This window comes from Streptomyces sp. NPDC044063 (assembly GCF_056434285.1).
Genome location: NZ_JBWKFM010000011.1, coordinates 1 through 113,924, shown reverse-complemented (window position 1 = coordinate 113,924; position 113,924 = coordinate 1). Strand labels below are relative to the sequence as shown.

The 113,924-nt window shown below is 73.1% G+C and carries 97 protein-coding genes, 2 tRNA genes, 1 pseudogene and 1 riboswitch (1 of these 101 running past the window's edge); of the genes and pseudogenes, 42 read left to right on the top strand and 58 right to left on the bottom strand.

Features of this window, described 5'->3' with window-relative positions; genetic code table 11:
• The 4 genes from AC07BS_RS15995 to AC07BS_RS15980 all read right to left on the bottom strand — a co-directional run.
• On the bottom strand, positions 1–2,290 hold the 5' portion of the coding sequence (locus tag AC07BS_RS15995; protein ID WP_478642558.1) for a multifunctional oxoglutarate decarboxylase/oxoglutarate dehydrogenase thiamine pyrophosphate-binding subunit/dihydrolipoyllysine-residue succinyltransferase subunit. It extends 1,499 nt beyond the left edge of the window; the window shows 2,290 of its 3,789 coding nt (coding positions 1–2,290); its start codon is at positions 2,288–2,290; the stop codon falls past the left edge of the window.
• 241 nt (positions 2,291–2,531) lie between these two features.
• The gene (locus AC07BS_RS15990) at positions 2,532–3,692 is read right to left on the bottom strand and encodes a HAMP domain-containing sensor histidine kinase (RefSeq protein ID WP_478642560.1); all 1,161 of its coding nucleotides are present in this window, start codon (positions 3,690–3,692) and stop codon (positions 2,532–2,534) included.
• A complete protein-coding gene (locus tag AC07BS_RS15985) occupies positions 3,689–4,426 on the bottom strand; it encodes a response regulator transcription factor (RefSeq protein ID WP_478642562.1) in 738 nt (245 codons plus the stop codon). The genes AC07BS_RS15990 and AC07BS_RS15985 overlap by 4 nt, the downstream gene beginning before the upstream one ends.
• Before the next feature lie 89 nt (positions 4,427–4,515).
• The gene (locus tag AC07BS_RS15980; protein ID WP_478642564.1) at positions 4,516–5,217 is read right to left on the bottom strand and encodes a spermidine synthase family protein; all 702 of its coding nucleotides are present in this window, start codon (positions 5,215–5,217) and stop codon (positions 4,516–4,518) included.
• A 187-nt stretch (positions 5,218–5,404) separates the two neighbouring features.
• On the opposite strand from AC07BS_RS15980, the gene AC07BS_RS15975 reads away from it, so the two are divergent.
• Both AC07BS_RS15975 and lon read left to right on the top strand, forming a co-directional pair.
• The gene (locus AC07BS_RS15975; protein ID WP_478932630.1) at positions 5,405–6,235 is read left to right on the top strand and encodes a rhomboid-like protein; all 831 of its coding nucleotides are present in this window, start codon (positions 5,405–5,407) and stop codon (positions 6,233–6,235) included.
• Positions 6,236–6,361: 126 nt separating this feature from the next.
• The gene (lon, locus tag AC07BS_RS15970) at positions 6,362–8,812 is read left to right on the top strand and encodes an endopeptidase La (RefSeq protein WP_478932628.1); all 2,451 of its coding nucleotides are present in this window, start codon (positions 6,362–6,364) and stop codon (positions 8,810–8,812) included.
• Between the two features lie 49 nt (positions 8,813–8,861).
• On the opposite strand, the gene fxsT is transcribed toward lon, so the two are convergent.
• The 7 genes from fxsT to AC07BS_RS15935 form a co-directional block, all read right to left on the bottom strand.
• Complete coding sequence (gene fxsT / locus AC07BS_RS15965) at positions 8,862–11,852, bottom strand: FxSxx-COOH system tetratricopeptide repeat protein (protein ID WP_478932626.1); 2,991 nt, start codon at positions 11,850–11,852, stop codon at positions 8,862–8,864.
• Positions 11,853–11,913: 61 nt separating this feature from the next.
• Positions 11,914–13,254, bottom strand: a complete 1,341-nt coding sequence (locus tag AC07BS_RS15960; protein WP_478932624.1) for an aKG-HExxH-type peptide beta-hydroxylase — start codon at positions 13,252–13,254, stop codon at positions 11,914–11,916.
• 451 nt (positions 13,255–13,705) lie between these two features.
• Positions 13,706–13,900, bottom strand: a complete 195-nt coding sequence (locus AC07BS_RS15955; RefSeq protein WP_478642576.1) for a hypothetical protein — start codon at positions 13,898–13,900, stop codon at positions 13,706–13,708.
• Positions 13,901–14,000: 100 nt separating this feature from the next.
• Positions 14,001–17,228, bottom strand: coding sequence for an SAV_2336 N-terminal domain-related protein (locus tag AC07BS_RS15950; RefSeq protein ID WP_478932621.1), 3,228 nt, complete (start codon positions 17,226–17,228; stop codon positions 14,001–14,003).
• Between the two features lie 6 nt (positions 17,229–17,234).
• Positions 17,235–18,239 carry an AAA family ATPase gene (locus AC07BS_RS15945; RefSeq protein WP_478932619.1) on the bottom strand — a complete coding sequence of 335 codons (1,005 nt, stop codon included), beginning with the start codon at positions 18,237–18,239 and terminating at the stop codon, positions 17,235–17,237.
• 174 nt (positions 18,240–18,413) lie between these two features.
• Complete coding sequence (locus tag AC07BS_RS15940; protein WP_478642583.1) at positions 18,414–20,576, bottom strand: VMAP-C domain-containing protein; 2,163 nt, start codon at positions 20,574–20,576, stop codon at positions 18,414–18,416.
• Complete coding sequence (locus AC07BS_RS15935; RefSeq protein ID WP_478932617.1) at positions 20,573–20,968, bottom strand: CU044_2847 family protein; 396 nt, start codon at positions 20,966–20,968, stop codon at positions 20,573–20,575. Before AC07BS_RS15935 ends, AC07BS_RS15940 begins: the two co-directional genes overlap by 4 nt.
• Positions 20,969–21,199: 231 nt before the next feature.
• Here AC07BS_RS15935 and AC07BS_RS15930 point away from each other — a divergent pair, with 231 nt between their 5' ends.
• A complete protein-coding gene (locus AC07BS_RS15930) occupies positions 21,200–21,379 on the top strand; it encodes a DUF6104 family protein (RefSeq protein WP_099201211.1) in 180 nt (59 codons plus the stop codon).
• Positions 21,380–21,464: 85 nt separating this feature from the next.
• Here AC07BS_RS15930 and AC07BS_RS15925 read toward each other — a convergent pair whose 3' ends face one another.
• The gene (locus AC07BS_RS15925; RefSeq protein WP_478642588.1) at positions 21,465–22,310 is read right to left on the bottom strand and encodes a hypothetical protein; all 846 of its coding nucleotides are present in this window, start codon (positions 22,308–22,310) and stop codon (positions 21,465–21,467) included.
• A 111-nt stretch (positions 22,311–22,421) separates the two neighbouring features.
• Between AC07BS_RS15925 and AC07BS_RS15920 the strand changes: the two genes are divergently transcribed.
• Positions 22,422–23,285: a DUF4097 family beta strand repeat-containing protein gene (locus tag AC07BS_RS15920; protein WP_478932614.1), complete on the top strand. Its 864-nt coding sequence runs from the start codon at positions 22,422–22,424 to the stop codon at positions 23,283–23,285.
• Positions 23,285–24,292, top strand: a complete 1,008-nt coding sequence (locus AC07BS_RS15915; protein ID WP_478932612.1) for a PadR family transcriptional regulator — start codon at positions 23,285–23,287, stop codon at positions 24,290–24,292. The genes AC07BS_RS15920 and AC07BS_RS15915 overlap by 1 nt, the downstream gene beginning before the upstream one ends.
• A 52-nt stretch (positions 24,293–24,344) precedes the next feature.
• Here the strand turns inward: AC07BS_RS15915 and AC07BS_RS15910 are convergent, their stop codons facing one another.
• The 4 genes from AC07BS_RS15910 to sodN form a co-directional block, all read right to left on the bottom strand.
• Positions 24,345–25,049 (bottom strand): VC0807 family protein, encoded by a 705-nt coding sequence (locus AC07BS_RS15910; protein WP_478932610.1) that lies wholly within the window; start codon positions 25,047–25,049, stop codon positions 24,345–24,347.
• A 112-nt stretch (positions 25,050–25,161) separates the two neighbouring features.
• A complete protein-coding gene (locus AC07BS_RS15905; protein WP_478932608.1) occupies positions 25,162–29,952 on the bottom strand; it encodes a wHTH domain-containing protein in 4,791 nt (1,596 codons plus the stop codon).
• 21 nt (positions 29,953–29,973) lie between these two features.
• Positions 29,974–30,402 (bottom strand): Pepco domain-containing protein, encoded by a 429-nt coding sequence (locus AC07BS_RS15900; RefSeq protein WP_478642597.1) that lies wholly within the window; start codon positions 30,400–30,402, stop codon positions 29,974–29,976.
• 120 nt (positions 30,403–30,522) lie between these two features.
• A complete protein-coding gene (gene sodN, locus AC07BS_RS15895; RefSeq protein WP_478642599.1) occupies positions 30,523–30,918 on the bottom strand; it encodes a superoxide dismutase, Ni in 396 nt (131 codons plus the stop codon).
• Between the two features lie 147 nt (positions 30,919–31,065).
• On the opposite strand from sodN, the gene sodX reads away from it, so the two are divergent.
• On the top strand, positions 31,066–31,551 hold the full coding sequence (gene sodX / locus AC07BS_RS15890) for a nickel-type superoxide dismutase maturation protease (protein ID WP_478643198.1): 486 nt from the start codon (positions 31,066–31,068) through the stop codon (positions 31,549–31,551).
• Between the two features lie 44 nt (positions 31,552–31,595).
• On the opposite strand, the pseudogene AC07BS_RS15885 reads toward sodX, so the two are convergent.
• The 4 genes and pseudogenes from AC07BS_RS15885 to AC07BS_RS15870 all read right to left on the bottom strand — a co-directional run.
• Positions 31,596–32,084 (bottom strand): annotated as a pseudogene (locus tag AC07BS_RS15885) (ABATE domain-containing protein); the annotation flags it as partial.
• Between the two features lie 170 nt (positions 32,085–32,254).
• On the bottom strand, positions 32,255–33,016 hold the full coding sequence (locus tag AC07BS_RS15880) for an amino acid ABC transporter ATP-binding protein (RefSeq protein WP_478642605.1): 762 nt from the start codon (positions 33,014–33,016) through the stop codon (positions 32,255–32,257).
• A complete protein-coding gene (locus AC07BS_RS15875; RefSeq protein WP_478932750.1) occupies positions 33,013–33,897 on the bottom strand; it encodes an amino acid ABC transporter permease in 885 nt (294 codons plus the stop codon). The genes AC07BS_RS15880 and AC07BS_RS15875 overlap by 4 nt, the downstream gene beginning before the upstream one ends.
• A 621-nt stretch (positions 33,898–34,518) precedes the next feature.
• Positions 34,519–35,490 (bottom strand): ABC transporter substrate-binding protein, encoded by a 972-nt coding sequence (locus tag AC07BS_RS15870; RefSeq protein WP_478642608.1) that lies wholly within the window; start codon positions 35,488–35,490, stop codon positions 34,519–34,521.
• 574 nt (positions 35,491–36,064) lie between these two features.
• Between AC07BS_RS15870 and AC07BS_RS15865 the strand changes: the two genes are divergently transcribed.
• The 3 genes from AC07BS_RS15865 to AC07BS_RS15855 all read left to right on the top strand — a co-directional run bounded on the left by AC07BS_RS15865 (position 36,065) and on the right by AC07BS_RS15855 (position 39,904).
• Positions 36,065–37,279, top strand: coding sequence for an NAD(P)-dependent malic enzyme (locus tag AC07BS_RS15865; protein WP_478642610.1), 1,215 nt, complete (start codon positions 36,065–36,067; stop codon positions 37,277–37,279).
• Positions 37,280–37,479: 200 nt separating this feature from the next.
• The gene (locus AC07BS_RS15860; RefSeq protein WP_478642613.1) at positions 37,480–38,442 is read left to right on the top strand and encodes a zinc-binding dehydrogenase; all 963 of its coding nucleotides are present in this window, start codon (positions 37,480–37,482) and stop codon (positions 38,440–38,442) included.
• 7 nt (positions 38,443–38,449) lie between these two features.
• Positions 38,450–39,904: a cellulase family glycosylhydrolase gene (locus AC07BS_RS15855; RefSeq protein ID WP_478932604.1), complete on the top strand. Its 1,455-nt coding sequence runs from the start codon at positions 38,450–38,452 to the stop codon at positions 39,902–39,904.
• Here AC07BS_RS15855 and AC07BS_RS15850 read toward each other — a convergent pair.
• On the bottom strand, positions 39,891–40,889 hold the full coding sequence (locus AC07BS_RS15850; RefSeq protein ID WP_478932602.1) for a LysR family transcriptional regulator: 999 nt from the start codon (positions 40,887–40,889) through the stop codon (positions 39,891–39,893). The genes AC07BS_RS15855 and AC07BS_RS15850 overlap by 14 nt on opposite strands.
• Before the next feature lie 97 nt (positions 40,890–40,986).
• On the opposite strand from AC07BS_RS15850, the gene AC07BS_RS15845 reads away from it, so the two are divergent.
• Positions 40,987–42,183 carry an MFS transporter gene (locus AC07BS_RS15845; protein ID WP_478932600.1) on the top strand — a complete coding sequence of 399 codons (1,197 nt, stop codon included), beginning with the start codon at positions 40,987–40,989 and terminating at the stop codon, positions 42,181–42,183.
• A gap of 189 nt (positions 42,184–42,372) precedes the next feature.
• A complete protein-coding gene (locus tag AC07BS_RS15840) occupies positions 42,373–43,041 on the top strand; it encodes an HAD family acid phosphatase (protein WP_478643201.1) in 669 nt (222 codons plus the stop codon).
• Positions 43,042–43,099: 58 nt separating this feature from the next.
• Here the strand turns inward: AC07BS_RS15840 and AC07BS_RS15835 are convergent, their stop codons facing one another.
• The gene (locus AC07BS_RS15835) at positions 43,100–43,363 is read right to left on the bottom strand and encodes a GlsB/YeaQ/YmgE family stress response membrane protein (RefSeq protein WP_478642625.1); all 264 of its coding nucleotides are present in this window, start codon (positions 43,361–43,363) and stop codon (positions 43,100–43,102) included.
• Positions 43,364–43,595: 232 nt separating this feature from the next.
• Between AC07BS_RS15835 and AC07BS_RS15830 the strand changes: the two genes are divergently transcribed.
• Together AC07BS_RS15830 and mgtA are read left to right on the top strand one after the other, a co-directional pair.
• The gene (locus tag AC07BS_RS15830; protein ID WP_478932748.1) at positions 43,596–43,943 is read left to right on the top strand and encodes an ArsR/SmtB family transcription factor; all 348 of its coding nucleotides are present in this window, start codon (positions 43,596–43,598) and stop codon (positions 43,941–43,943) included.
• On the top strand, positions 43,927–46,440 hold the full coding sequence (gene mgtA / locus AC07BS_RS15825) for a magnesium-translocating P-type ATPase (protein WP_478932598.1): 2,514 nt from the start codon (positions 43,927–43,929) through the stop codon (positions 46,438–46,440). The genes AC07BS_RS15830 and mgtA overlap by 17 nt, the downstream gene beginning before the upstream one ends.
• A gap of 37 nt (positions 46,441–46,477) precedes the next feature.
• Here the strand turns inward: mgtA and AC07BS_RS15820 are convergent, their stop codons facing one another.
• A complete protein-coding gene (locus AC07BS_RS15820; protein ID WP_478932596.1) occupies positions 46,478–47,887 on the bottom strand; it encodes a hypothetical protein in 1,410 nt (469 codons plus the stop codon).
• Between the two features lie 172 nt (positions 47,888–48,059).
• Complete coding sequence (locus tag AC07BS_RS15815) at positions 48,060–49,538, bottom strand: LCP family protein (RefSeq protein ID WP_478932594.1); 1,479 nt, start codon at positions 49,536–49,538, stop codon at positions 48,060–48,062.
• Between the two features lie 159 nt (positions 49,539–49,697).
• On the opposite strand from AC07BS_RS15815, the gene tatA reads away from it, so the two are divergent.
• From tatA to AC07BS_RS15800, 3 genes are all read left to right on the top strand, one after another.
• Positions 49,698–49,883: a Sec-independent protein translocase subunit TatA gene (gene tatA / locus AC07BS_RS15810; protein ID WP_478642635.1), complete on the top strand. Its 186-nt coding sequence runs from the start codon at positions 49,698–49,700 to the stop codon at positions 49,881–49,883.
• 96 nt (positions 49,884–49,979) lie between these two features.
• Positions 49,980–51,350: an alkaline phosphatase gene (locus AC07BS_RS15805; protein WP_478932592.1), complete on the top strand. Its 1,371-nt coding sequence runs from the start codon at positions 49,980–49,982 to the stop codon at positions 51,348–51,350.
• A 219-nt stretch (positions 51,351–51,569) separates the two neighbouring features.
• A complete protein-coding gene (locus tag AC07BS_RS15800; protein ID WP_478642638.1) occupies positions 51,570–52,508 on the top strand; it encodes a beta-ketoacyl-ACP synthase III in 939 nt (312 codons plus the stop codon).
• A 1-nt stretch (position 52,509) separates the two neighbouring features.
• Here AC07BS_RS15800 and AC07BS_RS15795 read toward each other — a convergent pair whose 3' ends face one another.
• Positions 52,510–52,731, bottom strand: coding sequence for a hypothetical protein (locus AC07BS_RS15795; protein ID WP_478642640.1), 222 nt, complete (start codon positions 52,729–52,731; stop codon positions 52,510–52,512).
• A 64-nt stretch (positions 52,732–52,795) separates the two neighbouring features.
• Entirely contained in the window at positions 52,796–53,707 is a 912-nt protein-coding gene (locus tag AC07BS_RS15790; RefSeq protein WP_478642642.1) for a glutaminase, read from the bottom strand.
• A 71-nt stretch (positions 53,708–53,778) separates the two neighbouring features.
• Between AC07BS_RS15790 and AC07BS_RS15785 the strand changes: the two genes are divergently transcribed.
• Positions 53,779–54,828: a 1-aminocyclopropane-1-carboxylate deaminase/D-cysteine desulfhydrase gene (locus AC07BS_RS15785; RefSeq protein WP_478932590.1), complete on the top strand. Its 1,050-nt coding sequence runs from the start codon at positions 53,779–53,781 to the stop codon at positions 54,826–54,828.
• Here the strand turns inward: AC07BS_RS15785 and AC07BS_RS15780 are convergent.
• Positions 54,810–56,405 carry a Na+/H+ antiporter gene (locus AC07BS_RS15780; RefSeq protein ID WP_478642647.1) on the bottom strand — a complete coding sequence of 532 codons (1,596 nt, stop codon included), beginning with the start codon at positions 56,403–56,405 and terminating at the stop codon, positions 54,810–54,812. The two genes, AC07BS_RS15785 and AC07BS_RS15780, sit on opposite strands and share 19 nt — an antisense overlap.
• Before the next feature lie 39 nt (positions 56,406–56,444).
• Between AC07BS_RS15780 and AC07BS_RS15775 the strand changes: the two genes are divergently transcribed.
• The 4 genes from AC07BS_RS15775 to AC07BS_RS15760 all read left to right on the top strand — a co-directional run bounded on the left by AC07BS_RS15775 (position 56,445) and on the right by AC07BS_RS15760 (position 58,889).
• Positions 56,445–56,705 (top strand): UBP-type zinc finger domain-containing protein, encoded by a 261-nt coding sequence (locus AC07BS_RS15775; protein ID WP_478642649.1) that lies wholly within the window; start codon positions 56,445–56,447, stop codon positions 56,703–56,705.
• A gap of 55 nt (positions 56,706–56,760) precedes the next feature.
• Complete coding sequence (locus AC07BS_RS15770; protein WP_478932587.1) at positions 56,761–57,318, top strand: N-acetyltransferase family protein; 558 nt, start codon at positions 56,761–56,763, stop codon at positions 57,316–57,318.
• A 199-nt stretch (positions 57,319–57,517) separates the two neighbouring features.
• Entirely contained in the window at positions 57,518–57,934 is a 417-nt protein-coding gene (locus AC07BS_RS15765) for an ATP-binding protein (RefSeq protein WP_126915983.1), read from the top strand.
• A gap of 16 nt (positions 57,935–57,950) precedes the next feature.
• The gene (locus tag AC07BS_RS15760; protein WP_478642653.1) at positions 57,951–58,889 is read left to right on the top strand and encodes an RNA polymerase sigma factor SigF; all 939 of its coding nucleotides are present in this window, start codon (positions 57,951–57,953) and stop codon (positions 58,887–58,889) included.
• Positions 58,890–58,956: 67 nt separating this feature from the next.
• On the opposite strand, the gene AC07BS_RS15755 is transcribed toward AC07BS_RS15760, so the two are convergent.
• Positions 58,957–59,424 (bottom strand): hypothetical protein, encoded by a 468-nt coding sequence (locus AC07BS_RS15755; RefSeq protein ID WP_478642655.1) that lies wholly within the window; start codon positions 59,422–59,424, stop codon positions 58,957–58,959.
• 82 nt (positions 59,425–59,506) lie between these two features.
• Here AC07BS_RS15755 and AC07BS_RS15750 point away from each other — a divergent pair, with 82 nt between their 5' ends.
• Both AC07BS_RS15750 and AC07BS_RS15745 read left to right on the top strand, forming a co-directional pair.
• Positions 59,507–60,475 carry a diacylglycerol/lipid kinase family protein gene (locus AC07BS_RS15750; RefSeq protein WP_478642657.1) on the top strand — a complete coding sequence of 323 codons (969 nt, stop codon included), beginning with the start codon at positions 59,507–59,509 and terminating at the stop codon, positions 60,473–60,475.
• A gap of 322 nt (positions 60,476–60,797) precedes the next feature.
• Positions 60,798–61,055, top strand: coding sequence for a WhiB family transcriptional regulator (locus tag AC07BS_RS15745; RefSeq protein ID WP_004937597.1), 258 nt, complete (start codon positions 60,798–60,800; stop codon positions 61,053–61,055).
• A 163-nt stretch (positions 61,056–61,218) separates the two neighbouring features.
• Here AC07BS_RS15745 and AC07BS_RS15740 read toward each other — a convergent pair whose 3' ends face one another.
• Positions 61,219–62,688, bottom strand: a complete 1,470-nt coding sequence (locus AC07BS_RS15740; protein WP_478643205.1) for a sensor histidine kinase — start codon at positions 62,686–62,688, stop codon at positions 61,219–61,221.
• Between the two features lie 431 nt (positions 62,689–63,119).
• On the opposite strand from AC07BS_RS15740, the gene nagB reads away from it, so the two are divergent.
• Complete coding sequence (gene nagB / locus AC07BS_RS15735; protein WP_478642660.1) at positions 63,120–63,905, top strand: glucosamine-6-phosphate deaminase; 786 nt, start codon at positions 63,120–63,122, stop codon at positions 63,903–63,905.
• 129 nt (positions 63,906–64,034) lie between these two features.
• Here nagB and AC07BS_RS15730 read toward each other — a convergent pair whose 3' ends face one another.
• The 4 genes from AC07BS_RS15730 to AC07BS_RS15715 form a co-directional block, all read right to left on the bottom strand.
• Positions 64,035–65,552, bottom strand: a complete 1,518-nt coding sequence (locus tag AC07BS_RS15730; RefSeq protein WP_478932583.1) for a glycoside hydrolase family 3 protein — start codon at positions 65,550–65,552, stop codon at positions 64,035–64,037.
• Between the two features lie 9 nt (positions 65,553–65,561).
• Positions 65,562–66,422, bottom strand: coding sequence for a carbohydrate ABC transporter permease (locus AC07BS_RS15725; RefSeq protein WP_478932581.1), 861 nt, complete (start codon positions 66,420–66,422; stop codon positions 65,562–65,564).
• Positions 66,419–67,399 carry a carbohydrate ABC transporter permease gene (locus AC07BS_RS15720; RefSeq protein WP_478932579.1) on the bottom strand — a complete coding sequence of 327 codons (981 nt, stop codon included), beginning with the start codon at positions 67,397–67,399 and terminating at the stop codon, positions 66,419–66,421. The genes AC07BS_RS15725 and AC07BS_RS15720 overlap by 4 nt, the downstream gene beginning before the upstream one ends.
• Before the next feature lie 143 nt (positions 67,400–67,542).
• Positions 67,543–68,814, bottom strand: a complete 1,272-nt coding sequence (locus AC07BS_RS15715) for an extracellular solute-binding protein (RefSeq protein WP_478932577.1) — start codon at positions 68,812–68,814, stop codon at positions 67,543–67,545.
• A 244-nt stretch (positions 68,815–69,058) separates the two neighbouring features.
• Here AC07BS_RS15715 and AC07BS_RS15710 point away from each other — a divergent pair, with 244 nt between their 5' ends.
• Entirely contained in the window at positions 69,059–69,823 is a 765-nt protein-coding gene (locus AC07BS_RS15710) for a GntR family transcriptional regulator (RefSeq protein ID WP_478642667.1), read from the top strand.
• A 20-nt stretch (positions 69,824–69,843) separates the two neighbouring features.
• Positions 69,844–70,347: a hypothetical protein gene (locus AC07BS_RS15705; protein WP_478932575.1), complete on the top strand. Its 504-nt coding sequence runs from the start codon at positions 69,844–69,846 to the stop codon at positions 70,345–70,347.
• Between the two features lie 169 nt (positions 70,348–70,516).
• On the opposite strand, the gene AC07BS_RS15700 is transcribed toward AC07BS_RS15705, so the two are convergent.
• A complete protein-coding gene (locus AC07BS_RS15700) occupies positions 70,517–71,998 on the bottom strand; it encodes a SulP family inorganic anion transporter (protein WP_478932573.1) in 1,482 nt (493 codons plus the stop codon).
• Between the two features lie 35 nt (positions 71,999–72,033).
• Entirely contained in the window at positions 72,034–72,642 is a 609-nt protein-coding gene (locus tag AC07BS_RS15695; protein ID WP_478642673.1) for a carbonic anhydrase, read from the bottom strand.
• A gap of 441 nt (positions 72,643–73,083) precedes the next feature.
• Here AC07BS_RS15695 and AC07BS_RS15690 point away from each other — a divergent pair, with 441 nt between their 5' ends.
• The 4 genes from AC07BS_RS15690 (at position 73,084) to AC07BS_RS15675 (ending at position 78,835) form a co-directional block, all read left to right on the top strand.
• Entirely contained in the window at positions 73,084–73,353 is a 270-nt protein-coding gene (locus AC07BS_RS15690; RefSeq protein ID WP_478642676.1) for a DUF3311 domain-containing protein, read from the top strand.
• Positions 73,350–74,981, top strand: coding sequence for a monocarboxylate uptake permease MctP (gene mctP / locus AC07BS_RS15685; protein ID WP_478932570.1), 1,632 nt, complete (start codon positions 73,350–73,352; stop codon positions 74,979–74,981). The genes AC07BS_RS15690 and mctP overlap by 4 nt, the downstream gene beginning before the upstream one ends.
• A 171-nt stretch (positions 74,982–75,152) precedes the next feature.
• A riboswitch (adenosylcobalamin-variant (AdoCbl-variant) riboswitch) is annotated at positions 75,153–75,254 on the top strand.
• Positions 75,255–75,428: 174 nt separating this feature from the next.
• Positions 75,429–77,819 carry a ribonucleoside-diphosphate reductase subunit alpha gene (locus tag AC07BS_RS15680; RefSeq protein WP_478932568.1) on the top strand — a complete coding sequence of 797 codons (2,391 nt, stop codon included), beginning with the start codon at positions 75,429–75,431 and terminating at the stop codon, positions 77,817–77,819.
• Positions 77,819–78,835 carry a ribonucleotide-diphosphate reductase subunit beta gene (locus tag AC07BS_RS15675; protein ID WP_478642682.1) on the top strand — a complete coding sequence of 339 codons (1,017 nt, stop codon included), beginning with the start codon at positions 77,819–77,821 and terminating at the stop codon, positions 78,833–78,835. Before AC07BS_RS15680 ends, AC07BS_RS15675 begins: the two co-directional genes overlap by 1 nt.
• A gap of 87 nt (positions 78,836–78,922) precedes the next feature.
• On the opposite strand, the gene def is transcribed toward AC07BS_RS15675, so the two are convergent.
• The 8 genes from def to AC07BS_RS15635 form a co-directional block, all read right to left on the bottom strand.
• The gene (def, locus tag AC07BS_RS15670; protein ID WP_478642685.1) at positions 78,923–79,564 is read right to left on the bottom strand and encodes a peptide deformylase; all 642 of its coding nucleotides are present in this window, start codon (positions 79,562–79,564) and stop codon (positions 78,923–78,925) included.
• A gap of 90 nt (positions 79,565–79,654) precedes the next feature.
• Positions 79,655–80,647 carry a tetratricopeptide repeat protein gene (locus AC07BS_RS15665; protein WP_478642687.1) on the bottom strand — a complete coding sequence of 331 codons (993 nt, stop codon included), beginning with the start codon at positions 80,645–80,647 and terminating at the stop codon, positions 79,655–79,657.
• A gap of 225 nt (positions 80,648–80,872) precedes the next feature.
• The gene (locus tag AC07BS_RS15660) at positions 80,873–82,375 is read right to left on the bottom strand and encodes an HD-GYP domain-containing protein (protein ID WP_478932564.1); all 1,503 of its coding nucleotides are present in this window, start codon (positions 82,373–82,375) and stop codon (positions 80,873–80,875) included.
• Complete coding sequence (locus AC07BS_RS15655) at positions 82,372–83,715, bottom strand: HD-GYP domain-containing protein (RefSeq protein WP_478932562.1); 1,344 nt, start codon at positions 83,713–83,715, stop codon at positions 82,372–82,374. Before AC07BS_RS15655 ends, AC07BS_RS15660 begins: the two co-directional genes overlap by 4 nt.
• A gap of 198 nt (positions 83,716–83,913) precedes the next feature.
• On the bottom strand, positions 83,914–84,234 hold the full coding sequence (rsrA, locus tag AC07BS_RS15650) for a mycothiol system anti-sigma-R factor (RefSeq protein WP_478642691.1): 321 nt from the start codon (positions 84,232–84,234) through the stop codon (positions 83,914–83,916).
• Positions 84,231–84,917: a sigma-70 family RNA polymerase sigma factor gene (locus AC07BS_RS15645; protein WP_478643209.1), complete on the bottom strand. Its 687-nt coding sequence runs from the start codon at positions 84,915–84,917 to the stop codon at positions 84,231–84,233. Before AC07BS_RS15645 ends, rsrA begins: the two co-directional genes overlap by 4 nt.
• Positions 84,918–85,208: 291 nt before the next feature.
• On the bottom strand, positions 85,209–85,853 hold the full coding sequence (locus AC07BS_RS15640; RefSeq protein ID WP_478642692.1) for an alpha/beta hydrolase family protein: 645 nt from the start codon (positions 85,851–85,853) through the stop codon (positions 85,209–85,211).
• A 59-nt stretch (positions 85,854–85,912) separates the two neighbouring features.
• Positions 85,913–86,746, bottom strand: coding sequence for an SOS response-associated peptidase (locus AC07BS_RS15635; protein ID WP_478932560.1), 834 nt, complete (start codon positions 86,744–86,746; stop codon positions 85,913–85,915).
• 41 nt (positions 86,747–86,787) lie between these two features.
• Here AC07BS_RS15635 and AC07BS_RS15630 point away from each other — a divergent pair, with 41 nt between their 5' ends.
• The 4 genes from AC07BS_RS15630 to AC07BS_RS15615 all read left to right on the top strand — a co-directional run bounded on the left by AC07BS_RS15630 (position 86,788) and on the right by AC07BS_RS15615 (position 90,391).
• The gene (locus tag AC07BS_RS15630) at positions 86,788–87,513 is read left to right on the top strand and encodes a M50 family metallopeptidase (protein ID WP_478932558.1); all 726 of its coding nucleotides are present in this window, start codon (positions 86,788–86,790) and stop codon (positions 87,511–87,513) included.
• 94 nt (positions 87,514–87,607) lie between these two features.
• Positions 87,608–88,954, top strand: a complete 1,347-nt coding sequence (gene aroA, locus AC07BS_RS15625; protein ID WP_478642697.1) for a 3-phosphoshikimate 1-carboxyvinyltransferase — start codon at positions 87,608–87,610, stop codon at positions 88,952–88,954.
• 17 nt (positions 88,955–88,971) lie between these two features.
• The gene (gene rsgA, locus AC07BS_RS15620) at positions 88,972–89,979 is read left to right on the top strand and encodes a ribosome small subunit-dependent GTPase A (RefSeq protein ID WP_478932556.1); all 1,008 of its coding nucleotides are present in this window, start codon (positions 88,972–88,974) and stop codon (positions 89,977–89,979) included.
• 88 nt (positions 89,980–90,067) lie between these two features.
• Entirely contained in the window at positions 90,068–90,391 is a 324-nt protein-coding gene (locus tag AC07BS_RS15615; RefSeq protein WP_478642701.1) for a DMT family transporter, read from the top strand.
• 10 nt (positions 90,392–90,401) lie between these two features.
• Here the strand turns inward: AC07BS_RS15615 and AC07BS_RS15610 are convergent, their stop codons facing one another.
• Entirely contained in the window at positions 90,402–91,061 is a 660-nt protein-coding gene (locus AC07BS_RS15610) for a TetR/AcrR family transcriptional regulator (RefSeq protein WP_478642703.1), read from the bottom strand.
• Positions 91,062–91,196: 135 nt separating this feature from the next.
• Here AC07BS_RS15610 and hisN point away from each other — a divergent pair, with 135 nt between their 5' ends.
• Both hisN and AC07BS_RS15600 read left to right on the top strand, forming a co-directional pair.
• Entirely contained in the window at positions 91,197–91,991 is a 795-nt protein-coding gene (gene hisN / locus AC07BS_RS15605; protein WP_478642706.1) for a histidinol-phosphatase, read from the top strand.
• Positions 91,992–92,184: 193 nt separating this feature from the next.
• A complete protein-coding gene (locus AC07BS_RS15600; protein ID WP_478643212.1) occupies positions 92,185–92,616 on the top strand; it encodes a CBS domain-containing protein in 432 nt (143 codons plus the stop codon).
• 86 nt (positions 92,617–92,702) lie between these two features.
• On the opposite strand, the gene AC07BS_RS15595 is transcribed toward AC07BS_RS15600, so the two are convergent.
• Positions 92,703–94,199 (bottom strand): catalase, encoded by a 1,497-nt coding sequence (locus AC07BS_RS15595; RefSeq protein ID WP_478932745.1) that lies wholly within the window; start codon positions 94,197–94,199, stop codon positions 92,703–92,705.
• A gap of 157 nt (positions 94,200–94,356) precedes the next feature.
• Here AC07BS_RS15595 and AC07BS_RS15590 point away from each other — a divergent pair, with 157 nt between their 5' ends.
• Positions 94,357–94,773 carry a Fur family transcriptional regulator gene (locus AC07BS_RS15590; protein ID WP_478642708.1) on the top strand — a complete coding sequence of 139 codons (417 nt, stop codon included), beginning with the start codon at positions 94,357–94,359 and terminating at the stop codon, positions 94,771–94,773.
• An 86-nt stretch (positions 94,774–94,859) separates the two neighbouring features.
• On the opposite strand, the gene AC07BS_RS15585 is transcribed toward AC07BS_RS15590, so the two are convergent.
• The 4 genes from AC07BS_RS15585 to AC07BS_RS15570 form a co-directional block, all read right to left on the bottom strand.
• Positions 94,860–94,933, bottom strand: a tRNA-Met gene (locus tag AC07BS_RS15585).
• 159 nt (positions 94,934–95,092) lie between these two features.
• A complete protein-coding gene (locus AC07BS_RS15580; RefSeq protein ID WP_478642711.1) occupies positions 95,093–97,018 on the bottom strand; it encodes a tetratricopeptide repeat protein in 1,926 nt (641 codons plus the stop codon).
• A 257-nt stretch (positions 97,019–97,275) separates the two neighbouring features.
• Positions 97,276–97,349, bottom strand: a tRNA-Met gene (locus tag AC07BS_RS15575).
• A 43-nt stretch (positions 97,350–97,392) separates the two neighbouring features.
• On the bottom strand, positions 97,393–100,287 hold the full coding sequence (locus AC07BS_RS15570; RefSeq protein ID WP_478932743.1) for a UPF0182 family membrane protein: 2,895 nt from the start codon (positions 100,285–100,287) through the stop codon (positions 97,393–97,395).
• Between the two features lie 209 nt (positions 100,288–100,496).
• On the opposite strand from AC07BS_RS15570, the gene AC07BS_RS15565 reads away from it, so the two are divergent.
• A complete protein-coding gene (locus tag AC07BS_RS15565; protein WP_478642713.1) occupies positions 100,497–101,087 on the top strand; it encodes a PPA1309 family protein in 591 nt (196 codons plus the stop codon).
• Between the two features lie 18 nt (positions 101,088–101,105).
• Here the strand turns inward: AC07BS_RS15565 and AC07BS_RS15560 are convergent, their stop codons facing one another.
• The 4 genes from AC07BS_RS15560 to AC07BS_RS15545 all read right to left on the bottom strand — a co-directional run bounded on the left by AC07BS_RS15560 (position 101,106) and on the right by AC07BS_RS15545 (position 104,345).
• Complete coding sequence (locus tag AC07BS_RS15560; protein ID WP_478932552.1) at positions 101,106–102,194, bottom strand: YlbL family protein; 1,089 nt, start codon at positions 102,192–102,194, stop codon at positions 101,106–101,108.
• Positions 102,195–102,268: 74 nt separating this feature from the next.
• Positions 102,269–102,472, bottom strand: a complete 204-nt coding sequence (locus tag AC07BS_RS15555; protein ID WP_478932755.1) for a hypothetical protein — start codon at positions 102,470–102,472, stop codon at positions 102,269–102,271.
• A gap of 158 nt (positions 102,473–102,630) precedes the next feature.
• Positions 102,631–103,086 (bottom strand): molybdenum cofactor biosynthesis protein MoaE, encoded by a 456-nt coding sequence (locus AC07BS_RS15550; protein ID WP_478932550.1) that lies wholly within the window; start codon positions 103,084–103,086, stop codon positions 102,631–102,633.
• 119 nt (positions 103,087–103,205) lie between these two features.
• A complete protein-coding gene (locus AC07BS_RS15545) occupies positions 103,206–104,345 on the bottom strand; it encodes an SDR family oxidoreductase (RefSeq protein WP_478642720.1) in 1,140 nt (379 codons plus the stop codon).
• Positions 104,346–104,548: 203 nt separating this feature from the next.
• Here AC07BS_RS15545 and AC07BS_RS15540 point away from each other — a divergent pair, with 203 nt between their 5' ends.
• Entirely contained in the window at positions 104,549–105,985 is a 1,437-nt protein-coding gene (locus AC07BS_RS15540; protein ID WP_478642722.1) for a zinc-dependent metalloprotease, read from the top strand.
• Positions 105,982–106,503, top strand: a complete 522-nt coding sequence (locus AC07BS_RS15535; protein WP_478642724.1) for an NUDIX hydrolase — start codon at positions 105,982–105,984, stop codon at positions 106,501–106,503. The genes AC07BS_RS15540 and AC07BS_RS15535 overlap by 4 nt, the downstream gene beginning before the upstream one ends.
• A 70-nt stretch (positions 106,504–106,573) precedes the next feature.
• On the opposite strand, the gene AC07BS_RS15530 is transcribed toward AC07BS_RS15535, so the two are convergent.
• From AC07BS_RS15530 to AC07BS_RS15515, 4 genes are all read right to left on the bottom strand, one after another.
• On the bottom strand, positions 106,574–107,332 hold the full coding sequence (locus AC07BS_RS15530; RefSeq protein ID WP_478642726.1) for an AIM24 family protein: 759 nt from the start codon (positions 107,330–107,332) through the stop codon (positions 106,574–106,576).
• Between the two features lie 16 nt (positions 107,333–107,348).
• Complete coding sequence (locus tag AC07BS_RS15525) at positions 107,349–108,032, bottom strand: AIM24 family protein (RefSeq protein ID WP_478642728.1); 684 nt, start codon at positions 108,030–108,032, stop codon at positions 107,349–107,351.
• An 11-nt stretch (positions 108,033–108,043) separates the two neighbouring features.
• The gene (locus AC07BS_RS15520; protein WP_478642730.1) at positions 108,044–109,834 is read right to left on the bottom strand and encodes a TerD family protein; all 1,791 of its coding nucleotides are present in this window, start codon (positions 109,832–109,834) and stop codon (positions 108,044–108,046) included.
• Positions 109,835–109,927: 93 nt separating this feature from the next.
• Positions 109,928–110,545, bottom strand: a complete 618-nt coding sequence (locus AC07BS_RS15515; protein WP_478642733.1) for a M48 metallopeptidase family protein — start codon at positions 110,543–110,545, stop codon at positions 109,928–109,930.
• Between the two features lie 377 nt (positions 110,546–110,922).
• Between AC07BS_RS15515 and AC07BS_RS15510 the strand changes: the two genes are divergently transcribed.
• Together AC07BS_RS15510 and AC07BS_RS15505 are read left to right on the top strand one after the other, a co-directional pair.
• Positions 110,923–112,008, top strand: coding sequence for a ThiF family adenylyltransferase (locus tag AC07BS_RS15510; protein ID WP_478643220.1), 1,086 nt, complete (start codon positions 110,923–110,925; stop codon positions 112,006–112,008).
• A 93-nt stretch (positions 112,009–112,101) separates the two neighbouring features.
• Positions 112,102–113,466: an ABC1 kinase family protein gene (locus AC07BS_RS15505; protein WP_478932546.1), complete on the top strand. Its 1,365-nt coding sequence runs from the start codon at positions 112,102–112,104 to the stop codon at positions 113,464–113,466.
• Between the two features lie 69 nt (positions 113,467–113,535).
• Here AC07BS_RS15505 and AC07BS_RS15500 read toward each other — a convergent pair whose 3' ends face one another.
• Positions 113,536–113,733, bottom strand: a complete 198-nt coding sequence (locus AC07BS_RS15500) for a hypothetical protein (RefSeq protein ID WP_478642737.1) — start codon at positions 113,731–113,733, stop codon at positions 113,536–113,538.
• Between the last annotated feature and the right edge of the window lie 191 nt (positions 113,734–113,924).

The window sequence follows — 113,924 nt, the reverse complement described above, 5'->3', positions numbered from 1 at the left end:
CGAAGGCGAGCCGCGCGACGCGGACCACGGCCTCCGGGTCGTCACCGTTCACATGGAAGATCGGCGCCTCGATCATCCGGGCGACGTCGGTGCAGTACATCGACGAGCGCGAGGACTCCGGCGGCGCGGTGAAGCCGACCTGGTTGTTGATGACGATGTGCACGGTGCCGCCGGTGCGGTAGCCGCGCAGCTGCGACATGTTCAGGGTCTCGGCCACGACGCCCTGGCCCGCGAAGGCCGCGTCGCCGTGCAGCTGGATCGGCAGGACGGTGAAGTCCGTGCCGGCCTTGCCGATGATGTCCTGCTTGGCGCGGGCGATGCCCTCGACGACCGGGTCGACCGTCTCCAGGTGGGAGGGGTTGGCGGCCAGCGAGACGTTGATCTGCTCGCCGTCCAGGCCGGTGAAGACGCCCTCGGCACCCAGGTGGTACTTCACGTCGCCGGAGCCGTGCATCGACTTCGGGTCGAGGTTGCCCTCGAACTCGCGGAAGATCTGCGCGTAGGACTTGCCGACGATGTTGGCGAGGACGTTCAGGCGGCCGCGGTGGGCCATGCCGATGACGGCCTCGTCCAGGCGGGCCTCGGCGGCCGCGTCCAGCACGGCGTCCAGCAGCGGGATGACGGACTCGCCGCCCTCCAGCGAGAAGCGCTTCTGGCCGACGTACTTCGTCTGCAGGAACGTCTCGAACGCCTCGGCCGCGTTCAGGCGGCGGAGGATGCGCAGCTGCTCCTCGCGCTCCGGCTTGGTGTGCGGGCGCTCGACGCGGTCCTGGATCCACTTGCGCTGCTTGGGGTCCTGGATGTGCATGAACTCGATGCCGGTGGTGCGGCAGTACGAGTCGCGCAGGACGCCGAGGATGTCGCGCAGCTTCATCATCGACTTGCCGGCGAAGCCGCCGACCGCGAACTCGCGCTCCAGGTCCCACAGGGTGAGGCCGTGCTCGGTGATGTCCAGGTCGGGGTGCTTGCGCTGCTTGTACTCCAACGGGTCGGTGTCGGCCATGACGTGGCCGCGGACCCGGTAGGAGTGGATCAGCTCGAAGACGCGGGCGGCCTTCGTGACGTCGTCGTCGTGCGAGGCGTCGATGTCCCGGAGCCAGCGGACCGGCTCGTAGGGGATGCGCAGCGCCTCGAAGATCTCGTCGTAGAAGCCGTTCTCGCCGAGGAGCAGCTGGTGCATGATCCGCAGGAACTCGCCGGAGGCGGCGCCCTGGATCACCCGGTGGTCGTACGTCGAGGTCAGCGTCATGACCTTGGAGATGCCCAGCTTGTTCAGGGCGTCCTGCGAGGTGCCCTGGAACTCGGCCGGGTAGTCCATGGCGCCGACGCCGATGATCAGGCCCTGGCCGGGCATCAGGCGCGGCACGGAGTGCACGGTGCCGATGCCGCCGGGGTTGGTGAGCGACGCGGTGACCCCGGTGAAGTCGTCCATCGTCAGCTTGCCGACCCGGGCACGGCGGACGATGTCCTCGTAGGCCTGCCAGAACTCGAAGAAGTTGAGGGTCTCGGCCTTCTTGATGGCCGCGACCACGAGCTGGCGGTCGCCGTTGGGCTTGACCAGGTCGATCGCCAGACCGAGGTTGACGTGCTCCGGCTTGACCAGGGTCGGCTTGCCGTCCTTCTCCATGAAGGAGTGGTTCATGGACGGCATCAGCTTCAGCGCCTGCACCATGGCGAAGCCGATGAGGTGCGTGAAGGAGACCTTGCCACCGCGGGCGCGCTGGAGGTGGTTGTTGATGACGATGCGGTTGTCGAACAGCAGCTTCACCGGGACGGCGCGGACGGACGTGGCCGTCGGCAGCTCCAGCGAGGCGTTCATGTTCTTGGCCACCGCGGCGGACGGACCGCGCAGGGTGACCAGCTCCGGGCCGGCGGCCGGCTCGGCCGGCTTGGCCGCGGCGGCCGGCTTGGCCACGGCGGGCTTCGCCGCGGCCGGCTTGGCCACGGGCGCCGCGGCGGCGGGCTTCGTGACCGGAGCGGCCGGAGCAGCCGGGGCGGCGGCCGGAGCCGGGGCCTGGGCGGCCTGGGCCGGAGCGGCCGCGGGGGCCTGCGCCGGCGCGGCCGGCGTCACGGGAGCCGGGGTACCCGGCGGCGCGGTCGCCGCCTGACCCGGCTTGTAGTCGGCGAAGAAGTCCCACCAGGCTCGGTCGACCGAGTTCGGGTCCTGGAGGTACTGCTGGTAGATCTCGTCGACGAGCCACTCATTGGGACCGAACACGTCGGCAGGGCTCTTGCCCTGCCCCGCTTGGTCGGTCGAGATGCTCGAGGTGTTGGGGGACTGTGGCGACACGGCGGCAACCGCCCTCTTCCGCTTCCTAAGGTGGTGGACAGCGGGAATAAAGGCTACGCCTGTCGGGACCTTGGATGCAGGCCACCCGGGCCAGTCGTCGCCTAAGTCACACTCCGACCCGGGTTTCAGGGCATGACATGGCGGGAAAACCCGGTGGTTCCGCCCCTGCCGGGGTCTCCTGGGTTCGCCGAAGCCTGCCCCACGCCCGGTACGGACGTGTGCTCCCACCACCGACCCTACGTCAAGACGCTTCCCGAGGTCCGCCCGGAAGAGTGACCCTGATGCGGCACCCCCGGGGGGATTCGGCCACTCCTATGCTCCCGCCGTGGAGGTCGACGGCCCAGCGCGCGATCGCCAGCCCCAGCCCCGTACCCCCGTCGCCGCCCGGCCCCTGGGTCCCGGCGGAGCCCCGGTTGAAGCGCTCGAAGACCCGGTGCCGCTCGGACTCGGGGATGCCGGGCCCCTCGTCCACCACCTCCAGGGACAGGGACTGCGCGCCCTCGCCCCGCCGGGCGCGGACGGTGACTCGGCCGTGCGGGGGACTGTGCTTGACCGCGTTGTCCACCAGATTGGCCACCACCTGGTGCAGCCGTTCGGCGTCCGCGTGGGCGGTGAGCTCCGGCGGCGAGACGTCCAGGTGGAGGTGGACGTCCTTGCGGGCGCGGGGTGAGGAGCCGCTGCCGCACGCCATGCTGGCCTCCTTGAGCACCCCCGCGAGGTAGGGCCACACCTCGAAGCGCCGGGCGCGCAGCGGCACCACGCCGTTGTCCAGCCGGGAGAGGTCCAGCAGCTGTTCCACCAGACGGCCCAGCCGTTCGGTCTGCCGGAGGGCCGTGCGCATCGTCTCGGGGTCGGCGGCCGAGACGCCGTCCACCACGTTCTCCAGGACCGCCCGCAGGCCCGCGATGGGGGTGCGCAGCTCGTGGGAGACGTTGGCGACCAGTTCCTTGCGGTGGGTGTCCACCGCCTCCAGGTCGGCCGCCATCCGGTTGAAGGCGGTGGCCAGGTCCCCGAACTCGTCCCGCCGGCCCGCGCCCACCCGGCGGGTGTAGTCACCCTGCGCCATGGACCGGGTGACCTCGGTCATCTCGTCCAGCGGCGCGGTCAGGCCGTGCGCCACGAACTGGGTGATCAGCAGCGAGGCGATGATCGAGAAGATGGTGATCACCCGGATCTCGGTGGCCGAGTGGATCGCGACGAACACCAGGAAGGTCGTGATCACCACCGATCCGATGACCAGCGCGCCCAGCGCGGCCTTGACCGAGCGGTACGGGTCCAGGGGACGCAGCGCCTCCCAGACCCGGCCCCACAGGCCGGGGGCGGGCCCGCCGTCCTCCCCCTTGGCCCCCTTGGACGCCCTGCCGCCCTTGGCCCCCCTGGGCGCCTTGGCCCCCCGTGTCATGCCGCCGGGGTCTCCAGCGCGTACCCCACGCCGTGCACCGTGCGGATGCGCTCCGCCCCGATCTTCCGGCGCAGCGCCTTGATGTGGCTGTCCACCGTCCGGGTGCCCGAGGCGTCGGCCCAGTCCCACACCTCGGCCAGCAGCTGCTCGCGGGAGAGCACCGCGCGCGGCGTGTTGGCCAGGCAGACCAGCAGGTCGAACTCGGTGGGCGTGAGGTGGACGTCCCCGCCGCGCACCCGGACCCTGCGCTGGGCGTGGTCGATCTCCAGCTCGCCCAGCCGCAGGATGCCGCTGCGCGGCGTGTGGGCGGCCAGCGTGGCGCGTTCCACGCGGCGCAGCAGCACGTGCACCCGGGCCGCCAGCTCGCGCATCGAGAACGGTTTGGTCATGTAGTCGTCGGCGCCGACGCCGAGCCCGACCAGCATGTCGGTCTCGTCGTCGCGCGCGGTCAGCATGAGGACCGGAACCGGCCGCTGGGCCTGCACTCTGCGGCAGACCTCCAGCCCGTCGAAGCCCGGCAGCATGACGTCGAGGACCATGAGGTCCGGCTGCCACGCCTCGGCGGTGTCCACCCCCGCGGGCCCGTCGCCCGCCGTCCGTACCTGAAAGCCCTCGGCCCGCAGCCGGGCCGCGATGGCGTCGGTGATCGTCCTGTCGTCCTCGACGATCAGCACCCGTCGCTGAGCCCCGGCGGAGGCTGCGGCACCGCTCGGGCCGATGTGTGTCTGCTCCATGCGCCCCGCCCCTAGCGTCTTCCCGTAGCGTTCTCGCTGGCAGTCCTTCAGCTGTGGAAGGCAGGGTACGGGCACCCGGCGCGGCTCGGCTACGCGGCGCGGATGCCGAGGTGGACCACGTCGGGGACGCCTCGGGCAACGGTGATCTCTTCAGTGGTTACCCCGGCGAACCCGGCATTCCGGAGGGCTTGTTCGAACGCCGATGAGGGCTGCGCGGACCACACGGCGAGCACGCCGCCGGGCGTCAGCCGGGCCCGGCAGGCGGCGAGTCCGGCGGGAGAGTAGAGGCTGTCGTTGTCCTCGGTGACGGTCCAGTCCGGGCCGTTGTCGATGTCGAGGCAGAGCGCGTCGAACACGTCGTCGGACGTGCGTACGAAGTCGACGAGATCGGCGCGGACGACCGCGGTGCGCGGGTCGGCCAGGGCCTTCCCGGAGATCTCGGCGAGCGGGCCCGCGCGGTGCCAGTCGACGACCGCCGCCTCGCGCTCGACGACCGTGATCCGTCCCCAGCGCGGCTCGGCCGCCGCCCGGGCCAGCGAGAACCCCACGCCCAGGCCCCCGATCAGCACCGACGGGGCCGGGCGCGCCGCGGGCAGCGCGGCCAGGGCGGCGTCGACGAGCAGGCGCTCGGAGCGGCCGTCGGCGGTGTCCATCAGGAAGCAGCCGTTGGCGATGATCTCGTAGTGCGCCCCCCTGCGCCGCAGGACGACCTCCCCGTGCGGGCCCTCGCGGCGCTCCAGGGTGACGGGCGCCTCGTGCGCGACCGGCTGCCGGGTGTCCGGGACGGTCATTCCCATGCCTCCTCAGAGTCGACGACTCCGCCGACGCAACCGGGCGTCATGAGGTTGACGCCGGTGACTGGAGTCACGGCCAGAGGTTGATTCGGCGGACCGCTGTGCACCTTAATGTTCTCGTGCGGGTGACCGGAGGGATTTTTCCCGGCCACCCGGAACGATGCGCGGAAAGGGGCCTGACCGAGTGACTGCGGTGGACGCCGACGAGCACTCCGGCGCGTCGCCCTCGTCCCGCCGCCGCGCGCCCGTCCGCCGCGTGCTCCGGCGCCTCGGCCGGCTGCTGCCGACGCCCACCGGCGCCCCGTTCACGTTCTTCTACGGCCTCGTCCTCCTCGCCACGGCGGTCTACTCCGACCTCGGCGACGAGGCCACCGTCCATCAGCTGCTCCGCGACTCCAGCACGGACGCGGCCCACCTGGTCGAGCAGCCGCTGGTCGTCCTCGTGGCCAGCGCCCTGTGGGTCGCGGGCGGCGTCCGGTCCGCGTACGGGCCCGTCTTCGCGCTCGTCCTCACCGCGCTGGAGCACCGCGTCGGCCCGGCCCGCACGGCCGGGGTCTTCCTCGTCGGCCATGTCCTGGCGACCCTGGCGACGGAGCTGCCGGTGCTGGGCGCGGTCGCCGCCGGCCGGCTGCCCGAGGCCTCGCTGCACCGCCTGGACTACGGGATCAGCTTCGGCCTGATGGCCTGCGTCGGCGCCCTGTCGGGGCTGCTGCCGGCACGCGGCCGGTGGGCGCTGCTGGGTGTGGCGGGGGCGATGTGCGCCCAGGATCTGATCGAGCTGGCCGACCCGCTCGCCAGCTGGGGCCACCCGATCGCGCTGCTGACGGGGATCGCCTGCCACGGGCTGATCCGCGACGAGGCGCGCTCGCGCCGGGGGCGGACGGCCGTCCCGGCGACCCCGGCCGGACCGCCGCCGGCGCCCACGGTGCCCGGGTCCGGGTCCGTGTCCGTGCCGGGTCCGCGTACGGAGGACGAGGCGGCGCGCCGCCCGGCGCGGCCGCTGCAGCGCCGCTGAACACCCCTCTCCCTCACCCCCTTCAGCCGCTACTCGATCGCTCACAGCGAACAAAGCCCCGGGAACAACCACCTCTCCCCGTGCATTGAGTCGACATAGCTCAACTTGCCTGCCGAAGGGGAGATCATGGCTTCGATGTCCGCACCGCTCACCCTGCCCGTGCTGCCGCTCGACGACGAGGTGGTGCTGCCCGGCATGGTCGTGCCGCTCGACCTCTCGGCCGCGGAGGTCCGGGCCGCCGTCGAGGCGGCACAGGCCGCGGCGGGGTCCGGGGGCAAGCCGGAGGTGCTGCTGGTCCCCCGCGTCGACGGCACCTACGCGGGCGTCGGCACCCTGGGCACCGTCGAGCAGGTGGGCCGGCTGTCCGACGGCGACCCCGGCGCGCTGATCCGCGGCGTGGGCCGGGTCCGCATCGGCGCCGGGACGACCGGGCCGGGCGCGGCCCTGTGGGTCGAGGGCACCCGGATGGCGGAGGTCGTCCCCGACCCGCTGCCGGGCGCGGTGGCCGAGCTGATGAAGGAGTACAAGGCCCTCGCCACCAGCTGGCTGCGCAAGCGCGGCGCCTGGCAGGTCGTGGACCGCGTCCAGCAGATCGAGGACGTCGCCCAGCTCGCCGACAACTCCGGCTACTCGCCCTTCCTCACCGTCGCCCAGCGCGTGGAGCTGCTGGAGACCGCCGACCCGGTGGCCCGGCTGCGGCTCGCCGCGAAGTGGCTCGGCGACCATCTCGCCGAGCAGGAGGTGGCCGAATCCATCGCCAAGGACGTCCAGGAGGGCGTCGACAAGCAGCAGCGCGAGTTCCTGCTCCGCCGCCAGCTGGAGGCCGTCCGCAAGGAGCTGGCCGGTCTCGACGGCGACCCGGAGAACGAGACCGAGGACTACCGCGCCCGCGTCGAGGCCGCCGACCTGCCGGAGAAGGTGCGCGAGGCGGCCCTGAAGGAGGTCGGCAAGCTGGAACGGGCCTCCGACCAGAGCCCCGAGGGCGGCTGGATCCGCACCTGGCTCGACACGGTCCTGGAGATGCCGTGGAACGAGCGCACCGAGGACGCCTACGACATCCGGGGCGCCAAGGCCGTCCTCGACCGCGAGCACGCGGGCCTGGAGGACGTCAAGGAACGGATCACCGAATACCTGGCGGTGCGCAAGCGGCGCGCCGACCGGGGGCTGGGTGTGGAATGGGGGTCCCCCCTGCTCGAGCGGAGCCGAGAGCTTGGGGGAGGGCGGCGCGGGTACGGCGCGGTGCTCGCGCTCGTCGGCCCGCCCGGCGTGGGCAAGACCTCCCTGGGCGAGTCCGTCGCCCGGGCCATGGGCCGGAAGTTCGTCCGGGTCGCGCTCGGCGGCGTCCGCGACGAGGCCGAGATCCGCGGCCACCGGCGGACGTACGTCGGCGCGCTGCCCGGCCGTGTCGTCCGGGCGATCAAGGAGGCCGGTTCGATGAACCCGGTCGTCCTGCTCGACGAGATCGACAAGGTCGGCTCCGACTTCCGGGGCGACCCCGCCGCCGCCCTGCTCGAAGTCCTCGACCCGGCCCAGAACCACACCTTCCGGGACCACTACCTGGAGGTCGAGCTCGACCTGTCCGACGTGGTCTTCCTGGCCACCGCCAACGTCCTGGAGGCCGTCCCCGAGGCGCTGCTCGACCGTATGGAGCTGGTGCGTCTCGACGGCTACACCGAGGACGAGAAGGTCGTCATCGCCCGCGACCACCTGCTGCCCCGGCAGCTGGAGCGGGCCGGCATGGAGCCGGGCGAGGTCGTGGTGGAGGACGCGGCCCTGCGCTCCCTGGCCGGCGAGTACACCCGCGAGGCGGGCGTACGGAGCCTGGAGCGTGCCCTCGCCCGGCTGCTGCGCAAGGTCGCGGCCCAGCACGAGCTGGGCGAGCGGGAGCTGCCCCTCACCCTCGGCGCGGACCAGCTGCGCCCGCTGATCGGACGGCCCCACCACACCCCCGAGTCGGCCCAGGACCCGGCCGAGCGCCGTACGTCGGTGCCCGGTGTGGCCACGGGTCTGGCGGTGACGGGCGCGGGCGGCGACGTCCTCTTCGTCGAGGCGTCGCTGGCCGACCCGGAGACCGGGGGCGCGGGCCTGACGCTGACCGGCCAGCTGGGTGACGTGATGAAGGAGTCCGCGCGGATCGCGCTCTCCTTCCTCCGCTCCCACGGCGCCGAGCTGGAGCTGCCGGTCGGTGACTTCAAGGAGCGCGGCGTCCACCTCCACGTGCCGGCGGGCGCGGTGCCGAAGGACGGCCCGAGCGCGGGCATCACGATGACGACCGCCCTGGCCTCGCTGCTCTCCGGCCGCCGGGTCCGTCCGGACGTGGCGATGACGGGAGAGGTCTCGCTGACGGGCCGGGTGCTGCCGATCGGTGGCGTGAAGCAGAAGCTGCTCGCCGCGCACCGGGCGGGCATCACCACGGTGATCATCCCCAAGCGGAACGAGCCGGACCTGGACGACGTCCCGGCGGAGATCCTTGACGGGCTCGACGTCCACCCGGTCTCGGACGTCCGCCAGGTGCTGCGGCTGGCCCTGACCCCGGCGACGTCCGCGGCCGCGCCGGAGGTGCCGGTGGCGGTGTGAGACCGCCCCGGCACGTCCGCCCGGCCCGCCGGCCCGTGCGGGGCTCGGACTAGCCCATGTAGGGCTCGAAGTCCCAGTAGGGGCGCACGCGCTGGCGGGCCGCCAGGGTGTGGGGGTGCTGGGCGCCCAGGGTCCGGGTGAGGCGCTGGAGGGCGCTCTCCTCGACCTTGCCGGCCTCGTCGTGCTCCCTCAGGCCCCGGAGGTCCATGGCGAGGGCGACCTCGCAGGAGAGGGTGAAGGGGTGGTCCTCGCCCAGGGCGTGACGGGCGCGGCGCAGGGTGTCGCGGCTGAGCTCCTGGGCGCTGTCCAGGCGGCCGGTGAAATTGCGGCCGCCGGCGGCGTTCAGGGCGCAGCCCAGGACCCAGGGGTGGTCGGGGCCGAGGGTGGCGGTCAGGCCGGCCAGGGCCGCCTCGAAGAGGGTGAGGGCCTCGGCGCGCTCTCCGGCGGCCTGGAGGACGAGGCCGGTGTTGGAGAGCATGCCGGTGCTGATGGGGTGGGCGGGGCCGAGGAGCTCGCGCAGACCGGCCTCGCCCTCGGCGATGAGGTCGCGGGCCTGGCTCAGCTCGCCGTGTTCGCGGGCGTAGTTGCCGTGGTCCACGAGGAGGCAGACGGTGGCGTAGTGCCGCCGGCCGTGGACCTGCTCGGTCTGTTCGAGGAGGCTGGCCATGGCGCCGCCGACGTCCTGCGGGGCGCCGGCGCGGCGCTCGCACAGCACGAGGTTGTGGCGGGCGCGCAGGGTCTGCGGGTGCTGCGGGCCGAGGACCTGGACGTGCAGCCGCATGCCCAGCTCCTGGCGGGCCAGCGCGTCGCGATAGCGGCCCATCAGCCGCAGGTCGCGGGCGCAGGCGATGCCCGACACCAGGGTGGTGGCGTGACGGGCGCGCAGCAGGGACTCGCGCTTGCGCAGGGTCTCCAGGTCGACCTCGTACGCCTCGGCGTAGCGGCCCAGCAGCCGCAGGCTCGCGGCCAGGTTGTGCTGGGCGAGGAGGGTGAGGTAGTCGTCCGGGCCGAGGAGTTCGAGGGCGGACTCCAGGACCTCGCGCTGGGCCTGGAGGGCCTCGGCGAACTGTCCGAGGTAGCGCTGGTCGGCCGCCAGGCAGCTGGTGGCGGTCATCAGGTGGGTGCGGTCGGTGCCGGGGGTGGCGCGCAGCCGGTCCAGGAGCGCGCGGTCGAGCTCGTAGGCGGCCCGGAAGCCGCCGTAGGCCCGCAGGATGTTGCCCTGCTGGGTGGTGAGCTCGATCATGCGCGGGTGCTCGGGCGGGAAGAGCTCCGACCAGTGCTCGCGGACCTGTTCGGCGAGGGCGGCGCCGGTGCGGAACTCGCCGCTGCGGAAGCAGTAGCGCAGCAGGTTCAGGATGGTCTCCTGGACGCGCTCGTCCCGGCTGGCGAGGGCGCCGGACAGCTCCAGGTGCGGCAGCAGCTCGGCGTAGCGGGGCCACAGGCGGGAGTCCTGGGGGTTGCCGGGGTCGGCGGCGACCAGCATCCGGCGGACCACCTCGCGGTGCCGGGCGCGGTCGGCGGGTGAGGTGAGGCGGCCGACGATGTCGTGGACGATGCGGTGCATGTGCACCGACTCCTGCTCGGGGCCCGGCTCCTCGCCCGCGAGGGCGCTGCGGGTGTCCCGGGTGCACACCGAGTAGTTGACCAGGGTGTCCAGGGCCCGGGTCCAGCCGGCCAGGTCGGCGGCGAGCCAGCCGAGGCCGTCGGGCAGGTCGGCGGGCGCGAGGTGGCGGACGAGGCCGATGGGGATGCGGCCGGGGGCGAACGCGGTGCACAGCGAGAGCAGTTCGACCGCCTGCGGCTGGGTCTCCCGGAGCCGGTTGATCAGTATCGACCAGGAGGTGAGGGAGGAGCGGGGGACGCCGTCGAAGCCGCTCTGGTCGGCGAGGTCGGACAGCTCGCCGTCGCGCACCATGCGGAGGTAGTCGGTGACCTCCATGTCGGACTCGCCCAGCCAGGCGGCGGCCTGGACGAGGGCGAGCGGGATGTCGCCGAGCTCGGCGGCGACCTCGTCGGCCTGGTCGGCGGTGATGCGGGGAGCGCGGCGCATCAGATAGCCGGTGCTCTCGTGGCGGTCGAAGCCGGGGATCTCCACCAGGGTGGTGCGGCTGTCGTTCCAGCTGCGGTTGCGGGAGGTGATCAGCACATGGCCGGAACCCTCGGGCAGCAGGTCGTCGGCGCCGTCGATGTCGTCCCAGCCGTCGAAGACGATCAGCCAGCGCTTGTAGGGATCGCCGCGACGGAGCGCCTCGCCGACGGCCCGGATGCGCTCGCCCGGCTCGGAGCCGCTGGCCAGGCCCAGCTCGGGGGCGAGTTCGCCCAGGCGTTCGCGCAGGGTGCCCCGGGTGTCGGAGTTCACCCACCACACGACGTCGTAGTCGGAGCTGAACCGGTGGGCGTACTCGGCGGCCATCTGGGTCTTGCCGATGCCGGACATGCCCAGCAGGGTGACGACGCCGGCGCCCTGCTCGGCGTCCATCAGGTGCTGCTGGAGGCTGTTGAGGAGGTCGTCGCGGCCGGTGAAGCGGACGTTGCGGCGCGGGACCTCGCCCCAGACGGCCGGGGGGTCGTTGGGGAAGCGGGAGCCGGGCGCGGCGGGCAGCTGCCGGCGCGGCGAGGCGGCCGCCAGACCGAGCCGGCCGAGCAGCCGGCGCTCGGCCTCCTGGGCGCCCACGCTCCACAGGTCCACCGGCTCCAGCACGGCGCTGGCGGGCGGCAGCGCGCGGTTGGTGAGATTGACGGCGGCGAAGCGGTGGGCGTTGGCGGCGACGACCCCGCGCAGGGCCTCGCTCCACTCCCCCTCCCGGCGCGGCCCGAGCTGGAAGAACCAGTCGCTGAGGACGAGCAGTATCCGCCCGGAGGCCAGCAGCAGATCGCCCAGGGCGGTCTCCAGCGGGACCTCCCGCCGGGGGTCCCAGCGCTGGAGGGTCACCCGGTGGCCGTGGCTCTCCAGCCGGTGGCCGATCCAGGTGGCCCATGGCCGGTGGTACCCGGCGAAGACGACGACGAAATGCTCGCTGCCCTGCGCTTGCGTGGCCATCCGCACGTCTCCCTCTGTCCCTTCGCGCTGCGTCGGCCGAGGGGCCGGCACGGACGCAAGATTACCGTACGTCACTGACACGTGACGTAGCGCCGATCACCGCGGGCCGGTCGCGGAGCCGCCCCAGCTCCTCGAGGTGCCGCTCCATGCCGTCGGCGAACTCCCGGCCCGCCGAGGTCAGTTCAGCCGATTCAAGCAGGATGGGCAGGGCCCGCGCGACCTGCCGGAGGTAGGAATCGCGGCGCGCCCGGGCCTCGCGCCGGGCCGCCTCAGGGCCGGCGGGACGGTGGGCGGCGCGCGCCCACAGATCGGCCAGGGCCAGGTGGGCGTACGCGCCCTGGAGCACCCCGGCGAACGGGCGCGGGTCGGCCCGCCAGGCCACGCGGTGGACGGCGTCCGGGGCCGCCCGGTGCAGCGGCACGAGGTCGTGCAGCACGGAGAGCTTGGTGTGCTGGATCTCGTGGACGAGGACCTCGGCCAGCTCCTCGGCGGTGGCCGCCGGGGAGGCCAGCACGGCGCCGGGCGCCACCCGGTGGGTGGCGCTGACCCGGCCGGCGGCGCGCCCGTGCGGACCGGAGCGGGCGAGCGGCACCAGGCAGCGCAGCAGGGCGGTCACCTCGGCCGCCCGCTCCGGGTCGGTGGCACGCAGCAGGTCCAGCGCGGCCCGCCAGCGCCGGACCCAGGGTTCACCGGCGGTCTCGGTGCGGTCCGCGGCGGGCAGGGCCGCCCCGCTGACGCCCTCGGGCGGGGCCCGGTAGGGGTCGAGGTCGTCGACGAGCGCGTCGCCGCCGGGCAGCGCCGGCAGGCCCCGCCAGCCGGGTCCGAGGCCGGTGACGCGACCGATGACACGGCCGGTGACACGGCCGCTGACGCGCAGCAGGACGGGGCCGGCGCGGTGGCCGGCGGGGGTGGTGAGGCGGGCGGTGCGGCCGTGGGTGGTGAGCCGGACGGTGTCGGCGCCGGTCAGGGCGAGCCCGGCGCCGGGCAGGACGAGGGCACCGCCGGGGGTGGCCACATCCACGGTGAAGGCGGCACCCGCGCGCAGGGCGGCGGTCGCGGCGACGGCGCCGAAGTGGCCCAGGCCGTGGGCCAGGGCGTCGCCGTCGGGGGCGGTGAGGGTGCGGGCCAGCCAGTGGCCGACCGAGGGGTAGTCCAGGGTGTCGCGCACCGAGCGCCGGTCATGGGTCTCGGCGCGCTCGAGTAACCCCCAGTGCGCCTCGAAGCGGTCACGGACGGGCCCGGGCACGGCGCCGGGCCGCCGTTCGAGCCGGGTCAGCAGGGACTTGAGCAGCACCAGCCGAAGGCTGTGGGCGCCGTCGAGCAGGGCGGCCCGGTCGCCGGGGGCGGACCCGGTCCGGGACAACCGGGCCAGGGCCCCGGGCGGCAGGCGTTCAGCGGTCATACGGGCCCCCTCGGTCCGCTCGTTCGGTTCCGTCGGTCCGGCGCGGGTACGGGCCGCGCGCCGCGTGGCCGCGCGCGGGACGGCCGGGGACGGCTCGGTCGTACGGTCCGGTGCCGGTGCCGGTGGCGGTGGCGGTGGCGGTGGCGCGGGACGGTACGGGATCGGCCCGGTCACGTACGGTCGGCGCTCGTGCCGACAGCACGGGAACGCACGGGCCCGGCCCGGCCGCGGCGAACCGGCGCGGGGCGCCCCCGCCGCCGGCCGCAGGCGGGACCGTACGAGCCGGCCTGGACGCGGCGACCGGCGCGTGGCGCCTCTCGCCCCCGCCTCGCCGCTGCCGGCCTCGTACCCCTCTGTCCACCGCCACTCCCCGCTGCCGGCCGCCGACGGGACCGTACGAGCCCGGCCCGGGCACGCGCGAACCCGTACGGGCCCCGCCCCGTCGTCGTGGTCAGCGCGGGGCGCCCGTCGCGCCCGCCTCGCTGCTGCCGGAGTACCAGATCTCCCCCAGCTCCGCGGGGCGGGCGAGGGCGCGTTCCACGGCGGCGGCGACACCGGGGTCCGCCGTCTCGCGCAGGGCCCGCAGGCCGACGCCCGCCAGGTCGGGCAGCGGCGCGGCCGCGGCGGCGTTCTCGTGCTCAGGCACCCTCTCCTCCTCCCTGCCGCCGTCCGCCGGGGGCGTCCGTGCGGCTGGACGGTTCTTCCCGGGGCCCCCGGGGCGGAAACACGTCCGCCCCGGGGCCGGCTCACGCGCCGTCGAGTCGCTCGACGCTCTCCCGGGTCGCCCGGACCTCCGCCCAGGGCACCCGGGCCAGCCGGCCCGTCAGGTCCTGCCACTCGCGGCGGGCCGCGCGGTAGGCGGCCAGCGCCGCGTGCGGCAGGCCCATGCGCTCCAGGGCCCGCCCGTACCGGTGCAGGGCGCGCGCCGCGGTCACCGAGCCGGGCTCGCCGGGGTCGGCCAGGAGCCGCGCCTCCTTGGCGGCGGTGTCGAACGCGGCCGCGGCGTCGGCCACCGGCGCGGTCGTCGACAGGTCGCTCAGCGCCAGCCGGGCCGTGCCCAGCGCCAGCCAGGCCTCGGCGCGGGTGGCGCCGTCGGGGGCGTGGCGGGCGGCCTGTTCGAGGAGGTGGCAGCTCTCGTAGAGGTCGGGCGGGAAGCCCTGCCGGCCGAACCGCAGCACCAGGGCGCGCCCCAGCATCAGCTGGGTCCGCGAGCGCAGCGGGGAGCGGCCGGGGCTGACCGCGAAGGCCTCGCGCAGCACCGCCTCGGCGCGGCCGATCACGTCGGCGGGCCCGCCGTCGGAGGCCCCGTCCTCGCCGGTCTCCTCGGCCCGGCCCAGCAGCGACTCGCCCCATTCGGCCAGGAGTTCGCACCGCCGGACGCTGTGGCGCCCGGTGAGGGCGACGGCGGCGGCGTAGGCGTCGTCGGCCTCGGGCCAGGACCGGGCGCCGGCGTGGGTGCGGGCCTGTTCGGTGCGGCAGTCCAGGAGTTGGGCGTCGTCGACGGCCCGCCGGGCGGCCGCGTCGAGCACCGCGAGCGTGCCGGCGGCGGGCGCGCCGGACAGCCGCAGGGCCCGGGCGAGGTCCAGCAGGGCGGCGCAGCGCCGGACGTCCGGCGCCTCGGCGGCCTCCAGCAGCGCGTGGCCCGCGCGGAGTTCGGCGGCGGCCTCGGCGGCGCGTTCCGTCGTGCGGTGGCCCGTCCGGGCGAGGGCGAGGAGCACCCGGCCGAGCCGCAGGTGGCGTTCGTCCGTGCCGCCGGGAAGGGCGCGCAGCGTGCGTTCGGCGGCGAGCAGCCGCTCCGGGTCGCCGTCGGCGAGCCAGGCGGCGTGCTGGGCGGCGGCCAGGTCCAGGGCGGCCTCGGTGTGCCGCTCGCTCGCGGGGTCGGTGTGGTCGTGGGCCTCGGTCAGCAGGGCGACGGCCTCTGTCAACAGGGTGTGCCGCTGGGTGGGGTCATGGCGTACGGACTCGGTGCCGGCCAGGGCGCGCAGCACCCCGGCGAGGGCGAGCCGGGCCCGTATGCCCTCCGCCGCCGGGTCCGCCGCGTCGAGGGGGGCGGTCGCGGCGGGGGCGGCGCGGTCGCGGGCCTCGTGCAGCAGGGTGGGGTCGGCCTGGACGCGCCACAGCCGCAGCAGGCGCTCGGCCTCGTCGACCGGGCCGCTGCCGAGGGGCACCGGCCGGTACCAGCGCACGACCCGGGCGGGCACCTCGGCGAAGAGCTCCGGCTCGGCCGGGACGCCGGTGGGTGGCGGTCCTGCGTCCGGTCCGGTGCCCTCCCGCCCGGGGCCGGGGCGGACGGGGCCACCGGAGAGCTGGGCGGCGGCGAGCGCGGAGAAGTTGCGGGCGCCCTTGCCGAAGTGGCGTTCCACGTAGTCGGAGCAGTGCTTGAGGACGAGGGCCGCGGCGCTCTGGTCGAGGGACCGCAGGAGCGTCTCCCGCACCCCGTCGGCGAACTCGTAGCGCGGCCCGTCGCCGGCCCCCGCGCCGTCGGCCGGGCCCTGGTCGGGCAGCCGCCACAGCAGCCCGCTGAGCAGCACCTCGGCCAGTTCCATGGGGCCGGTGTCGGGCAGCATCGCCCGCTGGACGACCTGCATGACCGGCAGGGTCAGCGGTACGGCCGCCAGGTGCACCGCGAGCCGCAGGGCGCCGGGCGAGGCGCCGGAGCGGAAGGCGCGCAGCAGCGCTCCGGGGTCGTACGCGGCGCCCTCGCCGGGCGCGTGCGCCGGCACCGGGCGCGGCGGGTGGTCCGGCAGCAGCCACGCGGCGGCGCCGTGCACGACCGACCGGCCGGGCCCGGACAGCAGCCGGGCCCAGGTGCCGAGCGCCGCGCCGGTGGGCAGCAGGACCGGTACGGGCAGCGCCCCGGCGGGTCGGGGCGGGCCGTAGCCGTCGGGGTCGAACCGCGGCCGGCCGCCCGTGGCGGGGTCGCGGACGAGCGTGCCGGGCTGGGCGGGCAGGGCGGTGCGCGGCCACAGGCGCGGCGGCAGCGGCTGGACGACGGCCAGCGGCGCGGTGCGCGCCCAGTCGTGCAGCAGCCGCTGGGCCGTCCCGTCCTGCCACAGCCGGCCCACACAGTCGCTGACGACCAGGGTGAGGCTGCGCCCGGTGGGGTCGCGGAACTGCCCGGCGGCGCGGGGGTGCGGCCGGCCGGCGCCGACGGGCGGGGCGGTGGTGCCGATCAGCGGCCCGCCGTCGGCGCCGCGGTGCAGATAGCGCACCTGGACGTCGCGGAAGACCCCGAGTTGGGCGCAGGTCTGGCGGAGCTCCTCCGGCATGTGCTCCCAGACGGCCATCGAGGGCGAGACGTCCATGAGCAGCTGCATGGTGGCCGTCCGCCGCGCGCCGGGCCGGTGGACGGGGGCGAGCACGCCGGAGGCGGCCGCCTGCTCGGCGGTGGCGTCCTCGTCGAGCGGGCCCAGGCCGCGGGGGCCGGGGGCGCGGTAGCCGCGCAGCGGGCGCAGGGCGCGCTGGAGGCCGAGGAGGCCGGGCAGGGCCGAGGCCATGGGGAGGCGGACGGGGAAGGTCTCGCCCCGCGTTCCGTCCCGGGTGCCGTCGCCCGCGGTGCCGGACTGTTCGGCTCCGATGGGCGTCCCCCGGCCGCCGCGGGCGTAGAGGGCGACGGGACCGGAGCGCTCCGCTCGGGGCCCGGCCGAACCCTCCCCGGGCCCCCGGGAGTCCTGCCGCGCGGTCCCGGGCCCGGGCCGGCCGGGCCCGGCGCGGCGCTCGGCGTCCCTGCCGTCATCCCTGCTGTCGCCCCTGCCGTCATCCCTGTCGTCGTCCCGGCCGGCTTCAGGGTCGGCGTGCCGGGGCGCCCCGTCCGCCGGGTCCGGTCCGTCCGCCGGGCCCGGCGGCACGGCGGACGGGGTGACCCACCGGGCCAGCCACACGGCGTCGGCGAGCTCGCGCGCGGTGAGGTCCCAGTGCGCGGCCCGCAGCCGGGCGACCAGTTGCCCCAGCCGATGGTCGGGGGGCGCCGTCATCTCTCATCACCTCGGACGGTCCAGTGGCTGCATGAGCATGTTCGCGAGGCGCTCGCGGGTGACGCGTTCGGTGCGGGGCGCGTGCTGGGTGAGGAAGAGGGCGTTGAGCAGCTGGTCCGCGGCGATCACCTCGCCCGGCTCGCGTTCCAGGAAGCGCTGGACGAGCTCCTCCCCGTCCGTCACCGCGTCGTCGCCCAGATGCGCCCTGATCATGGCGGTCACCTGGTCCTCGCGCGGCGGTTCGAGGTCGAGCTGGATGCAGCGGCGCAGCAGGGCCGCGGGGAAGTCGCGTTCGCCGTTGGAGGTGAGGACGATGAGCGGGAACGTCGTGCAGCGCACCCTGCCGCCGCTGACGACAGTGTGCTCGCCGTCGTCGGTGAGGACCTCGACCTCGGGCTCGCGGTCGGCGATCCGTTCCAGCTCGGTGAGCCGGAACTCCCCCTCCTCCAGGACGTTGAGGAGGTCGTTGGGCAGGTCGAGGTCGCCCTTGTCGAGCTCGTCGATCAGGAGCGTGCGCGGCGTCTCCCGGGGGAGCAGGGCGGTGCCGAGCGGGCCGAGCCGGACGTACGAGCCGATGGGGCGTCGGTCGGCGGTGTCCCCGCCGGCCCGCTCCAGCTGGACGTCCTGGAGGCGGGCGATGGCGTCGTAGTGGTAGAGGCCGTCGCGCAGGGTGCTGCGGCTGACGATCGGCCAGCGCAGCACGCGGCCCAGGCCGAGCTCGTGGGCCACGGCGTGGGCGAGGGTGGACTTGCCGGTTCCGGGAGCGCCGGTGACCAGGAGCGGCCGGCGCAGGTAGAGGGCGGCGTTGACGGCCTCCACCTCCTCGGGGCGCGGATGGTGGTTCTCCACCAGGCGGCGCAGCACGCCGAGGCGGCGGGCGGCGCTGGGGTCGGTGCCGGAGCCGGTGTCGGGTCCGGCGGCGGCGAAGTCGCGCCAGGGCGGGGGCGGGGGCAGCCGCCGGATCCCGTCGTGCGGCAGGCCGGCTCCCCGGTAGATGCGCCAATCGTTCACACTGGGCTCCTCGTAGCTCTGGGCTCCTCGTGGCTGGTGATGACCGTGTGGCCCGCCGTGCCCGGGGCCTCGCGTGCCTGCCGTGAACCTGTGCCCTCCCCCGCTCGAAGGTACCGTCACGACACTGCCCTGCCGACCCCTTTCGGATTCCCCTGGCACGTACTTGACGTGCCGTCATGCGACGGTCCCCGGACGGGCGCCGGGGGCGCGCAACGGCGTGTCGAGCTCCGGCGGACGATCCGGATCGTCGAACAGGAGGGCGATGGAGCATGCCCACGCGACCTCCGGATCAGGGAAGTCGGGGTCACCGCAGCGGATGCGGAGGCTACGGATGCGCCGGTGGAGCCCCTCGGCGTTCCCGGCCTCGCACACCAGCCCGGCGGCCCGCTCGTGGAATTCGGCGCAATCCGTGTGCCCGGTGGCCCCGCGGCGCCAGATCACCACGCCGTGGCCGGCGGCCAGCGCCGCGTCCAGCGCCATGGCGCCCGCGCCGCGGGCGACCCCGCCGCAGTACACCGGGACGACCGTGTCCGGCGCCTCGGACAGCCGCCCGTACACCGCGTGGCCGCCCTCCCGGCGCGGCCCGTCGTGGCCCTGCGCCGGCACCTCGCGGCGCAGCGGTACGGCGGTCACCGGGCCCAGGGCCGTGCCCTTGAAGCGCCGGTGCCACTCGGGGGTCGCGGGGCGGTCCCGGCGCTTGCGGTCCTTGAGCACCACCACCCGGCGCAGGCCCAGCGGCAGGGTGTGCGGATCGAAGCCGTCCACGGGGGCGCCGGGCGGCGACAGCCGCCAGTCGTCCAGCGGCTCGTCGAACAGCTCGCGCGGCAGCACCAGATGCAGCTCGGCGAGGTGCTCGCCGACGTCGCCCAGGTCCAGCGCGGCGGCGACGGGCTCGCGCAGCGCCTCCCACAGCAGGGCCCGGCGCACCCCCTCCTCGTGGGAGCGCAGCGGGGTGACCACGCCGTCCTCCAGCAGGAGTTTGACGCGCCAGGGGTAGCGGTCGCCGTAGGTCAGCGGATCGACCTCGACGATCACGTCGCCCCGGCGGCGGGCGCTGCGCTCGGCAGGACCGGGCTCGACGTCCCGGGGCTCGGGCTTGCGCAGCTCGACCGTGCCCGGCGGGGCCGTGCCGCGCGGCGTGCCCGGGTCGGCCGCGCCGCCGTGCAGGATCTGCCCGATCTCCTCGCGGATGACGTCCGACAGCGGCTCGGCCTCCGCGCTCAGCCAGCCGCTCAGGTCGCGCAGCGGTGCGAGGTCCCGGTCCCGGCCCAGGCGGCTGACGGCGGCCGCGACCCGGGCCGCGTACAGCAGCACCGCCTCCAGCTCCAGGTCGCGGCCCCGCTCCTGCCCCGCGTCCGCGGCGCCGCCGGGCCCGTCCCGCAGGTCGTAGAGCAGCCCCGCGCCCTCGCGCCAGCTGCGCGGGTCGTGCTCGACACCGGGCTGGTACGGGTCCTGGATCACCCGCCGCTTGGTGTCGTCGACCAGTTGCATCACCTCGCCGGACGTGCCGGGCGGGGTGAGTTCGGCGAGCCGGGCGAAGAGGTGGGTGCGCAGGCGCGGGGTGAACCCACCGGCGGGCGCCCCGGCCGGCGCCTCGCGCAGCCGCTGCTGGAGCCCGGGCCAGCTGCCGCGGGAGCCCAGGGCGCGGTAGCGCTCGTAGTGGTACCGGTCGTGGGCGCGGACGATCGCGTGCAGCCGCTCCCGGCCCGCCCGGTCGTCGGCGAGCCGGCGCAGGGCGGTGACCGGCACGGCGAGGCCGGCGGTGTCCTTGCCCCGGCCCTTGCTGACGCCGATGACCGCGCCCCGCCCGGTGTCGACCACGGGGCCGCCGGAGCAGCCGGCGACCGGGATCTCACCGCGCAGCAGCATGGCGCTGCCGTCGCGGCCGTCACCGCCGCTGGCGGTGCCGATGCCATGGCGCAGGGCGAGCTCACCGGTCTCCCGCGACCATCCGTGGAGGCTGATGTCGGCGGGCACGATCGCCGAACGGTCGCTCAGCCACAGGCAGGCGGCGTCCTCCGCGCCGTCCACCTCGATCAGCGCGAGGTCCGGCATGGGCCAGGGCCGGGGCGGGCGGTCGGGGTCGGCGAGCGCGGGCAGGGCGAGCGCGACCCGGCCCTCGGTGGTGCGCTCCCGCGCGTCCGTGATGTCGACGGACGTGGCGCCGCGGAGGACGTCGCCGCCCCCGTTCCCCACGACATGGGCGCAGGTCAGGACCCATCCGGGGGCGATGAAGAAGCCGCTGCCCCAGAACCGGGCGCCGCCGCGGTCATTCGCCCCGCCGCGCTCCGAGACGCGCACGATCGCGTGGCGCGCGGGCCCTTCCAGGGCGCTCAAGGAGCGCCGGGGCCGGTGGGGGCGGTGGGGCTGGTGGGGCCGGTGGGCTCCCCCTGCTCGGCCCGTTCCGTCCAGGTGAGCGACACGGTGATCGAGGCCTTGCCGCTGCCGTCGGCGATGAGACTGACCACCTGGCCCGCCTGGGCGGCCAGTTCGATGCCGAACTCCACCGTGACCTCGTGCGGCCGCGCCGCCGCGAGACCCATGCGGAGCGATCCGACGACACCGCGCACGGCGTCGGCGAGTCCACCCGCCATATCGGCCACGCGCCGGGCGGCGCTCGAATCCTCGTACGCGCCCCCGGACGCCTCCGCGAGCTGCTCCGCTTCCGCGATCCGCGCCCAGACGACCGTGCCGTCGTCCAGCCGGACCTGAGTGATGCCGTCGGCCACGCGCCACCCCCGTTACCGCGTCCGCGGTGCTTCCGCGGATGTCGCCGAATGCCGTGCTGCGAGCTGCTGTGTCGTGAGCGCTGTTCCTCTGGACGCCGTCGTCGTCGCGTGAGGCAGCAGGCTAGTCCTCTGATCGGACCGGCGCGAGAGGTCCTGGCCAATGCCCTCGGGGCCGCCGCCTATCCTGGGCTGGACTGCAACCCCCGTCCACCATCCCCTACGGAGATCACGTTGTACTTCACCGACCGCGGCATCGAGGAGCTGGAGAACCGTCGGGGCGAGGAGGAGGTCTCCCTCGCCTGGGTCGCCGAACGGCTCCGCGAGTTCGTCGACCTCAACCCGGACTTCGAGGTCCCGGTCGAGCGGCTCGCGACGTGGCTGGCGCGCCTGGACGACGAGGACGACGAGTAGGGAGAGCAGGGACGGCGAGTAGGAACAAGGCGGACGGGGAGAGGACGGCGGGGATGCCCGCCGTCCTCTCCCGCGCCCCGGTCGTCTACCGCTGCCTCCGGGCCTTCCCCGCGCGCGAACGCCAGGCGTCGTAGGCGATCGTCAGCGCTCCGTCGGCGACGAGCACCGCGCCCGCGGCGGCCCAGCGCCGCCGGGAGCCGGCGCCGCGCCGGGCGTGGACCAGCAGGGAGACGCCGGCGGCGATCTCGGCAGCGCCGAGCGCCCGCGCCTTGGGACCCCGTATCCACTCCCCCAGCAGGCCCTGCTCCGACGCGTCGAGGTTGCCGCGCACCGCCTCCCGCCAGCCGGGCCACTCCACGGCCTCGGCGTCGGGGGCCGCCTCGGCCGCGACGCGCAGGGCGCTCGCGCTCGCGCCCGGGGTGAAGCCGGCCGGCAGGTGGAGCCCCGCGCGGGCCAGCACCGCGATCACACCCAGGACCCGGGCGGCGGCGTCGGCGTCGGAATCCGGCCGCGTCAGCCGGTCGAAGGCCTCGGCGTCCAATACGGGGTCCAGGCCCAGCCGGGCCCGCAGGGCGGTCATCGCGCCCTCCTCCCCCAGCGGCGCGCCGTCGGCGAGCCAGGTGTAGCCGACCGTACGGCGGAAGCCCGCCGCCACCACGAAGCCCGCGCCCTCCTCGTCCCACCACAGTCCGACCGCGGGCCAGGACTCGGCGACCGTCAGGGCGTGCGCCCACTCGGCCGTGACCGCGGCGAGGTGGCTGCCCTCCGCACGCCAGGCCTCCTCTCCCGGCACCAGCACGCTCCAGCCCTCGCCCGCCGGGGCGAGGATCAGCGGCTCGCGCAGCAGCTGCGCGGACGGTCGGACACGGTCGGGCTCGGCCCGGCAGAGCAGCAGTACCCCCGCCGCCCGGCTGTGATCAGTTGCGGACATGCGTCAACGCTAAGCCACGCGGACGACCCTTGACTTCCGATGGACGCGATATATCGTGTTTATCGAAGACGCGATATGTTGCGTCCTCTCCCAACGCAGAGGAGGCCCGGAATGTCGGACCGGTCCGAGTGGTCACTCGCCGCGCCACAGAAGCTCACCTTCGAGGAGCCGGTCACGGCCCTGAACGTGCGCGTCGTCGGTGGCACCGTCAACGTCGTCGGCACGGACAGCGGCCCGGCCGGCCTGGAGCTCTCCGCGATCGACGGCCCTCCGCTGATCGTCACCCACCAGGAGGGCCTGCTCACCGTCGCGTACGAGGACCTGCCCTGGAAGAACTTCCTCAAGTGGCTCGACCGCAAGGAATGGAAGCGCAGCGTCACGGTCACGCTGACCGTGCCGACCGCCACCCGCGTCGAGGTCGGCGTCGTCGGCGCGAGCGCCGTGGTCTCCGGAGTCTCCGGTGCCACGGACGTCCGCGGCGTCACGGGTGACACCACGCTCGTGGGCCTGCGGGGCGCGGTGCGCGCCGAGACCGTCTCCGGGCACCTCCAGGCCCAGTCCCTCCATGGCGACCTGCGCTTCAACTCCGTCTCCGGCGACCTCACCCTCATCGAGAGCGCCGGCACCACCGTGAAGGCCGAGACGGTCAGCGGCGACATGACGGTCGACCTGGCCGCCGGCGCCCCCGCCCACCCGACGCTCGACCTCACGAGCGTCTCGGGCGAGGTCGCCGTCCGGCTGCCGCACCCGGTGGACGCCGAGGTGAACGCCAACACCACCAGCGGCCAGGTGTCCTGCGCCTTCGAGGACCTCCGGGTCAGCGGCCAGTGGGGCGCCAAGCGCATCACCGGCCGGCTCGGCTCCGGCCACGGCCGGCTCAAGGTCACCACCGTCTCGGGCGCGGTGGCGCTGCTCCGGCGGCCCCCGTCCCAGGACGACACCGCCGGCACCCCTTCCCAGGGAAAGGTCCTCTGATGCCCCCCGTCTTCGCCCACGGCCGGCTGCGGCTCTACCTCCTCAAGCTCCTCGACGAGGCGCCCCGCCACGGCTACGAGGTCATCCGGCTGCTGGAGGAACGCTTCCAGGGCCTGTACGCGCCCTCCGCCGGCACCGTCTACCCGCGCCTGGCCAAGCTGGAGGCCGAGGGCCTCGTGACCCACACCAACGAGGGCGGGCGCAAGGTCTACTCCGTCACCGACGCCGGGCGCGCCGAGCTCGCCGAGCGCCAGGGCGAACTCGCCGAACTCGAACTGGAGATCCGCGAGTCCGTCGCAGCCCTCGCCGCCGACATCCGCGAGGACGTCCGCGGCGCCGCGGGCGACCTCCGCCGCGAGATGCGCGAAGCGGCCCGCCAGGCCCGCTCCGACACCGCCTCGGGCGGCCACCCCGGCGACTATCTCGCCGGTGCCAAGGAGGAGTTGCGCAAGGCCAAGGAGGAGTGGAAGGAGCAGGCGCGCCGAGCGAAGGAGGAGAGCCAGCGCGCCCGCCAGGAGGCCCACAACGCCCGCCGCCAGGCCCGCGCCGCCCAGGACCACGCCCGCGAGGAGATGCTCCGCATCCAGGAGCGGGTACGGGAGCAGGTGCGCGAGCACTCCCGCAAGGGCGACTGGCCCGCCGGCCTGGTCGAGGGCTTCGGCGCCCTGGCCCGGGAACTGGGCAACCTGGCGGGCCAGGCCGCCCGCACGGAGCCCCCGACGACCATCACGGTCGAACGCACGGACCATGTGCGGGGTGACGAGCACGTCGCCCGCGAGGACGCTCCGGCGGACGGAGTCCCGCTCCCCGACTGGGCCACGGCCGACGACGCCTTCTCCAAGGACCCGGCCCGCGACCTGGACCGCCTCCTCGACCGCTTCCGCGACGAGGTACGCGACGCGGCACGCGACCACGGAGTGACGGCCGATCAGCTGGCCGAATCGCGACGCCACTTGGCGGCAGCGGCGGCGCGGATCGGCGCCCTGCTGCGGGAGCGACGGGACTGAGCGGCCCGGGGACGGAGCCGGCACCGGGGACTCCGGTGCCGGCCGGTGGCCGTCAGGCGGCGGTGCCGGCCCCGGCCGCCTCCGCGACGACCATCTTCTCCATGGGGTCGGCGGCGGTGCCGCCCGCGACGACCATCGCGCCGACGATGGCGACGCCGAGGATCACATTGCCCAGCCACACCATGGTGTCGGTGGGCAGCGTGTAGGCGCCGATGACGCGCGCGACGGCCTCGGCGAGGAGAGCGGAGCCCCAGATCACCGAGAACCTCCGCTCGGCGGCGCGGAAGCGCTCCGAACTGGATATCAGCCGGTCCCAGGCGGCACTCCGGCCCGTGTCGCCCCGCGTGACCCACGGCCGCAGACCCGCGCTCATCAGCGGCCGCCCGGCCAGGACCGACACGAGCACCATGGCCCCCACCACGCCCGAGCCCGCGCTCTCCTTGGCGAGCATCAGGCGGACGTCGCCGGTGAGCGAGGAGAGCGCCAGCCCCAGGACGTTGACGGCGAGGATGACGGCGGCGAGCCCGTTGAGCCGCCGGTCACGGACGAGCGCCCAGACCGTGCGCCCGGCCGGCAGCACACTGCTCCAGGCCAAGGCGGCGAAGGTGCTCATGCCGACGGGCCCGTGCAGCACGTAGTAGGCCGCCATGGGCAGAACGGCGTCCACCACCAACGGCGCGAGACTCTCGGCCAGAGCCCGCCGCTGGTCGCCCCCACTCCGCCCGGCCGGCACCGTCGCCTTCGTGTCAGTCCGCATGATGAGCTCCCCCGTGAGTCGTACAAGCCCCTGGCTGGGGACACGTACAAGCATCCCGGCCGAGCCCCCTTCCCCGGCAGAGCGGACTGTCCACGACTCGGCATGACTTTTGTCAGAGGCCGTCCCATGACACGCGCACGCCGTCCGGCAGGGAGTAGCCGAGCTCCAGGAGGCGCTCGGCGATCTTGCCGGGTTCCCGCCTGAGGGTGACCGAGGCGGAGATGATGTGGCGGAGTGGGACCGGCTTGTCGGCGGACAGCCAGGGGCCTCCTTGGTTCAGCGCCTTGCTGAGGAGGGTCACGTCGCCGCCGCTTGCCTCCGGCGGGAGGCGAATCCCCTCGGGCAAGACATAGCCATGAGCCGCCAGGCGGTCCGCGATGTGCGCCGGACTCTGGCGTGTATGCAGCGCCGCGTTGAGGACGTGTCCGAGCGGGAGCGGATCTTGAGGGTCGAGCCATTCTCCTGCTCGGTCGTGGGAGGAGCAGAACAGCAGCACGTTCTCGCCGACCGTGGACGGCGGGAGTCTGGTGCCTTCCGGCAGAACGTACCCCAGCTCGGTCAGGCGGGTGGCGATATTGGCGGGGGTGTGCCGACCGGTGAGGGCCGCGGCCCTCAGCACATGACTGACCCGGACCGGCTCGTCCACGTCGAGCCAGGGTGCCTCGCGGTTGAGACCTCGACTGAGGAACAGGACGTCGTCCGTGTGCGCCTTGTCCGGCACCATGACGCCGTCGGGCAGGCGATGACCGAGTTCTTCCAGGCGAGCCGCCACGTCGGCGGGGCTGTGGCCCGAATCTGCCGCACGCTTCAGGACGTGACCGAGCCGCACCGATCCGCCGGAATACAGCCGACCGGGGAGTCCTTCGGAGACATCTTCGAGGAGGTAGAGGTCGTCGAGCCCGGATGCACGGAGTGTCTTCGGGTCGCTGGCCAGGCGATGACCGAGCCCCTCAAGGCGACCGGCCACTTCATCGACGGCAAGGCCCGTGGCCCTCGCGGCCTTCAGTACATGCCCAAGGCTCACCGGGTCATCGATGTCCAGCCAGGGGTAGATTCCGTCCAGACCGTAGCTGAGCAGGATGAGGTCGTGGAGCACCGTGGTGCAGGACGGCACCAGGTCCCCCTTCAGACGGTGACCGAGCTCGTTGAGGCGTGCGACCACTTCGGCAGGGCGGCGGCCCAACTTGTCCGCGGCGAAGAGCACATGGCCGAGCGGAACGGGCTCCTGGGCCTCCAGCCAGCGAGAGGGACGGACAGGGTCGGAAGTCAGCTGCGGGTCACAGGCCAGAAGGAGTATGTCGTCGATGAGCGCCGACTGGGGCAGCACCGCCCCGTCCGGAAGGTGGTGGCCGAATTCGGCGAGGCGCCCCGCTACGTCCACGGGGCTCCTGCCGAGACGACGCGCTGCTTGAAGGACGTGTCCCACCTGCACAGACTCCCGAGCAGGCAACCAACCGGCCTCCCAGGTAAGTTTGCGGAGCATGACGCTGTCCCCGGGCTCCGCGGTTGGAGGCAGGGCGACATCGCCCGGAACGGTGTGACCGAATTGGGCCAGTCGCCGGGCGGCTTCAGCGGGAGACCAACCGATTTCGCTGGCAACCTTGACGACATGACCTACGGCAAGCTCACCCAGCGGCATGGCCTGGGCCACAACCTCCGGAGCCGTACGGCGAACCCGCCCGGCGCCGAAGTAGAACCTTGCGGGAACGCCCAGCAGCGAAACGTCTGTCGGGCGTGCCGTCGGAACCGCTGTATCCGTCGCCAATGAAAGCCCCGGGAACTTCCCTGCCTTGATCCAGGACAGCACACGCCAATCGACGATCTCGTCGTTCAAGACCGCATTGCGCGCCAGGAAGGGCCACCTGACGGAAGGGTGATGCTCGATGATCGCCTCGTCGAACGGAAAACACCCCACGGCGGTCACGTCCACGTCGTAACCACTGACCACCCACGGGCTATGTTGTGCCGAGGCGGCGTGCGCGGCCACCTCGTCGGCCAATCGAAGATCACTCGACGTCAGTTTTGCCAGCCACTCGTGACTGAGCACCCGTCCGTTCTCCTGGAACAGCGCCGGAATCTCCCCCCGCAGCACCTCCCCGACGTGCCCCTTGTCCCACTCCAGCAGCTTCCGCCGGTCGACCGTCATCCGAGGCGCATGCCGCACCGCCAGGTTCACCACCGCGCCGAACAGTGGAACCCCCGCCCACAAACCGTCGGCCAGCACGCCACCCGTGATGCTGCACCACCACACATCACTCCGCGACGTGGCGTCGACATACACCCCGCCCTCACGCCGCGCGTCCCCCGCATAAGGGTCCTCATGCCCCACCGGCGCCACCTCCGACAGCACCCCCGGCTGCCAGCTCAGCGTCTCCTCCCCGTCCTTCGCCGTCACCGCGTAGTCCGAGATCCACAGCAGTCGTCGCAGGATGTCCGTGCAGGAGAGCGGCGTTTCCGGCGTCCGCAGGTACAGGCGGACCGTCGTGCCGGCCGTGTGGCCGCGGCCGAGGTCGCGGATGTAGAACAGGGCGCCCGGTCCCGCGATGTCGACCTGGAGGCGGCGGCCCGGGTGGCCTTCGCGGTCGAGGCGGCACGTCGTCACCGTGATGTCGTCCGCGATCATGAAATAGCTGAGCACGCCGATGCCGAAGCGGCTGTTGGGGTGCAGGTCGATGCCCTCGGAACGCCAGGCCGCCAGTTCCTCCAGGTATTCGGGGAGGTCGGCGAAGCGCATTCCCGCGTAGGAGAACACGTCGCGGAGTTCGCGTTCTCCCATGCCGATGCCGTTGTCCGTGCATTCGATGTAGGCGCGGCCGTCCTCTTCCCCCTGCGTGAAGCTGATCCGGCCCGACCATTCGCCGGGCCCCTCGCCCCGGATGCGCAGGAATTCGGTCCGCGCCTCGCGGTAGCGGCAGGCGTCCAGCGCGTTCTGATACAGCTCGCGAACGGCCAGCGTCGGGTCGCCGTACAGCTGCTCGCCCATCAGGAGTTCCTGGATGCGGTCGTCGGCGAGCCGGAACCGTAGGTCCGTGGATTCGTACGCGGGTTTCCCGGCGCCGTCGGCGGCGGCGTGCACCTGGTCGGCGGTGGCGTGCGCGGGCAGATCCTGGAGGGGCAGCAGCTGACGCTCGGCGGCGGCACGTACGTCGATCTCGCCGAGGAGGGCGTCGAGTCCCGCGGCATGCTGCCGCAGGGCCAGGCCCACGGCGGGGTGCCGGCATGCCGCGTTCAGCACCCGGGTGCGGCCCCGCGGGTCCCACTGGGCCGAGGCGAGCGTCTCGTGGATGTGATCGAGATCCACCGCGTAACTGATGCCGAGGTGGTCCACCACCACGTCCGGCAGCATGGTGGGGTCGATCGCGAGGCGGTGGGCCACCGTCAGCAGGGCGATGAGCAGCTGCTCACGCACGTCCTGTTCGGCCACCGTCGCTCCGGCCACCTGGCGCACCGGCCGGATCACGCTGAGGTCGGGCGTGGCCTGAAGGGCGCGCAGCAGGGTCATGAGCCCTTCCGGCCGGAGCACTTCGGCGATCAGGCGCTGTTCGGGCGACGTCGACGGAGCGCACCCGGGCCGTACGGGGACCGCGTCCGGGCCGATCAGATCCGTCAGCGCGTCGTCGTTGTGGTCGCGCGGCTGCCACAGCAGCCACCGGCGGAACAGCCACCACGCGATGCCGGTGGTACCCGCCGTGTCGCCCAGTTCGGTGGCCCGTTCCGCCCGGCGCAGGAGCCGGGACTGGCTGCCGAAGAACTGTTCGTAGCTCTTGCGCTCCGCGGAGGCGTCCGCGACGTGGGCGAGGTTCTCGGGGACGACCGTCAGTGCCCGGGCGGCCATGCGGTCGTGGTAGGCGGCGTACAGGAAAGGGGTGACGACGAGCAGGGTGGCTTCGGCCGGCGTGAGGGCCAGCTTCTCGGGGTTCAGGACCGTGGAGAGGAGCCAGCTCACCCGGTCGGTCATCCGCTCGGCGAACCCCGCCGGCCGCCAGGGGTCCGGCGCCAGCAGGCGCTCGTCCGCGGCGACTCCGCCCGCCAGCTGTCCGGCCAGGCCTGCCGCGGCCTCGCGCAGGGCCTCCGCGCCGGGACCGTCTCCCGCCTGGCTCCAAGCGGTGTGCTCGCGGGCCAGCGTCGCCCAGGGGTGGTCGCCCGGGGGTCCCGCGAGGGCCCGCTGCGGCCGCGGGATGACGTGGAAGGCGTCGATGTCGGTCTCGGTGCTCACGCGTACCTGTTGCCGTGGGCAGCCGTATTCGGCGGTCAGCGCGTCCAAGCCGTCCTGCAGTCGCTCCCTGACCTCCTTGAGCGTGCCGGGTCCCGCCTCGTCGGCCACCAGCGTGCTCAGCGCCCGGGAGAACAGGCTGAACGTGCCGGCCTCGGTGTCCGCGTACCGGGCGCGCTCACCCGGCGAGCAGGCGTAGACGTAGCAGTAGTGGCGCTCGGCCGCGCGCTGTACCCGCATCTCGGACCAGCCGGCAGCGTTGATCGCGCTCATCTCGTTGAGGGTGAGGCCCTCCCGGCAGGCGTCGACGAAGACGACGACGTCGCCGGCGCGGCTGCGTTCGACGTAGCCGCTGAAGTCGAGGGACAGACATCGGCGACGGAAGTCGTGGGAGCGGGTCCGGGCCCCACGGGGCACCAGGTAGTCGACGCCGTCGTAGTGGATTCCGTGACCACTCACGTAGAGCAGCAGCGTCTGCCCCTCGGCGGCGTCCTGGAAGAAGGCCTCGACGGCGGAGTCGATGCTGTCGTGGTCGGTCTCGACGGCGTCGTGGACGCCGACCTCGTATCCCGCCCCGCCCAGCGCCGAGGCCAGCTCGGACAGGTCGTTCCCGATGAACGGCAGGTCGGGGATGCCCTGGTCCAGGTAGGACGGGACACCGATGAGCAGGGCACGGAACGGTGCGGTCATGAGCCTGAGCCGTGCGGGTCGTTACGAGCCGAAGGTCAGGGTGATGGCGCCCTTGGCGGCCACCTGCGCCGACGTGCCGACGAAGGTGATGCCACCGCCGGCCGTCACCTCGAACGAGACCTGGGCCTGCTTGAGCGGCATCCCGCCCTCCGGCACCGCGATGCCGCCGATCACCTGCTGCAGGCCGTCGACCGCCCGCTGGAGGTTCTCCCGCAGCACCGCGACCGGGATCTCACGGATCGAGGCGGCGATACCGCTGCTGCCTCCGTTGTCACCGTTACCGCCGCTGCCACCGCTGCCACCGCGCCCGAAGATGCCCATTTCGCCCGTCTTCGAGGGCGCCGCCGGGGTGTCGTCGATCGTGACGAGGAACGAGAGGGTCTCCCCCGGGGTGGTCACCGGGGCCGCCCCGGACGTCTCGCTGGTGCTTGCCCGGCCGTTCTGGAACATGGTTCCCCCCAATGTCACGGATGCGGTAGCTGACACATCTTAGGAGGGGGTACGGCGAAGGGCCCGCCCGGTCGCGTCGGGCGGGCCCTTCGGGGTACCTGAAGGTGATGACCGGGAGGGTCAGGCCTTCTTGGTCTCCCAGAAGATGCGGTCGATCTCGGCGATGAGCTCCAGCGCCTTCTCGCCCGTCTTCGGGTCCGTGGACGCCTTGGCGGCGCTCAGGGCCTTGAGGGTGTCGTTGACCAGCGCGTGCAGCTGGGGGTACTTCTCGAAGTGCGGGGGCTTGAAGTAGTCGCTCCACAGGACCGAGATGTGGTGCTTCGCCAGCTCGGCGCGCTGCTCCTTGATGACGGTGGCGCGAGCGCGGAAGTGGGGGTCCTCGTTGGCCAGGTACTTCTCCTGGACGGCCTTGACCGACTCGGCCTCGATGCGGGCCTGGGCCGGGTCGTACACACCGCAGGGCAGGTCGCAGTGCGCGCTGACCTTCACCTTGGGGGCGAACAGGCGGGAGAGCATGTGCTGTCCTTCCTCGTGATCGTCTTCTCAGGTGCGAGATTACTCGGTGCGGGAAGGCTTTTCTCGGGTGCCCCGGGGGGCTTAGGTCGAAAGTCCAGTGTCAGTCTGGGACTGGGTGGTGGAAGGAACGGACGCGGAGGTGCCGTGGTGCAGGAGCAGGTGGACGAACGCGGGCAGGATCTGGACCGTGAGCGTCGCGGACTGCTGCGGATCGGGATTGCCGAGGTCTACAACCCGTCGATGGTCCCGACGCTGACCCCCGGGGACCAGCTGGTCGTACGGTACGGGGCCGTGGTGCGTCCGGGTGACGTGGTGGTGATGCGGCATCCGTTCCGCCAGGACCTGCTGATCGTCAAGCGCGCCGTGGAGCGGCGCGCCGGCGGCTGGTGGGTGCAGGGCGACAATCCGCTCGTGGAGAACGACAGCCGGGAGTTCGGCACGGTGCCGGACGAGTTCGTGGTGGCCCGCGCCTGGGTGCGGCTGCGGCGCCCTCCGGAGAAGGGTCAGCGGTCGGCGGCGGCGCTGCTGTCGTGGGCGGCCTCGGCGGTGCGGCCCGTACGCGCCTCCGCACGGTCGGCGGCGGTCACGGGCTCCTCCGAGCGGCCGTTGCCCAGGCGTTTGCGGGCCCGGTAGGCGGCGACGTTCGCCCGGGTGGCACAGCGGTCGGAGCAGTAGCGGCGGGAGCGGTTGGTCGAGGTGTCCAGGTAGGCGTTGCGACAGGGCGCGGCCTGGCACACCCCGAGGCGGTCCACGCCCAGCTCGGTGAGGTGCACGGCCAGGCCCATGCAGGCGGTGGCCGTGTACGCCGCGGCGGCGCTCGTGGCGTGGTCCGCGATGTGCATGTGCCACTTGGGGCGGCCGTCCTCGTCCCGGTACTCGTGCCCCGAGATCTGCGGGCTGACGGGGAACTCCATCAGCAGCGCGTTGAGCAGGTCCACCGCCCGTACCTCCTCCCCCTCGGCCGCCGCCTCGAACACGGCGCGCAGCCGGGTGCGGACGGCCCGCAGGCGGGTGAGGTCGCCGTCGGTCAGCCGGCGGGCCGACTGCGAGTCGGGGCCGAAGAGCTCCCGTACGGCGTCCAGCGAGGTGAGCGCGTCGGCACCGCGCGCCGGCTCCTCGGTGTTGACCAGCCGTACGGCGAAGTCCGAGTAGGAGGCGAGTTCCACGTCCGGTCCCCTTTTACGGCGCGCCCGAAAATCGGTAATGGATGTTCCGGTTTCGAGGGTATTACAGGTATCGCACCCAGGACGAAGGGGCGGTACGGGTCGTCGCCCGTACCGCCCCTTCTTCCGGCCCTCCGGTTATCGCGCCCCCGCCGGGTCCGGCGGGGCGGACGTCACAGCACCTTCGACAGGAAGGACTTCGTCCGCTCGTGCTGCGGGTTCGTCAGCACGTCGCGCGGGTTGCCCGACTCGACGACGACACCCTGGTCCATGAAGACCACCGAGTCGCCGACCTCCCGGGCGAAGCCCATCTCGTGGGTGACCACGATCATCGTCATGCCGTCCTCGGCGAGGTCGCGCATGACGTCCAGGACGTCGCCCACCAGCTCCGGGTCGAGGGCCGAGGTCGGCTCGTCGAAGAGCATCAGCTTCGGCTCCATCGCCAGCGCCCGGGCGATCGCCACCCGCTGCTGCTGGCCGCCGGAGAGCTGGGACGGGTAGTTGCCGGCCTTGTCGCCCAGACCGACCCGGTCGAGCAGCTTCTTCGCACGCTCCCGGGCCACGGCCTTGGTCTCGCCCTTGACCTGCATCGGCGCTTCCATGACGTTCGCGAGCGCCGTCATGTGCGGGAAGAGGTTGAAGCGCTGGAACACCATGCCGATGTCCCGGCGGTTACGGGCCACCTCGCTGTCCTTGAGCTCGTACAGCTTGTTGCCCTGCTGGCGGTAGCCGACCAGCTGACCGTCCACGTAGAGCTTGCCCGCGTTGATCTGTTCGAGGTGGTTGATGCACCGCAGGAAGGTGGACTTACCGGACCCCGAGGGACCGATGAGACAGAACACCTCACGCGGGGCGACCTCCAGGTCGATGCCCTTGAGGACCTGCACAGCGCCGTAGGACTTGTGGACGCCCTCGGCCTTCACCATCGCGTTCATGCGCTGACACCTCCGGTGGTGCGGTTGCTGAAGGAGGCCAGGTTCTTCTTGACCTTCTGCCACGGGGTGAGCGGCAGGGTGCGCAGCGATCCCCGGGCGTAACGCCGCTCCAGGTAGAACTGCCCGACGCTGAAGACGCTGGTGAGGATGAGGTACCAGGTGGCCGCGAGGAAGAGCATCTCCACCGTGGCGCCCGTGGTCTGACCGATGTCGGAGGTGGAGCGCAGCAGCTCGAGGTACTGGGCCGCGCTCGCCGCCAGCGACGAGGTCTTGAGCATGTTGATGAACTCGTTGCCGGTCGGCGGCACGATCACGCGCATCGCCTGCGGCAGCACGATCCGGCGCAGCGTCTTGCTCTGGCTCATGCCGAGCGCGTGCGCCGCCTCGGTCTGACCCTCGTCGACGGACTGGATACCGGCCCGGACGATCTCCGACATGTACGCGGCCTCGTTCAGACCCAGGCCGAGCAGCGCGGCCATGAAGGGGGTCATGAAGTCGCTCATCTCGTCCCGGTAGATCGGGCCGAGGTTGATGTACGGGAAGATCAGCGCGAGGTTGAACCACAGCAGCAGCTGGACGTAGACCGGGGTTCCCCGGAAGAACCAGATGTAGAGCCAGGAGACCGATGACGTCACCGGGTTCTTCGACAGCCGCATGACCGCCAGCAGGATGCCGAGCACCAGGCCCAGCACCATGGCGAGCACCGAGATCAGGACCGTCTTGCCCAGGCCCGAGAGGACCGTGGAGTCGAAGAGGTAGTCCGGAATGGCGCTGTAGTGGACGTTCGCCGAGGCGAACGCGTTCACCAGCAGCGCGAGCAGGGCCAGCACCAGGACGGCGGAGATCCAGCGGCCGTAGTGACGGACCGGGATCGCCTTGATCGCCTCGGGGAGGGTCGCCGTGGCCGCCGCCTTCGCGGGGGCCGGGTCGGGCTTGGCGTGCTTGGCGGCGGACTTGGTGTCCTTGGCGGCCGGCTTGGTGTCCTTGCCGGCCTTGGCGTCCTTGGGGTCCTGGACGTCCTTGGCGGCGGGCTTGTCGTCGCCCTTGGCCTCGGCCTTGTCGTCCGCCTTCGCGTCCGCCTTGTCCTTGGGCTCGCCCTCGGCGTCGGCCTTCACGTCGGCCTTCGCCTCGGCCTTGGTCTCCGGCTCCGGCTCGGTCTCCGGCTTCGGCTTCGAGTCCGGCTCGGGGGCGGACTCGGCCTTCGCCGGCTCGTCGGCCTTGGCGGCCTCGCCCTTGGCTTCAGGCTCGGTCTTCGCCTCGGTCTTGCCCTCGGCCTTCGCCTCGGCCTTGTCCTCGGGCGCCTTGCTCTCGGAGGTCTCGGAGGTCTCGGAGGTCTCGGAGGTCTCGGAGGTCTCAGCGGTCCCGGACGCCTCAGGCGTCTTCGGCGTCTTCGGCGTCTCAGACGTCTCGGGCTCGGATCCCGTCTTCCCGGGCTCCGGCTTGTCGGGGGAGTCAGTCACGGATGCTGCCTTTCAGCGTTGCCGTACGAGGTCGGGGAAGGGTCAGGAGCCGCCGTTGATCTTGGCTTCCTTCACGGTGCCCGCGTCGACACCCCAGGTCTTGATGACCTTCTCGTACGCGCCGTTCTTGATGATCGCTTCGAGGGCCTCCTTGAGGGCGTCCCGGAGCTGGGTGTTCTCCTTCGAGACCGCGATGCCGTACGGGGCGGCCTCCACCTGGTCGCCGACGAGCTCGAAGTCCTTGCCGCCACCCGAGGTCTTCACCGCGTAGGCCGCGACGGGGAAGTCGCTGGAGACGGCGTCGACGCCGCCGGCCTTCAGGCGGGTCTGCGCCTCGAGGTCGGTGTCGAACGCCTCCATCGAGATCGCGTCCTTGTCGTCCTTCTCGCACTTCTCCGACTCGCTCTTGGCGAGGTCGTGCGAGACGGTGCCGCGCTGCACGCCGATCTTCTTGCCGCAGAGGTCGCTCCAGCCGCCGATGCCCTTGGTGTCGCCCTTCTTCGTGTAGAGCGACACACCGGCGTTGAAGTAGTCGACGAAATCGACGCCCTCGGCAACCTTCTTCTTGGTCTTGGGGTCGACACCCTCCTGGCGGTCCTTGGTGTCCGTCATCGCGGACATCGCGATGTCGTAACGCTTCGATCGCAGACCGGTCAGCAGGGCGTCGAAGGTGCCGTTCTCGAACTGCACCTTCACCCCGAGCTCCTTGCCCAGGGCGGCGGCGATGTCGGGGTCGATGCCCACGACCTTGCCGTCCTTCTTGAATTCGACCGGGGGGTAGGCGATGTCGGAGCCCACCTTGATGACCTTGGCGTCCTGGATCTTCTTCGGCAGCTTGCCGAAGAGCGGGGCGGACGCCCCTGCGGCGGTCTCGCCGGCGCCGTTGCCGGTGGTCGCCTTGTCGCGCTGGTCGCCACAGCCGGTCAGCAGCAGGGTGCCGGCGACCGCGATCGCGCCGACGGCGGCCAAACGACTCCTGGCGGCAGCCGGGCGGGGGGTGGTGCTTGCGGTCATTGCTCGTTCCTCCTGCGGTAGAGGGGGTATCCGACGGGTCACTCGGCAATCACGCAAAAACACGGCCGAGCCCGCAGCACACTTCTTCGTGCGCCGCGACCTCGTGCGGTCTGCGCATCTTGCCATCCGGACTGCCCCATTCGGGGGGCCAGCGATGTCAAAATCGGATAACGGGTGATCGCTACGGACCAGCGGGCGGTTCACGCCCCTTTCGGCCGCGATATCCGTTCTGATCAATTTCCGAACGCGAGACCCACATCACGCCCGCTCTGTCTCACTCTGTGGACACCTCGGCGTGTCCGGATCCAGTTCACACGTTTCCGGCCGGATCGCACAGCCCCGTCGGCACTCACCGGGCCGGAACTCACTCGTCGGCCGTAGCGCTCTTCCGGTAGAAAGACCAGTTACACCCCTCACCCGGGGCTCGGGACGCGTGGTGCAGCGCGTCCGGTGTCCGCAGCGCTCCGTCGCACGGTGGCCATCCGCCGTCCGGTCCGCGGACATGTGCCCGACCCGCTCCACAAACCCAGGGGCGGTTACCCTCGATGGCAATTCGACAAAGGGGTCAAGAACAGTGGCAGCGGAGATCGTGAATCCTCGCAGCGCCGACGGACCGGTCGAGGGAGCTCCCGACGAGCTCCTCGATCCGGCCTTCGCGCTGCACCGTGGCGGCAAGATGGAGGTGCGGGCCACCGTGCCCGTACGGGACAAGGACGACCTGTCCCTCGCCTACACACCGGGTGTCGCCAAGGTGTGCAGCGCCATCGCGGAAGAGCCCGAGCTGGTCCACGACTACACCTGGAAGTCCCAGGTCGTCGCGGTCGTGACGGACGGCAGCGCCGTGCTCGGACTCGGCGACATCGGTCCCGAGGCCTCCTTGCCCGTGATGGAGGGCAAGGCCATCCTCTTCAAGCAGTTCGGCGGCGTGGACGCGGTCCCGATCGCGCTGGACTGCCGTGACGTCGACGAGATCGTCGACACCGTCGCCCGGCTCGCGCCGTCCTTCGGCGGCGTCAACCTGGAGGACATCTCCGCTCCGCGCTGCTTCGAGGTCGAGCGCAAGCTCCAGGAGCGCGTGGACATCCCGGTGTTCCACGACGACCAGCACGGCACGGCCGTCGTCACCCTGGCCGCGCTGCGCAACGCCGCGCGGCTGACCGGCCGTACGCTCGGCGACCTGCGCGCCGTGATCTCGGGTGCGGGCGCCGCCGGTGTCGCCATCGCCCGGATCCTGGTCAACGCCGGCATCGGCGACGTTGCCGTCTGCGACCGCAAGGGCATCGTCTCCCGGGGCCGCGAGGACCTCACCGACGTCAAGCGCGAGCTGGCGGAATTCACCAACAAGGCCGACCTCGCGGGCCCGTTGGAGACCGCGCTGGACGGCGCCGACGTCTTCATCGGCGTCTCCGGCGGTACGGTCCCGGAGCCGGCGGTGGCCAAGATGGCGAAGAACGCGCTGATCTTCGCCATGGCCAACCCCACCCCGGAGATCCACCCGGACGTCGCCCACAAGTACGCGGCCGTGGTCGCCACCGGTCGCAGCGACTTCCCGAACCAGATCAACAACGTGCTCGCGTTCCCGGGCATCTTCGCCGGCGCCCTCCAGGTGCGGGCCTCGCGGATCACCGAGGGCATGAAGCTCGCGGCGGCGGAGGCGCTGGCGGCCGTGGTCGCCGACGAGCTCAGCCCCGAGTGCGTCATCCCCTCGCCGTTCGACGAGCGGGTCGCCCCCGCCGTGACCGCCGCCGTCGCGGCGGCCGCCCGCGCGGACGGCGTCGCGCGACGCTGACGTAACGGACACCCACGCGGGGCCGGACCCACCAGGGTCCGGCCCCGCGCCTTTTCCGGCAGCCCTTCCGGCGGCGTCGGCCCAGATCCGGAGAAGTGCCCTCCGGCGGATACGGCCGTTGCGGCAACGGGCCCTGGACGCGGCGCGTGTCACAGTCGCACCTGGTTCCCCGTCCGCCCCGCCGGGGCTAGGTTCGGCTCATGTTCGCCGCCTACGCCGCACGCATCGACCGCGACCAGCCGCTGAACGGGCTCGAGTTGGGCGACCGCCCCGAGCCCGAGGCCCGTCCCGGCTGGACCATCGTCAACGTCAGGGCCGCTTCCCTCAACCACCACGACCTGTGGTCCCTGCGCGGGGTGGGGCTGGGCGAGGAGTCGCTGCCGATGATCCTCGGCTGCGACGCCGCCGGGACGGACGAGGACGGCAACGAGGTCGTCGTCCACTCCGTCATCGGCCAGTCGGGCCACGGCGTGGGCCCCGACGAGCCCCGGTCCATCCTCACCGAGCGCTATCAGGGCACGTTCGCCGAGCGGGTCGCCGTGCCCGCGTGGAACGTCCTGCCCAAGCCGAAGGAGCTGAGTTTCGAGGAGGCCGCCTGCCTCCCGACCGCCTGGCTGACCGCCTACCGGATGCTGTTCACCAAGGCCGGCGTCCGGCCGGGTCAGAGCGTCCTCGTCCAGGGCGCCGGCGGCGGGGTCGCGACCGCGGCGATCGTCCTCGGCCGGGCGGCCGGTCTGCGGGTCTTCGCCACCAGCCGGGACGCGGCCAAGCGCGAGCGGGCGGTCGAGCTGGGCGCCGAGGCGGCGTTCGAGCCGGGCGCGCGGCTGCCGCAGCGCGTGGACGCGGTGATGGAGACCGTCGGCGCGGCCACGTGGTCGCACTCGGTCAAGTCGCTCAAGCCCGGTGGAACGCTCGTCATCTCGGGCGCCACCAGCGGCTACCACCCGCCGGCCGCCGAGCTGAACCGCATCTTCTTCCTGGAGCTCAACGTGGTCGGCTCGACCATGGGCACCAAGGACGAGCTGGCCGGCCTGCTGAGCTTCTGCGCGGCGACCGGCGTCCGCCCGGTGATCGACTCGGTCCTGCCGCTCGACCGGGCCCGTGCGGGATTCGAGAAGATGGCCGGTGGCGACCTGTTCGGCAAGGTGGTCCTGACGGTATGAACGACGGATGCCGAAGAGACGCTCGCGCAAGGCGGCGTTCCTCGCCGTAACCGCCGTACTCCTGGGTCTCCTCACTCCCACGACCTCCCAGGCCCGCGCCCCCGGCAGCACCCCCGGCAGCACCCCCGGCATCCCCGGTAGCACCCCCGGCATCCCCCGCCTCACCGACGAGCGGGGCCGCGTCCTGACCCTGCGCGGCTGGAACCTGGCCGACAAGGAGCACCGTGGGGAGCGAGCCCTGGAGGACATCACCGAGCGGTCGCTGCGCGACCTCGCCGCCAATGGCTTCGACGTGGCCCGCCTCGCGGTCTTCTGGGACGACCTGGAACCCCGGAAGGGCGAGTACAGCGAGGGCTATCTGCGCAAGATCGTCAGGGTCCTGGACTGGGCCCACCGCTACCGCGTGCGCGTCGTCGTCGACGCGCACCAGGACATCTACGGCCCGGCCTTCGGCAGCCACCGGGGCATCCCGGCCTGGGCCACCCGCACGGACGGGCTGCCGTACCGCGAGCACCCCGACGACTGGTTCGCCGAGTACTTCGAGCCCGCCGTCCAGGCGGCGTTCGAGCACCTCTACGAGGACGCCGACCTGCGGCGGGCGCAGGCGCGCATGTGGCGGGTCCTCGCCGGGCGCCTCGCCCACCACCCCGCGCTGTTCGGCTACGACCTGATCAACGAACCGATGGGGCGGATGCGCCCGGGCGAGGACATGTTCGCCGCCGCCCGCCGCATCGAGGCCACGCAGATCACCCCGATGTACCAGCGCCTCGCCGACGCGATCCGGCAGGTCGACCGCGAGCACCGGCTGTTCGTCGAACCCACCCCGGCCGCGGGCGAGGGCAGGCCCACCGGGCTGGGCCGCGTGCGCGACGCGAAGGTCGTCTACGCGCCGCACTTCTACAACGCCGCCATGGAGGCCGGCCGGGACTACGACCCGGACTCCGGCTGGCTGGAGGCCTACGAGCGGGAGATCGTGCGGTACCCGAGGGAGCGGCAGGTGCCCATCGTGGTCGGCGAGTGGGGCCCGGCCGACAGCTCCCTGCCGCACATGGGCCGGTTCTACGAGGACGCGCTCGCCTCCCTGGACCGCTACGCGTCGGGCTGGGCGAGCTGGACCTGGTGCTACGGCGGCGGCTACTGCGCACTCCGGGCGGACGGGCGCTTCCAGCCCAACAAGGAGCGCACGGTACGGCCGTACGCCCCCGCTGTGGACGGCACGCCGCGCACCGAGACGTACGACCCGGCGGCCCGCGCCTACCGGCTCGTCTACGCGCCCCGGCCGTCGGGCACCACGGAACTGTCCCTGCCGCCGTCGCCGCGCGGCTGGCGGATCACGGTCGACGGGCCCGCCCGCGCCACGGCCGGCACCGTACCGCCCGGGCGCCGCGCGACGGTGGACGTCCACGCGTCCCGGCACGCCCGCTCCCCCGCGACGGTGACGGTGACGGTCACGGCCCGGTGAGCACGTGCCCGGCGCGTACGTGCCCGGTGCGTAGGGGCTCGGCGCGTACGGGCTCGGCGCGTACGGGGTCGGCGCGTCGGACGGCCTCCGCCAGGCAGGCGCTGAAGGCACGGACCCGCGCCGTCTCCGCGTCCCGGCGCCAGACGAGCCCGAGGGCCGACTCGGGGAGGCCGTCGACCGGGACGAAGGCGAGGTCGCCGCGGCCCTGACGGCCGGCGGTCGGCCGGCACAGGAGCATGCCGCCGCGGCCGGCCGCCGCGTGGGCGATGCCCTCCTGAAGGGTGGTCACCTCGGGTCCGCGGGGAATCGGCCGGCCGCCGGGGGTGGTCGCGGGGGCCTGCGCCGCGCGCCAGTACGCGGGGGCGGTGGCGGCGGGCGCGATGAGGGCGCAGCCGGCGAGCTCCTCGGCCGGCAGGGCGGCCCGGCGGGCGTAGGGGTGGCGGACGGAGACGGCGAGGGTCTGGCGCTCGCGGGAGAAGACCGGCCCGAGCGCCAGGGCCGGTTCGCTCACCGGCAGCAGGACGATCGCGGCGTCGGTCTCGCCGCGGTGGAGGCCGCCGAAGGGGTCGGCGAGCGGCACCTCGACGAGTTCGACGACACACCCCGGGTGGCGGGCCTGGAAGGTGCCGACCGCCCCGGTCAGGCCCTCGCCGGCCGCGCCCTGGAAGCCGACGCGCAGGGTGCCCTCGATACCGCGCGCGGCGGCGCGGGCGTCGGCGACCGCCCCGTCGAGGGCCTCGTAGGCGGGGCGCAGCCGGGTCAGGAGGCGTTCGCCGAGCGGGGTGAGGGCGACCCGGCGGCTGGTGCGGTCGACGAGACGGGCGCCGACGCGGTTCTCCAGAGAACGCAGCAGCTGGCTGACGCGGCTCTGCGACACGTACAGCCGCTCGCCGGTGCGGCCGAAGTGCAGCTCCTCGGCGAGCACCAGGAAGGCCTCCAGTTCCCTGAGCTCCAGACCGCCGGTCCCCCCGGTCGTGCCGTTCACGTGTCCCCGCCCCCTCCACGTCATCGATAAGCCCTGCTCATCGAAGCATGAGGGAACGGCCGTTGTTCCCCGGTGCGCCGCCGCCGACGCTGGATCCATGGCGAAGATCAGGAAACGGGGAGGGGCCCCCGCGGTCGTGGCCCTCGCGGCGGCGACGTTCGCGGTGGTGACCACGGAGATGCTGCCGGTCGGACTGCTCACCCCGATGGGGCGGGATCTGGGGGTCTCGGAGGGCACGGCCGGGCTGACGATGACGGTTCCGGGGCTGGTGGCGGCCGTGGCGGCGCCCGCGGTGCCGGCGGTCACGGGCCGGTGGGACCGGCGGTGGCCGCTGGTGGGCCTGATGGTGCTGCTGGGGGCGGCCGGGCTGCTGTCCGCGTACGCGCCCGGCATCGAGGTGCTGGTGGGGCTGCGGGTGCTGGTGGGGGTGTGCATCGGAGGCGTGTGGGCCGTCGCGGCCGGGCTGGCCGCACGGCTGGTGCCCCCCACGTCGGTGGGGCTCGCCACGTCGGTGGTGTTCAGCGGCGTCTCCGTGGCCTCGGTGCTGGGGGTACCGGCGGGCGCCCTGCTGGGCGGGACGGGCGGCTGGCGGCTGCCGTTCGCCGTCGTGGGGGCGGTGGCGTTGGCCGTCGCGGCGGCCCTGGCCGTGCTGCTGCCGCCGCTGCCGGCCGAGCCGGGCACGGGTGCCGGCGCGCTGTCCGCGCTGCTGCGCGACGCGCCGGTACGGGCGGGGCTGCTGACCGTGCTCCTGCTGGTGAGCGGGCACTTCGCGGGCTATACGTTCGTCCGGCCGGCCCTGGAACGGGTGCCGGGGACGGGAACGGGGAGCGTCGGAGCGTTGCTGCTGGCGTACGGCGTGGCCGGGGTGGCCGGCAACTTCCTCGCGGGCGCGGTGGCCGCGCGCCGGCCGCGCGCGGTGCTGCTGGTGCTGTCCGGTGCGCTGGCCGTGGTGATCCCGGCGGTGACGGCGGCCGGCGCCGGCGGGCTCCCGGCCGCGGCCGGGCTGGTGGTGGCGTGGGGGCTCGCGTACGGCGGGGTGTCGGTCGGCACGCAGAGCTGGCTGACGGCGATGGCGCCGCGGGCGCGGGAGGCGGCGTCGGCGCTGTTCGTGTCGGTGTTCAACGTGGCGATCGCGCTGGGGGCGCTGCTCGGTGGCCGGGCGGTGGACGCGGTGTCGGTCCCGGCGGCGCTGTGGCTGGGCGGCCTCCTGGCGGCGGGCGCCCTGGTGACCGCGGCGGTGGCGGGACGGACGCGTTCCGACCGCTCACGCGCGCGAACCACCACCCCCGCGTGACGGGCAACGCCTCGATCGGCCGGTCCCGACCTACTGGCCCCGACCGGCCGGCCCGGCCCACGACGGGACCCGCGCGACACGCCGTCGGGTCCACGGCTGGACCCACGTAACCCGCACGCCCCAACCGCCCACGTCCGGCCACCCCCGCGTAACCGGCGCGTCCCCATCCGGTCATCACTGGGCATGAGCATGCCGCCCATGACCGAATCGATCATGGCCCGCCGCGCCGCCGCGGCCTTCGTGGCCGCCGCCTCCCTGGCCCTGGTGGCTTCCACCACCCCGTCCGCCGAGGCCGCGACCCCCCGCGCGGAGCGGGCCACGAGCGGCGTCACGGAGCACACCAGCGGCACCGCGGGACTCAAGGGCGTCGACTACGCCACCTGGCAGCGCGACGTCCAGGCCGTCGTCGACCAGGCGAAGCCGTACGTCGAGGCGCGCACCGCCGGCGGCGCGGGGGCCAGGACGGCCGTCGTCCTCGACATCGACAACAGCTCGCTGGAGACGGACTTCCACTGGACGACGTTCCCCACCCCGGCGATCAAGCCGGTCCTGGAGCTCGTCCGGTTCGCGCACGCGCGCGGCGCCGCGGTCTTCTTCGTCACCGCCCGCCCCGGCATCCTGGACTCCGTCACGGACTGGAACCTGCGGCAGGTCGGCTACCCCGTCAGCGGCCTGTACGTGCGTCACCTCCCCGACCTCTTCCAGGGCGTGAGCACGTACAAGACCGCCAAGCGGGCGGAGATCGAGGCGAAGGGCTACACGATCATCGCCAACATCGGGAACAACTCCACCGACCTGGTGGGCGGGCACGCGGAGCGGACCTTCAAGCTGCCGGACTACGACGGCAAGCTGTCGTAGCGGCCGACCCCGGGGCCGTCCCGGATCGGCTCCGGGTCGGCTTCGGCTCAGTTCCGGGTCAGCTCCGGGTCTTGAAGCGTTCGAGGGCGGCGATGCCCAGCGCCGCCAGCCCGATCTGGATGAGCCACTGGATCCAGTCGACGCCCTTGGTGTGGTCCACGTGCAGCGCGTGGGCGATGATCGCGCCCACGAAGGCCGCGACGATGCCGACACCGATGGTCGCCAGTACGCCGATGTGCTGGCGGCCCGGTACGAGCAGCCGGCCCAGCAGGCCGATGATCGCGCCGATCACGATCGCACTGATAATTCCTGAGATACCCATGCCCTCCCCCTTGCGACCGATTCCTGCCGGTACATCTGCCCATCCCGCGGCGCGGGCATGTGGGGCCGAACCGTTCGCCCGGGGTGCCTAGACTGGGGCCTTCCCGGGCGTAGGGACGCCCGCCGGGGACGGGAGTACGACAGTGACGGCAGGTGCCGGGGGCTTCGAGCGTTTCGAAGGCTCTTTCGACGACCCCTGTGCCGCCCTCGACCGGACCGACCCGTCGCCGGAGGTGCTGACCGAGGCGGCCGCCGCCTTCGGCCTGCTCGCCTCCTCCGCCCGGCTGCACCTGGTGTGGGCGCTGGCCCAGGGCGAGAGCGACGTGAGCGGACTGGCCGAGCGGGTGGGCGGCGCCCTGCCCGCCATCAGCCAGCACCTGGCCAAGCTGAAGCTCGCGGGCCTGGTGCGCTCCCGGCGCGAGGGTCGCCGGGTGGTCTACCTGGTCGACGACCCCGACGTGGTGACCATCGTGCGGCTCATGGTCGGCCAGCTCGCCGACCGCAGGACCGCCGACGACCGCCGGACCGCCGGTGGCCGCGAGTCCGCCGGCGCCGGACGCCTCCGTGGCCTGGGCGCCTGAGGCCCGTACGGGCTCCGGGCCGGGCGGCGGCACCACGCTGGAGGTGCTGCGCGCCCTGGACAGCGGGCCGCGCGGGCTGACCGAGGCCGAGGCGGAGGCCCGCCTGGCCCGGCACGGCGAGAACGTCCTCCCCGGTCACCGCCCCGCCTCCTGGCCGCGCCGCCTCGCCCGCGCGACGCGCGACCCCTTCACGATCCTGCTGCTGTGCCTCGGCGTCGTCTCGGCGGGGCTGGCCGCCTGGGGCACGGCCTGTGTCATCGCGGTCCTGGTGACGGTCGGCTGCGCGCTGCGCGCCGCCGGCGAGCACCGCGCCGACCGTTCCGCGGCCGCCCTGCGCGAGCTCGTCGCCTGCACGGCGACCGTCCGCCGCCGGCCGTCCGCCGACGCGCCGCCCACGACCCGCGAGACGCCCGTCGACCAGCTGGTCCCCGGTGACGTCGTGCTGCTCGGCCCGGGCGACCTGGTCCCGGCCGACGTGCGGCTGCTGCGCTCGACGGGCCTGACCGTGCACGAGGCGGCCGTCACCGGCGAGTCCGCGCCCGCGCCGAAGGCGGCGGCGCGCGACGCCCTGTGCTTCCAGGGCAGCAGCGTCGTCTCCGGGACGGCGCACGCCGTCGTCGTCGCCACCGGGGCGCGCACCCTGCTCTCGGGCGCGCTCCCCCTGGACACCCGGCGGGCCCGCCGGCCCGGCCCCTTCGACCGGTCCGTCAACGGCATCGCCTGGACCCTCGTCCGGTTCACCCTGCTCACCGCGCCGCTCGCGCTCGTCACCGGTGCCCTGCTGAGCGGCCGCGGCCTGGAGACCCTGCCGTTCGCCGTCGCGGTGGCCGTCGGGCTGACGCCCGAGATGCTGCCGGTGATCGTGACGACCGCGCTGGCCCGGGGCGCGGCGCTGCTCGCCCGCGACGGCGAGGTGATCGTCCGGCGACTGCCCGCCCTCCACGACCTCGGCGCGGTGGACGTGCTGTGCGTGGACAAGACCGGCACCCTCACCGAGGACCGGCCGGTGCTCGTACGGGCCGAGGACGGCGAGGGCCGCCCGGACCCCGAGGTGCTGCGCTGGGCCGTCGTCAACGCCCTGTGGACGCTGCACCTCGCCGATCCGCCCGTGCCCGACGCGCTGGACGAGGCGATCCTCGCCGCCGGCGACGACGACCCCCGGTACGAGGGCGTCGACGCGCTGCCCTGCGGGCCCGGCCGCCGCCTGTCCACCGCCGTCGTCCGCCGCCCCGGCGACTCCCGCTTCGCGCTCACCCGTACCCACACGCTCGTCGTCAAGGGCGCCCCCGAGGACGTGCTGGAACGCTGCGCCCTGGACCCCGCCGAGGCCGGGCACCTGGCCCGGCGCGCCGGGGAGCTGGCCGCCGAGGGGCTGCGGGTCCTGGCCGTCGCCCGCGCCGAACGGCCCGCGCGCGAGCGCCCCTGGACCCCCGCCGACGAACGCGACCTGACCTTCACGGGCTTCGTCGCCCTCGGCGACGCGACCGCGCCCACCGCCGCCGCTGCCCTGGCCGAGCTGACCCGGCACGGCGTCACCGTGAAGGTGCTCACCGGCGACCACCCCGGCACCGCCGCCCGCGTCTGCCGCGACCTCGGTCTGGACCCCGGCACGCCCGTCACCGGCGGGACGGTGGACGCCCTGGACGACGCCGAGCTCACCCGCCTCGCCGCCCGGACCACCGTCTTCGCCCGCTGCGCGCCCGAGCACAAGGCCCGCGTCGTCCGGGCGCTGCGCGCCGGCGGGCACGCCACCGGCTTCCTGGGCGACGGCGTCAACGACCTGGCCGCCCTCCACGCCGCCGACGTCGGCGTCTGCCCGCGCGCCGGGGTCGACGTGGCCCGCGAGGCGGCGGACGTGGTCCTCGCCTCGAAGGACCTCACCTCCCTGGACCGGGCGATCGTCACCGGCCGGCGCGCCACCGCCAACATCACCACGTATCTGCGGATCAGCCTGTCGTCCAACCTCGGCAACGTCGTCGCGATGCTGGTGGCCGGGCTGACGCTGACCTTCCTGCCGATGCTGCCCGCGCAGGTGCTCGTCCAGAACCTCTTCTTCGACGTCGCGCAGCTGGCCCTGGCCTTCGACCGGCCGGACGCGCGGGCCGGCGACCGCCCGGCGGTGCTGCGGCCGCACGCCCTGCTGCGCTTCGTCACCGGCTACGGCCTGCTCAACGCGGCGGCCGACGTCGCGACCTTCGCGGTGCTGTGCACGGCGGCGCGCACGACCGGCGAGGAGGCCTTCCACGCCGGCTGGTTCACCGAGAACCTGCTGACCCAGGCGCTGGTCATGCTGCTGCTACGGTCGGGCCGGGCGACCGGCCCCGTACGGGCGGCGGTGGCGGGCCTGTCCGTGGCGGGGCTGCTGCTCCCGGTGTCCCCGCTGGGCGCGGCGCTGGGCATGACGCCGCTGCCGCCCGTCTACTACGGCCTGCTGGCCGTGGTCCTGGGGCTGTACGCGGCGGGTCTCGCGGCGCTGCGGGCCCGGGCGGCCGGCTGACCCCGGGCGCTCACCAGCCGCCGCCCCCGAAGTCGCCTCACCAGCCGCCGCCCCCGAAGTCGCCTCCCCCGCCTCCACCCCCGCCGTCACCGAATCCACCGCCGTCCCCCCAGCCCCCGCCGCCGAAGTCGTCGGGGTTGTAGTCCGAGCCCGTCCAGTCGCCGCCGTCCGGGCCGGCCGCCTCCCCCGGCGCGCCGTAGGCGGGACCGTGCAGCATCCCGCCCAGGAGCGTGCCGACCAGCAGGCCCGGCAGCAGCCCGCCGCCGAAGTAGCCGCCGGCCCAGGGGCCGTAGGCGGGCCCGGCGTTCCAGTACGGCTGGGGCCCCTGCGGGGTCTCCACCTGGCGGAACGCGGGCTCCTGGCCGTCGGCCAGCCGCGCCGCGTCGGCGGCGCACGCCGGCACGGTCCGCTGCGCGCCGCCCGGCGGCGCCCACTCCACGTCCCGTACGGACGGCCCGTGCCGGGGGTCGAAGAAGCACGGCGGCCGGCGCTCGGGCAGCGGGGCGCCGCCGCGCCGGGCGGCCAGCGTGGCCAGGGCGAACCGGCCCTCGTCCAGCGTCGCGGTGACGCCCGTGACGTCCTCGGGGCGCGCCGCCGCCGCGATCCTCGACTTGGCCTCCTCGTAGGCGTCCAGGGCCCGCGCGTAGTCGGCGCGCATCTCGTCCGTGGCGCCCTGCTCGGAGGGCGAGAAGTCCAGCCGGTCGAGCTCCTCGCCGAAGGCCGTGATGTCCTCGTCGACCACGACGCGCAGCGCGTCCAGCTCGGCGCGCTCTCGCTCCTCCCGCTTGCGCCGGGCGCGCCGGTAGACGGCGTACGCGCCGGCGCCGCCCGCCACCAGGATCGCGCCGCCGGTGATCAGCCCGGCGGTGCCGATGCCCTCCTCGGTGCCGCCCCAGGAGCCGGGGGCGTGGCCCCGGGCGATCCGGACGGCCTGGTCGGTGAAGGTGTTCAGCTGGGACTTCGCGTCCCCGCCGGAGCGCTGGACGGATCCGGTGAGGTTGGCGACGGCGTTACGGGACATCACCGAGCGGTCGGCGGCCGCGTTGAAGGCGTCGCCGAGGTGGACGGCGTAGACGCCGGCGAGCCCGACCTTGGTGCGCAGGTCGCGCAGCAGCGTCTGCCGGGGGTACTCGGGCGCGGCGGGCAGCACGGCCACGAAGACCGGCTTGTCCGCGTCCCTGATCTTCTTCGCCAGGGCCTCGGCGTCGGCGGGCGGGAGCTGGGCCGAGGCGGCGGGGTCGACGTAGACGGGGTTCTTGCGCAGGGCCTCGGCCGCGGCGTCCAGGCCGGCCACGGCGGGGGCGGGGGCGGGGGCCGCGGCCGCAGCGGGGGCCGCGTGGGCGGGGGCCCGGGCCGCGGCGCCGGCCGGCGCGAGGAGCGCGACGAGGACGGCGGCCAGGGCCAGGACCGGCCTGGACGGCCGCCGGGGGACGGCGATGGCGGACATGACGGTGCTCCTTGCGCTCGCGGATGACTCTGCACCTACCACGAAAACGGACTATTCAGGCGTCGACGTTCCCGCACCCGCCGTTTCCCCCGCTTCTTCTCCCGCTTCCCTCAGCCGTACGGGAGCCGCGCGGGGGGCCGTGCGGAGGGCCGTGCGGAGGGCCGTAGGGGAGTCAGCCGTACGAGAGGGCGGCGCAGGGGTCGTCGTCGGCCGAGCGGACGCCGCCCACCGTGCCGGGGGACGCCGACGCGGACGCGGACGGCGACGGCGGGGACGCCGACGGAGAGGCGTCCGGCGAGGGGGCGGCCGCGTAGTCGCGGCCCAGGGTGACCGACAGGCCGGGCTCGGCGGTCCCCCGGACGTACGCGCCCGGGAAGAGGCGCGCCATGGTCCGGGCGTGCCCGGCCTCGCCGGGTCCGAACTCGATCACCGTGCTCGACGCGTCCCGCCCGGAGGCGGTGGCCGTGCCGGTGACCTCGAAGCCGTGGTCCCGGAGCGAGGCGGCGGCCCGGGCGGCGAGCCCCGTGACGTCGGTGCCGTTGCGGACGGAGACCTTCGCCCCGTCACCGGAGACGGACCCCGAGGGGGACGGCGACGGATCGCCCGCGCCCTTCCCCTTGCCCGCGAACTTCCCGTCCACCGTGCGGTCCGCCCGCAGCGCAGCCCACAGCGCGTCGGCGTCCGGCTGGACCACGGCGACGCGGTTGCCGTCGTAGCGCCAGGGCACGGTCACGAACTTCATGTCGTGGAGGTCGATGTCCTTGAGCGACATCGCGAACGACAGCATCTTGTCCGCCGAGCCCAGCCCCGGGTCCACGGTCATCGACTTCGTGGCCGCGTCGGCCAGCGGCAGCAGGGTGGTGGGCTTGAATCCCTGCTGCCGCACCTTCTTCACCAGGGCGGAGAGGAAGGCCTGCTGCCGCTGGATGCGGCCGATGTCGGAGCCGTCGCCGATGCCGTGCCGCACGCGCACGTAGTCCAGTGCCTTCCGGCCCGAGACGGTCTGCCGTCCCTTGGGGAAGAGCAGGTCGCCGCGCGTGCCGAGGTTCGGGTTGAGGTCGCCCTTGTAGACGTCGGTGGGCACACAGACGTCGACGCCGCCGACCGCCGAGGTCATCGCGGAGAAGCCGGCGAAGTCGACGACCACGGTGTGGTCGACGCGCAGGCCGGTGAGCCGCTCGACGGTGTTCTGGGTGCAGGCGGGATTGCCGTCGGGCGAGCCGCCCACCGAGAAGGCCGAGTTGAACATCACGTGCCGCTGCTCGGCGGTCCAACCGCCGTCCGGCTTGCGGCAGGGCGGGATGTCCACGAGCGTGTCGCGCGGGACGGAGACCGCGACCGCGTGCTCGCCGTCGCCGTACACGTGCAGCAGGAAGGCCGTGTCCGACCGGCCGACGTCGCCCTCCCCGCCGCCCAGCGCGCTGTTGCCGCCGGCCCGCGAGTCGGAGCCGATGACCAGGACGTTCTTCCCGGCGGCGCTCGCCTTGGGCCGGTTCTTGGAGAGGCCGTCGGCGTCGAAGGTGCTGATGTTGCCGTCGAGTCTGAGATAGAGCCAGCCCGCCGCGGCGGTCAGCAGCACCACGCAGGACACCACCACGAGGGCGGCGATCCGCATGCGCCGGTGTCTGGACTTCCCTCGCCTGCCCGTCATCTCCGCGCCCTCATCCGCTCCCCCGTCTCCGTGCCTGTCGCCTGGTGAGACGGCCTGCCAGGCGCTTTGGTTGTCCAGTTGCGCAATTTAGCAAGTATGGTGAGGGTCGCCGTGACGGCATGGAACCCAAGTCAACGGACGAGAGGTGGTGGGGCAGTCGTGCTCCGCAACGGGCTGGAACCCTGGCACATCCTGGCGGTCGTGCTGGTCGCGGTCGTCCTCTTCGGCTCGCGCAGGCTGCCCGACACCGCCCGCGCGCTGGGCAGGTCGATGCGCATCCTCAAGAGCGAGGCCAAGGCGATGCGGGACGACACTCCGCCGGCCCCTGTAGACAACACCCGGTGACCCGTACGTCATCTGGACGTCCCCCGCGGTACACCCGCCCCTGGTGAGCTTCTCCCGCCGGGCACCTGGCCCCGGCTCAGCTAGGAGGAAAAGACCATGGGTTCTCGTCCGTACCGGCGTCGTCTCGCCTGGGGCGCCGCCGCACTGCTCGCCGCCGGTGTGGCGGTCCCCGCCGCCGCTTCCGCGTCGGACCAGGGCGGTCAGTCGGACGTCGCGTCGGTCCTGGCTCACGGCACGGCCGGCAAGAAGGCCAAGAACGTGATCCTGCTGATCGGCGACGGCATGGGCGACTCGGAGATCACCCTGGCCCGCGACTACACCGTGGGCGCCGCCGGCCGCCTCAACATGGACAAGTTCCCGATGACCGGCGCGTACACCACGTACTCGGTCGACAAGAACGGCAAGCCGGACTACGTCACCGACTCCGCCGCCAGCGGCAGCGGCTGGGCCACCGGGCACAAGACGGTCAACGGCCGCATATCCAAGACGCCCGACACCGACAAGGCCCTCCCGACGATCCTCGAACTGGCCCAGAAGAAGGGCCTGGCCACCGGCAGCGTCACCACGGCCGAGCTCACCGACGCCACCCCGGCCGTGCTCGCCTCGCACGCCACCGACCGCAGCTGCGCCGGCCCGAAGGACATGAAGGCCTGCCCGAACGACACCGTCGCCAAGGGCGGCCCGGGCTCGATCGCCGAGCAGAGCGTCAACCACAAGGTCGACGTGCTCCTGGGCGGCGGCAAGGCCCGCTTCGACCAGACGATCACCGAGGGCCCCTACAAGGGCATGACCGTCACCCAGCAGGCCCAGAAGCTCGGCTACCAGGTGGTGACCGACTCCAAGGCCCTGGCCGGTGCCCGCTCCGGCAAGCCCGTCCTCGGTCTCTTCGCCGACGGCAACGTCCCCGTCGAGTGGACCGGCAAGAACGCCGCCGTCGGTGGCACCGAGGCCCAGCGCTGTGTGACGAGCAACCCCGACCGCAAGGCGGGCACCCCCGCCCTGGAGGAGCAGACCCGCAAGGCGCTGTCGCTCCTGAGCACGCCCAAGGCCAAGAAGAACGGTTTCTTCCTCCAGGTCGAGGGCGCCTCCATCGACAAGCGCGACCACGCCGCCGACCCCTGCGGCCAGATCGGTGAGACCGCCGCCTTCGACCGCGCGGTCAAGGTCGCCCGCGACTACGCCGCCAAGCACCCCGACACCCTGGTCGTCACCACCGCCGACCACGGCCACACCAGCCAGATCGTGCCGCTGGAGGCCAACCCGCCCGGCCTGTCCTCCACGCTGATCACCAACGAGGGTCAGCGGCTGAAGGTCAACTACTCCACCAACACCCCGGGCCAGGCGCAGGAGCACACCGGCACCGAGGTCCGCATCGCCGCGCAGGGCCCGCAGGCCCACCGCGTCCTCGGCGTCACCGACCAGACCGAGCTCTTCACCACCATCCGCACGGCGCTCTCCCTGCGCTGACGGACGACTCCGCTGCGCGAGCGGGGCCCGGCCGAACGGCCGGGCCCCGTTTTCCGTGCGTGTATTCCGCTTGCCCCCTCCTGGCCCATAAGGCAGGCGCCCTCTGTGGGGATCGGCCACTGATCCCGCCCGAAGATTGGCGGATCACGTGGCCCACTACGCACCCCGCAGCGTCAAGACTGTTGGTTCCGCTTAACACGTGCGCAGGAGGAACCGCCGATGTCCGGGTCTCGCGTACTGGCCCTCGGCCACTACCAGCCCGCCAGGGTGCTCACCAATGACGAGCTGGCCACCATGGTGGACACGAGCGACGAGTGGATCCGCTCCCGCGTCGGCATCCGCACGCGGCGGATCGCCGCCCCCGAGGAGACCGTCGCCTCGATGGCCGCCCATGCCGCCGCCAAGGCCCTCGCGAGCAGTGGGCTCGACCCCTCCGCGATCGACCTCGTGCTGGTCGCCACCTGCACGGCCGTCGACCGCAGCCCCAACACCGCCGCCCGCGTCGCCGCCGAGCTGGGCCTCGGCTCGCCCGCCGTCATGGACGTCAACGTCGTGTGCGCCGGGTTCACCCACGCCCTGGCCACCGCCGACCACGCGATCCGCGCCGGGTCGGCGCGCAACGCCCTGGTCGTCGGCGTGGAGAAGTTCACCGACGTGACCGACTGGACCGACCGCACCACCTGTGTCCTGGTCGGCGACGGCGCCGGCGCCGCCGTGGTCACCGCCTCGGAGGAGCCCGGCATCGGCCCTGTCGTCTGGGGCTCGGTCCCCGAGATGGGCCACGCCGTCCGCATCGAGGGCACGCCCTCGCGCTTCGCGCAGGAGGGCCAGTCCGTCTACCGCTGGGCCACGACCCAGCTGCCGCCGATCGCCCGCTCGGTCTGCGAGCGCGCCGGGGTCCACCCGGAGGACCTGGCGGCGGTCGTCCTCCACCAGGCCAACCTGCGCATCATCGAGCCGGTCGCGCGGAAGCTGGGCGCGGTGAACGCGATCGTCGCCAGCGATGTGACCGAGTCCGGGAACACGTCGGCCGCGAGCATCCCGCTGGCCCTGTCCAAGCTGGTCGCCTCCGGCCGGGTGGCGCCGGGCGCGCCGGTCCTCCTCTTCGGCTTCGGCGGCAACCTGTCGTACGCGGGCCAGGTCATCCGCTGCCCGTAGCTCAGGGCTGCTCGCGCAGGTAGAGGGCGCCGCAGGAGTGGCAGATACGGACGCTGCCGGTGCCCCACTCGTCGGTGGAGCGGGTGGCCGCGGAGGGGTCCAGTTCGTGACCGCACATGGCGGTGGAGTCGTCCAGGCGGACGACGTGCCACCGCCTGACGGCGGAATCCGCGCTCCCGGGGCCACTGCCGGGCTCGTACTCGGCTCGCAGCTCGTGTTCCATGGCACCACGATGCGCCGGACGGACACGGACCGCTAGTCGGCGATTCCGGAAGGTCGTACCGCCCTCAGAACACCGACCACCCCGTCAGCGTCGTGAAGTGGTCCAGCGCCGCGACGCCCGCCACCGAGTTGCCGCGGGCGTCCAGGCCCGGGCTCCATACGCACAGGGTGCAGCGGCCCGGTATCACCGCGACGATGCCGCCCCCGACACCGCTCTTGCCCGGCAGGCCCACCCGGTAGGCGAAGTCGCCGGCGGCGTCGTAGGTGCCGCAGGTCAGCATCACCGCGTTGATCTGCTTGGCCTCGCGCCGGGGCAGCAGCCGGGTGCCGTCGGCGCGCAGCCCGTGCCGGGCCAGGAAGCCGGCGGCCAGGGCGAGGTCCTTGCAGCTCATCTCGACGGAGCACTGCCAGAAGTAGTGCTCCAGGACCGTCGGCACCGGGTTGTCGAGGTTGCCGTAGCTGGCCATGAAGTGGGCCAGGGCCGCGTTGCGGTCGCCGTGCTCGGACTCGGACTTGGCGACAGCAGGGTCGAAGGAGACGTCACTGTTGCCGCTCTCGGCCCGCAGGAACTCCAGCATCGTGGTGCTGGCGTCGCCGGTCAGCGTCTGCAGCCGGTCGGTCACGACCAGCGCGCCGGCGTTGATGAACGGGTTGCGCGGGATGCCGTGCTCGTACTCCAGCTGGACCAGCGAGTTGAAGGGGTTGCCGGACGGCTCGGTGCCGACCCGCTCCCAGATGCGGTCGCCGCCCTCGGCCAGCACCAGGGCGAGGCTGAAGGCCTTGGAGATGGACTGCACGGAGAACGGCCGCCGCCAGTCGCCCACGCCGTACACGCCGCCGTCGACGTCGGCGACGGCCATGCCGAACTGCGCCGTGTCCACCTGCGCGAGGGCGGGGATGTAGTCGGCGACCTGTCCGCGGCCGATCAGCGGCCGGGCGAACGCGGCGACCTCTTCGAGTACGGCCTGGTAGTCCACTGGTGCTCCGCGCTGTGCTGGTGTTTCACCGACGTCGTCGTCGGCGATCGCAAGAGTACAAAATGGACCGCGTGACCAGCGACAATCCCCCCGGCGCGGCCGGGCTCGACGCGCTGCGGCCGCTGCTGCCGTCGCCCCTGACCGAGGTCGCGGACGAGCGGTTCGCGCGGCGCGGTCTGCGGCTGCTGCTCAAGCGCGACGATCTGATACACCCGGACCTGCCGGGCAACAAGTGGCGCAAGCTGGAGCCGAACCTGCGGGCCGCCGCCGCGGCGGGCACCCGCACCCTGGTCACGTTCGGCGGGGCGTACTCCAACCATCTGAGGGCGACGGCCGCGGCGGGCCGGCTGCTGGGCTTCGCGACGATCGGGATCGTGCGCGGCGACGAGCTGGCGGACCGGCCCCTGAACCCGTCCCTGGCGCGCTGCGCGGCCGACGGCATGCGGCTGCGGTTCGTCGAGCGGTCGGTGTACCGGCGCAAGGCCGAGCCGGAGGTGCTGGCGGAGCTGGTCCCCGAGGGCGCGTTCGTCGTGCCGGAGGGCGGCAGCAACGCGGCGGCGGCGCGCGGCTGCGCCGAGCTGGGCCGTGAGCTGCGGGGGCACGCGGACGTGGTCGGGGTGGCCTGCGGCACGGGCGGCACGCTCGCCGGGCTGGCGGCCGGCCTGGCCACCGGGCAGCGGGCCGTCGGGTTCCCCGTGCTCAGGGGCGGCTTCCTGGCCGAGGAGATACGCCGGCTCCAGCACGAGGCGTTCGGCGGTGTCCGGGGCGACTGGAGCCTGGACGAGCGCTTCCACTGCGGCGGCTACGCCCGGCGGACCCCGGAGCTGGACGCGTTCGCGGAGGACTTCGCGGAGCGGCACGGGCTGCCGGTCGAGCCCCTGTACGTGGCGAAGGCGCTGTTCGGGCTGGTGACGCTGGCCGAGGAGGGCGCGTTCGCCCCGGGCACCACGGTGGCCGCGGTCGTCACGGGAGCGCCGTGGGCGCCGCCCGGGGACGCCGGGGAGGAAGGGCCTCGGTCCTCCTCGGAGCCCCGGTCCTGGTCGGGGCCCCGGTCCTCCTCGGAGCCCCGGTCCTTCTCGGGGCCCCGGTCCCCCTCAGGACCTCATTCCTCCTCCCGGTAGGCCGCCGCCTCCTCCAGGTCCAGCCTGCGCAGCAGGGTCCGCAGCATCTCGTCGTCGATCCGCCGGGCGTCCCGCAGCTCCACGAAGACCGCCCGCTCGGCCTCGATGACCTCCCGCGCCAGCCGCCGGTAGGTGTCGTCCACCGATTCGCCGGTCCGCTCGTCGACCGCGCCCAGCCGCTCCCACACCGCGTTGCGCCGCCGCTCCAGGACCGCGCGCAGCCGGTCCGCGAGGGGTCCGGGCAGTGTGTTGCGCCCGTCGGCCAGCAGCTCCTCCAGCCGGGCCTCGGCCGCCGTGGACGCCTCGCTCTGCGCCTGCGCCTCGGCCAGGGTGACCTGCCCGGGGTCGCGACGCGGCAGCCGCAGGGCGCGAATGAGCGGCGGCAGGGTGAGCCCCTGGAGCACCAGGGTGCCGATGACGGTCGTGAAGGTGAGGAAGAGGATCAGGTTCCGGGCGGGGAAGGGCGAGCCGTCGTGGGTGGTCTGGGGGATGGAGAAGGCGATGGCCAGCGAGACGACCCCACGCATCCCGGCCCAGCCCACCACGACCGGCGCCTTCCACGTCGTGTCGGGCTCCCGCTCGCGGATGCGCGCGGACAGCGCGCGGGGCAGGAAGGTGGCCGGGAACACCCACAGGTAGCGGACGACGACGACCGCCACGAAGATCACCGCCGCGTAGCCGGCCGCCGCGCCCGCGCCGTACGCGCCCAGCCCGCGCAGCACCACCGGCAGCTGGAGCCCGATCAGCGCGAACACGGCGGACTCCAGGACGAAGGACACCATGCGCCATACGGCCGCCTCCTGCAGCCGGGTCGCGAAGTCGACCTGCCAGGACCGGTGTCCCAGATAGAGGGCGACGACGACCACGGCGAGCACGCCCGACGCCTCGACCTCCTCCGCGGCGGCGTAGGCGGCGAAGGGGATGAGCAGCGAGAGGGTGTTCTGCAGCAGCGGCTCGCGCAGGTGGGTGCGCAGCCAGTGGATCGGCACCATGAGGACCAGGCCGACCCCGATGCCGCCGGCCGCGGCGACCAGGAACTCCCGTACGCCCTCGGCCCACCCGGCGCCTTCCCCGACGGCCGCCGCGAGCGCGACCCGGTAGGCGGTGATGGCGGTGGCGTCGTTCACCAGCGACTCGCCCTGGAGGATCGTGGTGATGCGGGAGGGCAGGCCGAGGCGGCGGGCGATGGCGGTGGCGGCGACCGCGTCGGGCGGTGCCACCACCGCGCCGAGCACGAGCGCGGCGGTGGGTGGCAGCCCGGGCACCGCGCGCGAGGCGACGTAGCCGACGGCGAGGGTGGCGAACAGGACGTAGCCGATCGACAGCAGGGCCACGGGGCGCCAGTTCGCGCGCAGGTCGAGGTACGAGCTGTCGAGCGCGGCCGTGTGCAGCAGCGGGGGCAGCAGCAGCGGCAGCACGATGCCGGGCTCCAGGGCGTACGACGGGACCCCCGGCACGTACGACGCGACGAGCCCGGCGGCGACGAGCAGCAGCGGCGCGGGCACCGGGGTGCGGCGGGCCGCGCCCGCGACGGCGGCCGAGACCGCCACGAGCAGCAGCAGTGGCATGACGTCCATGGATCCCCACTCCGGATGGCACGTTCTAATCTGGCCATCATGATCGAGTGTTCGCACGTCACCGCGCTGCCGCGCCCCGAACCACGGCCGCAGACCCCCACCTGCCCGGAGTGCGCGGCGCGCGGCAGCCACCCCGTCCAGCTGCGGCTGTGCCTGGAGTGCGGGCACGTCGGCTGCTGCGACTCCTCCCCCTACCGGCACGCGACGGAGCACTTCGCGACGACGGGCCACGCCGTGATGCGCAGCTTCGAGCCGGGCCAGAGCTGGCGCTGGTGCTATGTGGACCAGCACATCGTGTGAGGGCGGCCCCCTTCGGCCCCGGGGCCCTGTCGGCCGGGCCCGCTAGCATGCACGCATGATCCGACCCGCGACACAGGCCGACGTCCCCGTGATCCACGCGATGGTCCGCGAACTGGCGGACTACGAACGGGCGCTGGACGAGGTGGTGGCCACCGAGGAACAGCTGCGCGAGGCGCTCTTCGGGGACCATCCCGCGGCCTTCGCCCTGATAGCGGAGAGTGACGAATCCGGGGGCGGGGCGGAGTCCGGGGAGGCTCTCGGGGGCCGTGAGCCGGTCGGTTTCGCGCTCTGGTTCCGCAACTTCTCGACATGGACGGGCACGCACGGTGTCTACCTGGAGGACCTGTACGTGCGCCCGCACGCCCGCGGCGGCGGCCACGGCAAGGCACTCCTCGCGGAGCTCGCGCGGATCTGCGTGGAACGCGGCTACGGGCGTTTCGAGTGGTCAGTGCTGGACTGGAACGCACCGTCGATCGCGTTCTACAAGTCCATCGGCGCGCGGCCGATGGACGAGTGGACGGTGCAACGGCTGTCCGGCGAGGCGCTCCGGACTCTTGCGGCGTTCGCGCACAGTGACGAAAATCCCAACAGGGCGACTTCTCTTTCGAATTGAGACCGCCAGACCTCTAGCCACTGTCCGTGCTCATGGGTTTACCATGAGTGACAGTCGCGGGGCTGCGGCGCCGAGCCGCGGATCGCGATAGCGTCTCAGCCGGACCGTGTGCCGCGCCGGCCCGCGACGCCCTCCCCCGGAAGGCGGCGGACCGGCGCTCCCAACAGCTCAAGAAGCTTGTGCCACCTTGGAGGTGAGGGTGTCCCCCATCGCAGGCGAGCCTGGGACGACCCAGGACTTCGTGGAAGTCCGGCTGCCCGCTGCCGGTGCCTACCTGTCGGTGCTGCGGACGGCGACAGCCGGTCTCGCGGCCCGCTTGGACTTCACCCTCGACGAGATCGAGGACCTGCGCATCGCCGTCGACGAGGCGTGCGCGATCCTGCTGCAACAGGCCGTTCCCGGCTCCGTGCTGAGCTGCGTCTTCCGGCTGGTCGGCGACGCGCTGCGGGTGACCGTCTCGGCGCCCACCACGGACGGCCGCGCGCCCGAGCGCGACACGTTCGCCTGGACGGTGCTCTCCGCCCTGGCCGGCGAGGTCGACTCCACCGTCGCGGAGGACCGGACGGTCAGCATCAGCCTGCACAAGAAGCGCGGCGCCGGCCCCGGGCAGCCGTGACGGAAGAGGGGGCTCCGTGAGTACTGCGTCACCGCGGGGAGTGCGTACCCCGGCCATCCCGCAGCAGCCTGCCCGGCCGCACCCGGAGGAGCTCGATCCGGACCGGACGACTCCGGAGGCGGACCAGGCGGGCGACCCATCGAAGCGGGCGGACCACATGGATCAGCACCAGCACCAGCAGCGGCCCCAGCACGCCGGGCCGCAGGACCGCAGCGGTGCCCGGGCGCTGTTCGTCCAGCTGCGGGCGCTGCCGGACGGCTCGCCGGAGCGGTCCGAGCTGCGCAACCACCTCGTGCGGATGCACCTGCCGCTGGTGGAGCACCTCGCGCGGCGCTTCCGCAACCGCGGCGAGCCATTGGACGACCTGACCCAGGTCGCCACCATCGGGCTGATCAAGTCCGTCGACCGCTTCGACCCGGACCGCGGTGTGGAGTTCTCCACCTACGCGACGCCCACGGTCGTCGGCGAGATCAAGCGGCACTTCCGCGACAAGGGCTGGGCGGTGCGGGTGCCGCGCCGGCTCCAGGAGCTGCGCCTCGCGCTCACCACGGCCACCGCCGAGCTGTCACAGCGGCACGGCCGCGCCCCCACCGTCCACGAGCTCGCCGAGCACCTGGGCATCTCGGAGGAGGAGGTGCTGGAGGGCCTGGAGTCCGCCAACGCCTACAGCACGCTCTCGCTGGACGTGCCGGACACCGACGACGAGTCCCCGGCGGTCGCCGACACCCTGGGCGCCGAGGACGAGGCCCTGGAGGGCGTGGAGTACCGCGAGTCCCTCAAGCCGCTGCTGGAGGACCTGCCGCCACGCGAGAAGAAGATCCTCCTGCTGCGGTTCTTCGGCAATATGACCCAGTCGCAGATCGCCCAGGAGGTGGGCATCTCGCAGATGCACGTCTCCCGGCTGCTGGCCCGCACGCTCGCCCAGCTCCGGGACCGGCTGCTGATCGAGGAGTAGCCCGTACGGCCGCGCGGGCGACCGTACGTCCGCGCGAGCCCTCCCCGGCAGGCGCGGGGCCCGGTACTCAGGAGGCGCGGGGCCCGATGCCGAGCGCCTCGGTCGCCGTGGGGTTCACCACGAGCCCCAGGGTCACCACGGCGACCAGGGCCAGCGCCACCGCGCCCGCGATCATCGCCGTGCCGCCGGCGGTGAAGAGCGTCCAGGCCACCGGCAGCGCCATGATCTGGGTGATCATGGCCGGGCCGCGGCTCCAGCGGCGGCGGCCCCACAGCCCCCGCGCGGCCAGCAGCGGCAGCGCCGCCAGCGCGAGCACGGTCAGGCCGCCGGTCTCCGCCTGCTGGGGGCTGTCCGGCCGGCCGAGGAGGCCCATCACCAGCAGATAGATCCCGGCGGCGACGAGTGCCAGGCCCTCCAGGCCGGTCAGCGCGGCGGCCGCGGTCAGCCGGGCGGGGCGCGGGCCGGAGGCCTCGGCGGCCGGGGCCGCGGGGGCGCTCGTCCGGGCGGTCTTGGGGGCGGGCTGCTTGCTGCTCACCCATGCAGGGTATCGGTACGCAAACCATCGGAACCCGGACCTGGGACGGCTGGTGTACCGACAGGTAGGTAGGCTGGCGCGCATGCGTGCGCTTCTCGTGGTCAATCCTTCGGCCACCACCACCAGTGCCCGTACCCGTGATGTCCTGGCGCACGCCCTCGCCAGCGACCTCAAACTGGAGGTCGCCACCACGGAGTACCGGGGGCACGCCCGCGATCTGGCCCGCCGGGCGGCCGAGAGCGGCACCGTCGAGCTGGTGGTGGCCCTCGGCGGCGACGGCACGGTCAACGAGGTCGTCAACGGGCTCCTCCACGACGGCCCCGACCCGGAGCGGCTTCCCCGGCTGGCCGTGGTGCCCGGCGGCTCCACCAACGTCTTCGCCCGCGCCCTCGGCCTGCCCAACGACGTCGTGGAGGCCACCGGCGCCCTGCTGGCGGCCCTGCGCGACGGCTCCGAGCGTACGGTCGGCCTGGGCCGCGCGGGCGGCACACCGGGCACGGAGGACGAAGGAGTGCCCTCCCGCTGGTTCACCTTCTGCGCCGGCTTCGGTTTCGACGCCGGCGTTGTGGGCCGAGTGGAGCAGCAGCGCGAGCGCGGCAAGCGTTCGACCCACTCCCTGTACGTGCGACAGGTGATGCGGCAGTTCTTCGGAGAAACGAACCGCCGGAACGGCACGATCACCCTCGAACGGCCTGGCGAGGAGCCACTCGAGAATCTCGTCATGTCGATAATCTGCAACACGGCGCCGTGGACCTATCTCGGTAACCGGCCGGTCTACGCGCTGCCCGACGCGTCCTTCGACACCGCCCTTGACGTGCTGGGATTCACGAAGCTGTCGACCGTGACGGCCACCCGGTACAGCACCCAGCTGCTGCGTTCGACGCCGGAGCGCGGGCCCCAGGGCAAACACGCTGTGTCACTGCATGACCAGGACTCGTTCACCTTGCATTCGCAGGCTCCCCTCCCCTTCCAGATGGACGGCGACCACCTCGGACTGCGCACCAGCGTGACGTTCACAGGCGTTCGCCGTGCACTGCGTGTGATTGTGTGAGTGCCAGGGCCAAAAGTCCTTCCACTCGAACGTTTAGACTGGGTTCCACCCCCTGGAATGACGGCTGTGACCTAGCCGACACCGAGGAATCAAAAAAAACTTTCCAGAAGGGGTTGTATCCGTCGCCGAGGTTTGCGAGTCTCTTCATGGCGATCGGGACAGCCCGCCATCAAGGCTTCCCCGGATAGCCCGAAACCCCCCTTAACTTCCTGAGGACCGCACCGGTCTGCGACCGGGCGTCGGCCCTTCCCTTGCGGGGGGATTCGTGAAAGCGTTCACATTCACAAGCCACGTAGCCGTAACACGAGGAGATGGAGCAGCCATGGACTGGCGTCACAACGCCGTTTGCCGCGAGGAAGACCCCGAGCTGTTCTTCCCCATCGGCAACACCGGTCCTGCGCTGCTGCAGATCGAGGAAGCCAAGGCCGTCTGCCGCCGCTGCCCCGTCATGGAGCAGTGCCTGCAGTGGGCGCTCGAGTCCGGCCAGGACTCCGGCGTCTGGGGTGGCCTCAGCGAGGACGAGCGCCGCGCGATGAAGCGCCGCGCCGCTCGCAACCGGGCGCGCAACGCGACCGCCTGACACCCCAAGGCCCCCGAGCCGCAGCGCGCAGCACCCCCCACAGTGCGCTAAGCACCACATAGCTTTGAGCCCCGCCCCTCTCCGACGAGAGGGGCGGGGCTCAGCGCTTTTCCGGGCCCGGGACGGCCCGGGACGGTCCGCGACCGGCCGGCGCGCAGGCGCGTCAGGGCTTCTCGGCGCGCACCGGGATGTCGAGCACCACGCGCGTCCCCCGCTCCGAAGCGGGCACCATGTCGAACGTCCCGCCCAACTCGCCCTCCACCAGGGTGCGGACGATCTGGAGCCCCAGATTGCCGGCGAGGCGGGGGTCGAAGCCCTCGGGCAGCCCGCGCCCGTCGTCCTGGACGGAGATCAGCAGCCGGGCGTCCCTGCGGGTGCCGCCGCGTACGGCGGTGACCTCGACCATGCCCTGCTCCCCCGGCCCGAAGCCGTGCTCCAGGGCGTTCTGGAGCAGCTCGGTGAGCACCATCGCCAGCGGGGTGGCGACCTCGGCGTCGAGTATCCCGAAGCGGCCGGTACGGCGGGCGGAGACCCGGCCCGGGGAGATCTCGGCGACCATGGCGAGCACCCGGTCGGCGATCTCGTCGAACTCGACCCGCTCGTCGAGGTTCTGCGAGAGGGTCTCGTGGACGATCGCGATGGAGCCCACCCGGCGCACCGCCTCCTCCAGTGCCTCCCGCCCCTCGGCGGAGCCGATACGGCGGGCCTGGAGGCGCAGCAGGGCCGCCACGGTCTGGAGGTTGTTCTTCACCCGGTGATGGATCTCCCGGATGGTGGCGTCCTTGGTGATCAACTCGCGTTCGCGGCGTCGCAGTTCGGTCACGTCGCGCAACAGGACGAGCGAACCGATGTGGCTGCCCTTCGGTTTGAGCGGGATCGCGCGCAGATGGATGACGCCGTCGTTGGCCTCGACCTCGAACTCCCGGGGGGCCCAGCCGCTGGCGAGCTTGGCCAGGCCCTCGTCGACGGGGGTCCGCGAGGGCGCCAACTGAGCGGTGGTCTCGCCCAGATGATGGCCGACGAGGTCGGCGGCGAGCCCGAGCCGGTGGTAGGCGGACAGCGCGTTGGGGCTCGCGTACTGCACGATGCCGTCGGCGTCGAGCCGGATCAGGCCGTCGCCGGCGCGCGGCGAGGCGTCCATGTCGACCTGCTGGCCGGGGAACGGGAAGGCTCCCGTGGCGATCATCTGCGCCAGGTCGGACGCGCTCTGCAGATAGGTGAGCTCCAGCCGGCTGGGGGTGCGCACGGTGAGCAGGTTGGTGTTCCGGGCGATGACGCCCAGGACCCTTCCCTCCCGGCGGACCGGGATGGACTCGACCCGTACCGGCACCTCCTCGCGCCACTCCGGGTCGCCCTCGCGGACGATCCGGCCCTCGTCGAGGGCGGCGTCCAGCATGGGCCGGCGGCCGCGCGGGACGAGGTGGCCGACCATGTCGTCCTGGTAGGAGGTCGGCCCGGTGTTGGGACGCATCTGCGCGACGGAGACGTAGCGGGTGCCGTCGAGCGTGGGCACCCACAGGACGAGGTCGGCGAACGAGAGGTCGGAGAGCAGCTGCCACTCCGAGACCAGCAGATGGAGCCACTCCAGATCGGAGTCGGAGAGCGCGGTGTGCTGGCGGACGAGATCGTTCATGGAGGGCACGGGCCCGAGCCTACCCGGGGGGCCGCCGCTCACGGATTCTCCACGGTCGGGTGAAGGGCATGGACATCGATGAATGGTCTAGTCCACAATGAGAAGGCAAAGTTTCGCCCCCTCCGCACAAGGGGGCGAAGTCGGCACGCCCCGGATCGCGGGGCCCGCACACCTCGCGTGCGCATGGGGTGGCCGACGTCGCTCCGGGCTGCGGTGCCGGTCGGGTTGAGGGTCCCGGCCAGGCGCCGCGGCCCGTAGTCGTTCCCGGCCCGTACACCGCCGCTTCGCACCTCCGCCGTGAACCCGCCATACCCCCGTGACCTCGGTGAACGCCGGGCGCCCGGCCGGTCCGCCGACCGGAGGTCCGCGGCGCACACTCTGCTAGATTGGTCTATACCACCGAGTTCTTTCTTCAGATCGGCAGGCCCAGCGTGGAAATTGTCATCGTTCCGGACGCCAAGGCAGGCGGCGAACTGATCGCGGAGGCAATCGGCGCCCTGCTGAGCCGCAAGCCCGACGCCCTGCTCGGCGTGGCCACCGGCTCCACCCCGCTGCCCATCTACGAGGCCCTCGAGGCGAAGGTGCGCTCCGGCGCCGTGGACGCCTCGCGCGCCCGCATCTGCCAGCTCGACGAATACGTCGGACTGCCCGCCGACCACCCCGAGTCCTACCGCTCCACCGTGCTCCGCCAGGTCGTGCGACCGCTCGGCCTGCCCGAGGAGTCCTTCATCGGCCCCGACGGCAACGCCGAGGACGTCCAGGCCGCCTGCGAGGCCTACGACCGCGCCCTGCCGGCGGCCGGCGGCGTGGACCTCCAGATCCTGGGCATCGGCACCGACGGGCACATCGGCTTCAACGAGCCGTGCTCCTCGCTCGCCTCCCGGACCCGGATCAAGACGCTCACCCACCAGACGCGCGTCGACAACGCCCGCTTCTTCGACGGCGACATCGACCAGGTGCCGCACCACGTCATCACCCAGGGCATCGGCACCATCCTCGAGGCCCGCCACCTGGTGCTGCTCGCCACCGGCGAGGGCAAGGCCGACGCCGTCGCGGCGTCCGTCGAGGGCCCGGTCGCCGCGCTGGTCCCGGCCTCGGCGCTCCAGCTGCACCCGCACGCGACCGTCGTCGTCGACGAGGCCGCCGCGTCCAAGCTGAAGCTGGCCGACTACTTCCGCGCCACGTACGCGGCGAAGCCGGCCTGGCAGGGGCTGTAGGTCTTTCCGGGGCTCCGCCCCGGACCCAGGTCCTCAAACTCCCCCAGCTACCGCTGGGAGGTGCCCCCGGACGGGCTGAAATCAGCCCGTCCGGCGTTTGAGGACAGCAGCCCGGCCGGCGTTCGAGGCCTACACCGAGGCCACGATCGCCTCAGCGGCAGCGATCCCGCACACCCGCGCCGCCCCGTGCGTCGCGATGTGCAGCGCCCCGCTCGGCGGGGCCTCGTTCAGGCCCATCTCCACCACGACCGTCTCCGGGCGGGCGGCCAGCAGCGTGCCCAGGGCGCGGGCCATCCACGGATGCCGGTGGACGTCGCGCACGACGGCCACGATCCGCCGCCCCGCCGCGGCCCGCAGCACCTCCTCGGCCCCCGCCGTCCCGGGCCCGTACGCGCCGGTCTCCGTGCCCGGCAGCAGCCGGGCCAGCTCGGCGCCCACGCCCCAGGGTGTCTCGTCGCCCACCGCGAAGTTGGCCAGCGGGGTGAACGCGGCGACGTAGGCCGGCGCGGTGAGCGGCTCGTGACCCGCGTAGCCCGCCGACACCGTCACCCGCAGCGCGCGCCGCGCCGCGACCAGGCCGATCTCCGGGCCGGGCGCGGTCCCCTCCTCGTGTGCCGCGCCCGGCCCGGACGTCCAGGCCGCCAGGGCGCGCACCCGCGCGGCCGCGTCGGCGAGCCGTTCCTCGGACAGGTCGCCGGACCGGACGGCGGCGACGAGCGCGTCGCGCAGCCGCAGCACGGTGTCCTCGTCGGCCAGGCCGCCGCCGACGCAGATGGCGTCGGCGCCCGCCGCGATGGCCATGACGCTGCCGCGCTCGATGCCGTACCGGTCGGCGACCGCCTTCATCTCCATGCCGTCGGTGACCACCAGGCCGTCGAAGCCGAGGCCGCCGTCGGCGACGGGTGCGCGCAGCAGGCCGTGGAGGGCGGCCGGGCTGAGCGTCGCCGGCAGGTCCGCGTCGAGCGCGGGCAGCAGGATGTGGGCGCTCATCACGGCCTTGGTGCCGGCGGCGACGGCCGCGCGGAACGGCACCAGTTCGCGCTCGCGCAGCATCGCCAGGTCCGCGTCGATGCGGGGCAGGTCGTGGTGGGAGTCGACGGCGGTGTCGCCGTGGCCGGGGAAGTGCTTGGCACAGGCGGCGACGCCCGCCGACTGAAGCCCCTCGACGTAGGCGGCGGTGTGCCGGGCGACGAGGGCGGGGTCGGCGCCGAAGGACCGGACGCCGATGACCGGGTTGTCCGGGTCGGAGTTGACGTCGGCGGAGGGGGCCCAGTTGAGGTTGACCCCGCAGGCGGCGAGGCGGCGGCCGAGCGCGTGGGCGACGTCCCGGGTCAGCCCGGTGTCGTCGACGGTGCCGAGCGCGAGGTTGCCGGGGAAGGAGGAGCCGGTGCGCACCTCCAGCCGGGTGACGTCCCCGCCCTCCTCGTCGATGGCGACGAGGACGTCGTCGCGCTCGGCGCGGAGCCGGGCGGTGAGCGCGGCGAGCTGTTCGGGCGAGGCGATGTTGCGGCCGAAGAGGCCGACGGAGGAGAGGCCCTCGCCCAGCCGGCGCAGCAGCCAGCCGGGGGCCGTGGTGCCCGTGAAGCCGGGCTGGAGCACGGTGAGCGCGTCGCGGGTGAGTGTGTCCCGCGGGATCAGCGTCGTCATGAGGTAGGGCTAGCCCTTCACTGCGCCGGACGTAAGACCGCCCACGGCCTTGCGCTGGAGGATGACGAAGAGGACGAGGACCGGGACGGCGAACAGCGAGGAGGCGGCCATGGTGGCGCCCCAGTCGTCGCCGAAGGTGGTGCGGAAGCCGGTGAGCCACACCGGCAGGGTCTGCGCGCCGGCCTCCTTGTTGAGGATCAGGACCATGGGGAACTCGTTCCACACGGTGATGAAGCCGAAGAGCGAGGTGGCCATCACGCCGGGGGCGAGCAGGGGGAAGATCACCCGGACGAAGGCCTGGAAGCGGGTGCAGCCGTCGACCATGGCCGACTCCTCCAGCTCCTTGGGCACGGCGGCCACGTAGCCGCGCAGCGTCAGGACGGTGAAGGGCAGCACCATGACCGTGTAGATGGCGGCCAGCGGCGCGAGGCTGTTGAGCATGTCGGCGTCGCGCACGATCATGTAGTACGCGATGACCATGACCTCCCAGGGGGCCATCTGGGCCATCATCATCACGAGGACGAAGCCCTTGCGGCCCCGGAAGCGCATACGGGCCACGGCGAACGACGCGAGCAGCGCGATGACGAGCGACAGCCCGACCGCGATCAGGGTGACGACCACCGAGTTGCCGACGAAGGTCCAGAAGCCGTCGGCCTCGACCGCCCGCTCGAAGTGCTCCATGGTGGGGCTGGCGGGGAACCAGACGGGGGTCTCGCTGACGATGTCGCTGTTGGCCTTGAAGGCCGTGGCGAACATCCAGTAGACGGGGAAGACGAAGCAGACGAAGAGGACGACCGCCGCCGTCCCCGGCCAGACGCGGCCGAGCAGCGCGCCGGGGCCGGTGCGGCGGTCACGGACGGGACGGCTCACAGCTCGTCCTCCTCTTGCTTGAGGACCAGGCGCAGGTAGTACGCGGTCAGGGCCAGCAGGATCACGATGGTGAGGATGGAGATGGCCGCGCCCATGCCGAAGTGCTGGCTGCCCATGCCCTCCTGGAAGGCGTAGACGGGCAGGGTCTCGGTGAGCCGGTCGGGGCCGCCCTCGTTGATCGCGAAGACCTGGGTGAAGGCCTTGAAGACCCAGATGACCTCCAGGAACGCGGTCGCGAGGAAGAAGGGCCGCAGGAAGGGGAAGGTCACCGAGGTGAACTGCTTCCAGCTGCCCGCGCCGTCCAGCGCCGCGGCCTCGTACAGCTCCTTGGGGATCGTGGTCGTGGCGGCGTAGAGGTTGATCGCCACGAACGGCACCGACTGCCAGACGATCAGCACCGTGATCACGAAGAAGGTGGAGAACTGGCCGCTGGTCCAGCTGTAGCCGGCCATGGAGTGCCAGCCGAGCGTGTCCAGGACGTGGTTGACGACGCCGAAGCGCTGGTCGAACAGCCACTGGAAGACGGTGGTCGCGGCGACGACGGGCATGGCCCAGGCGAGGACCAGACCGAGCGCGAGCAGCAGCCGCAGCCGGGTGCCCAGGCGGGCGAGGAGCAGTCCGGTGAGACAGCCGACGACCATGATCAGGACGACGTTGGCGGCGGTGAAGACGACCGAGCGGCCGGTGACCGACCAGAAGTCCGCGCTGCCCAGGACCTCGGAGTAGTTGTCGACTCCGGTCCACTCGGTGACGTGCCGGATCAGCTGGCGGCGGTTGAGCTCCTGGAACGACAGCAGGCCGTTCTTCACCATCGTCCAGCCGAGCAGCAGCACGGTGACGGCGACGGTGGGCAGGATCAGCAGATAGGGGACGGCTCCGCCGGCCCGCCGGCGGCCGCTCCCGGGCGGCGGGGCGCCACCCCTGGTGATCCGGGGTGCCGGCTCGGCGGCCGTCACCTCTTGGGTCTGCGCTGACATCGTCGTCCGCCTTCTCCCCTGTGCGGGCCTGTACGAGCTGTGAAACAGGTGTTACGAGCTGTGGAACGGGTGTTACGGGTGTGCCGTGAGCCGCGGCCGGGTGCGCGGACGGGCGTACGCGCACCGGCCGGCCGGCTCATGGGTCACTGCTTCTGGCTGAGCCGCTTGTTCATGTCGGCCTCGACCTGCTTGGCGGCCTCCTCCGGCGACTTGCCGTTCAGAACGGCCGTCATGTACGCCTTGACCGGGTTGGGCGCGTTCTCCACGGCGGCCCACTCGGGGATCAGCGGCGTGGTGCCGCCGTTCTTCGCGGCCGGTGCCGCGGCCTCGGCGGCGGCGTTGCCCTTGAGGTTGCCCAGCAGGGAGTCCTTGTTGGGGATCGAGCCGACCTCCTTGGCCAGCGCGCCCTCGTTCTTGTCGGACAGCGCGATCTTCAGGAACTCCTTGGCGAGGTCCTTCTTCTTGCTGCCCTCGGCGACGGCGAGGTTGGAGCCGCCGAGGAAGACGCCCTCGGGCTTGCCGGCGGTCTCACCGGGCAGGGTGAAGTAGCCCAGGTCCTTCTCGATCTCCGGGTTCGCCTTGATGGCGGTGGCGCCCTCCCAGCCCATGCCGATGAACGCGCCGGTCTTCCCCTTGGCGAAGACGTCGGCCTGCTGCGGGGTGGCCTCGTCCTTGTCCTTGGGGGCCCTGGAGAAGGACTGGTACTTCTTGTAGACCTCCATGGCCTTGCCGACCTTGGGGTCGGCGAGGTTGGAGACCCACTTCTTGCCGTCCTTCTTCACCAGGTCGGCACCGGTGCCGATGGTCAGGCCGTCGAAGAAGTACCAGTTCTGGCCGGGCAGGTAGAGGGGCTCGGCCTCGCCCTTGTCGCGGATGGCCTCCAGGGCCTTGAAGAAGTCGTCCCGGGTCCTGGGGATGTCCTTGACGCCGGCGTCCGCCCAGACCTTCTTGTTGTAGACGACCACCCGGTTGGCCGCGTACCACGGGACGGCGTACTGCGTGCCGTCGAAGACCGCGGGCTTGTTGAGGGACTCGGTCCAGTCCCCGCCGATCTCCTTCTTCAGGTCGCCGAGCTCGGCGAGCCCGCCGGTCTGGGCGTAGGAGGGGGTCTGGGTGTTGCCGATCTCGACGACGTCGGGCGGGCTGGACTCGGAGAGGGCGGTGGTGAGCTTCTGCTGGATGCCGTCCCACTTCTGGACCTGGACGTTGAGCTTCGCGCCGGTCTTCTGTTCGAACTCGGACTGGACGGCCTTCGTCCAACCCGGCGGATTCGAGCCATCCATGAACCAGACGGTCAGGGTCTTGCCCTTCGCGCCGCCGTCGCCCGATCCCTTGTCACCGTCGCTGGACCCACAGGCAGCAACACTCACCAACATGGCCGCGACACCCGTCGCCGCTATGAGCCCTCGCTTCACAGCACTCTCCTCAAGGACCGAATGTGGTCTTTAATGGTTTAGACCAGTGCCCGCAGCTTGGCCTAGACCTTTTGGGGTGTCAAGGGTGTATAAGAGTCGCTGTCGGCTCCGTTACCGGACCGACACCTCGAGGTCGACCTGGGCGTCTCCGGGCTCCTCGGGCTCTGCCCGTGCCACCATGTGACCGCTACAGACGGAGGAGCCGGTGACGGCAGCAGGATCATCGGAGTCGGGAAGGCACGCGATGGCGACCGAGGGCGGCACGGAGAGCGGCGGCGCCGCGGGCAGCACGCGGATCGCGCGCGTGCCCAAGTATTACCGGCTCAAACGGCACTTGCTGGAAATGACCGAAACCATGCCCCCCGGCACCCCGGTGCCGCCGGAGCGGACCCTGGCGGCCGAGTTCGACACCTCGCGGACGACCGTGCGCCAGGCCCTTCAGGAGCTCGTCGTCGAGGGCCGCCTGGAACGCATCCAGGGCAAGGGCACGTTCGTGGCGAAGCCCAAGGTCTCCCAGGCGCTGCAACTGACCTCCTATACGGAGGACATGCGGGCCCAGGGGCTGGAGCCCACCTCCCAGCTGCTCGACATCGGCTACGTCACCGCCGACGACCGGCTCGCCGGCCTCCTCGACATCGCGACCGGCGGCCGCGTCCTGCGCATCGAGCGGTTGCGGCTCGCGAGCGGCGAGCCGATGGCGATCGAGACCACCCATCTGCCGGCGAAGCGCTTCCCGGCCCTGCGCCGGAGCCTCGCGAAGTACACCTCGCTCTACACGGCCCTGGCCGAGGTCTACGACGTCCGGCTGGCGGAGGCGGAGGAGACGATCGAGACCTCCCTGGCCACTCCGCGCGAGGCGGGTCTGCTGGGTACGGACGTGGGCCTGCCGATGCTGATGCTCTCCCGCCACTCCCGGGACGCCCAGGGCGATCCGGTGGAATGGGTGCGCTCGGTCTACCGCGGGGACCGGTACAAATTCGTCGCCAGGCTGCGGCGACCCGCTGACTGACGGTCACGTACGGTGGCGGAATGAGCCAACCTGTCGATGCGGTCGAGGCCGCCGTCATCGCCCTGCACGAGGGTTCCTGGGTCCCTTCCGACTACGAGCTGGGCCTCGCCCGGGAGTTCCTCGCCCGGCGTGAGCAGCTGGAGCCGCGCCTGCTGCCGGGCATGCCCGCCTGCCCCAGTCCGCAGGGCTGGACCTCGCAGCACGTGCTGTGGCTGGAGGACGTGTCCCACCTGGCCGAGGAGCTGCTGGCGGTCTGGCGGGACTGGCTGCCCGGCGGCCATATGGCCGCGGTGATCGGCGCGTACGCCGTCCTGGCCCGTTCGGTGGTGCCGCTGGCCCGCCAGCTGGGCCGGGCCTGGGAGGAGGAGTGGTCGGGCCCCTGCTCTCCGGAGGAGGCCACCCGGTGGGAGGACTGGAACCTGCCCCCGGAGCAGCGCCGGCAGCTCGACGCGCTGACCGACCGCCTGGTGATGACGGGGGCCGTCGCGGTGATGGCCCTCCACCGGAGCGGGAGCGCCGGCTGAGGGCACCAACGTAGCGCCGGGCGGCGGCGCCCGGCGCTACGTCGACGGCGTGCCCTCAGCGGGTTGGTGAAGTCCGGTGCGGTTCGGCAGCGCCCCACAGGGGCGCGGGAAACCGCGCGACCGGCCACGACGCGTCCGCGGCCGGCTCACCGGACTTCCGGCGGAGCGCTCAGGCGACGGTGGTCAGCCCGGCGTGCCGCAGCCGCACCGGCTCGGTGCCGGCGTCGTGGTGGCGGGCGGCCCAGGTCTCCAGGGCGGTGCGGCTGGCGTGGTCGACATGACGCAGCTGCGACATGTCGAGCTCGATGGGCCGGTCCTGCGGGAGGGCCTCCAGGGTCTCCAGCACCCGCGGCAGCCGCAGGAACGTGGCGTTGCCGGTGAGCGTGACCGTCACCCGGCCGTCGGCCGCCTCCCGGACCTCGGTGTGGATCTTCGAGGTCTCCCAGGCGGACTTCACCACCGCCAGCAGCAGACCGAGCACCACGCCCTCGAACATGCTGGTCGTCACGATGGCGAGGGCGGTGATCGCGAGGATCACGGCCTCGCCCCGGTGGTCGCGCCACAGCGGAACGATGTCCTTCACCGGCACCAGCTTGCAGCCGGCGTGCACCAGCACGCCCGCCAGCGCGGCCAGCGGGATGACACCGATCGCCGCGGGCAGCAGGACGGCGAACAGGAGCAGCCACGCGCCGTGCAGCACCCGGGAGAGCGAGGTCCGGGCGCCCGCCTGGACGTTGGCGGCGCTGCGGACGATGACGGCCGTCATCGGCAGGGCGCCGAGCACGCCGCACACCGTGTTGCCCAGGCCCTGGGCGAGGAGCTCCTTGTCGTAGTGGGTGCGGGGGCCGTCGTGCATCCGGTCCACGGCGGCGGCGCTGAACAGGGACTCGGCGGAGGCGATGAGCGTGAAGGCGAGGACGGTGCCGAGCACGGCGACGCTGCCGAGCGAGGTGAGGTCGTTCAGCCCGGGCGGCTGGACGGCCTCCAGCAGGCCCTTGACCTCCACATTGGCGATGTCCAGGCCGCCGGCCGCGGTGACGGCCGTGGCCAGCGCGACGGCGACGAGCGGCGCGGGCACCAGCTGGGCCCGGCCCGGCAGCTTCTTCCACAGAACGAGCACGGCGATGGTGCCGGCGCCGACCGCGAAGGAGGTCAGGACGCCGCTGTCGGTGGCGATGTCCATGACGAGCCCCGGGACGCCCGCTATCTTCTCGACGCCCGACCGGGGCTGCTTGACCCCGGCCATGGTGTAGAGCTGGCCGAAGAGGAGGACGAGCCCGATGCCGGCGAGCATGCCCTGGACGACGGCCACCGAGATCGCCCGGAACCACCGGCCGAAGCGCAGGGCCCCCAGGGCGAGTTGGAGGAGGCCGGTGACCAGGACGATGGCGCCGAGCATGCCCAGGCCGAACTCCCGTACGGCTTCGAAGACCAGCACCGTCAGGCCGGCGGCGGGGCCGCTGACCTGGAAGGTGCTGCCGGGCATGGCACCGACGACGAGACCGCCGACTATGCCGGTGATCAGGCCGAGTTCGGCGGGCACCCCGGACGCCACGGCCACGCCGACGCACAACGGCAGGGCCACGAGGAAGACGACGAGCGAGGCGAGGGCGTCCTGGCGCAGGACACCGGGTTTGGTGATGGAGAACATGGGTGAGGGTCCCTCGGGTCGCGGTACCGGGCGGTTCACAGGGGTCCGAACGGACCGTGGCCGTGCTCGGGCCGGTGCACGGTGACCGTGCCGGTGTGCACCTCGTAGTACCAGGCGTGGAGGGAGAGGAGCCCCTCCGCGAGGCGTTCACGGACGCAGGGGTAGTCGCGGAGGGCCCTCAACTGGGCGACGGCGTGGGCCTGGACGGCGTCGGCCATGTCGGGCGAGTCCGCGCCGGCGGTGCGGGTGTGGGCGTCGGCCGGCACGGCGTGGTCGAGCCAGCCCTGGACGGCGGGTGCGGAGGAGAGGTCGTCCCCCCGGGCGACGGCGCTCACGGCGCCGCAGTGGGAGTGCCCGCAGACGACGATGTCGCGGACACCCAGGACGCGGACCGCGTACTCGATGGTCGCGGTCTCACCCGCGGGGTGGTCGCTGCGGTACACGGGGACGATATTGCCCGCGGTACGGAGCTCGAAGAGTTCGCCCGGGCGCGCTCCGGTGATGAGCGAGGGCACGACGCGCGAGTCGGAGCAGGTGATGAACAGGGTCTCCGGCGACTGACCGGCTTCGAAAGCCCGGAAGCTCTCGGCGTTCTCGGCCACGTGCGTTGCGAACGATCGGGCGTTGTCGATGAGCGACTTCATGTTGGCCTGCCTCCTGCGCCCCATGGGTTCCCCGTTCGGGGCGCGGTGTGTTCAAGTCAGCATTACGGGTGTCGGCGTGCCGGAGCATGGGCACGCCGGCCGCCGTGCGACCAAGGGTGCCCGGCGGACGAGACAGTCACTTTACCTGCACGTTACCCTTCGATGACAGGTAAATATTTCATCAAATAGGGCTCGCGGTTGGGTACTTGGGGCGCACACTGCGGCATTCACCACCGTGACGCGGCACACACGCGCCTCAGCCGCCAAACGGACTCTTTACTTCCCTTTGATATGACCCCATTCCGCTTCCTCTCGCGGCAACCTGACGGACCGTCGGCATTGCCGTTCCGATATGCGGATAGGGGGTGACGTCCGGAGGGCGCCTCCCCTAGATTCCAGCGCATTACGCATGCGTACGCACAGGGGAACGGAGATCACCGCATGTCGGAACCACCCGAGCGGCCCGCAGAGGGCTCCCGCAGGCCGGTCGTGACCGTGCCGCTGATCATCGCCGGGGTGTGCCTGGCGTTACCCTTCGCGGCCATGCTGTGGGTCGGCTCCTATTCCCGGGTCACACCCACCGTCGCCGGCATTCCGTTCTTCTACTGGTACCAGATGCTGTGGGTGCCCGTCTCGACCCTGCTGACGGTGATCGCCTACGTCATCGTCCGCCGGCACGAGCGTGCGCGCCGGGGAGGTGAGGGGCGATGAAGGACGGCGTGAACGGCGTGGCACTCGCCGTGTTCGTGTTCTTCTTCCTGGCCGTGACGGTCATGGGCTTCATGGCGTCGAAGTGGCGCCGGGCGGAGAACGCGGACAGTCTCGACGAATGGGGACTGGGCGGGCGCTCGTTCGGCACCTGGGTCACCTGGTTCCTGCTCGGCGGCGACCTGTACACCGCGTACACCTTCGTGGCCGTCCCGGCGGCCATCTACGCGGGCGGCGCCGCGGGCTTCTTCGCGGTGCCCTACACGATCCTCTGCTACCCGCTCGTCTTCACCTTCCTGCCCCGCCTGTGGTCGGTGGCGCACAAGCACGGGTACATCACCTCGTCGGACTTCGTCCGGGGGCGGTTCGGTTCCAAGACCCTGTCCCTGGTGCTCGCCCTGACCGGCATCCTCGCCACCATGCCGTACATAGCCCTCCAGCTGGTCGGCATCCAGGCCGTCCTGGACGTGCTGGGGGTCGGCGGCGGCGAGAACACCAACTGGTTCGTGAAGGACCTGCCCCTGCTGATCGCCTTCGGCGTGCTCGCGGCCTACACCTACTCCTCCGGGCTGCGGGCGCCGGCGCTGATCGCGTTCGTCAAGGACGCGCTGATCTACATAGTGATCATCGTCGCGGTCATCTACATCCCGATCCGGCTGGGCGGCTTCGGCGAGATCTTCCACAAGGCCGGCCAGGCGTTCGCGGTCGAGAATCCGGCGACCGGCAAACCGCGCGGCTCGCTCGTCACCGGACCGCAGGCGCAGTGGGCGTACGCGACCCTCGCGCTGGGCTCCGCGATGGCCCTCTTCCTCTACCCGCACTCGGTCACGGCGGTGCTCTCCGGCAAGAGCCGCAACGTGATCCGCCGCAACACCACGATCCTCCCCCTGTACTCCCTGATGCTGGGACTGCTGGCGATGCTCGGCTTCATGGCGCTCGCCGCCGGGGTGAAGGTCAAGAACGGGCAACTGGCCATCCCTCAGCTCTTCGAGGACATGTTCCCTGACTGGTTCACGGGCGTCGCCTTCGCCGCGATCGGCATCGGGGCGCTCGTCCCGGCGGCGATCATGTCGATCGCGGCCGCGAATCTGTTCACCCGCAACATCTACAAGGACTTCATCAAACCGGACGCCTCGCCCGAACACGAGGCGAAGGTGTCGAAGCTCGCCTCCCTGCTCGTCAAGGTCGGAGCGCTCGCTTTCGTCCTCACCATGGACAAAACGGTCGCCATCAACTTCCAGCTGCTCGGCGGCATCTGGATCCTGCAGACCGTGCCCGCCCTCGTCGGCGGACTCTTCACCCGCTGGTTCCACCGCTGGGCGCTGCTGGCCGGCTGGGCGGCCGGAATGATCTACGGCACCTGGCGGGCGTACGAGACGCCGAGCGCCACCCAGTCCCACTTCGGGAACACCAACCTCATCCCCCTCATCGGGGAGAAGGGCTACATCGGCCTCACCGCGTTCGTCCTCAATGTGATCGTCGTCATCGTGGCGACGGTCGTCCTCCGGGCCCTGAAGGCACCCGAGGGCCTGGACGAGACCAGCCCCTCCGACTACACCGCCGACGCCGGCGACCCGGGCGTCCGTACGGACCTCCCCCCGGCCACCGTGGGAGCCCCCGGAGGCCACTGACCCGACCCGGTCCCACAGGGCCGTCACACCCCCGTCCAGGGGGCGTGGCGGCCCTTTCCCATGGGCCCGCCAGGCCACCCCGATAGCACATTCCGCAACCACTCCATGACGGGACGACACAACATGTGGGGGCGCGTACGAGGGGCGGCACTAGATGTATGCTCGTCTCCGCTGTCGTCGCAGGGGAATCCGGTGGAAATCCGGAACTGTCCCGCAACGGTGTATGTGTGCGCATATACCCAGCGCACCTGAAGTCCGAGGACCTGCCGACAGCAAGCCCTCCACCGAGCCTGCCCTGGGCTCGGCTATGGGCATTGAATTCGTCCGGGCCTCGCGGGTTGGGCCGACGGACGCCTACGTGGCATGCCCTGGTGCAAGCGGCATGCCCGTACGCGACCGTCGCGCGCTCCCGCCCGGCCCACCCAGCCGAGCGAGGGAGAGCCACACGTGACCATCGCGCCCGCCGATCCGGTCTCAGAGAACGCGGAAGCGACCGCCGGTCCGGGGACCGCGCTGCTGCGCACCCTGACCGACCTCACCGCCGACCTTCCCGCCACCGACCCTGGCAAGGTCGCCGCCGCCGCGCTGCGCGGCCGCAGCGCCGCCTCGGACGAGGCGGAGCTGCGCTCCCTCGCCACCGAGGCCGCCGCCGGTCTGATCGCCGAGGAGCCGGAGTACTCCCGGCTCGCCGCCCGGCTGCTCACCCGCGCCATCGCCGACGAGGCGGCCGGCGAGGGTGCCACCTCCTTCTCCGCCTCGGTCGCCGTCGGCCACCGCGAGGGCCTGATCGCGGACGAGACCGCCGCGTTCGTCGAGGAGCACGCCGAGCGCCTGGACGCACTGGTCGAGAAGGCGCTGATCGACGGCGCCGACGACCGCTTCGGCTACTTCGGTCTGCGCACCCTGCACAGCCGCTACCTGCTGCGCCACCCGATCACCCGCAACGTGATCGAGACCCCGCAGCACTTCCTGCTGCGCGTGGCCTGCGGCCTGGCCGAGGACCACTCCACCCGGGCCCTGGACGACGTCGCCGAGCTCTACGGGCTCACCAGCACGCTCTCCTACCTGCCCTCCTCCCCCACGCTCTTCAACTCCGGCACCCGCCACCCGCAGATGTCGTCCTGCTACCTGCTGGACTCGCCGCTGGACGAGCTGGACTCGATCTACGACCGCTACCACCAGGTGGCGCGCCTGTCGAAGCACGCGGGCGGCATCGGCCTGTCCTACTCGCGCATCCGCTCCCGCGGCTCGCTGATCCGGGGCACCAACGGCCACTCCAACGGCATCGTGCCGTTCCTGCGCACCCTCGACGCCTCCGTCGCCGCGGTCAACCAGGGCGGCCGCCGCAAGGGCGCGGCCTGCGTCTACCTGGAGACCTGGCACGCCGACATCGAGGAGTTCCTGGAGCTCCGCGACAACACCGGTGAGGAGGCCCGCCGCACCCACAACCTCAACATCGCGCACTGGATCCCGGACGAGTTCATGCGCCGTGTGGAGACCGACGCCGACTGGTCGCTGTTCTCCCCCGCCGACACGCCGGACCTGGTGGACCTCTACGGCGACGAGTTCGACGCCGCCTACCGCGCCTACGAGGCCGCGGGCAAGGCCGTCAAGACCATCCCGGCCCGGGTGCTCTACGCCCGCATGATGCGCACCCTCGCGCAGACCGGCAACGGCTGGATGACCTTCAAGGACGCCGCCAACCGCACCGCCAACCAGACGGCGGAGAAGGGCGCGGTCGTCCACTCCTCGAACCTCTGCACCGAGATCCTCGAGGTCACGAACGACGGCGAGACCGCGGTCTGCAACCTGGGCTCCGTCAACCTGGCGCAGCACCTGGGCGCCGACGGCGAGATGGACTGGGCGAAGCTGGACCGCACGGTCCGCACGGCCGTCACCTTCCTCGACCGCGTCGTGGACATCAACTTCTACCCGACCGAGCAGGCCGGCAGCTCCAACAGCCGCTGGCGCCCGGTGGGCCTGGGCCTGATGGGCCTGCAGGACGTCTTCTTCCGCCTGCGCCTGCCCTTCGACTCGGCCGAGGCGAAGGCCCTTTCCACCAAGATCTCCGAGCGGATCATGCTCGCGGCGTACGAGGCCTCCGCCGACCTCGCCGAGCGCCACGGCCCGCACCCGGCCTGGGAGGCGACCCGCACCGCCCGCGGTGTGCTGCACCCGGACCACTACCCCAACGCCGTCGCGGCGTGGGAGGACCGCTGGGAGGCGCTGCGCGCCCGGATCGCCGCGGTCGGCATGCGCAACTCGCTGCTGCTGGCGATCGCCCCGACGGCCACCATCGCGTCCATCGCGGGCGTCTACGAGTGCATCGAGCCGCAGGTGTCCAACCTGTTCAAGCGCGAGACGCTCTCGGGCGAGTTCCTTCAGGTCAACACCTACCTGGTGGACGACCTCAAGAAGCTCGGCGTGTGGGACCGCACCACCCGTGACGCCATGACCGACGCCAACGGTTCGATCCAGGACATGAAGTGGATCCCGCAGGAGGTCCGCGACCTGTACCGCACCGCCTGGGAGATCCCGCAGCGCGCCCTGATCGACATGGCCGCGGCCCGTACGCCGTACCTCGACCAGAGCCAGTCGCTGAACCTCTTCATGGCCTCGCCCACCATCGGCAAGCTCAGCTCGATGTACGCGTACGCCTGGAAGCAGGGCATCAAGACGACGTACTACCTGCGCTCCCGCCCGGCCACCCGGATCGCCCGCGCGGCGTCCGGCGGTGCGGCCGCCCCCGCCACGATCCCGGTGCAGCAGGCCGCGCCCGACGCGGACGCCATCGCCTGCTCCCTTGAGAACCCCGAGTCCTGCGAGGCTTGCCAGTAATGTCCACCGAACGCCAGAAGAACCTGCTCGACCCCGGCTTCGAGCTGACGCTGCGCCCCATGCGGTACCCGGACTTCTACGACCGCTACCGCGACGCGATCAAGAACACCTGGACCGTCGAGGAGGTCGACCTCCACTCGGACGTCGCCGACCTCGCCAAGCTGTCCCCGGGTGAGCAGCACATGATCGGCCGCCTGGTCGCGTTCTTCGCGACCGGTGACTCGATCGTGGCGAACAACCTCGTGCTGACGCTGTACAAGCACATCAACTCGCCCGAGGCGCGCCTGTACCTGTCGCGGCAGCTGTTCGAGGAGGCCGTGCACGTCCAGTTCTATCTGACGCTGCTCGACACCTACCTGCCCGACCCGGAGGAGCGCGCCGCGGCGTTCGCGGCCGTGGAGAACATCCCCTCCATCCGCGACAAGGCGCAGTTCTGCTTCAAGTGGATCAACGAGGTCGAGAAGATCGACGCTCTGGAGACGAAGGCCGACCGCCGTCGCTTCCTGCTCAACCTGATCTGCTTCGCGGCCTGCATCGAGGGCCTGTTCTTCTACGGCGCCTTCGCCTACGTGTACTGGTTCCGCAGCCGCGGCCTGCTGCACGGCCTGGCGACCGGCACCAACTGGGTCTTCCGCGACGAGACCATGCACATGAACTTCGCGTTCGAGGTCGTGGACACGGTCCGCCAGGAGGAGCCCGAGCTCTTCGACGACGAGCTCCAGCAGCAGGTCACCGACATGCTGAAGGAGGCCGTCGAGGCCGAGCTGCAGTTCGGTCGCGACCTGTGCGGCGACGGTCTGCCGGGCATGAACACCGAGTCCATGCGCGACTACCTCCAGTGCGTCGCCGACCAGCGTCTGCAGCGCCTGGGCTTCGCCCCGGTCTTCGGCTCGGAGAACCCTTTCTCCTTCATGGAGCTCCAGAACGTCCAGGAGCTCACCAACTTCTTCGAGCGCCGCGCCTCCGCCTACCAGGTGGCGGTCGAGGGCACCGTCGGCTTCGACGAGGAGTTCTAGTCACGACGCGCGCGTCATGACGAAGGGCCCGTACGGAACGTGTTCCGTACGGGCCCTTTCGCGTCGCCGGCGGTCGGTCGGCGGCGGTCAGTCGTTGGCGACGACCGGGTAGCGCGGCGTGCCCTCCGCCATCTGCCGGAGCGCGTCCTTGCGGTCCCGCTTCGACAGGCGGTCGATGTACAGGTAGCCGTACAGGTGGTCCGTCTCGTGCTGGAGGCAGCGCGCGAAGTACCCCGTGCCCTCGACGGCGATCGGGTTGCCGTGCATGTCCTGGCCGCGCACCACCGCGTAGTCGGGGCGCGCCAGGGCCGCGTAGGCGGTGGGGACCGACAGGCAGCCCTCGTTGGAGTCGTCGAGGATGCGGCGATCGGCCGGCAGGTCGTCCAGGACGGGGTTGATCACGTGGCCGACGTGGCGCACGCCCTCGTCGTCCGGGCAGTCGTAGACGAAGACCTTGAGGTCCACGCCGATCTGGTTGGCGGCGAGGCCCACGCCCTCCGCGGTGCGCTGGCTGGCGAACATGTCGTCGATCAGCCGGGCCAGATCGTCGCCGAACTCGGTGACGTCCTGGCACTCCTTGTGGAGCACCGGGTTGCCGACGACGGTGATCGGGCGGGAGGTGCCGCGCTCGCGGTGGGCCCGCTCGCGCTCCTCGCAGTCCTCGGTGTCCACGATGAACTCGCTCTTCGGCTCTTCGTTCACCGACTGCTCAGTCTCTTGCTGCGCCATGTCCGCCGTATGCCTCTCTCACAACCCGAAAGCACTATCGTGCCTTGAGTCCACTGGGTCTCTCCAGGGTAAGGGGGCCGCGGAGGCGGTTCAGCAGACCTCTTCCAGATCCCGCCATTCACGGGTGTCCGGGCTGTCGGCCACCCAGCCGTCCAGCAGGCCCCTGACCAGCCCGGCGGGTGCCGCGATGCCGCACTCGCGCTCGGGCACCCACAGGGAGCCCGAGCCGGAGCCGGCCGTGCGGTGCCCCAGCGGGCCGGGGTGGCCGGGCTCACTGTGGTCGTGGGGGTCGAGGTGCTCGCCGTCGCCCTCGTCGCTGGGCATCCGGCTCTCCGAGCACGTACGGCACAGCAGGCGCACCGACGAGGACCAGTCCTCGGCGGCGAACCCGGCGTCGGCCGCGAGCCGCTCCAGGGCGTCCCGGTCGGCCTCGGTGGCGGCCTCCAGCAGCACCACCCAGGTGGGGACGGGTGAGGGGGCCCACAGCTCGATCTCGTCGAAGACCGGGTAGGAGGGCCCGGCGGCGGTCACCCGCTCGCCGTGCGGGACGCCGTCGTGGAGCACGACCTCGCCCCAGCGGCGGCCGGAGGACGGCAGCGGGATGGAGAGCACCTCGATGCGCGCCGGGTCCAGCCGGCGGCCCCAGACGACCTCCGCCTCGCCCTCCGGCGAGAGCCGGACGGCGGCGCTGCCCAGCTCCATGCCGGTCGGCTCGCCGGCCGGGCCGCCCTCGCCGGGCACCCGGAGGCCGTACGCCTGCCAGGCGCGACGGGCCAGCGGCCAGTCCTGCAGGGCGGTGGCGGCGATGCCCACGTTCCACCAGTCGGGGGCGCCGGCCTCCCGGTCCAGCAGCGCCACCGCGCGCAGCCCGGCGGCGCGGGCCTGCTCCCAGTCGTGCCGGAACTTGTGCAGCAGGGCGAGGTTGAACCAGGACTCGGAGAGCCAGGGCTCCATGTCGGCCGCGCGCGTCAGCAGCGCGCCCGCGTCCTCGTACCGGCCGTCGCCGATGAGTGTGAAGGCACGGTCGGTCGCCTGCCGCCACGAGGCGGAAGGCCGGTGCCGTACCTTGCCGAAGATCCTCACGATTCCCGCCTGCCGGTCTCTTCGTGTTCTGCGTGCCACCACGCCGGACGGACCGGGCGGCGCACACCGCCCTGCCGGGCCTTCTTGCCGACGACCGCGCGCACGACACCCCCCGATTTCCGCTTTCTCGCCATTCTCTTCGTCTCTTCGCATCCAACCATGCCCCTTCGGACGCCCGCTCATTACCCGTGGGTTCGGCGGGCCAGTCCCCTTCCGCGGCGGCCGTCAGGGGCCGGATGGAGCGGGCGCCCCGCGCGCGAGCACCGTCGCGAGCGCCTCCACCACCCGGGGCTCGTGGTCGTACGCGGTGGCCAGACGGAGGCGTTCCAGGGCGCGCAGCGGGCCGCACGCCGGATCGCCGGCCAGGTCGTCGTAGGCGTTGACGGTCCGCACGATACGGGCGGTGAGCGGCTGGTCCCGGTACGGATCCGCCTGCTGCTCGACCACCCGTACGACGTCCGGCGCAACGCCGGTCCGGCGGACCACGGCGCCGCCCAGCAGGGCGATGCGGCGGCGCTCGTCGGGCGGCAGGGGCTCGGTCGCCCCGGCGGGGACCGGTTCGGGCAGGGAGAGCTGGCCGATGTCGTGCATCAGCGCCGCGTGCTCCACCACCGTGAGGTCGGCGCCGGACAGCCCCAGCTCCCGGCCGACCGCCCGGCCGAGGGCGGCGACGCGCCGGGCGTGGCCCGGGACGGTGTAGCCGGCGATCTCGGTGGTCCGGGCCAGGGAGGCGACGGTCTGGCGCCGGGTGGCCCGTACGGCCTCGTAGCGGTGCACGGACAGCTGGGTGACCAGCAGCGGCAGACAGACCACCGGCAAGGCCCACAGCCCCGCGGCGGCCACGGCCAGCGCCATCACGACGCCGCCGGCGGCGATGGCCGAGCCGATGCCGGGGAGCGTGCGGAGCTCCTCCCGCAGGTGGGGCCCGTACGGTCCGCCGCCGGCGCGGGAGCGGGCGAGCGCGGCGGCCAGGACGGCGTCGCAGAGGCCGGTGAGGCCCAGGAGCAGCAGCAGGAGCAGGGGGTGGAGGGGGCTCGGGGGGAGGCCGTGCAGTGGCTGGAAGCAGACGGCGGCGAACCCGGCGTTCAGCACCCGGCGCGCGAGCCGGTCGAGCGCGGGCGGGCGGCCCACCGCGCCGGCCAGGGTCGCGCCGAGCGCGACGGCGACGACCTGGGCGGCGCCGTGCGCGGCCGGCTGCCCGCCGACCTCGCCGAGCAGGGCGTACGCGAGGGTGCCGGCGGCTCCCACGGGCGCGGTCTCGCGCGCCCCGGCCCCGGCGCCGCGCGGCGTGCGCCGGGCGGCCTCGCCCACCGCGATCAGCACTCCGTAGGCCAGCGCCACCTGCGGCTGGGCCACGCCCCGCCAGGCGGTGCACCCCAGCGCGGCCAGCGCCACGACCCCGGCGACGACGTGCACGCCCCGGACGAGCGCTCCGCCCCGGGGCGCGGCGCGGGGGCCGGCGGGGCGCGGGGCGGCGGTCCAGGCGCCGCCGGCCCGGCCGGGGTCCGCCGCCCGGTCCGGCGGGGGCACCGGCGGGGGCGCCGCCGGAGGCCCCGGCGGAGCGGCGGCCGACGCGGCGGGGCAGGCGCCCGGGGCGGCTCCGGGGGGCTCGGCGGCCGCCCTCCCGCCGGCGGTCGCGGCCGGTCCCGGCGGTGTCCGGCCGGGGGCCACCCGGCAGCCGCCGGGCGCGTCGCAGCAGGTCAGGGCCTGCGGCGGTGGTGTTCTCATCCGGGACCACCCCGGTCCGTACGGTTGCCCGCCACGGGCGGGCCCACGGGGGGACCCAGGACGGAACAGTGATCAACAGGGACGTTTCGGCTGGACGGAATAGTGGATTCCGGATGCCAGCCGTGGCGGTCGAGGGCGCGGGTCAGCGCGGCGACCATGCGGGGGTCGAAGTGCGAGCCGGAGCAGCGGTCGAGCTCGGCGAGGGCCGCCGGCACCGGGCGGGCGCGGCTGTAGCTGCGGGTGGAGGTCATCGCGTCGAAGGCGTCGGCCACCGCCACCACCCGGGCGACCTCGGGGATCTGACGTCCGGCCAGGCCGTACGGATAGCCGGTGCCGTCCAGCCGCTCGTGGTGGTGGAGGATCGCGGCCCGGGCCTCGTCCAGGAAACCGATGCCGCGGACCATCTCATGGCCGTACTCGGGGTGCAGCTCGATCAGCCGCCGCTCCTCCGGCGTCAGCGGGCCCTCCTTGCGCAACAGCCCCGTGGGCACCGCCAGTTTGCCGACGTCGTGCAGCGTGCCGGCGAAGCGCAGCGCCTCCAGGCGGTCACCGCTCATGCCCAGCTCGCGGGCGATCAGCGCGGAGGCCCGCCCGACGCGCTCGCTGTGGCCCCGGGTGTAGCGGTCCTTGAGGCCCACCGCCTGCACCAGGGCGCGCACCGTGGCCTGGTGGGCCGCCCGCTCGCGGCGGCAGCGGCCCTGGGCCCAGGAGGAGACCGACACCGGCAGCAGCACCAGCAGCGCCGCCGGGGGCCCGTACGGGCTGTGCCACAGGAGCGCCATGACCAGGCCCGTCGGGCCGTGCGCCAGGGCCGGCACGAGCAGCGCCGGCAGTGGGCCGCCCCAGGCGGCGCGCGGCGCGCGGCCCTCGGCGGTGACGAGCACCCCGCCGTCCAGGAGGGCGGCGGCGAGCACCAGGACGAGGCCGGCGGCGAGCCCCGCCGGCAGCACGGCCGGGAAGTCCGCCGCGGTGAGCGCGCGGGGGGCGCCCGGCACACCGCCGTAGACGTACGACGCGGCGGTGGTGGCCAGGGAGGACTGCGCGGCGTGCCAGGCCCGCCGCACCCACACCGGGCGGCGGCCCACCCGTCCCGTGAACGCTCCGGGCACCGCCACCAGGCAGGCGACGGAGGGCGGCAGCAGCACCGCCGCGGCGATCAGCACGGGCAGTCTCAGGGGCCGGCGCGGGAGCCGCTCGCCGGCGGCGCGGACCCCGGCGAGGACCGCGATCTCGCCCCAGGGCACGGCGGAACCGTTCCGCAGGGCGGGCACGGCGCACGCCGCGGCGGCGACCACGGCACACGCGATGTACGCGCGCGCCGCCGCCGGAAGTGCCCACATGGCGCGTCCTCCCCGACCCTCGGACATGGCGTCTGGATGGGGAGAATAGGCTCAGGAGAGCCCGGAGAACCGCGCACGGGGAATCCGCCGTCCGTTCGGGTGACGTTCCCTGGTGCGGTGGTTTGGATCACTGCTATCGCAGGATCGCCGGTCGCGGGATCGCCCGACGCGGCCGTGCCGCGCGGATCACCGCCCGGCTCAGTCGTGCTGCGCGGCCTCGGCGGCGGCGGCCTCCGCCACCACGTCCTGCTCGGGCACCGCGTGCCCGGCCCGGATGAGATCGATGCGGCCCATGACCTTCGCACGGAGGTCGGTGGGGACGTCGTCATGGCCGCAGCAGCGCTTGACCAGCTTCTTCACCGCCTGCTCCAGCCCGTACTTCTCCAGGCACGGCGAGCATTCGTCGATGTGCACCTCGAACTTGGCGCAGTCGCCCTCGGGCATCTCGTGATCGAGGTATTCGTAGAGGTGGTCGAGGACTTCAGAGCAGTCCGTCTCGTGCGGGTCTCCGCAGCTCATGAGTCCGAGCCTTTCCGATTGTGCGCCTCGTCGGAACCGTTCGGCGCGGGGGTGGCCCCGGCCGGGACCAGACCGCGCTCGCGGGCGTAGTCCTCCAGCAGTCCGCGCAGCTGCCGACGACCGCGGTGCAGCCGGGACATCACCGTGCCGATGGGGGTACCCATGATGTCCGCGATCTCCTTGTAGGCAAAGCCCTCCACGTCCGCGAGGTAGACCGCGATGCGGAATTCCTCCGGAATGGCCTGAAGGGCCTCCTTGACGTCGGAGTCGGGAAGGTGGTCCAGCGCCTGCGACTCGGCGGAGCGCAGCCCCGTCGACATGTGCGACTCGGCGCGCGCCAGCTGCCAGTCCTCGATCTCCTCGGACGCGCTGCGCAGCGGCTCACGCTGCTTCTTGCGGTACGAGTTGATGAACGTGTTCGTCAGGATGCGGTAGAGCCACGCCTTGAGGTTCGTACCGTCACGGAACTGGTGGAAGGACGCGTAGGCCTTGGCATACGTCTCCTGCACCAGGTCCTCGGCGTCCGCGGCGTTGCGCGTCATGCGCAGCGCGGCCGAGTACATCTGGTCGAGGAATGTGAGGGCGTCGCGCTCGAAACGGGCGTTGCGCTCCGCCGTGCTCTCGGCGGGCTCCCGCTCGCGGCGGTCGCCGGCCCCCGCGTCGGTCCCAGTGACCGGACCCACCTCCTCCAGCACGACGGCGGAGCCCAGGCCGGACCCGCTCGAATCGGAGAATAGACGACGATCCGGTGCGCTCGCCGCTCCGGCCAGGGCCGACTGGGCCACACCCATGACCGCCCAACCCTGGTCGGCCGTCTGCGGGCGGGACGGGCATGCGATCGAACCCATACGGGAGCTCCCATTCCTTCGTCTGTGCCGGTACGCGTAACAGATGGCACAACAGCGACGCGCGGTGGATCATTCCCGCTCCGGACGAAGTCCCCCCGGACGGCTGCGGAACGGCCGCGCGACCGCCTACGCGAGCGTCCGGAGCCAGGCCCCGGCCGCCTCGGTGATCACCCGCAGCGCGTCCTCCTGGGTGACGTCCGCCTTCCTCGGCACCGCGAAGCCGTGGTCGCCGTACGGCACGACGACGGGGTCCGTGCCGGACGGGAACTCCTCGGGGCGGCCGAACGGGTCACGGGCACCCTGCACCACCAGCGTGGGCACCCCCGAGCCGGTGAGCTCGTCGGCCCGGGACCGCTCCGGCCGGCCCGGCGGGTGCAGCGGGAAGCTCAGCGCGAGCACGCCGGCGGCGCCGAGCTCCACGGCCGTGCGGCAGGCGACGCGGGCGCCCGCGCTGCGGCCGCCGGCGACGACCGGCCGGCCGGGCGCGGTCAGCGCGGGCCAGACGGCCCGCCAGCCCTCGTCGAGGGTGCGGGGCGCGGGGGCGACCTTCTTCCCCGCCACCCGCCACGGCTGTTCGACCAGGGCGACGGTCACTCCGGCCGGCGGCAGGGCGGCAGCCAGCGCCACGAGGTCGCGCGCCTCGACGCCGCCGCCCGCGCCGTGCCCGAGGGCGAGCACGAGCCGGGCGTCCGGCGCGTGGTGCCAGTGGACGCGGGCGTCCCCGGCGGGGGTGGGCACGTCCTGGACGGTCACGTTGCTGTGCGCGGTCATCCGCCCATCCTCCACCGCCGGCCACCCGGGGCGGCGACCGCCGCCCGCGACACCGCCGCTCAGAACAGCGTCGCCTCCTCGGGCGCGGGCAGCTCCGCCGGCAGCTCGGGCCCGTTGTTGCGGACGTCGCTGACCGCGGTGGTCACGGGATACGCCCGCAGCCGCCCGGCCGGCGGGGGCGCCAGCAGCGGCAGCAGCTCCTCCGGCTCGGTGCGCGCCGGGTCGAGCCAGTCGGCCCACCGCTCCGCCGGGAGCACCAGCGGCATCCGCGGATGGATCTCCGCCAGGGAGCGCGGCCCGGGCTCCTCCCCCGGCCCACCGTTCCCCGCGCCCGCGAAGGGCTCGGTGTCGGCCTCGGTCGTGATCACCGAGCAGGTGGCCCACCAGGCCCGCGGGTGGTCGGGCGGCAGCGTGGGGTCGCGCCAGAACTCGTACAGCCCGGCCATCGCCATGACCGAGCCGTCGGCCGGCGTGACGAAGTACGGCTGCTTGCGGGCACGCTTGCGGCGGCCCTGCTCCTCCAGCTCGCGCTCCTGCGCGCCGGTGACCCACTCGTAGTAGCCGTCCGCCGGGAGCAGGCAGCGGCGTGCCCCGAAGGCCCGCCGGAAGGAGGGCTTCTCGTGGACGGTCTCGGCCCGTGCGTTGATCATGCGTGCCGCGCCGTCGGGGTTCTTCGCCCACGACGGGACCAGCCCCCAGCGCAGGGCACGAAGCTGACGAACCGGACGGCGGTCGGCTGCGTCTTTCCCAGGACGCTCGAGCACCGCGTAGACGCTCTTCGTCGGCGCCACGTTCCAGTCCGGAGCCAGCGTCTCCTCCGGTACCCACTTCTCCACCCCGAAGAGCCCGGCCAGGTCCTCCGGCCGCCGGCTCGCCGCATATCGCCCGCACATGAGTGCCACACTGCCACGAAGACGCTAGGAGCGGCTCAGAAATGGACAACAGCGCCACCGCCACCGACCTGTGGGCCGGCCCGTGGAGCGTCTTCGGTACCCAGCCGCACCCCCCGGTGTGGCTCATAGCCGTCACCGCCGCCGTCGCGCTGGCCGCCGTGGCCCCGCACCGCGTCTGGCGGATCACCCGCAACGCCGTCACCATCGCCCACGAGGGCGGCCACGCCCTGGTGGCCCTGATCAGCGGCCGCCGGCTGGACGGCATCCGGCTGCACTCCGACACCTCGGGGCTGACCGTCTCCCGCGGCCGCCCCACCGGCATCGGGATGGTCCTCACCGCGGCCGCCGGCTACACCGCCCCCTCCCTGCTCGGCCTCGCCGGGGCCGCCCTCCTCGCCGCCGGGCACGTCACCGCCCTGCTGTGGGGCGCCACGGCCCTGCTGGCCGCGATGCTGGTGATGATCCGCAACGCCTACGGGGTGCTGACCGTGCTGCTCGCGGGCGCGGCGTTCGCGCTGGTCTCCTGGCTCACCGGGCCCACGGTGCAGGCGGCCTTCGCCTACGGAGTGGTGTGGTTCCTGCTGCTCGGCGGCGTCCGGCCGCCCTTCGAGCTGCAGACCAAGCGCCGGCACGGCGGCGCGGCGGACTCCGACGCCGACCAGCTGGCCCGGCTGACGAACCTGCCCGCCGCCGTGTGGCTCGGCCTGTTCCACGTCGTCACCCTGTGCAGCCTGACCGGGGGCGGCCGCTGGCTGCTGGGCCTGTGAACCCGGCCCCGCGGGGACCCCGGCGGGGCCGTTCGCACGCGGACGCCGGGCTTCTCGTACCGGACCACGACGAGAACGTCAGTAAGGTAAGGGCATGACCGAGAGCCCCGTGCACCCTGACCTCTGGCCCGCGCCGCACGCCACCGGAGCGGTCGACGCGACCGTCACCGTGCCCGGATCCAAGTCGGTCACCAACCGTGCCCTGGTCCTGGCCGCCCTCGCCGCCGAGCCCGGCTGGGTGCGCCGCCCGCTGCGTTCCCGCGACACCCTGCTCATGGCCGACGCGCTGCGCGCCCTGGGTGTGGGCATCGAGGAGGGCGTGGGCCCGGACGGCACGGGCGAGGCCTGGCGGGTCATCCCCGCCCGGCTGCACGGCCCGGCCACCGTCGACGTCGGCAACGCCGGCACCGTCATGCGCTTCCTGCCGCCGGTGGCCGCCCTGGCCGACGGCGCGGTCCGCTTCGACGGCGACCCCCGCAGCTACGAGCGCCCCCTGCACGGCGTGATCGACGCGCTGCGCGTCCTGGGCGCCCGCATCGACGACAACGACCGCGGCGCCCTGCCCCTGACCGTGCACGGCGCCGGCGCCCTGGACGGCGGACCGGTCGAGATCGACGCCTCCTCGTCCTCGCAGTTCGTCAGCGCGCTGCTGCTCTCCGGCCCGCGCTTCAACCAGGGCGTCGAGGTCCGCCACGTCGGCGCCGTCCTGCCGTCCATGCCGCACATCCGCATGACCGTGGACATGCTGCGCTCGGCCGGCGCCCAGGTCGACACCCCCGAGTCCGGGGGCGAGCCCGACGTCTGGCGGGTCTCCCCCAGCGCCCTGCTGGGCCGCGACCTCGTCGTGGAGCCCGACCTCTCCAACGCCGCGCCGTTCCTGGCCGCGGCGCTGGTCACCGGCGGCCGGGTCACCATCCCCGACTGGCCCGAGCGCACCACCCAGCCGGGCGACGCGCTGCGCGACATCTTCACGTCCATGGGCGGCTCCTGCCGGCTCACCGACGCCGGGCTCACCTTCACCGGCACCGGCCGCATCCACGGCATCGACGCCGACCTCCACGAGGTCGGTGAGCTCACCCCGGTCATCGCGGCCGTCGCGGCGCTCGCCGACTCCGAGTCCGTCCTGCGCGGCATCGCCCACCTGCGGCTGCACGAGACCGACCGGCTGGCCGCGCTGGCCAAGGAGATCAACGAGCTCGGCGGCGACGTCACCGAGACCGAGGACGGCCTGCGCATCCGCCCGCGCCCGCTGCACGGCGGCGTCTTCCACACCTACGACGACCACCGGCTGGCCACCGCCGCCGCCGTGATCGGCCTGGCCGTCGAGGGCGTCGAGGTCGAGAACGTGGCGACCACCGCCAAGACCCTTCCCGACTTCCCGGCCCTGTGGACCGGGATGCTCGGCTCCGTCGCGGGGGCGACGTCGGCGCCGAGAAGCTGAGAGACCCTGGAAGCACCATGCGCCGCTACGGCAAGCACACCGACGAGGACGACGTCCGCGTCCGCCCCAACCGCAAGGGCAACCGCCCCCGTACCAACATCCGGCCGAAGCACGAGGACGCCGCCGAGGGATTCGTCCTGACCGTCGACCGCGGCCGGCTGACCGTCCTCGTCGAGGACCGGACCATCGTCGCCATGAAGGCGCGCGAGCTGGGCCGCAAGAGCGCCGTCGTCGGCGACCGCGTCGCGGTCGTCGGCGACCTCAGCGGCGACAAGGACACCCTCGCCCGCATCGTCCGCGTCGAGGAACGCAGCTCCGTGCTGCGCCGCACCGCGGACGACGACGACCCGTACGAGCGCGTGGTCGTCGCCAACGCCGACCAGCTCGCGATCGTCACCGCCCTGGCCGACCCCGAGCCGCGCCCCCGGCTGATCGACCGCTGTCTGGTCGCGGCCTACGACGCGGGCCTCGAACCGCTGCTGGTGCTGACCAAGTCCGACCTCGCCCCGGCGGAGACGCTGATGGCGTCGTACGGGGCGCTGGGCGTGCCCTACGTCGTCACCAACCGCGAGGAGCTGGCCGACGGGGAGGCCGCCGACCGGGTGCGCGAGCGCCTGGCGGGCCGGATCACCGCCTTCGTCGGGCACTCCGGCGTCGGCAAGACCACCCTGGTCAACCACCTGGTGCCGGACCGTCAGCGGGCCACCGGGCACGTCAACGCCGTCACCGGCCGCGGCCGGCACACCACCACCTCCGCGCTGGCCCTGCCGCTGCCGGACGGGTCGGGCTGGGTCATCGACACCCCGGGCGTCCGGTCGTTCGGCCTCCACCACGTGGACCCGTCGCGCGTCATCCACGCCTTCCCCGACCTGGAGCCCGGCACCGAGGAGTGCCCGCGCGCGTGCAGCCACGACGAGAAGGACTGCGCCCTGGACCAGTGGGTCGAGGACGGGCACGCCGATCCGCAGCGGCTGTACTCCCTGCGCCGGCTGCTGTCGACGAGGGAGCGGCGCGAAGGCGACTGATCGCCTACGTTTGCGAGTGACCGCGGGCGGCAAGGGCATGAGGAACGCCGGGACCCGCGGGGCGGTCCGCGAAACGGGAGGCAATCTGATGGCGTGGCTGCTGGTCGTGGTCGCCGGACTGCTGGAAACGGGCTTCGCCGTCTGCCTCAAGCTCTCCCACGGCTTCACCCGGCTGTGGCCCACGATCGCGTTCGCCTGCTTCGCGCTGGGCAGCTTCGGGCTGCTCACCCTGGCGCTGCGCAAGCTGGACGTGGGCCCGGCGTACGCCGTCTGGACGGGCATCGGCGCGGCCGGGACCGCGATCTACGGCATGGTCTTCCTGGGCGACCTGGTCTCCGTCCTCAAGATCGTCTCGATCACGCTGGTGATCGTCGGCGTCATCGGGCTGCAACTGTCCGGCTCGGCGCACTGAGCCCGGCGCCCTACGGCGCGCCCGGCGGCGCCGCCAGCAGGGTCCGTACGAGCCGGGCGATCTCGCCCGCCGCCTCCTCGTCGGAGCCGGCCGGGGCCACCACGTAGGACAGCGTCAGCCGGACGGCCGCCTCGCAGGCCCGCCGCGCCCGTATCCCCTCCGGATCGGGCGCGCCGTCCGGCGGCCGGTCAGCGGCGAGCACGCCGAGCGCCCCGAGGGCGCTGTCACGGAGGCGTTCGGCCAGCGCGAGGGGCGAGGCCGCGCCGCGCGCCGGGCGCCGGCCGAAGGCGGAGCGGGGCGACGGCAGCGGCGGGGCGGCCGCGGGCGGCAGCCGGTCGCCGCGGCAGCCGGTCAGGGCGGCGCGGACGAAGGGGTTGGCGCGGGCCGTGCGCAGCGTCCAGACGGCGGCCGCGGCGCAGCAGTCCCCGGCGTCGGCCCCACCACGGGCCGCGGTGTCGGCGAGGGAACGTTCCACCCCGGCGAGGAAGGCGTCCGACTCGCGCCGCACCAGGGCGCGGGCCAGGCCGTCCTTGCTGCCGAACTCGTTGTACAGGGTCTGCCGGGAGACCCCGGCCGCGGCGGCGACGTCGACCATCCGGACCCCGTTCCAGGGCCGGGCGCCGAGCGCCGTGAACGCCGCGTCCAGCAAGAGCTCTCGTGCCGCGGGCATCGTCGCCTCCCCGGCCGTACGGCCGCACGACGGTTGGGGCCAGGCACAGGATTGACGCGCCGCCAGACGGTGTCAAGAGTCCCGGCAGGCCGCGCCGCACGCGACCTGGCGTTGGCCACGGGTAATGTGCGGAGCATGTCGGACTACCACGATGATCTGCGCCTGGCCCACGTCCTGGCGGACGCCGCCGACGCGGCCACGATGGACCGGTTCAAGGCTCTCGACCTGAAGGTCGAGACCAAGCCGGACATGACTCCGGTGAGCGAGGCGGACAAGGCCGCCGAGGAGCTGATCCGCGGTCACCTCCATCGCGCGCGGCCGCGCGACGCCGTGCTGGGCGAGGAGTTCGGCAGCGAGGGCATGGGCCCCCGCCGCTGGGTCGTCGACCCGATCGACGGCACCAAGAACTATGTGCGCGGGGTGCCCGTCTGGGCCACGCTGATCTCCCTGATGGTGCAGGGCGAGGGCGGCTTCCACCCGGTCGTGGGCGTGGTGTCGGCACCGGCGCTGGGCCGGCGGTGGTGGGCGGCGAAGGACTCGGGCGCCTACACGGGCCGGAGCCTGCTGTCGGCGACCCGGCTGCGGACCTCGCAGGTGAGCCGGATCGAGGACGCGTCGTTCGCGTACTCCTCGCTGTCCGGCTGGGAGGAGCGCGGCCTGCTGCCGGGCTTCATGAACCTGTCGCGCGACTGCTGGCGGACCCGCGGCTACGGCGACTTCTGGCCGTACATGATGGTGGCCGAGGGCTCGGTGGACATCTGCGCCGAACCGGAGCTGTCGCTGTGGGACATGGCGGCGAACGCGATCATCGTCGAGGAGGCGGGGGGCCGGTTCACCGGCCTGGACGGCATCCCCGGCCCGCACAGCGGCAACGCCGCGGCCTCGAACGGGCTGCTCCACGACGAGTTGCTCGGTTATCTGAAGCAGTGAGGGTTTCAAACCCACCAGGCGTGCGTAAAAATTAGGCAAAGCTCCTTGGTTCGCGGACCTTGTGGGGTCGTGCGACGGCATGCCACTCTGGCACTCCCGGCGCTTGTGAACTTGTGAACCCAACGGGGCGTCCACCGCCCCCGGTTCACCGTTCCCGGGACTCGCGCAGTCCACGAAGGAGGTGGCGCAAGCCATGCTCGTCCGCGACGCCATGAGCACGGTGGTCCTCACCATCGGCCCGGCACACACCCTCCGCCAGGCGGCCCGGCTGATGTCCGCGCGGAGCATCGGCGCGGCGGTCGTCCTCGACCCCGACACCAGCGGCCTCGGCATCCTCACCGAACGCGACATACTCAACGCGGTCGGGGCGGGCCACGACCCCGATCGCGAGACCGCCCACGGCCACACGACCACCGACGTCGTCTTCGCCGCCCCCGAGTGGACGCTGGAGGAGGCGGCCGCCGCCATGTCCCGCGGCGAGTTCCGGCACCTGATCGTCCTCGACGGCCACGGGGCCGTCGGTGTGGTGTCGGTGCGCGACATCATCCGCTGCTGGCTGCGGTCCATGCCCCGGGAGGCGGACCGGGAACGGGAGCACGAGCGGGCCGGCGCGCTGACGGCCTGACGTCCCTTCGGGGAAAAGGCCGGAGAGGCCGGAGCCCCTTGGCGTCCGGCCTCTCCGTTTGTACGGCAAGCGTCCAGTGTGGCTTATCAGCCGCGCAGGGCCTGGACCGCGGCTTCGAGCCGCTTGCCGTAGTCGTTGTCCGCTCGGCGGAAGTTGCCGATCGCCCGCTCGACGATGTCGTCGCGCGAGACCTTGGCGATGAAGCCGGCCAGGTTGGCGATCAGGCGCTCCTTCTCCTCCTCCGACATCAGCCGGTAGAGGGTGCCCGCCTGGACGAAGTCGTCGTCCTCGGCGTGCGAGGGAGCCTCGGTGCTGCCCGTCGCCCCGGTGACCGGGAGCGGCTGCCACAGGGGGCGGCCGGTCTCGGCGGGACCGCCGAAGCTGTTGGGCTCGTAGTTCTTGCCGCGGCCGTGGCGGCCGTCGTAGGCGTAGCCGTCGCGGCCGTTGGTGCGGGCCTCGGTGGCGTGCGGGCGGTTCACCGGCAGGTGGTCGGCGTTGATGCCGACGCGGTAGCGGTGGGCGTCGCCGTAGGCGAAGAGGCGGCCCTGGAGCATCTTGTCCGGGGACGGGCCGATGCCCGGCACGAAGTGCGCCGGCGAGAAGATCGCCTGCTCGACCTCGGCGAAGACGTTGTCGGGGTTGCGGTTGAGCTCCAGCTTGCCGATCTCGATCGGCGGGTAGTCCTCGTGCGGCCACACCTTGGTGAGGTCGAACGGGTTGAAGCGGTAGTGCGCCGCCTCGTCCGCCGGCATGATCTGCACCTGCACGGTCCAGGTCGGGAAGTCGCCGCGCTCGATGGACTCGCGCAGGTCGCGCTGGTGGCTGTCGGGGTCCTCACCGGCGAGCCTGTTGGCCTCGTCCTGGGTGAGGTTCTCGATGCCCTGGTCCGTCTTGAAGTGGTACTTGACCCAGAAGACCTCGCCGGCCTCGTTGTTCCACTGGTAGGCGTGGGAGCCGTAGCCGTTCATGTGACGGTACGAGGCGGGGATGCCCCGGTCGCCGAACAGCCAGGTCACCTGGTGGGTGGACTCGGGCGACAGACCCCAGAAGTCCCAGACGTTGTCCGCCTCCTGCGAGCCGGTGTACGGGTCGCGCTTCTGGGTGTGGATGAAGTCGGGGAACTTGATGGCGTCCTTGATGAAGAACACCGGGGTGTTGTTGCCGACGAGGTCGTAGTTGCCCTCTTCGGTGTAGAACTTCAGCGCGAAGCCGCGGGGGTCGCGGACCGCGTCGGCCGAGCCGAGGTTGCCCGCGACGGTGGAGAAGCGCAGGAACGTCTCGGTCTGCTTGCCCACCTCGGAGAGGAAGGCCGCCCGGGTCCAGCGGCTGACGTCGGCGGTCACGGTGAAGGTGCCGTACGCGCCGGCGCCGCGGGCGTGGACGACGCGCTCCGGGATGCGCTCGCGGTTGAAGTGCGCGAGCTTCTCCAGCAGCAGCTGGTCCTGGATCAGCATGGGCCCGCCGGGGCCGGCCGTCTCGCTGTTCTGGTTGTCCGCGACCGGAGCTCCGGACTCCGTGGTCAGCGGGCCCGTCGTGGTTGCCGCCTCGCCGTTCGCCGTGGTCACGTGCGCCTCCGTCGTCAGATGTCCTGTGCCGGGCACCGATCTCTCCCGGCCCGACCGAGAACGATCCTTACATTGGACCCTGTCTAAGTCAAGATGGGTCCCATAGAAATACGCGCTCCATGTGTGGACAGGCCCCGCTGCTACGCTGGTGCTATCTGACGGATAGGTGAATGGCATGAGTGACCTGCTGGAACGGCTCCGCAGCCGCGGCTGGCGGCTGACCGCGCAGCGACGCGTCGTCGCCGAAGTGCTCGACGGGGACCACGTGCACTACACCGCCGACGAGGTCCACGCCCGGGCGGCCGATCTACTGCCCGAGATCTCGCGCGCGACGGTCTACAACACCCTCGGCGAGCTGGTCTCACTGGGCGAGGTCCTCGAGGTGTGCACGGACGGCCGCGCCAAGCGCTACGACCCCAACGCCCACCACGCCCACCAGCACCTGGTGTGCTCGCGGTGCGGCACGATCCGCGACGTCCACCCGTCCGGCGACCTGGTGGCCGGCCTGCCGGACGAGGAGCGCTTCGGCTTCCTGGTGTCCGCGGTCGACGTGACCTACCGGGGCCTGTGCCCGGAGTGCGCCACGGCGTGAGGCGCGGCCGCGTGGGCCCCGCCCGCGCGGGGCGCCCGGAGACACGACGAAGGCCCGGATCCTAAGGATCCGGGCCTTCGTGTCAGTAGCGGGGACAGGATTTGAACCTGCGACCTCTGGGTTATGAGCCCAGCGAGCTACCGAGCTGCTCCACCCCGCGTCGGTTCACCCACCTTAACCCGTCCGTGACGGTCCACGCAAACGCCTGATCGCCCCCGGGCGTGCACCGGGCGTGACCACCGGCGCGCGGTGGCCACCGGCGCGCGGTGGCCGCCGGGGCGCGGTGGCCGCCGGGGCGCGGTGGCCGCCGGGGCGCGCCCTACGCCGTGAGCTCCTGCTGGAGCGCGTCGCGCAGCCGGGCCGCGCGTTCGGCGACCTCGGCCGGGCCCAGCTCGACCGCCTGGGCGCACCACAGCCGCCCCTCGGCCAGGTCGCCCCGGCGGGCCGCGAGCAGCGCCAGGCGCAGCGCCGCCCGGCCGTGCCCGGCCTCGGCGGCCCGTGCCCACCAGCGCGCCGCCTCCTGTTCGCGGCCCTCGCGGGCCAGCAGCAGCCCGAGGTTGAAGGCGCCGATACGGCTGCCGGCCTCGGCTGCCGCGCGGTACCAGTGCGCCGCGCCGGCCCCGTCGCCGCGCTCGGCGACCAGCATGCCCAGGCGCACCTGGGCCCGCCGGTGGCCCTGCCGGGCGGCCCGCTCGTACCACTCCTCGCAGTCCGGGCGGGTGGCGTCGTCGCGGTCGAGCAGCGCGCCCAGCCGGAAGGCGGCCTCGGCGTTGCCGCCGCGCACCGCGACGCGCAGGTGGCGCTCGGCCGCCTCGGCGTCCTCGGTGCCGCCGTCGCGCAGCAGGGCCATCGCGACCTGGAGGGCCGCCTCGGTGTGCCCGGCGGCGGCGGCCCGCTCGTACCACTGGAAGGCCAGCTGCTCCTCGTCGCGCCCGGCGTAGAGGATGCCCAGGTTGAACGCGGCGTCGACGCTGCCCACCTCGGCGGCCTTGGAGAACCAGGGCTCGGCTCCCGCGGAGTCGCCGCCCTGGAGCAGCAGCACGGCCAGCGCGTTGGCGGCCTCCTTGTGGCCGGCGTAGGCGGCGCGGCGGTACCACTGCTCGGCCTGGGCGGTGCGGCTCTGTTCGGCGCAGAGCAGGCCGAGGTTGTAGGCGCCGTTGATGTCGCCGGCGTCCAGGGCCGTGCGGTACCAGCGCTCGGCCTGCTGGGACTCGCCGCGGTCGGCGTGGAGGGCGCCCAGGGCGTTGGCGGCGTTGCCGTCGCCCTCCTGGGCGGCGCGCCGCCACCACTCGGCCGCGCTGTCGGTGTCCCCGGCGTCGCGCAGCAGGAAGCCCAGCGCGCAGGCGGCGCGCGGCTCGCCGTCCTTGGCGGACGTCAGGTACCAGCGTGCGGCCTCGTGGATCTCGCCGCGGGCCTCCAGCAGGGTGCCCAGGTGGAGGGCGGCGCGCCGGTGGCCGCGGGCCGCGGCCTGCCGGTACCACTGCTCGGCCTCGCCGGCCGGGCCGTCCTGGCGGCCGTTGGCCGCGGCGGCGCGCAGCTCGCGCACCGAGGTGTCGGGCCCGGCGGAGGCCTGCCGGCCGAGCGGGCCGAGGGCCTCGCCGAGGACTCCGGGCACGGCCGACGGCTTGGGCGCCCGGCCGTCGAGTATCCGGGCCAGGCGGTACGCGGCCTCGCGGTGGCCCCGTTCGGCGGCGCTGCGGAACCAGCGCTCGGCGCCGACGTCGCTGCGGTGCTCCAGCAGGTCGGCCAGCGCGTAGGCGCCCAGGGCGTGGCCGGACTCGGCGGACTGGCGCAGCCAGTACTCGGCGGCGGGCTCGTCGCCGCGCTCGCGGTGATAGCGGCCGAGGGCGTGGGCGGCGGGGGCGGAGCCGGCCACGGCGGCCACCCGCCACCAGCCGGCGGCCTCGTCGGCGTAGCCGCGCTGGTGCAGCAGGACGCCGAGGTTGTTGGCGGCGGAGCGGTCCCCCTCGGCGGTGGCGGCGCGGAGGTGGCGCTCGGCGCCGTCGAGGTCGCCGCGGCGCAGCAGGAGGGCGCCGAGCATGCTCAGCGAGGCGGGGTCGCCGGACTCGGCGGCACGGCGGCGGGCCGTCTCCAGCTCCAGGTCGACCGCGTCGGTGGCGTCGGAAGCGCCTTCCCCCGGGTCGTAGGACGACGGGTCCTCGTGGTTCTGATCGCTCCCGTCGCCGGGAGCCGCTACAAGCCGACGTGTTTCCAACAGCCTCGCCTTGTCCCCCATAAGTCCCATCGTCGCACTCCCGCAACCTGCGTACACCTGGAATACCGCAGCCAGTGAGGTCACTTCAGCGTTTTGTCGACTTCCCGACTTCCCGACACGGTGGTGCCCCAAACTCTAATCAAAGCCCCCGCACACAACCCGCACAGACCGCGCGTGCCGGGCACTGGACGCGTGTTCTGGCCCCGGCGGCCCCCGGCGAGGGGCCCGGGGCGGCCCCGGTACACGACAAGGCCCGGAGTCCATGAACTCCGGGCCTTGTCTTTGAGTAGCGGGGACAGGATTTGAACCTGCGACCTCTGGGTTATGAGCCCAGCGAGCTACCGAGCTGCTCCACCCCGCGCCGTTGTAGGAACAACCGTACCACGGCGCGGGGTGGCCGTTGGCTAACCGCCGGAGCCGCCCCCGGAGTCGCCGCCGGAGGTCTTGGCCTCCGCCTTGGCCACCCGGTCGAGCGCGTCCTTGAGCTCCTTCTGGGCCTTGCCGTATGCCGCCCAGTCCTTGGTGTCGAGCGCCTTCTGGCTGGCCTCGTACGCGTCCAGCGCGTCCTTGACCGCCTGCTTGACCGTCGCGTCCTGGGCCGGCGGCTTGGTCGGCTGCCCGGTCGCCGGCGGCGGCTGGGCGCCGGTGTCCGGGCCCTTCTCGCCGAAGATCTCGTCCAGCGCCTCGTCCAGGGTGTCCTTGAACGCGATCTTCTCGCCGTAGTTGACCAGGACCTTCTTCAGCAGCGGGTAATTCGAGCCGGTGCCGCGCATATAGACGGGCTCGACGTAGAGCAGGCCGCCGTCCAGCGGGACGGTCAGCAGATTGCCGTACTCGACCTTGGAATCGCCGCGCTTCCAGATATTGATCTGGTCGGCGACCCGGGTGTCGCCGTTGAACTTGCTCTGCGCCTGCTCCGGTCCCCAGACCGTCGTCTCCGACGGCAGTTTGAGAATGCGGATGCTGCCGTAGCCCGAGCTCTTCGCGTCGGCGTCGACCGCCATGAAGGCACCGAGGTTGGGCCGGTTCCTGGGCGTGAACGTCGTCGTCAGCGAGAAGGTCTGCTTCTGCTGGTCCGGCATCCGCATGCTCAGGTAGTACGGCGGGACCGCGTTGCCCTCCTCGTTGGTCGGGTCGTCCGGGACCTGCCAGCGCTCACTGCCGGTGTAGAACGTCCCCGGGTCGGTGACGTGGTAGCGGGTGAGCAGCTCGCGCTGGACCTTGAACAGGTCCTGCGGGTAGCGCAGGTGGTCCATCAGCGCGGGGCTGATGGCGCTCTTCGCCTTCACCGTGCCCGGGAAGGCCTTCATCCAGGTCTTGAGCACCGGGTCCTTGTCGTCCCACTGGTACAGCTTGACCGTGCCGTCGTAGGCGTCGACCGTCGCCTTGACCGAGTTGCGGATGTAGTTGACCTGGTTCTGCTGGGCGACGACCGCGCGCTGGCCGGTGGTCAGCGAGTCGGTGGTGGTGTCGCCGAGGGTGGTGCGCGAGGCGTACGGGTAGCCGTTGCTGGTGGTGTAGGCGTCCACGATCCACTGGATGCGCCCGTCGACCACGGCGGGGTAGGCGTCGCCGTCGATGGTCAGCCACGGGGCGACCGACTCGACGCGCTCCTTGGGCGTGCGGTTGTAGAGGATCCGCGAGCCCTTGCCGATGGCGCCGGAGTAGAGGATCTGCGGCTCGCCGAACGCCACCGCGTACGCCGCCCGGTTCACCGGGCCGGAGAGGCTGACGCCGCTCTTCCCCTGATAGCTGTAGCTCGTCTCGCCCTGGTCGCTGGGGTGGTCGAGCTCCTTCTGCGGACCGCCCACGATCGAGTACTGGGTGGTCTTCTCGCCGTAGTAGACGCGCTGCTCGTACCGCCCGAGCATGCCCTCGGTGGGCAGCTTCTTCTCGGTGAAGTCCGGGGCGCCGGCCTTGTCGGTCGAGGTGCCCTTCGCCGTGATGGCGCCGTAGCCGTGGGTGTACTTGAAGTGGTCGTTGATCCAGTTGCGCTCGGGAATCCCCTTGAGGTTCAGCTCGCGCAGACCGATGACCGTGTCCTGCTCCTTGCCGTCCACCTTGTAGCGGTCGACATCAAGGGTGGACGGGAACTGGTAGTACCCGCGGACCTGCTGCTCCTGCTGGAAGGCCGGGGAGACGACGTTGGGGTCGAGCAGACGGAGGCTGGCGGTGGCCGCGGCGTCGCCGCGCAGCTTCTCCTTGTCCTTGCCCTTGATGTCGCTCGTGCCCGCGTAGTCCTTCACCTTGGAGTCGTCGATGCCGTAGGCCTCGCGCGTCGCCGCGATGTTCTTCTTGATGTACGGCGCCTCCTTGGCCTGCTCGTTCGGCTGCACCTGGAACTTCTGCACGATCGCCGGGTAGAGCCCGCCGATCAGCACCGCGGAGAGCACCATCAGACCGAAGCCGATCACCGGCAGCTGCCAGGTGCGCCGCCAGAGGGTGGCGAAGAACAGCACCGCGCAGATCAGCGCGATGATGAAGAGGATCGTCTTGGCCGGCAGGTAGGCGTTGGCGTCGACGTAGCGCAGGCCCGTCCAGCCGTCGGCCGACTTCAGCCCGCTGGACTTCACCGCCAGGCCGTACCGGTCCAGCCAGTAGGCGACGGCCTTCAGCAGGACGAACACGCCCAGCAGGACCGACAGGTGGCCGGTGGCGGCCTTGGTGGCCCGCCCGCCCGGGCTCGTGAGCCGCAGCCCGCCGTAGAGGTAGTGCACCAGGGCGGCGGCGATCAGCGACAGGATGGCCGCCGCGAAGCCGAAGCTCAGCAGGAAGCGGTACCAGGGCAGGTCGAAGGTGTAGAACGAGATGTCCTTGTGGAACTGCGGGTCGCGCCGCCCGAACGGGACGGCGTTGACCCACTGGAGCCACGTGCGCCACTGCCCGGCGGCCGAGGCGCCGGCGACCAGCCCGACGAGCGCGGCGATCGCCAGCAGCACCCACTTCTTGTAGGGGGCGACGCTCATCCGGTAGCGGTCGAGGCTCTGCTGCTCCATCGACATCGCGCTCAGCGGCGGCCGCAGCCGGTGCGCGAGCCAGATGTTGAGCCCCACCGCCACGGCCATCAGCAGGCCGAAGACGGCGAACAGGCCGATCTTGGTGCCGAGGGTGGTGGTGAAGACCGACGAGTAGTCGACCGAGCGGTACCAGAGCCAGTCCGTCCAGAACCCGGCGAACATCACGAAGAGCATGGCGAGCACCGCCAGCACGCCGAGGGTCATCAGCAGGGTCCGGACGCGCCGGGACGGCCGGCCGACTCTGATCCGTGGCCCGTGCGGGCCTCCGCCGCGGTCCGGCATCTGGAAAGCCAAGGTGCGCACCTCGATGTTTCGCTGTCGGTGGAGCTGTGGGTGGAGCTGTCGGTCGTACTGCGGGTGGTGCGACGGGTCCCGTCCGGCGTGCCGGCCGTGCCCCGCGCGGCCCCCGGTGGTGCGGGGTCCACTGAGGCAACTTACCGAGGCTTTACTCGGTTCCCGATTTCGGGCTGTCTCAGGGCACGATATTGACCATGTCCAGCAATACCGGTTCGAACCTTCCCGGCTCGCACGAGCCCTCCGCACCCATGGCGGCCAGCCCGCTGACCCGCGCCGTCCTCGAGATCGACGAGTACGCCTCCGGGCTCGGCTGGGACCAGCCCGCCCGTCTCTTCGCCCTGGTCGACACGGCCCGGCTGCGTACCCAGGAGCCCGGCCTGGCGGCCCAGCTCGGGCTCGACGACGACACCCAGGGGGCGGCCGCGCCGTCCTACACCCCGATCGAACAGGAGGAGCTGCCGCCCGGCACCGCCCTCGACAAGTTCCTCGGCACCATCGCCTGGCCGGAGGCCGTGGTGGGGTGCGCCCTGACCGTGGAGCGCCTGATGCTCCCGCCGTCCGCCGAGGCCTCCGTGCCCCACGGCATGTCCGACAAGCAGCTCGCCGGCTGGGTGGCCAAGCACCCGGACCGCCAGGAGGTCCGCATGACCGTGGCCGTGCTGCGCGACGGCGCCCGCGAGTCGGCGGTGCGGCTGCGCGAGAAGGACTCGCCGACCGAGGTCCTCACCGGCGCCGACCTGGTGCCGGGCCTGGCCGAGGCGCTGGCCGCGACGTTCGAGGACTGATCGCCCGGGGGACGCGGCTCAGCGTGCCGAGCACAGCGGCACGCCGGCCGTGTCCCCCTTGCGGATCTTCTCCAGGGACGTCAGGGCGTCCTTGATCGTGTCGACCTTCACCAGGGTCAGGCCGGAGGGTGCGTCCTTCGCCGCGGCCGCGCAGTTGTCCTTGGGGGTCAGGAAGTAGCGGGCGCCCTTGGAGCGCGCCCCGACCGTCTTCATCTGCACGCCGCCGATCGGCCCCACCTTGCCGTCGTCGTCGATCGTCCCGGTGCCGGCGACGAACTTCCCGCCGGTGAGGTCCTCGGGGGTCAGCTTGTCGACTATCCCGAGGGCGAACATCAGGCCCGCGCTCGGCCCGCCGACGTCCGCGAGCTTGATGTTGATCGTGAACGGGAAGGTGTGGTCCCGGCCCGCCTGGATGCCGACGATCGCCCGGCCGTCCTCGGGGGCCTTGCCCGTGACGAGGGTGACCTTCTCCTCGGTCCTGGGCTGCCGCTTCTCCTTCTCCGCGGCGGCCGCCTCCTTGGCGGGGACGATCAGGAAGGTGACCTTCTCGCCGGGCTTGTGCTTGGTGACCAGCTTGGCCACGTCGCCGTGCTCCTCGACCGCGGTGCCGTCCACGGCCTTGATCACGTCGCCGGCGTGGAGGACGCCCTCGGCGGGGCTGCCCTTGACCACGGACGACACGACCACGCGGGTGCCGACCGGGATGTCCAGCTGCTTCAGGGCGGCGACCTTGGCGCTCTCCTGGGACTGGGTGAACTCCTCCGCCGTCTCCTGGTTCAGCTCGTCCGGGGACTTGTCGTCCGGGTAGAGCGTGCTGTGCGGCACCACCAGGTTGTCGTGCGCGAGCCAGCCGTAGACCGCCTCGACCAGATTCATCCGGTACTGCGAACCGGTCACCCGGACCGTCGTCATGTTGAGGTGCCCGGAGGTCGGGTAGGTCTTGCGGCCCGAGATCTGGAGCACCGGCTCGCCGCCGTGCTCACCGAGCGTGTTGACCGTCGGCCCCGGCGACATCTCGGAGTAGGGCACGGGGATCAGCACGCCGGCGCAGAGCAGCGCGATCAGCATCAGGAGGGAGGCGAGCATCGTCGCGGTGCGGCGGGGCATGGAACGACAGTACGGGACGGGTCCGGCAGTCCACTCCCGGGGCGGTCCGTCCGGGGCAGCTACGGGACGCTCCGCTAGCGTGCCGAGCCGGAGCCGGACTCGGTGCGTTCCATCGCCTCGCGGAACTTCGCGTACCCCGCCAGTTCCGCGACATCGGCGGCCTTCCGGTTACGGGCGGCCCAGGCGCCCCACAGCGCGGCGACGACCGCCGCGGCAACCGGAATCAGCAACCAAGCGAGCGCCGCCATGCCGGCCTCCGACCCCTCACGCAAGCGCACTGACTGATGCGAACAACCGATGAGAACAACTGATGAGCAGATTAGTCGTCTTCGGTCTCAACGCTTACGTCAGGGGGACGGTTACGCAACCGGAAGCGGCCCGAAGGAGGGCGGTTTCGGACCAATGGGTGACAGCACCCGCGCGAACCAGAGGTGCCCTAGACGCCCACCCATTCCTCGGTGCCGTCCGCGAAGCTCTGGTGCTTCCATATCGGGACCTCGCTCTTGAGGTCGTCGATCAGCCGGCGGCAGGCCTCGAACGCCTCCGCCCGGTGGGGACAGGAGACGGCCACGACGACCGCGAGGTCCCCCACGGCCAGCTCCCCCACCCGGTGCACAGCGGCCAGGGCCCGGACCGGGAAGTCCACCGCGACCTTCTCCGCGACCCGGCGCAGCTCCGCCTCGGCGCTGGGGTGGGCGGAGTAGCCGAGCCCGGTGACGTCCGCGCCGCCGTCGTGGTCGCGCACCGTGCCGACGAACAGGGCCGTGCCGCCCGCGGCGTCGTCACCGACGGCCGCGAAGACCTCGTCCACGGACAGCGGGGTGTCCCGGACCGCCAGGAGGCGGACCGGATCCTGGGCGGCGCGCTCGCCGGGGTGGTCGTAGCTGCTCATACGCCCATCGTGCCGTACGCCCAGGGCGGCACCGACCCGCGGTTCGGCCGGAACCGCGCGACGGGCCCTGTACGGTCCTCCAGGCGCCGGCACGGCCCCGCGGGCGCCCGCCGGCAGCCCTACAGGCGCCGGCGGGCCTTGCGGGCCCGGCGGACCAGCGCGGCGGTGCCCAGCAGGGCCACGGTCGCGCCGGCGGCCCCGGCCGCGGTGGCGTCCTTGCGGCCCAGGCGGCGCCCGGCGACCGTGTGGCGGCCGGCGACCTCCTCCAGCAGCTCGGCGAGGACCTCCTCGTTGGTCCAGCGCGGCCGCCAGCCCGCGTCGTGCAGCCGGTGCCCGCTGACGACCCAGGGGTGCATCGTGTACTCCAGGTCGCCCGCCGGGGACGGGGTGAGCCCCAGGCGGTGCAGCCGCGAGGCCGCCCCCAGGGCCACGGCCGAGGGCAGCTCCATCCGCCGGATGCCGCTGAGCTCCTCGATCTCCTCCTGCTCCAGCCACCCGTCGCAGCCGACGGCGAGCTCCCCCTCCGCCTTCTCCAGGGCGGCGAACTCCAGCGCGCTCACCAGGTCCTCCACATGGCAGAACTGCCAGGTGGGCCGGGATCCGGCGACCACCAGGAGGCGGGGCGACTCGAAGTAGCGGGTGAGCGCGGTGTCGGTGCCGCCGACCAGGACGGCGGGCCGCAGCACGGTGACGTTCAGGCCGGGGTGCGCCCGGGGCGCGCGCCTGGCCAGCCGCTCTATCTCCAGCAGGTCCCCCACGCCCGTCGCCTCGGCGGTCGCCCGCAGCTCGGCGTCCTCGGCGAGCGGCACGTCGTTGTCGGGACGCGCCCCGTAGACCATGGCGGAGGTGCACAGCACCACGCGGTGCACACCGGCCGCGGCGGCGGCGGTCAGCACGGTCTGGGTGCCCCGCACGTTGTACGCCGTACGGGCCGCGTCGTCGGACTCCAGGTCGAGGTCGAGCGCGAGGTGGACCACCACGTCCGCGCCGCGCAGCTTCTCGGCGATCGCCGGGTCGCGGACGTCCAGCACGTGCCACTGCGCCTCGGTCACGTCGCCGCGGCGCTCGTCGATGGCCACGACGTGCTTGATCTCCTCGGAGGCGGCCAGCCGCCGTGTGAGGAGCGCGCCGACGCCGCGCGCGGCACCGGTGACGGCCACGACGGGCCGCCGGCCGCGCGCGGCCGGGCCGTGCGGGGTCGTCGTCTCGCGCGCGGAACCGTTTCGCGCTGCGCGAACTTCTCGGTCTGGGGAACTCACCGGGCGTCTCCAGCGGTTGTCTTCAGTACGTATGTGCCATCACCGTTGTCATGACACGTACGTACCAGGTGACGTCCATCCTGCCGCAGGCCCCGGGCGCGTGGAGCACCAAGCCCGGATAGCGGCGAGGTGTCTACGCTTGGTGGTGTTGTCGGGCATTCGCCGCCGGCCGAAGCCGGCGGCCCTACGAGCCGAGGAAACCCGTGAGTGACACCCCATTCGGATTCGGTCTTCCGCCGGAGGAGCCGGAGAACGGCGACGACGGCAAGAAGAAGGGCGGCGGCCAGGGCGGCCAGGGGCCCGCGAATCCGTTCGGGTTCGGCGGGCCGGCCGGCGGCGGGGACAACCCGTTCGCCGCGATGTTCGGCTCGATGAACCCGGCGGACCTCGGAGCCGCCTTCCAGCAGCTGGGCCAGATGCTCTCCTACGAGGGCGGCCCGGTGAACTGGGAGATGGCCCAGCAGATCGCCCGCCAGACCGTCGCGCAGGGCACCGCCGACGGCACCAAGGACGCCAGCGTCACCGACGGCGAGCGGTCCGCGGTCCAGGAGGCCGTACGCCTGGCCGACCTGTGGCTGGACGGCGTCACGTCGCTGCCCTCGGGCTCCGGCACGGCCGTCGCCTGGAGCCGCGCGGAGTGGGTCGAGGCGACCCTGCCGGTGTGGAAGGACCTCGTCGACCCGGTCGCGGAGCGCGTCGGCGCCGCCATGGGCGGGGTGCTGCCCGAGGAGATGCAGGCCATGGCGGGCCCGCTGCTCGGCATGATGCGCAGCATGGGCGGCGCCATGTTCGGCACCCAGATCGGCCAGGCCGTGGGCGTGCTGGCGGGCGAGGTCGTCGGCTCCACCGACATCGGCCTGCCGCTGGGCCCGGCCGGCAAGGCCGCGCTGCTGCCCGTGAACATCGAGGCCCTGGGCTCCGGCCTGGGCGTCCCGCAGGACGAGGTGCGGCTGTACCTGGCCCTGCGCGAGGCCGCCCACCAGCGGCTCTTCGCCCACGTGCCGTGGCTGCGCTCGCACCTGTTCGGCGCGGTCGAGGGCTACGCGCGCGGCATCAAGGTCGACACGGCCAAGCTGGAGGACGTGGTCGGCCAGCTCGACCCCACGCACCCCGAGCAGCTGCAGGACGCCCTCCAGCAGGGCATGTTCCAGCCGGAGGACACCCCGGAGCAGAAGGCCGCGCTGGCCCGCCTGGAGACCGCGCTCGCGCTGGTCGAGGGCTGGGTGGACGCCGTCGTGCACGCGGCCGCCGCGCCGCACCTGCCGTCGGCCGGCGCCCTGCGCGAGACGCTGCGCCGGCGCCGCGCCTCGGGCGGCCCCGCCGAGCAGACGTTCGCCACGCTGATCGGCCTGGAGCTGCGGCCGCGCCGGCTGCGCGACGCCTCCCGGCTGTGGGCCTCGCTCACGGACGCGCGGGGCATGGACGGCCGGGACGCCCTCTGGGAGCACCCGGACATGCTGCCGACGGCCGCCGACCTGGACGACCCGGACGGCTTCGTCCACCGTGAGCAGCTGGACTTCTCCGAGCTCGACAAGATGCTCGGCGAGGCCGCCAAGGGCTCGGCCGGCTCCGGCGAGCCCGGCGAGGGCCGGGAGAAGAGCGGCGACCAGGGCGACGGCAAGGGCGACGACGGGAAGTGAGCCTCCACGAGAACGCGACCCTCGTCCTGAAGGGGTACGAGGACCAGCCCGAGCTGCGCGACGTCTACCTGGACCACCTGGCCGCCCACCCGGACGGCATGGGGAAGCCCTGCCAGGCGGGGCATGTGACCGCGAGCGCCCTGGTGATCGACCCGGAGCGCGGGCAGGTGCTGCTCACGCTCCACCGCAAGCTGCGGATGTGGCTCCAGATGGGCGGCCACTGCGAGCCCGGTGACGCCACGCTGGAGGCGGCCGCGCTGCGGGAGGCCACCGAGGAGTCCGGCATCGCGGGGCTCACCCTGCTGCCGGGCGGCCCGGTGCGGCTGGACCGGCACCCGATCCCGGCGCCCTGCAACTGGCACCTGGACGTGCAGTACGCGGCCCTGGTGCCGCCGGGCGCGGTGGCGGCCATCAGCGACGAGTCGCTGGACCTGCGCTGGTTCCCGTACGACGAGGTGGCCGGGGTGGCCGACGACTCGGTGGTGCAGCTGACGCGGCGGACGCTGGCGCGGCTGTGACCGCGCTGTGAGTCATCGGTAAGGGGCGGTCGCCATGGCGGCCGCCCCTTACCGTTGTCGGTCACCGCTGTCAGTTGGACCAGATGTTGCCCTGGTTCTGGCCGTGGGCGCCGTGCTGGCCGAAGCCGTACTGCGCCATGGCGCCCTGGCCGATCTGGGCGCCCTGGGGCGGCAGCATCTCGCTGGGCTGCACGAGCGCGTAGCCGCGGCCGAGGAAGCCGAGCTCCCAGCCCTCGCCCGTGCCGCCGCGACGGCGCCACACGCCCGAGGAGGACGTCTGGGCCTGCATCTGGACGCGCAGGGACGACGTCCAGGCGACGACCGCGTCGGCGTCGGCGAACGCGTACTTCTCGGGCGTGACCTCCAGCAGCAGGGGCTGCCCGGAGGTCATCAGGGCGACCTTGCCCCGCCCGCTGATGGTGAGCTGGTAGGCGCCGGTGCCGGAGATCCCGAACTGGCTGTCCACCGCGACGGCGTCCCAGTGCAGGGTGGAGTCCAGCGCCAGGACGTAGGAGCTGTCCACGGTCAGGCCCTCGTGGTCGACGTCGACGACGTGGACGTGCTGGGCGAGGTTGGCGAGGTAGACGGTGCCCTGCCCGGAGCAGCGCATCAGGTCCAGGCCCTCGCCGGTGTGGGTCTGGGCGCGCTGCTGGCCGGGCGTGCGGTACTCGCCGTCGAACTCGATGAGGCCCTGGTAGGCGACCATCGAGCCCTTGCGGGCGAGGACGTCGTCGTGGCCGGTGAGGGAGACGCGCAGCATCTGCGGGTTCTGCAGGGCGTAGCGGTCCTGCGTCTGGGCCTCGGTGTGGCCGAAAAGCGGGCTCTGCATGATCTTCCTCGTCCCCTCAGCCCCGGGCCCGGAGCCGGTCGGTGCTGTCCTCGCTGGGCTGTACGACCACGAATCCCTGGCCGGAGAAGCCCAGTTGGTAGGCCTCGCCGCTGCCGCGGCCGATCATCGAGGAAGCCTTGAAGCTGCGCTTCCCCTTCATCCGCAGATGGGTGGACCAGGCGACGAGGGCGTCGGGGTCCACATAGGTCTCGTCCTCGCCGCCGCCGCAGTCCACGACGATGGGGGTGCCGCGCGAGGTCAGGGCGACCCAGCCGGTGCCGCTGACGACGACGTTGAACAGGCCCTGGCCGGCGAACTTGGCCATGCCCTTGACCCGCTCGACGCCCCACTGGAGGTGGGCGTCGAAGGCCAGCAGGTTGGTGCCGTTGACGGAGACGGACTCGTTGTTGAGGTTGAGGCAGACGACGTCGGCGCCGTAGTCGGCGAGGTAGAGCAGCCCGTCGCCGCTGCACTTCATCAGCGGGGCGCCCTCGCCGGTGAGCCACTGGGAGGCCATCTGGCGGATGGCGGGCGGGTTGGGCTCGTACTGGACGTAGCCCTCGTAGGCGACCATCGAGCCGGTGCGCGCGAACAGGTCGTGGCCGGTCTGCATGGCCACCTTCAGCATGCTGCTGCCGTGGTTCTCCATGCGGGCGGCGGGCGGGGTCGGGGCGTGGCCCGTGATCAGCGACTGGTCCATGACGGGCTCCCTCAGACCTCGTAGGGCTGGACGACGATGAAGTTGCCGGGCGCGCCGCGGAACTGGAGGTTCACGGTCTCTCCGCTGTGGCCCGGGTAGGCGGTGCGGCGGATCCGCACCTGGCTGGAGACGATCACCTGGGCTCCGGCGGACCAGGCGACGATGGCGTTGCTGTCGGCGAAGGTGGTCGGGGTGACCGGCAGGACCACGGGGGTGCCGTGCGTCTTGACGACGACGGTGCCGGTGCCGTGGAACTGCATGGTGAACAGCGCGCCGCCGGGGATGCCGTGGCCCTCGATGCGGCGGACCTCGTGGTGGAGCGACTCGTCGAAGGCGAGGACGGCGTCCGCCGAGACGCAGAGGGCCTCGTTCTCCAGCTGGATGGGGTGGAGGTGCGAGGAGTCCTCGGCGAGGAAGACCTGCCCGCGGCCGGTGCAGCGCATCAGCTGCATCTCCTGGCCGGTGGCGTTGCCGACGATGCGGCCCATGAAGCCGGCGCCCTTGTAGGCGAAGTCGACCTTGCCCTGGTAGAGGACCATGCTGCCCTGGCGGGCGAGCACCGGCTGCGGGTCGGCGCCGAGGTCGACGCGGACGAGCTTGGGGTTCTGCAGGGTCCAGCGCTGCCCGTTGGGGGCCTCGCGGTAGCGCTCGAAGCCGGCCTGGACGCCGGGAGCGACCGGGGCGGCGCCGTACGGGGCCTGGCCGGGCGCGGGCGCGCCGTAGGGGGCCGCCTGGGCCTGGTGGGGCTGCTGGCCCGGGTGGGGCTGCTGGGCGCCGTAGGGCTGGGCGGGCATGCCGGGCTGTCCGGGCATGCCCGGCTGCGCGGGGACGCCCGGCTGGCCGTAGGGCTGCTGGAGCGCCGGGAAGGCCTGGGTGGGCGCGGCGGGCTGGGCGTACGCGCCGTGCTGCCCGGGGACGCCGGGCGGGGGCGGCGGGGGCGGGACCACACCGCCGGGCGGGGTCTGGCCGTGCCCGCCGGCCTGGCCACCGGGCTGACCGCCGGTGAAGTAGCCGGGGGGCGCGATGGGCGCCGCCATGGTGGCGGCCGCGTGCATCTGGGGAGCCGGGGGCGCCACGGGCGGCGGGGTGCTGCCGGGCGGGGGCGGGAAGCCCTGGCCGGGCGGGGCCGGGGGTGCCTGGACGGGCTGGGGGGCGGCGGGGGGAGCGTAGGCCGGGGGCGCGCTCGCCTGCTGCGGGGGCGCGAAACCGGGGGCCGCGCCCTGGGCCGGAGCCGGGGCCTGGGCCGGGACGGGGGCCTGGGCGGGGGCCTCCTCCTCCACGACCTCGCCGCCGAAGTTCTTCAGCAGCGCTTCGAGACCGCCGTCGAAGCCCTGGCCGACGGCGGCGAACCGCCAGACGTCCTTGAGGTAGAGGTCGCCGAGCATCACCGCGCGCTCGGTGCTGAACTCCGCGCCCGTGAAGGAGTAGCGGGCCACCTCGACGCCGCCCGCGACGACGCGGAGGTAGCCCGGGCCGGCCTGCGCCATCTGGCCGGGACCGTCGAGGGTCGCGGTGAAGCTGAGCTTCTGGATGTGCGCCGGGACCTGGTCGAGGGTGACCCGGAAGGAGTCCGTGTCCCCGGCCTGGGCACCCAGCTGCTGGATGGCGCCCTCCGGCGACCGCGGCTGGTTGAAGAACACGAAGTAGCGGTCGTCCGACAGCCGCTCCTGGGCGTCCAGCCCGAAGCAGCTGATGTCGAAGGTCAGGCCGGGGCCGCCGATCTGCACGCCGACGTACAGATCGGTCCCGGCCGTCAGGTCACTGATCTTGGCCTTGTGGCCGCGCTGGAATTCCCTGGACATGCGTGACGACCGTCCCCCATCCGAACCTGCGGTGAATGCGTTGCGCCAGGCTAACGGCTGGGACGGGCGGGTCGTGCCGCCGGGGAGGCGGGCTCACTCGCTCCGGGCGGCCGGGAGGTGCGGCAGCCGGTCGGCGGACACCACGCCCTCCAGGTAGCCGCGGGCGCGCTCGGTGCGCGGATACGCCTCCAGCAGCCGCCAGAACTCCGGCCCGTGCCCGGGGACGAGCAGGTGCGCCAGCTCGTGCAGGAGGACGTAGTCGACGACGTACTCGGGCATGCCCTGGAGCCGGTGGGAGAGCCGGATGCTGCCCTCGGCGGGGGTGCACGAGCCCCAGCGGGTGTTCTGGTTGGTGACCCAGCGGACCGAGGCGGGGCGCGCCCGGCCGTGGAGATACTGCGCGGAGAGGCGGCGGGCCCGCTCGGCCAGCTCGCCGTCGCCGAGCATCCGCCGGCTCTCCTGCGCCGCGAGCTTGTCGAGCATCAGCCCGACCCAGCGCTTCTCCTCGGCCTCGGACATCCGGGCCGGGATGAGGACGACGGTCCGGCCGCCCTCGCGGTAGGCGGAGACCGTCCTGCGGCGGCGCGAGCTGCGCCGGACCTCGACCTCGGACCCCGTCCAGGTCTCGTGCCCGGCCCCCCGGCCGCCGGTGAGCGGGCTCGGGGCGCTGCGCGAGGGGCGGGCGGCGCTGTGCGGAGGGTCGACGGACACGCCCCGACGTTACCCGCTGGCGGCGGGGGAAGTCCCGCCCCTCGGCTCGCCTGTCGGGGCGCCTGTCGGGGGAATGCCCGGCCTGGCACATATCAGTACGACAATCACCCCGGCCCTGTGGACAACATCGAGCGAGGCCGGCGCGGGACGGGCATGCTGAAGGCCGAGCGAGGGGGGACACCATGCCGACGACACCACTGCCCGTACCCGGAACCGTGCCCGGGCCCATGCCCGGAACCGTGCCCGGGCCCATGCCCGGAACCGTGCCCGGGCCCATGCCCGGAACCGTGCCCGGGCCCATGCCCGCACCCGTGCCCGACCGGGAGGACGGCCCCGACCCCGTGGTGGCGGCGCGGGCGGCCGACTCCGCGCATCCGATGATCAAGCCCGCGCTGCGCCGGGCCTGGCGCGACCGCGAGACGGTGCAGTGCGGGGCCGCCCCCGCGCACGCGGTCGTCCTGGGCCCGGTGGACACGGCGACCGGCAGCTTCCTGGGCCTGCTCGACGGGACGCGCGGCATGCCGCTGCTCCGCGAGGAGGCCAGGGGGTTCGATCTGCCCGACGGGCGGGCGGACGCGCTGGTGGCGCGCCTGGCGGCGGCCGGGCTGCTCGACGATCCCCGCGCGGGCGGCCGGAAGGCGGCCGCGCTGCGGGCCCGCGGCGGCTCGCTGGAACGGCTGCGCCCGGACCTGGCCTCGCTGTCGGTGCTCCACCCGGAGCCGGGGGCGGCGATGCGGCTGATGGCGGCGCGGCAGGCGACACGGGTGCAGGTGCGGGGCGCCGGGCGGGTGGGGGCCGCGATCGCGGCGCTGCTGGCGGCCTCGGGCATCGGCAGGGTCGACGTCCTGGACGGCGGCCGCGTCGAGCCCTGGGACGTGTCACCCGGCGGGGTGGGGGTGGAACGCACGGGCGAGCGGCGGGACGCGGCGGTCCGGCAGGTGGTGCGGCAGGCCGCGCCGCTGCCCCGGCCGAGGGCGAGACCGGGCGGTGGCCGCACGGGTGAGGACGACGCGTCGCCGGCCCTGGTGGTGTTCGCGCCCCGCGACGGCCTCGCGGCCTACGCCCCGGACGCGGAGGCGGGGCGGGAGCTCGTCACGCGCGGGACCCCGCACCTGTACGCGGGGGTGCTGGAGGCGACCGGGATCGTGGGGCCGCTGGTGCTGCCGGGCGAGTCGGCGTGCGCGGGCTGCGTCGAGCTGGACCGGTCCGACCGGGACCCGGCGTGGGCGCGGATGCTCGCCCAGTGGCGGTCGGGCCGCGGCCCGGGAGTACCGTCGTGCGACATGGCACTGGCCACGGTCGTGGCGGGGCTGACCGTGGCGAGGGCGCTGGCCTTTCTCGACGGTGGGTCCACGGCGGGCGCGGGGGAACGGCTGGAGCTGGCCCTGCCGGGGCCCGGCTGGTCCCCCCGGCCCGTGGAGCCGCATCCGCGGTGCCCTTGCGGCGCGGCGGGCTCCGGGTGACCGGGGTGCGCCGGGTCCGAAGGGTGCCGCGCGGGACAATGACCCGGGTAACCGCCGTCCGAGGCGTGGCTGTTCAGCTAGTTGGAGGGGCGCATGTCTGATCTACCCCGCAAGGCGGTCACCCGTACCGCCAAGTTGGCCGCGCTGCCCTTGGGGTTCGCGGGGCGCACGGCGCTCGGGCTGGGGAAGCGCATCGGCGGGCGGCCGGCGGAGATCATCGCCGCGGAGCTCCAGCAGCGCACCGCCGAGCAGCTGTTCGCGACCCTCGGCCAGCTCAAGGGAGGGGCCATGAAGCTCGGACAGGCGCTGTCCGTCTTCGAGTCGGCCCTGCCCGAACAGGTCGCCGGCCCCTACCGGGCGGCGCTGACGAAGCTCCAGGAGGCGGCGCCGCCGATGCCGACGGCGTCGGTGCACGCGGCGCTGGCCCAGCGGCTGGGGCCGGACTGGCGGGAGCTGTTCGAGGAGTTCGAGGACCGGCCGGCGGCCGCGGCGTCCATCGGCCAGGTGCACCGGGCCGTGTGGCACGACGGTCGTGAGGTCGCGGTCAAGGTGCAGTATCCGGGGGCGGGTGAGGCGCTGCTCTCCGATCTGACGCAACTCGGCCGGTTCGCGAAGCTGCTGGGGCCGCTGGTGCCCGGGATGGACATCAAGCCGCTCATAACGGAGCTGCGTGACCGGGTGTCGGAGGAGCTGGACTACGAGCTGGAGGCGCGGGCGCAGAGCGCGCACGCGCGGGAGTTCGCCGGGGACGCCGATGTGACGGTGCCGGACGTGGTGCACCGGAGCGATCAGGTGCTGGTGACGGAGTGGCTGGAGGGGGTGCCGCTGTCCGAGGTGATCGCGAGCGGCACCCGGGAGCAGCGGGACCGGGCGGGGCAGTTGCTGGCCCGCTTCCTCTTCTCCGGCGCGGCCCGTACGGGCCTGCTGCACGCCGACCCGCACCCGGGCAACTTCCGGCTGCTGACCGGGGACGCCCCGGACGGCCCGCCGGAGAAGTGGCGGCTGGGGGTGCTGGACTTCGGCACGGTGGACCGGCTGCCGCAGGGGCTGCCGGTGGAGATAGGCACGGCGCTGCGGCTGACCCTGGACGGCCGGGCGGAAGCGGTCCACGAGCTGCTGCGGGAGGAGGGCTTCGTCAAGGCGGGGATCGAGCTGGACCCGGAGGCGGTGCTGGACTATCTGCTGCCGATCATCGAGCCGGCGCAGGTGGCGGAGTTCACCTTCACGAGGGAGTGGATGCGGACCCAGGCGACCCGGATCGCCGACCCCCGCTCCCCCGCCTACCAGCTGGCCCGGCAGCTCAACCTGCCGCCGGCCTACCTGCTGATCCACCGGGTGACGATGAGCACGATCGGTGTGCTCTGCCAGCTGGGCGCCACGGTGCGCCTGCGCGAGGAGATGGAGGCATGGGTGCCCGGCATCGCGGCCCACGACCGCAGCCAGGACACCCCTGCCTGAGCGACAAAGGGGGGTGGGGGGAAGGGGAGGGGGCGGGGGGGAGGGGCCCCCCCCCCGTCGATCTGCCCGTCACCACCAGGACGAGTCGAGTCGTCCCTCGATCGCTCTGAGGTTGGCTCGGGCGCAGTCGTCGCAGAAGTAGTGGCGGCTGCCGTTCTCGACGGAGCAGATCCAGGTGGGGGGCGGCGTGCCGCCGGGGGCCTCGGTGCCACAGCGAGCGCAGGTGACGGGCTCGGGGGTCTCGGTGGCCTCTGGGTTCAACTGCACTGGCTTATGCGTCTTCCGGTCCACTCCCAGACGATATCCCCGGGGGCGGGCGGGGTGCGGGTGGCGCACCCGGGCGGTGTCGACGTGGCCGTGACGCGGCGGGGGGGGGGGGGGGGGGGGGGGGGGGGGGGGGGGGGGGGGGGGGGGGGGGGGGGGGGGGGGGGGGGGGGGGGGGGGGGGGGGGGGGGGGG

Coding starts and splice junctions, on each gene's coding strand:
- AC07BS_RS15990 (WP_478642560.1), bottom strand. CDS start 3,692: ATGACACGGGGGGCCAAGGCGCCCAGGGGGGCCAAGGGCGGCAGGGCG.
- AC07BS_RS15985 (WP_478642562.1), bottom strand. CDS start 4,426: ATGGAGCAGACACACATCGGCCCGAGCGGTGCCGCAGCCTCCGCCGGG.
- AC07BS_RS15980 (WP_478642564.1), bottom strand. CDS start 5,217: ATGACCGTCCCGGACACCCGGCAGCCGGTCGCGCACGAGGCGCCCGTC.
- lon (WP_478932628.1), top strand. CDS start 6,362: ATGGCTTCGATGTCCGCACCGCTCACCCTGCCCGTGCTGCCGCTCGAC.
- fxsT (WP_478932626.1), bottom strand. CDS start 11,852: ATGGCCACGCAAGCGCAGGGCAGCGAGCATTTCGTCGTCGTCTTCGCC.
- AC07BS_RS15960 (WP_478932624.1), bottom strand. CDS start 13,254: ATGACCGCTGAACGCCTGCCGCCCGGGGCCCTGGCCCGGTTGTCCCGG.
- AC07BS_RS15950 (WP_478932621.1), bottom strand. CDS start 17,228: ATGACGGCGCCCCCCGACCATCGGCTGGGGCAACTGGTCGCCCGGCTG.
- AC07BS_RS15925 (WP_478642588.1), bottom strand. CDS start 22,310: ATGTCCGCAACTGATCACAGCCGGGCGGCGGGGGTACTGCTGCTCTGC.
- AC07BS_RS15920 (WP_478932614.1), top strand. CDS start 22,422: ATGTCGGACCGGTCCGAGTGGTCACTCGCCGCGCCACAGAAGCTCACC.
- AC07BS_RS15915 (WP_478932612.1), top strand. CDS start 23,285: ATGCCCCCCGTCTTCGCCCACGGCCGGCTGCGGCTCTACCTCCTCAAG.
- AC07BS_RS15910 (WP_478932610.1), bottom strand. CDS start 25,049: ATGCGGACTGACACGAAGGCGACGGTGCCGGCCGGGCGGAGTGGGGGC.
- AC07BS_RS15905 (WP_478932608.1), bottom strand. CDS start 29,952: ATGACCGCACCGTTCCGTGCCCTGCTCATCGGTGTCCCGTCCTACCTG.
- AC07BS_RS15900 (WP_478642597.1), bottom strand. CDS start 30,402: ATGTTCCAGAACGGCCGGGCAAGCACCAGCGAGACGTCCGGGGCGGCC.
- sodN (WP_478642599.1), bottom strand. CDS start 30,918: ATGCTCTCCCGCCTGTTCGCCCCCAAGGTGAAGGTCAGCGCGCACTGC.
- AC07BS_RS15880 (WP_478642605.1), bottom strand. CDS start 33,016: ATGAACGCGATGGTGAAGGCCGAGGGCGTCCACAAGTCCTACGGCGCT.
- AC07BS_RS15870 (WP_478642608.1), bottom strand. CDS start 35,490: ATGACCGCAAGCACCACCCCCCGCCCGGCTGCCGCCAGGAGTCGTTTG.
- AC07BS_RS15860 (WP_478642613.1), top strand. CDS start 37,480: ATGTTCGCCGCCTACGCCGCACGCATCGACCGCGACCAGCCGCTGAAC.
- AC07BS_RS15855 (WP_478932604.1), top strand. CDS start 38,450: ATGCCGAAGAGACGCTCGCGCAAGGCGGCGTTCCTCGCCGTAACCGCC.
- AC07BS_RS15845 (WP_478932600.1), top strand. CDS start 40,987: ATGGCGAAGATCAGGAAACGGGGAGGGGCCCCCGCGGTCGTGGCCCTC.
- AC07BS_RS15840 (WP_478643201.1), top strand. CDS start 42,373: ATGCCGCCCATGACCGAATCGATCATGGCCCGCCGCGCCGCCGCGGCC.
- AC07BS_RS15835 (WP_478642625.1), bottom strand. CDS start 43,363: ATGGGTATCTCAGGAATTATCAGTGCGATCGTGATCGGCGCGATCATC.
- AC07BS_RS15820 (WP_478932596.1), bottom strand. CDS start 47,887: ATGTCCGCCATCGCCGTCCCCCGGCGGCCGTCCAGGCCGGTCCTGGCC.
- AC07BS_RS15815 (WP_478932594.1), bottom strand. CDS start 49,538: ATGACGGGCAGGCGAGGGAAGTCCAGACACCGGCGCATGCGGATCGCC.
- AC07BS_RS15805 (WP_478932592.1), top strand. CDS start 49,980: ATGGGTTCTCGTCCGTACCGGCGTCGTCTCGCCTGGGGCGCCGCCGCA.
- AC07BS_RS15800 (WP_478642638.1), top strand. CDS start 51,570: ATGTCCGGGTCTCGCGTACTGGCCCTCGGCCACTACCAGCCCGCCAGG.
- AC07BS_RS15795 (WP_478642640.1), bottom strand. CDS start 52,731: ATGGAACACGAGCTGCGAGCCGAGTACGAGCCCGGCAGTGGCCCCGGG.
- AC07BS_RS15780 (WP_478642647.1), bottom strand. CDS start 56,405: ATGGACGTCATGCCACTGCTGCTGCTCGTGGCGGTCTCGGCCGCCGTC.
- AC07BS_RS15775 (WP_478642649.1), top strand. CDS start 56,445: ATGATCGAGTGTTCGCACGTCACCGCGCTGCCGCGCCCCGAACCACGG.
- AC07BS_RS15770 (WP_478932587.1), top strand. CDS start 56,761: ATGATCCGACCCGCGACACAGGCCGACGTCCCCGTGATCCACGCGATG.
- AC07BS_RS15750 (WP_478642657.1), top strand. CDS start 59,507: ATGCGTGCGCTTCTCGTGGTCAATCCTTCGGCCACCACCACCAGTGCC.
- AC07BS_RS15745 (WP_004937597.1), top strand. CDS start 60,798: ATGGACTGGCGTCACAACGCCGTTTGCCGCGAGGAAGACCCCGAGCTG.
- AC07BS_RS15740 (WP_478643205.1), bottom strand. CDS start 62,688: ATGAACGATCTCGTCCGCCAGCACACCGCGCTCTCCGACTCCGATCTG.
- AC07BS_RS15730 (WP_478932583.1), bottom strand. CDS start 65,552: ATGACGACGCTGATCCCGCGGGACACACTCACCCGCGACGCGCTCACC.
- AC07BS_RS15720 (WP_478932579.1), bottom strand. CDS start 67,399: ATGTCAGCGCAGACCCAAGAGGTGACGGCCGCCGAGCCGGCACCCCGG.
- AC07BS_RS15710 (WP_478642667.1), top strand. CDS start 69,059: ATGGCGACCGAGGGCGGCACGGAGAGCGGCGGCGCCGCGGGCAGCACG.
- AC07BS_RS15705 (WP_478932575.1), top strand. CDS start 69,844: ATGAGCCAACCTGTCGATGCGGTCGAGGCCGCCGTCATCGCCCTGCAC.
- AC07BS_RS15700 (WP_478932573.1), bottom strand. CDS start 71,998: ATGTTCTCCATCACCAAACCCGGTGTCCTGCGCCAGGACGCCCTCGCC.
- AC07BS_RS15695 (WP_478642673.1), bottom strand. CDS start 72,642: ATGAAGTCGCTCATCGACAACGCCCGATCGTTCGCAACGCACGTGGCC.
- AC07BS_RS15690 (WP_478642676.1), top strand. CDS start 73,084: ATGTCGGAACCACCCGAGCGGCCCGCAGAGGGCTCCCGCAGGCCGGTC.
- mctP (WP_478932570.1), top strand. CDS start 73,350: ATGAAGGACGGCGTGAACGGCGTGGCACTCGCCGTGTTCGTGTTCTTC.
- AC07BS_RS15675 (WP_478642682.1), top strand. CDS start 77,819: ATGTCCACCGAACGCCAGAAGAACCTGCTCGACCCCGGCTTCGAGCTG.
- def (WP_478642685.1), bottom strand. CDS start 79,564: ATGGCGCAGCAAGAGACTGAGCAGTCGGTGAACGAAGAGCCGAAGAGC.
- AC07BS_RS15660 (WP_478932564.1), bottom strand. CDS start 82,375: ATGAGAACACCACCGCCGCAGGCCCTGACCTGCTGCGACGCGCCCGGC.
- AC07BS_RS15655 (WP_478932562.1), bottom strand. CDS start 83,715: ATGTGGGCACTTCCGGCGGCGGCGCGCGCGTACATCGCGTGTGCCGTG.
- rsrA (WP_478642691.1), bottom strand. CDS start 84,234: ATGAGCTGCGGAGACCCGCACGAGACGGACTGCTCTGAAGTCCTCGAC.
- AC07BS_RS15640 (WP_478642692.1), bottom strand. CDS start 85,853: ATGACCGCGCACAGCAACGTGACCGTCCAGGACGTGCCCACCCCCGCC.
- AC07BS_RS15635 (WP_478932560.1), bottom strand. CDS start 86,746: ATGTGCGGGCGATATGCGGCGAGCCGGCGGCCGGAGGACCTGGCCGGG.
- AC07BS_RS15630 (WP_478932558.1), top strand. CDS start 86,788: ATGGACAACAGCGCCACCGCCACCGACCTGTGGGCCGGCCCGTGGAGC.
- aroA (WP_478642697.1), top strand. CDS start 87,608: ATGACCGAGAGCCCCGTGCACCCTGACCTCTGGCCCGCGCCGCACGCC.
- rsgA (WP_478932556.1), top strand. CDS start 88,972: ATGCGCCGCTACGGCAAGCACACCGACGAGGACGACGTCCGCGTCCGC.
- AC07BS_RS15615 (WP_478642701.1), top strand. CDS start 90,068: ATGGCGTGGCTGCTGGTCGTGGTCGCCGGACTGCTGGAAACGGGCTTC.
- AC07BS_RS15610 (WP_478642703.1), bottom strand. CDS start 91,061: ATGCCCGCGGCACGAGAGCTCTTGCTGGACGCGGCGTTCACGGCGCTC.
- hisN (WP_478642706.1), top strand. CDS start 91,197: ATGTCGGACTACCACGATGATCTGCGCCTGGCCCACGTCCTGGCGGAC.
- AC07BS_RS15600 (WP_478643212.1), top strand. CDS start 92,185: ATGCTCGTCCGCGACGCCATGAGCACGGTGGTCCTCACCATCGGCCCG.
- AC07BS_RS15590 (WP_478642708.1), top strand. CDS start 94,357: ATGAGTGACCTGCTGGAACGGCTCCGCAGCCGCGGCTGGCGGCTGACC.
- AC07BS_RS15580 (WP_478642711.1), bottom strand. CDS start 97,018: ATGGGACTTATGGGGGACAAGGCGAGGCTGTTGGAAACACGTCGGCTT.
- AC07BS_RS15570 (WP_478932743.1), bottom strand. CDS start 100,287: ATGCCGGACCGCGGCGGAGGCCCGCACGGGCCACGGATCAGAGTCGGC.
- AC07BS_RS15565 (WP_478642713.1), top strand. CDS start 100,497: ATGTCCAGCAATACCGGTTCGAACCTTCCCGGCTCGCACGAGCCCTCC.
- AC07BS_RS15560 (WP_478932552.1), bottom strand. CDS start 102,194: ATGCCCCGCCGCACCGCGACGATGCTCGCCTCCCTCCTGATGCTGATC.
- AC07BS_RS15550 (WP_478932550.1), bottom strand. CDS start 103,086: ATGAGCAGCTACGACCACCCCGGCGAGCGCGCCGCCCAGGATCCGGTC.
- AC07BS_RS15530 (WP_478642726.1), bottom strand. CDS start 107,332: ATGCAGAGCCCGCTTTTCGGCCACACCGAGGCCCAGACGCAGGACCGC.
- AC07BS_RS15525 (WP_478642728.1), bottom strand. CDS start 108,032: ATGGACCAGTCGCTGATCACGGGCCACGCCCCGACCCCGCCCGCCGCC.
- AC07BS_RS15520 (WP_478642730.1), bottom strand. CDS start 109,834: ATGTCCAGGGAATTCCAGCGCGGCCACAAGGCCAAGATCAGTGACCTG.
- AC07BS_RS15510 (WP_478643220.1), top strand. CDS start 110,923: ATGATCAAGCCCGCGCTGCGCCGGGCCTGGCGCGACCGCGAGACGGTG.
- AC07BS_RS15505 (WP_478932546.1), top strand. CDS start 112,102: ATGTCTGATCTACCCCGCAAGGCGGTCACCCGTACCGCCAAGTTGGCC.